The 115,343-nt window shown below is 43.3% G+C and carries 112 protein-coding genes, 1 rRNA gene, 3 pseudogenes and 3 riboswitches (1 of these 119 running past the window's edge); of the genes and pseudogenes, 83 read left to right on the top strand and 33 right to left on the bottom strand.

Translation table 11 applies throughout. From position 1 onward, the window contains the following. On the top strand, window positions 1–525 hold the 3' portion of the coding sequence (gene pabA / locus BA724_RS07495; protein WP_069938045.1) for an aminodeoxychorismate/anthranilate synthase component II. The gene continues 66 nt to the left of window position 1, outside the view; only the last 525 of its 591 coding nucleotides appear in the window; the start codon falls outside the window, past its left edge; the stop codon is at window positions 523–525. Further along, on the top strand, window positions 510–1,346 hold the full coding sequence (gene pabC / locus BA724_RS07490; RefSeq protein ID WP_069938044.1) for an aminodeoxychorismate lyase: 837 nt from the start codon (window positions 510–512) through the stop codon (window positions 1,344–1,346). The genes pabA and pabC overlap by 16 nt, the downstream gene beginning before the upstream one ends. On the opposite strand, the gene BA724_RS07485 is transcribed toward pabC, so the two are convergent. Then, entirely contained in the window at window positions 1,315–1,650 is a 336-nt protein-coding gene (locus BA724_RS07485) for a YflT domain-containing protein (protein WP_069938043.1), read from the bottom strand. The genes pabC and BA724_RS07485 overlap by 32 nt on opposite strands. 114 nt (window positions 1,651–1,764) lie before the next feature. On the opposite strand from BA724_RS07485, the gene rraA reads away from it, so the two are divergent. Then, window positions 1,765–2,241, top strand: coding sequence for a ribonuclease E activity regulator RraA (gene rraA, locus BA724_RS07480; protein ID WP_069938042.1), 477 nt, complete (start codon window positions 1,765–1,767; stop codon window positions 2,239–2,241). A gap of 213 nt (window positions 2,242–2,454) precedes the next feature. Here rraA and BA724_RS18585 read toward each other — a convergent pair whose 3' ends face one another. Continuing rightward, window positions 2,455–2,631, bottom strand: a complete 177-nt coding sequence (locus tag BA724_RS18585) for a hypothetical protein (RefSeq protein ID WP_169818523.1) — start codon at window positions 2,629–2,631, stop codon at window positions 2,455–2,457. 151 nt (window positions 2,632–2,782) lie between these two features. Further along, window positions 2,783–2,970: riboswitch (cobalamin riboswitch) on the top strand. Window positions 2,971–3,075: 105 nt separating this feature from the next. Between BA724_RS18585 and BA724_RS07475 the strand changes: the two genes are divergently transcribed. From BA724_RS07475 to BA724_RS07410, 15 genes are all read left to right on the top strand, one after another. Next, window positions 3,076–4,032, top strand: coding sequence for an ABC transporter substrate-binding protein (locus BA724_RS07475; protein ID WP_069938041.1), 957 nt, complete (start codon window positions 3,076–3,078; stop codon window positions 4,030–4,032). Beyond that, window positions 3,995–5,050 carry a FecCD family ABC transporter permease gene (locus tag BA724_RS07470; RefSeq protein ID WP_069938040.1) on the top strand — a complete coding sequence of 352 codons (1,056 nt, stop codon included), beginning with the start codon at window positions 3,995–3,997 and terminating at the stop codon, window positions 5,048–5,050. The genes BA724_RS07475 and BA724_RS07470 overlap by 38 nt, the downstream gene beginning before the upstream one ends. Continuing rightward, on the top strand, window positions 5,050–6,516 hold the full coding sequence (locus BA724_RS07465) for an adenosylcobinamide amidohydrolase (protein ID WP_069938039.1): 1,467 nt from the start codon (window positions 5,050–5,052) through the stop codon (window positions 6,514–6,516). The genes BA724_RS07470 and BA724_RS07465 overlap by 1 nt, the downstream gene beginning before the upstream one ends. After that, the gene (gene cbiB, locus BA724_RS07460; RefSeq protein WP_069938038.1) at window positions 6,513–7,493 is read left to right on the top strand and encodes an adenosylcobinamide-phosphate synthase CbiB; all 981 of its coding nucleotides are present in this window, start codon (window positions 6,513–6,515) and stop codon (window positions 7,491–7,493) included. The genes BA724_RS07465 and cbiB overlap by 4 nt, the downstream gene beginning before the upstream one ends. Next, window positions 7,450–8,523, top strand: a complete 1,074-nt coding sequence (gene cobD, locus BA724_RS07455; RefSeq protein ID WP_069938037.1) for a threonine-phosphate decarboxylase CobD — start codon at window positions 7,450–7,452, stop codon at window positions 8,521–8,523. The genes cbiB and cobD overlap by 44 nt, the downstream gene beginning before the upstream one ends. Next, window positions 8,517–9,062: a bifunctional adenosylcobinamide kinase/adenosylcobinamide-phosphate guanylyltransferase gene (locus tag BA724_RS07450; RefSeq protein ID WP_069938036.1), complete on the top strand. Its 546-nt coding sequence runs from the start codon at window positions 8,517–8,519 to the stop codon at window positions 9,060–9,062. The genes cobD and BA724_RS07450 overlap by 7 nt, the downstream gene beginning before the upstream one ends. Beyond that, window positions 9,047–10,504 carry a cobyric acid synthase gene (locus BA724_RS07445; RefSeq protein ID WP_069938035.1) on the top strand — a complete coding sequence of 486 codons (1,458 nt, stop codon included), beginning with the start codon at window positions 9,047–9,049 and terminating at the stop codon, window positions 10,502–10,504. The genes BA724_RS07450 and BA724_RS07445 overlap by 16 nt, the downstream gene beginning before the upstream one ends. Next, window positions 10,501–11,277: an adenosylcobinamide-GDP ribazoletransferase gene (locus tag BA724_RS07440; protein WP_069938034.1), complete on the top strand. Its 777-nt coding sequence runs from the start codon at window positions 10,501–10,503 to the stop codon at window positions 11,275–11,277. Before BA724_RS07445 ends, BA724_RS07440 begins: the two co-directional genes overlap by 4 nt. Continuing rightward, window positions 11,235–11,849: a histidine phosphatase family protein gene (locus tag BA724_RS07435; protein WP_069938033.1), complete on the top strand. Its 615-nt coding sequence runs from the start codon at window positions 11,235–11,237 to the stop codon at window positions 11,847–11,849. The genes BA724_RS07440 and BA724_RS07435 overlap by 43 nt, the downstream gene beginning before the upstream one ends. After that, on the top strand, window positions 11,801–12,226 hold the full coding sequence (locus BA724_RS07430) for a bifunctional adenosylcobinamide kinase/adenosylcobinamide-phosphate guanylyltransferase (protein ID WP_069938032.1): 426 nt from the start codon (window positions 11,801–11,803) through the stop codon (window positions 12,224–12,226). Before BA724_RS07435 ends, BA724_RS07430 begins: the two co-directional genes overlap by 49 nt. Beyond that, the gene (locus BA724_RS07425) at window positions 12,223–12,807 is read left to right on the top strand and encodes a cob(I)yrinic acid a,c-diamide adenosyltransferase (RefSeq protein ID WP_069938031.1); all 585 of its coding nucleotides are present in this window, start codon (window positions 12,223–12,225) and stop codon (window positions 12,805–12,807) included. The genes BA724_RS07430 and BA724_RS07425 overlap by 4 nt, the downstream gene beginning before the upstream one ends. Next, window positions 12,807–13,295, top strand: coding sequence for an ECF transporter S component (locus BA724_RS07420; RefSeq protein WP_069938030.1), 489 nt, complete (start codon window positions 12,807–12,809; stop codon window positions 13,293–13,295). Before BA724_RS07425 ends, BA724_RS07420 begins: the two co-directional genes overlap by 1 nt. Beyond that, the gene (locus tag BA724_RS07415; RefSeq protein ID WP_069938029.1) at window positions 13,288–13,962 is read left to right on the top strand and encodes a hypothetical protein; all 675 of its coding nucleotides are present in this window, start codon (window positions 13,288–13,290) and stop codon (window positions 13,960–13,962) included. The genes BA724_RS07420 and BA724_RS07415 overlap by 8 nt, the downstream gene beginning before the upstream one ends. Window positions 13,963–14,071: 109 nt before the next feature. Further along, on the top strand, window positions 14,072–14,404 hold the full coding sequence (locus BA724_RS18285; protein ID WP_141719894.1) for a DUF342 domain-containing protein: 333 nt from the start codon (window positions 14,072–14,074) through the stop codon (window positions 14,402–14,404). A gap of 112 nt (window positions 14,405–14,516) precedes the next feature. After that, window positions 14,517–14,966, top strand: a complete 450-nt coding sequence (locus BA724_RS07410; RefSeq protein WP_069938028.1) for a DUF6376 family protein — start codon at window positions 14,517–14,519, stop codon at window positions 14,964–14,966. A gap of 37 nt (window positions 14,967–15,003) precedes the next feature. On the opposite strand, the gene trhA is transcribed toward BA724_RS07410, so the two are convergent. Further along, complete coding sequence (trhA, locus tag BA724_RS07405; RefSeq protein WP_069938027.1) at window positions 15,004–15,648, bottom strand: PAQR family membrane homeostasis protein TrhA; 645 nt, start codon at window positions 15,646–15,648, stop codon at window positions 15,004–15,006. Between the two features lie 139 nt (window positions 15,649–15,787). Here trhA and BA724_RS07400 point away from each other — a divergent pair, with 139 nt between their 5' ends. Further along, window positions 15,788–16,339 (top strand): DUF1836 domain-containing protein, encoded by a 552-nt coding sequence (locus tag BA724_RS07400; protein WP_069938026.1) that lies wholly within the window; start codon window positions 15,788–15,790, stop codon window positions 16,337–16,339. Between the two features lie 273 nt (window positions 16,340–16,612). On the opposite strand, the gene BA724_RS07395 is transcribed toward BA724_RS07400, so the two are convergent. From BA724_RS07395 to cidR, 3 genes are all read right to left on the bottom strand, one after another. Continuing rightward, window positions 16,613–16,987 carry a hypothetical protein gene (locus BA724_RS07395; protein ID WP_069938025.1) on the bottom strand — a complete coding sequence of 125 codons (375 nt, stop codon included), beginning with the start codon at window positions 16,985–16,987 and terminating at the stop codon, window positions 16,613–16,615. A 13-nt stretch (window positions 16,988–17,000) separates the two neighbouring features. Further along, window positions 17,001–17,531, bottom strand: coding sequence for an acyl-CoA thioesterase (locus BA724_RS07390; protein WP_069938024.1), 531 nt, complete (start codon window positions 17,529–17,531; stop codon window positions 17,001–17,003). A 135-nt stretch (window positions 17,532–17,666) separates the two neighbouring features. After that, a complete protein-coding gene (cidR, locus tag BA724_RS07385) occupies window positions 17,667–18,563 on the bottom strand; it encodes a cidABC operon transcriptional activator CidR (protein ID WP_069938023.1) in 897 nt (298 codons plus the stop codon). 79 nt (window positions 18,564–18,642) lie between these two features. On the opposite strand from cidR, the gene BA724_RS07380 reads away from it, so the two are divergent. From BA724_RS07380 to BA724_RS07290, 20 genes and pseudogenes are all read left to right on the top strand, one after another. After that, window positions 18,643–20,043, top strand: coding sequence for a sigma-54 interaction domain-containing protein (locus BA724_RS07380; RefSeq protein WP_425389007.1), 1,401 nt, complete (start codon window positions 18,643–18,645; stop codon window positions 20,041–20,043). A gap of 317 nt (window positions 20,044–20,360) precedes the next feature. Then, complete coding sequence (locus BA724_RS07375) at window positions 20,361–21,677, top strand: aminotransferase family protein (RefSeq protein WP_069938021.1); 1,317 nt, start codon at window positions 20,361–20,363, stop codon at window positions 21,675–21,677. A gap of 9 nt (window positions 21,678–21,686) precedes the next feature. Continuing rightward, a pseudogene (locus tag BA724_RS19010) lies at window positions 21,687–21,983 on the top strand (aldehyde dehydrogenase family protein); the annotation flags it as partial. 23 nt (window positions 21,984–22,006) lie between these two features. Continuing rightward, window positions 22,007–22,192 (top strand): annotated as a pseudogene (locus BA724_RS19240) (hypothetical protein); the annotation flags it as partial. A gap of 211 nt (window positions 22,193–22,403) precedes the next feature. Then, window positions 22,404–22,655 (top strand): YciI family protein, encoded by a 252-nt coding sequence (locus BA724_RS07365; RefSeq protein WP_069938019.1) that lies wholly within the window; start codon window positions 22,404–22,406, stop codon window positions 22,653–22,655. Window positions 22,656–23,008: 353 nt separating this feature from the next. After that, window positions 23,009–24,109 (top strand): diguanylate cyclase, encoded by a 1,101-nt coding sequence (locus BA724_RS07355; RefSeq protein ID WP_069938017.1) that lies wholly within the window; start codon window positions 23,009–23,011, stop codon window positions 24,107–24,109. Between the two features lie 118 nt (window positions 24,110–24,227). Continuing rightward, window positions 24,228–25,448, top strand: coding sequence for an MFS transporter (locus BA724_RS07350; RefSeq protein ID WP_281181998.1), 1,221 nt, complete (start codon window positions 24,228–24,230; stop codon window positions 25,446–25,448). Between the two features lie 147 nt (window positions 25,449–25,595). Beyond that, entirely contained in the window at window positions 25,596–27,221 is a 1,626-nt protein-coding gene (locus BA724_RS07345) for a family 14 glycosylhydrolase (protein WP_069938016.1), read from the top strand. Between the two features lie 147 nt (window positions 27,222–27,368). Beyond that, window positions 27,369–28,100, top strand: coding sequence for a 5-oxoprolinase subunit PxpB (gene pxpB, locus BA724_RS07340; protein WP_425389010.1), 732 nt, complete (start codon window positions 27,369–27,371; stop codon window positions 28,098–28,100). Next, window positions 28,097–29,101, top strand: a complete 1,005-nt coding sequence (locus BA724_RS07335) for a 5-oxoprolinase subunit C family protein (RefSeq protein WP_069938014.1) — start codon at window positions 28,097–28,099, stop codon at window positions 29,099–29,101. The genes pxpB and BA724_RS07335 overlap by 4 nt, the downstream gene beginning before the upstream one ends. A gap of 19 nt (window positions 29,102–29,120) precedes the next feature. Continuing rightward, window positions 29,121–29,582, top strand: a complete 462-nt coding sequence (gene accB, locus BA724_RS07330) for an acetyl-CoA carboxylase biotin carboxyl carrier protein (protein WP_069938013.1) — start codon at window positions 29,121–29,123, stop codon at window positions 29,580–29,582. 13 nt (window positions 29,583–29,595) lie between these two features. Continuing rightward, the gene (accC, locus tag BA724_RS07325; protein WP_069938012.1) at window positions 29,596–30,960 is read left to right on the top strand and encodes an acetyl-CoA carboxylase biotin carboxylase subunit; all 1,365 of its coding nucleotides are present in this window, start codon (window positions 29,596–29,598) and stop codon (window positions 30,958–30,960) included. A 2-nt stretch (window positions 30,961–30,962) separates the two neighbouring features. Beyond that, entirely contained in the window at window positions 30,963–31,742 is a 780-nt protein-coding gene (locus tag BA724_RS07320; RefSeq protein ID WP_069938011.1) for a putative hydro-lyase, read from the top strand. A 96-nt stretch (window positions 31,743–31,838) separates the two neighbouring features. Beyond that, complete coding sequence (locus BA724_RS07315; RefSeq protein ID WP_069938010.1) at window positions 31,839–32,591, top strand: IclR family transcriptional regulator; 753 nt, start codon at window positions 31,839–31,841, stop codon at window positions 32,589–32,591. A gap of 17 nt (window positions 32,592–32,608) precedes the next feature. Beyond that, the gene (locus BA724_RS07310; protein ID WP_425389005.1) at window positions 32,609–33,373 is read left to right on the top strand and encodes a LamB/YcsF family protein; all 765 of its coding nucleotides are present in this window, start codon (window positions 32,609–32,611) and stop codon (window positions 33,371–33,373) included. 2 nt (window positions 33,374–33,375) lie between these two features. Then, window positions 33,376–34,587 carry an NRAMP family divalent metal transporter gene (locus tag BA724_RS07305; protein ID WP_069938009.1) on the top strand — a complete coding sequence of 404 codons (1,212 nt, stop codon included), beginning with the start codon at window positions 33,376–33,378 and terminating at the stop codon, window positions 34,585–34,587. Window positions 34,588–34,651: 64 nt separating this feature from the next. Continuing rightward, on the top strand, window positions 34,652–34,750 hold the full coding sequence (locus BA724_RS19235) for a diguanylate cyclase domain-containing protein (RefSeq protein ID WP_083256131.1): 99 nt from the start codon (window positions 34,652–34,654) through the stop codon (window positions 34,748–34,750). 310 nt (window positions 34,751–35,060) lie between these two features. Continuing rightward, a complete protein-coding gene (locus BA724_RS07300) occupies window positions 35,061–35,891 on the top strand; it encodes a DUF1206 domain-containing protein (RefSeq protein ID WP_069938008.1) in 831 nt (276 codons plus the stop codon). Window positions 35,892–35,973: 82 nt separating this feature from the next. Further along, the gene (gene lplA / locus BA724_RS07295) at window positions 35,974–36,963 is read left to right on the top strand and encodes a lipoate--protein ligase (protein ID WP_069938007.1); all 990 of its coding nucleotides are present in this window, start codon (window positions 35,974–35,976) and stop codon (window positions 36,961–36,963) included. Between the two features lie 402 nt (window positions 36,964–37,365). Further along, window positions 37,366–38,256, top strand: coding sequence for a PhzF family phenazine biosynthesis isomerase (locus tag BA724_RS07290; RefSeq protein ID WP_069938006.1), 891 nt, complete (start codon window positions 37,366–37,368; stop codon window positions 38,254–38,256). Window positions 38,257–38,420: 164 nt separating this feature from the next. Here the strand turns inward: BA724_RS07290 and BA724_RS07285 are convergent, their stop codons facing one another. Beyond that, the gene (locus BA724_RS07285) at window positions 38,421–38,804 is read right to left on the bottom strand and encodes a VOC family protein (protein WP_069938005.1); all 384 of its coding nucleotides are present in this window, start codon (window positions 38,802–38,804) and stop codon (window positions 38,421–38,423) included. A 158-nt stretch (window positions 38,805–38,962) separates the two neighbouring features. Next, on the bottom strand, window positions 38,963–39,406 hold the full coding sequence (locus BA724_RS07280; RefSeq protein ID WP_069938004.1) for a GNAT family N-acetyltransferase: 444 nt from the start codon (window positions 39,404–39,406) through the stop codon (window positions 38,963–38,965). Window positions 39,407–39,701: 295 nt separating this feature from the next. On the opposite strand from BA724_RS07280, the gene BA724_RS07275 reads away from it, so the two are divergent. From BA724_RS07275 to BA724_RS07260, 4 genes are read left to right on the top strand one after another with little or no spacing between them, the layout of a single operon-like run. Continuing rightward, window positions 39,702–40,244 (top strand): hypothetical protein, encoded by a 543-nt coding sequence (locus BA724_RS07275; protein ID WP_069938003.1) that lies wholly within the window; start codon window positions 39,702–39,704, stop codon window positions 40,242–40,244. A 6-nt stretch (window positions 40,245–40,250) separates the two neighbouring features. Further along, window positions 40,251–41,639, top strand: a complete 1,389-nt coding sequence (locus BA724_RS07270) for a tyrosine-type recombinase/integrase (protein WP_245676169.1) — start codon at window positions 40,251–40,253, stop codon at window positions 41,637–41,639. Window positions 41,640–41,671: 32 nt separating this feature from the next. Next, window positions 41,672–43,846, top strand: coding sequence for a site-specific integrase (locus BA724_RS07265; protein ID WP_069938002.1), 2,175 nt, complete (start codon window positions 41,672–41,674; stop codon window positions 43,844–43,846). Next, complete coding sequence (locus BA724_RS07260; protein ID WP_069938001.1) at window positions 43,815–44,300, top strand: hypothetical protein; 486 nt, start codon at window positions 43,815–43,817, stop codon at window positions 44,298–44,300. Before BA724_RS07265 ends, BA724_RS07260 begins: the two co-directional genes overlap by 32 nt. Before the next feature lie 188 nt (window positions 44,301–44,488). On the opposite strand, the gene BA724_RS07255 is transcribed toward BA724_RS07260, so the two are convergent. After that, window positions 44,489–45,520: an N-acetylmuramoyl-L-alanine amidase family protein gene (locus tag BA724_RS07255; protein WP_069938000.1), complete on the bottom strand. Its 1,032-nt coding sequence runs from the start codon at window positions 45,518–45,520 to the stop codon at window positions 44,489–44,491. Window positions 45,521–45,813: 293 nt separating this feature from the next. Here BA724_RS07255 and BA724_RS07250 point away from each other — a divergent pair, with 293 nt between their 5' ends. Together BA724_RS07250 and acsA are read left to right on the top strand one after the other, a co-directional pair. Beyond that, window positions 45,814–47,850, top strand: a complete 2,037-nt coding sequence (locus BA724_RS07250) for a catalase (RefSeq protein ID WP_069937999.1) — start codon at window positions 45,814–45,816, stop codon at window positions 47,848–47,850. A 227-nt stretch (window positions 47,851–48,077) separates the two neighbouring features. Then, a complete protein-coding gene (acsA, locus tag BA724_RS07245; RefSeq protein WP_069937998.1) occupies window positions 48,078–49,796 on the top strand; it encodes an acetate--CoA ligase in 1,719 nt (572 codons plus the stop codon). 26 nt (window positions 49,797–49,822) lie between these two features. Here the strand turns inward: acsA and BA724_RS07240 are convergent, their stop codons facing one another. Both BA724_RS07240 and BA724_RS07235 read right to left on the bottom strand, forming a co-directional pair. Then, the gene (locus BA724_RS07240) at window positions 49,823–50,401 is read right to left on the bottom strand and encodes a beta-class carbonic anhydrase (protein ID WP_069937997.1); all 579 of its coding nucleotides are present in this window, start codon (window positions 50,399–50,401) and stop codon (window positions 49,823–49,825) included. Between the two features lie 59 nt (window positions 50,402–50,460). Next, entirely contained in the window at window positions 50,461–50,781 is a 321-nt protein-coding gene (locus BA724_RS07235) for a thioredoxin family protein (RefSeq protein WP_069937996.1), read from the bottom strand. A gap of 78 nt (window positions 50,782–50,859) precedes the next feature. Between BA724_RS07235 and queF the strand changes: the two genes are divergently transcribed. Continuing rightward, window positions 50,860–51,357, top strand: a complete 498-nt coding sequence (gene queF / locus BA724_RS07230; protein WP_069937995.1) for a preQ(1) synthase — start codon at window positions 50,860–50,862, stop codon at window positions 51,355–51,357. 152 nt (window positions 51,358–51,509) lie between these two features. After that, window positions 51,510–52,166: a M50 family metallopeptidase gene (locus BA724_RS07225; protein ID WP_069938284.1), complete on the top strand. Its 657-nt coding sequence runs from the start codon at window positions 51,510–51,512 to the stop codon at window positions 52,164–52,166. A gap of 91 nt (window positions 52,167–52,257) precedes the next feature. Here the strand turns inward: BA724_RS07225 and BA724_RS07220 are convergent, their stop codons facing one another. Further along, on the bottom strand, window positions 52,258–53,508 hold the full coding sequence (locus BA724_RS07220) for an erythromycin esterase family protein (RefSeq protein ID WP_069937994.1): 1,251 nt from the start codon (window positions 53,506–53,508) through the stop codon (window positions 52,258–52,260). A 150-nt stretch (window positions 53,509–53,658) separates the two neighbouring features. Here BA724_RS07220 and BA724_RS07215 point away from each other — a divergent pair, with 150 nt between their 5' ends. Next, window positions 53,659–53,874, top strand: coding sequence for a DUF378 domain-containing protein (locus BA724_RS07215; RefSeq protein WP_069937993.1), 216 nt, complete (start codon window positions 53,659–53,661; stop codon window positions 53,872–53,874). Between the two features lie 100 nt (window positions 53,875–53,974). On the opposite strand, the pseudogene BA724_RS07210 reads toward BA724_RS07215, so the two are convergent. Further along, a pseudogene (locus BA724_RS07210) lies at window positions 53,975–54,208 on the bottom strand (MFS transporter); the annotation flags it as partial. Window positions 54,209–54,370: 162 nt separating this feature from the next. Between BA724_RS07210 and BA724_RS07205 the strand changes: the two are divergent. Continuing rightward, window positions 54,371–54,541: a hypothetical protein gene (locus tag BA724_RS07205; RefSeq protein WP_211272221.1), complete on the top strand. Its 171-nt coding sequence runs from the start codon at window positions 54,371–54,373 to the stop codon at window positions 54,539–54,541. A gap of 174 nt (window positions 54,542–54,715) precedes the next feature. Here BA724_RS07205 and BA724_RS07200 read toward each other — a convergent pair whose 3' ends face one another. Continuing rightward, window positions 54,716–54,916, bottom strand: a complete 201-nt coding sequence (locus BA724_RS07200; protein ID WP_045851342.1) for a cold-shock protein — start codon at window positions 54,914–54,916, stop codon at window positions 54,716–54,718. A 306-nt stretch (window positions 54,917–55,222) separates the two neighbouring features. On the opposite strand from BA724_RS07200, the gene BA724_RS07195 reads away from it, so the two are divergent. The 3 genes from BA724_RS07195 (at window position 55,223) to BA724_RS07185 (ending at window position 58,691) form a co-directional block, all read left to right on the top strand. Beyond that, a complete protein-coding gene (locus tag BA724_RS07195) occupies window positions 55,223–55,834 on the top strand; it encodes an FAD-dependent monooxygenase (protein ID WP_069937990.1) in 612 nt (203 codons plus the stop codon). A gap of 117 nt (window positions 55,835–55,951) precedes the next feature. Next, on the top strand, window positions 55,952–56,521 hold the full coding sequence (locus BA724_RS07190) for a TetR/AcrR family transcriptional regulator (protein WP_069937989.1): 570 nt from the start codon (window positions 55,952–55,954) through the stop codon (window positions 56,519–56,521). Between the two features lie 88 nt (window positions 56,522–56,609). Continuing rightward, entirely contained in the window at window positions 56,610–58,691 is a 2,082-nt protein-coding gene (locus BA724_RS07185; RefSeq protein ID WP_069937988.1) for an MMPL family transporter, read from the top strand. Between the two features lie 745 nt (window positions 58,692–59,436). Here BA724_RS07185 and metH read toward each other — a convergent pair. The 4 genes from metH to BA724_RS07165 form a co-directional block, all read right to left on the bottom strand. Next, window positions 59,437–62,880 carry a methionine synthase gene (gene metH / locus BA724_RS07180; RefSeq protein ID WP_069937987.1) on the bottom strand — a complete coding sequence of 1,148 codons (3,444 nt, stop codon included), beginning with the start codon at window positions 62,878–62,880 and terminating at the stop codon, window positions 59,437–59,439. Then, window positions 62,861–64,720, bottom strand: coding sequence for a bifunctional homocysteine S-methyltransferase/methylenetetrahydrofolate reductase (locus BA724_RS07175; RefSeq protein ID WP_069937986.1), 1,860 nt, complete (start codon window positions 64,718–64,720; stop codon window positions 62,861–62,863). The genes metH and BA724_RS07175 overlap by 20 nt, the downstream gene beginning before the upstream one ends. Before the next feature lie 85 nt (window positions 64,721–64,805). After that, a riboswitch (SAM riboswitch) is annotated at window positions 64,806–64,910 on the bottom strand. 94 nt (window positions 64,911–65,004) lie between these two features. Then, on the bottom strand, window positions 65,005–65,640 hold the full coding sequence (locus tag BA724_RS07170; RefSeq protein WP_069937985.1) for an SdpI family protein: 636 nt from the start codon (window positions 65,638–65,640) through the stop codon (window positions 65,005–65,007). Continuing rightward, the gene (locus BA724_RS07165; RefSeq protein ID WP_069937984.1) at window positions 65,637–65,912 is read right to left on the bottom strand and encodes an autorepressor SdpR family transcription factor; all 276 of its coding nucleotides are present in this window, start codon (window positions 65,910–65,912) and stop codon (window positions 65,637–65,639) included. The genes BA724_RS07170 and BA724_RS07165 overlap by 4 nt, the downstream gene beginning before the upstream one ends. Window positions 65,913–66,032: 120 nt before the next feature. Here BA724_RS07165 and BA724_RS07160 point away from each other — a divergent pair, with 120 nt between their 5' ends. Then, window positions 66,033–67,103: a nitric oxide synthase oxygenase gene (locus BA724_RS07160; RefSeq protein ID WP_069937983.1), complete on the top strand. Its 1,071-nt coding sequence runs from the start codon at window positions 66,033–66,035 to the stop codon at window positions 67,101–67,103. 179 nt (window positions 67,104–67,282) lie between these two features. Here the strand turns inward: BA724_RS07160 and mreBH are convergent, their stop codons facing one another. Together mreBH and BA724_RS07150 are read right to left on the bottom strand one after the other, a co-directional pair. Then, a complete protein-coding gene (mreBH, locus tag BA724_RS07155; RefSeq protein WP_069937982.1) occupies window positions 67,283–68,290 on the bottom strand; it encodes a rod-share determining protein MreBH in 1,008 nt (335 codons plus the stop codon). 194 nt (window positions 68,291–68,484) lie between these two features. After that, window positions 68,485–68,988: an acyl-CoA thioesterase gene (locus BA724_RS07150; protein WP_069937981.1), complete on the bottom strand. Its 504-nt coding sequence runs from the start codon at window positions 68,986–68,988 to the stop codon at window positions 68,485–68,487. A 153-nt stretch (window positions 68,989–69,141) separates the two neighbouring features. On the opposite strand from BA724_RS07150, the gene argF reads away from it, so the two are divergent. Both argF and BA724_RS07140 read left to right on the top strand, forming a co-directional pair. Next, complete coding sequence (gene argF, locus BA724_RS07145; RefSeq protein WP_069937980.1) at window positions 69,142–70,095, top strand: ornithine carbamoyltransferase; 954 nt, start codon at window positions 69,142–69,144, stop codon at window positions 70,093–70,095. Between the two features lie 244 nt (window positions 70,096–70,339). Further along, complete coding sequence (locus BA724_RS07140; protein WP_069937979.1) at window positions 70,340–71,200, top strand: LysR substrate-binding domain-containing protein; 861 nt, start codon at window positions 70,340–70,342, stop codon at window positions 71,198–71,200. Between the two features lie 97 nt (window positions 71,201–71,297). On the opposite strand, the gene BA724_RS07135 is transcribed toward BA724_RS07140, so the two are convergent. Both BA724_RS07135 and gltB read right to left on the bottom strand, forming a co-directional pair. After that, entirely contained in the window at window positions 71,298–72,776 is a 1,479-nt protein-coding gene (locus tag BA724_RS07135) for a glutamate synthase subunit beta (protein ID WP_069937978.1), read from the bottom strand. A 17-nt stretch (window positions 72,777–72,793) separates the two neighbouring features. Then, window positions 72,794–77,386 (bottom strand): glutamate synthase large subunit, encoded by a 4,593-nt coding sequence (gltB, locus tag BA724_RS07130; protein ID WP_069937977.1) that lies wholly within the window; start codon window positions 77,384–77,386, stop codon window positions 72,794–72,796. Window positions 77,387–77,517: 131 nt separating this feature from the next. Here gltB and gltC point away from each other — a divergent pair, with 131 nt between their 5' ends. After that, window positions 77,518–78,423 carry a glutamate biosynthesis transcriptional regulator GltC gene (gene gltC, locus BA724_RS07125; protein ID WP_069937976.1) on the top strand — a complete coding sequence of 302 codons (906 nt, stop codon included), beginning with the start codon at window positions 77,518–77,520 and terminating at the stop codon, window positions 78,421–78,423. A gap of 51 nt (window positions 78,424–78,474) precedes the next feature. Here gltC and BA724_RS07120 read toward each other — a convergent pair whose 3' ends face one another. Further along, a complete protein-coding gene (locus BA724_RS07120; RefSeq protein ID WP_069937975.1) occupies window positions 78,475–79,707 on the bottom strand; it encodes an aminopeptidase in 1,233 nt (410 codons plus the stop codon). 54 nt (window positions 79,708–79,761) lie between these two features. Continuing rightward, window positions 79,762–80,208 (bottom strand): RrF2 family transcriptional regulator, encoded by a 447-nt coding sequence (locus tag BA724_RS07115; RefSeq protein WP_069937974.1) that lies wholly within the window; start codon window positions 80,206–80,208, stop codon window positions 79,762–79,764. Between the two features lie 164 nt (window positions 80,209–80,372). Here BA724_RS07115 and hmpA point away from each other — a divergent pair, with 164 nt between their 5' ends. Continuing rightward, window positions 80,373–81,572 (top strand): NO-inducible flavohemoprotein, encoded by a 1,200-nt coding sequence (gene hmpA, locus BA724_RS07110; RefSeq protein WP_069937973.1) that lies wholly within the window; start codon window positions 80,373–80,375, stop codon window positions 81,570–81,572. Window positions 81,573–81,726: 154 nt separating this feature from the next. Here the strand turns inward: hmpA and BA724_RS07105 are convergent, their stop codons facing one another. Beyond that, complete coding sequence (locus BA724_RS07105; protein WP_069937972.1) at window positions 81,727–82,518, bottom strand: EAL domain-containing protein; 792 nt, start codon at window positions 82,516–82,518, stop codon at window positions 81,727–81,729. A 487-nt stretch (window positions 82,519–83,005) separates the two neighbouring features. Here BA724_RS07105 and motA point away from each other — a divergent pair, with 487 nt between their 5' ends. From motA to BA724_RS07085, 4 genes are all read left to right on the top strand, one after another. Next, on the top strand, window positions 83,006–83,809 hold the full coding sequence (gene motA, locus BA724_RS07100) for a flagellar motor stator protein MotA (RefSeq protein ID WP_069937971.1): 804 nt from the start codon (window positions 83,006–83,008) through the stop codon (window positions 83,807–83,809). Continuing rightward, the gene (gene motB, locus BA724_RS07095) at window positions 83,796–84,554 is read left to right on the top strand and encodes a flagellar motor protein MotB (RefSeq protein WP_069937970.1); all 759 of its coding nucleotides are present in this window, start codon (window positions 83,796–83,798) and stop codon (window positions 84,552–84,554) included. Before motA ends, motB begins: the two co-directional genes overlap by 14 nt. Window positions 84,555–84,667: 113 nt before the next feature. Next, window positions 84,668–85,186, top strand: a complete 519-nt coding sequence (locus BA724_RS07090) for a type 1 glutamine amidotransferase domain-containing protein (protein ID WP_069937969.1) — start codon at window positions 84,668–84,670, stop codon at window positions 85,184–85,186. Window positions 85,187–85,328: 142 nt separating this feature from the next. Next, window positions 85,329–86,753 carry a methyl-accepting chemotaxis protein gene (locus tag BA724_RS07085; protein ID WP_069937968.1) on the top strand — a complete coding sequence of 475 codons (1,425 nt, stop codon included), beginning with the start codon at window positions 85,329–85,331 and terminating at the stop codon, window positions 86,751–86,753. A 78-nt stretch (window positions 86,754–86,831) separates the two neighbouring features. On the opposite strand, the gene BA724_RS07080 is transcribed toward BA724_RS07085, so the two are convergent. Beyond that, complete coding sequence (locus tag BA724_RS07080) at window positions 86,832–87,053, bottom strand: DUF1128 domain-containing protein (protein WP_069937967.1); 222 nt, start codon at window positions 87,051–87,053, stop codon at window positions 86,832–86,834. Window positions 87,054–87,128: 75 nt separating this feature from the next. Then, on the bottom strand, window positions 87,129–88,478 hold the full coding sequence (locus BA724_RS07075) for an alanine/glycine:cation symporter family protein (protein ID WP_069937966.1): 1,350 nt from the start codon (window positions 88,476–88,478) through the stop codon (window positions 87,129–87,131). Between the two features lie 198 nt (window positions 88,479–88,676). Here BA724_RS07075 and BA724_RS07070 point away from each other — a divergent pair, with 198 nt between their 5' ends. Both BA724_RS07070 and BA724_RS07065 read left to right on the top strand, forming a co-directional pair. After that, window positions 88,677–89,030 carry a YtxH domain-containing protein gene (locus tag BA724_RS07070; protein ID WP_069937965.1) on the top strand — a complete coding sequence of 118 codons (354 nt, stop codon included), beginning with the start codon at window positions 88,677–88,679 and terminating at the stop codon, window positions 89,028–89,030. 15 nt (window positions 89,031–89,045) lie between these two features. After that, window positions 89,046–89,891, top strand: a complete 846-nt coding sequence (locus tag BA724_RS07065) for a YihY/virulence factor BrkB family protein (RefSeq protein ID WP_083256127.1) — start codon at window positions 89,046–89,048, stop codon at window positions 89,889–89,891. A 41-nt stretch (window positions 89,892–89,932) separates the two neighbouring features. Here the strand turns inward: BA724_RS07065 and BA724_RS07060 are convergent, their stop codons facing one another. Beyond that, on the bottom strand, window positions 89,933–91,840 hold the full coding sequence (locus BA724_RS07060; protein WP_141719892.1) for a heavy metal translocating P-type ATPase: 1,908 nt from the start codon (window positions 91,838–91,840) through the stop codon (window positions 89,933–89,935). A gap of 237 nt (window positions 91,841–92,077) precedes the next feature. Here BA724_RS07060 and BA724_RS07055 point away from each other — a divergent pair, with 237 nt between their 5' ends. The 7 genes from BA724_RS07055 (at window position 92,078) to BA724_RS07025 (ending at window position 100,477) form a co-directional block, all read left to right on the top strand. After that, the gene (locus BA724_RS07055) at window positions 92,078–92,458 is read left to right on the top strand and encodes an OsmC family protein (RefSeq protein ID WP_069937963.1); all 381 of its coding nucleotides are present in this window, start codon (window positions 92,078–92,080) and stop codon (window positions 92,456–92,458) included. Window positions 92,459–92,545: 87 nt separating this feature from the next. Next, window positions 92,546–93,598 carry a calcium/proton exchanger gene (gene cax, locus BA724_RS07050; protein ID WP_069937962.1) on the top strand — a complete coding sequence of 351 codons (1,053 nt, stop codon included), beginning with the start codon at window positions 92,546–92,548 and terminating at the stop codon, window positions 93,596–93,598. 21 nt (window positions 93,599–93,619) lie between these two features. Continuing rightward, entirely contained in the window at window positions 93,620–93,799 is a 180-nt protein-coding gene (locus tag BA724_RS07045) for an SE1561 family protein (protein ID WP_069937961.1), read from the top strand. Window positions 93,800–93,955: 156 nt separating this feature from the next. After that, window positions 93,956–95,500, top strand: a complete 1,545-nt coding sequence (locus BA724_RS07040; protein ID WP_069937960.1) for a fumarate hydratase — start codon at window positions 93,956–93,958, stop codon at window positions 95,498–95,500. Window positions 95,501–95,602: 102 nt separating this feature from the next. Beyond that, window positions 95,603–96,355, top strand: coding sequence for a delta-lactam-biosynthetic de-N-acetylase (gene pdaA, locus BA724_RS07035; RefSeq protein ID WP_069937959.1), 753 nt, complete (start codon window positions 95,603–95,605; stop codon window positions 96,353–96,355). Between the two features lie 59 nt (window positions 96,356–96,414). Further along, window positions 96,415–97,785: a 23S rRNA (uracil(1939)-C(5))-methyltransferase RlmD gene (gene rlmD / locus BA724_RS07030; RefSeq protein WP_069937958.1), complete on the top strand. Its 1,371-nt coding sequence runs from the start codon at window positions 96,415–96,417 to the stop codon at window positions 97,783–97,785. A gap of 496 nt (window positions 97,786–98,281) precedes the next feature. Continuing rightward, window positions 98,282–98,367: riboswitch (cyclic di-GMP riboswitch) on the top strand. Window positions 98,368–98,500: 133 nt separating this feature from the next. Beyond that, entirely contained in the window at window positions 98,501–100,477 is a 1,977-nt protein-coding gene (locus BA724_RS07025; protein ID WP_069937957.1) for a methyl-accepting chemotaxis protein, read from the top strand. Window positions 100,478–100,517: 40 nt separating this feature from the next. Here BA724_RS07025 and BA724_RS07020 read toward each other — a convergent pair whose 3' ends face one another. Beyond that, window positions 100,518–101,432 (bottom strand): TIGR01777 family oxidoreductase, encoded by a 915-nt coding sequence (locus BA724_RS07020; protein WP_069937956.1) that lies wholly within the window; start codon window positions 101,430–101,432, stop codon window positions 100,518–100,520. An 87-nt stretch (window positions 101,433–101,519) separates the two neighbouring features. Here BA724_RS07020 and recX point away from each other — a divergent pair, with 87 nt between their 5' ends. Genes recX through BA724_RS07005 form a run of 3 tightly spaced genes read left to right on the top strand, consistent with a single transcriptional unit; the run spans window position 101,520 to window position 102,927 of the window. Further along, window positions 101,520–102,311, top strand: coding sequence for a recombination regulator RecX (gene recX / locus BA724_RS07015; RefSeq protein ID WP_069937955.1), 792 nt, complete (start codon window positions 101,520–101,522; stop codon window positions 102,309–102,311). Window positions 102,312–102,328: 17 nt separating this feature from the next. Continuing rightward, entirely contained in the window at window positions 102,329–102,652 is a 324-nt protein-coding gene (locus tag BA724_RS07010; RefSeq protein WP_069937954.1) for a YfhH family protein, read from the top strand. A 5-nt stretch (window positions 102,653–102,657) separates the two neighbouring features. Next, window positions 102,658–102,927 (top strand): YfhJ family protein, encoded by a 270-nt coding sequence (locus tag BA724_RS07005; RefSeq protein ID WP_069937953.1) that lies wholly within the window; start codon window positions 102,658–102,660, stop codon window positions 102,925–102,927. Here BA724_RS07005 and BA724_RS07000 read toward each other — a convergent pair. Next, window positions 102,924–103,910: a metal-dependent hydrolase gene (locus BA724_RS07000; protein ID WP_069937952.1), complete on the bottom strand. Its 987-nt coding sequence runs from the start codon at window positions 103,908–103,910 to the stop codon at window positions 102,924–102,926. The genes BA724_RS07005 and BA724_RS07000 overlap by 4 nt on opposite strands. Window positions 103,911–104,002: 92 nt before the next feature. Between BA724_RS07000 and mutY the strand changes: the two genes are divergently transcribed. The 5 genes from mutY to BA724_RS06975 all read left to right on the top strand — a co-directional run bounded on the left by mutY (window position 104,003) and on the right by BA724_RS06975 (window position 108,602). Next, window positions 104,003–105,094 (top strand): A/G-specific adenine glycosylase, encoded by a 1,092-nt coding sequence (gene mutY / locus BA724_RS06995; protein WP_083256126.1) that lies wholly within the window; start codon window positions 104,003–104,005, stop codon window positions 105,092–105,094. Beyond that, window positions 105,091–105,834 carry an enoyl-[acyl-carrier-protein] reductase FabL gene (fabL, locus tag BA724_RS06990; RefSeq protein WP_069937950.1) on the top strand — a complete coding sequence of 248 codons (744 nt, stop codon included), beginning with the start codon at window positions 105,091–105,093 and terminating at the stop codon, window positions 105,832–105,834. The genes mutY and fabL overlap by 4 nt, the downstream gene beginning before the upstream one ends. A 92-nt stretch (window positions 105,835–105,926) precedes the next feature. Continuing rightward, window positions 105,927–106,118, top strand: a complete 192-nt coding sequence (locus tag BA724_RS06985; RefSeq protein WP_069937949.1) for a gamma-type small acid-soluble spore protein — start codon at window positions 105,927–105,929, stop codon at window positions 106,116–106,118. A gap of 151 nt (window positions 106,119–106,269) precedes the next feature. After that, window positions 106,270–106,800 carry a nucleoside tri-diphosphate phosphatase gene (ntdP, locus tag BA724_RS06980; protein WP_069937948.1) on the top strand — a complete coding sequence of 177 codons (531 nt, stop codon included), beginning with the start codon at window positions 106,270–106,272 and terminating at the stop codon, window positions 106,798–106,800. A 56-nt stretch (window positions 106,801–106,856) separates the two neighbouring features. Beyond that, window positions 106,857–108,602: an ABC transporter ATP-binding protein gene (locus BA724_RS06975; RefSeq protein WP_069937947.1), complete on the top strand. Its 1,746-nt coding sequence runs from the start codon at window positions 106,857–106,859 to the stop codon at window positions 108,600–108,602. Window positions 108,603–108,707: 105 nt separating this feature from the next. On the opposite strand, the gene BA724_RS06970 is transcribed toward BA724_RS06975, so the two are convergent. Both BA724_RS06970 and BA724_RS06965 read right to left on the bottom strand, forming a co-directional pair. Further along, window positions 108,708–109,784 (bottom strand): FUSC family protein, encoded by a 1,077-nt coding sequence (locus BA724_RS06970; protein ID WP_069937946.1) that lies wholly within the window; start codon window positions 109,782–109,784, stop codon window positions 108,708–108,710. 213 nt (window positions 109,785–109,997) lie between these two features. Further along, entirely contained in the window at window positions 109,998–111,287 is a 1,290-nt protein-coding gene (locus BA724_RS06965; protein WP_069937945.1) for a glutamate-1-semialdehyde 2,1-aminomutase, read from the bottom strand. Between the two features lie 128 nt (window positions 111,288–111,415). Between BA724_RS06965 and bcp the strand changes: the two genes are divergently transcribed. The 3 genes from bcp (at window position 111,416) to perR (ending at window position 113,414) form a co-directional block, all read left to right on the top strand. Continuing rightward, window positions 111,416–111,883, top strand: a complete 468-nt coding sequence (gene bcp / locus BA724_RS06960; RefSeq protein WP_069937944.1) for a thioredoxin-dependent thiol peroxidase — start codon at window positions 111,416–111,418, stop codon at window positions 111,881–111,883. A 12-nt stretch (window positions 111,884–111,895) separates the two neighbouring features. Next, window positions 111,896–112,840 (top strand): D-2-hydroxyacid dehydrogenase, encoded by a 945-nt coding sequence (locus BA724_RS06955; protein ID WP_069937943.1) that lies wholly within the window; start codon window positions 111,896–111,898, stop codon window positions 112,838–112,840. 109 nt (window positions 112,841–112,949) lie between these two features. After that, window positions 112,950–113,414 (top strand): peroxide-responsive transcriptional repressor PerR, encoded by a 465-nt coding sequence (gene perR / locus BA724_RS06950; RefSeq protein ID WP_069937942.1) that lies wholly within the window; start codon window positions 112,950–112,952, stop codon window positions 113,412–113,414. Window positions 113,415–113,450: 36 nt separating this feature from the next. On the opposite strand, the gene BA724_RS06945 is transcribed toward perR, so the two are convergent. After that, window positions 113,451–113,810 carry a YgzB family protein gene (locus tag BA724_RS06945; RefSeq protein ID WP_069937941.1) on the bottom strand — a complete coding sequence of 120 codons (360 nt, stop codon included), beginning with the start codon at window positions 113,808–113,810 and terminating at the stop codon, window positions 113,451–113,453. 118 nt (window positions 113,811–113,928) lie between these two features. Here BA724_RS06945 and BA724_RS06940 point away from each other — a divergent pair, with 118 nt between their 5' ends. After that, window positions 113,929–114,801 carry a nucleotidyltransferase-like protein gene (locus BA724_RS06940; RefSeq protein ID WP_069937940.1) on the top strand — a complete coding sequence of 291 codons (873 nt, stop codon included), beginning with the start codon at window positions 113,929–113,931 and terminating at the stop codon, window positions 114,799–114,801. 292 nt (window positions 114,802–115,093) lie between these two features. Beyond that, window positions 115,094–115,343, top strand: a 16S ribosomal RNA gene (locus BA724_RS06935); the annotation flags it as partial.

Genomic DNA, 115,343 nt, shown 5'->3' with positions numbered 1-115,343 from the left:
GGAGAAGATCTTGTCGTCCGCCGGAATAACGAAGTGACGATCGCCGACATTCAAGAAATGAAGCCGGATTTTGTGATGATCAGCCCGGGACCGTGTACGCCAAATGAAGCGGGCATTAGTTTAGAAGCGGTTGAAAAGCTGTCCGGCCATATTCCACTTTTTGGCGTCTGCCTCGGCCAGCAGTCGATCGCGCAAAGCTTCGGTGGCGACGTAGTACGCGCCGAGCGGCTTATGCACGGGAAAACGTCACCCGTTTTTCATGATGGAAAAACAATTTTTAAAGACGTACCGAATCCATTTCAAGCGACCCGCTACCATTCACTGATCGTTAAAAAAGAGACATTGCCGGACTGCTTTGAGGTTTCCGCCTGGACAGAAGAAGGCGAAATTATGGCGATCCGTCATAAAGAATTAGCGGTCGAAGCGGTGCAGTTTCATCCGGAATCGATCATGACAGAGTATGGAAAAGAGATGCTGCAAAACTTTATCGATATGTATAGAGGTGTTTCATGTACACGTACGTAAATGGACAGGTCGTGCCAAACAATGAAGTGCGTATTTCACCATTTGATCACGGCTTTTTATACGGCGTTGGCGTATTTGAAACCTTTCGCACGTATGACAGGAAAGCTTTTTTACTCGACGAACATCTTGAGCGCCTGAACAAGAGTATACGGGAGCTGAATATTGACCTTCATGTTACACGCCAACAGGCCGAAGCCATTCTGGGGCAATTAAATGAAGCAAATGGCTGGGACAATGCATATATCCGGTTTAATGTGTCGGCAGGAAGCGGGGAAATTGGCCTGCAGACCGAGCCGTATCAAAACCCGAACGTTATCGTTTTTCAAAAGGGATTGAAGGCGGCCGGAGCGATGACAGAAAAGCAGGGTGTCTGGCTCAAGACGCGGCGAAACCGTCCGGAAGGCGAATACCGGCTGAAGTCTCACCATTATTTAAACAACATCTTCGGCAAGCGGGAAGCTGGGAGTGATCCTTCTATAGAAGGATTATTTTTAACTGAAGATGGTTTTGTGGCGGAAGGCGTTGTATCGAACGTATTTTGGACAAAAAAAAGAACGCTGTACACGCCAGCGCTTCAAACAGGTATTTTAAATGGTGTGACCCGCCAGTTTGTTATAAACATCGCTCGCGAGGCAGGCTTAACAGTAGAAGAAGGGCTTTACAAGCCCAATGAAATAGAAACAGCGGATGAAGTGTTTGTGACGAATTCGATTCAGGAAATCGTGCCGCTTCAAGCTGTAGGAGAAAAGGTACTACCCGGTAAGGCGGGAAACGCGGTAAAACAATTATTTAAAATGTATCAAGAGGCTGTTCGTCTGTGACGAGCAGCACTTTTTCTTTGGCGAGCCCATCGTGGTACTTTTGGGCATCCTTTTCTGATAAGCCAAAGTCAATAAGCGCATCTTTGACCGGTTTCTCACGTGTAAAGATCGATTTTACTTTTTCTTTCATTGAAGGTCCCGTTGTTTCGACATTCGCTTCCGTCCGGTTTTGAATCGTCAAATATACATCCGCATCTTTTGTCAGCGCAGTCATCTTTGCTGGATCATAGCCCTCCACCTTTAAGTCCTCTATTTTTCGAATAACCTCAATTTCACTGTTAAATAAGCCGATGACATATTTCATAATGGAACCCCCTGCAAAATGATTTACCTTTACTTTTCCCCTGCTGAATAAAAGAAAACCAGCAGGAAAAGCGTGTGTTTTGTCGAAAATATTCAGAAAGGGGGAATGGGCTGAATGGTGAAAACAGCAGATTTATGTGATGAACACGCGGATGAGCTGACGCTTGTTCGTTTGGAGTTAAAGTCGTATGGGGGAAAGAAACAATTTGACGGGCCAATTTCAACAGTGAAAGTATTCGAGGATAACGTGCTTGTAAAACGAGCGCTGCAAACGATTCCGGAAGGGCATGTGCTTGTTGTAGACGGCGGCGGATCGAGAAAATGCGCATTAGTCGGCGACTTACTGGGGGCTATTGCGGAAGAACGTAAACTTGCCGGTATCATTGTGAATGGGTGTGTGCGCGACACAGCGGAGCTTGGCGCGCAGAATATCGGTGTCCTGGCGCTTGGCAGCAATCCATTTAAAAGCATTAAAAAAGGTGAAGGAGAAACGAATATTCCGGTTACCTTTGGCGATGCACAGTTTGTGCCAGGTCAGTACGTATATGCGGATGAAGACGGGGTTGTGTTGTCAGTGGAAAAAATAGATTAACAAAAAAAGCACGCGGAGCTTCCGCGTACTCCAGGCTGTTGACAAACGCCCGCTTTCGGCGTCACTTGCCAGGCGTGAATGCGCATGACCCCAAAAGGTCACTTCGCTTCCCGCCCGGCGGCGTTCCTTTAAAGCCAAACGTTTTCAATCAGCCTGCTTTCTGATTTTGTCTACACTCTGAACACGCGGGTAGAGCTTCCGCATGTTCATTTTTTATAATTTTTCATCATGCGATGAATCACGCGGATTTAAAAAGCTGACATGATCGTCTGGTACATTGTCAACACGGTGTGAATCAGTAGAATCAAAAGAGCTGCGAATAAAGTAAATGAAAATTAAGCCAATAGCAATAATAATAGCAAAAAGCAAAAAGACTGTTAATTCTGCCATTTAAATCACCTCCTATATTATTTGTCTTCCACTTATCCTATACGATAAACTTGTTTCTATTCCTTTTATAAACTGAATTTTCTGTAAATTTACATTCTCTGTCTATTTTCGTGTATAATGAGCCATGACGGAAAACATACATAGGAAAACATACATATTGAACGATCCGGGTGAAGCCGCTCTATGCGGTTTCTTAAAAGGGAAGCTGGTGAAAATCCAGCGCGGTCCCGCCACTGTAAATGGGAACAAACGACAGACTTGCCACTGTGCGCTACGTGCGGGAAGGCGTCGCTTGTGATGAACATGAGCCAGGAGACCTGCCCGGACAATGTGCACCAAAACCTGCGCGGATAGGTGGTGTGACAGACTGGATTTCCTTGTCTTTCACCGCCTTTACTCCTGTAGAGGTGTTTTTTTATGTTCCAAAAAAAGGAGGAAATACATATGAAAAAAACATGGATGGCACTAGGCTTGTCAGCGGCGTTTCTTGCAGGCTGCGGATCAGAGGAAGCAAATGCACCGGAAACAACAAATGAAGAGAGCGCAACAGAAGAAACAGCGGCTTTTCCTGTAACCGTAACGGGAGCGGATAATCAGGAAGTGGAGGTTGAAGCGGCACCGAAGCGCATTGTGACGCTTGCACCGAGCAATACAGAGATCGCGTATGAATTGGGGCTTGGCGAAGAAATTGTTGGTGTATCTGATAACGATACATACCCGGAAGATGTACAGAACAAAGAAAAAGTGGGCGGTATGGAATTTAACGTTGAAAAAATCATCAGCCTTGAGCCGGATTTGGTTTTGGCGCATGATTCTGCCGGCGGGGCTGCTGAAACAGGCGTTCAGCAGCTGCGCGATGCAGGCATCGACGTCCTTGTGATTAACAACGCCGACAGCATTGATCAAATGTACAAGTCTTTTGAATTAATTGGCGAAGCAACAGGTACAACAGCAGAAGCGGAAACAGAAGTAGAAGAATTGAAAGCTGGATTTGCAGCGCTTGAAAAAAAAGCAGCGTCGATTAAAGAGGAAGACGTGAAAAGTGTGTTCTTTGAAGTTGATCCAACGCTTTACACAGCAGGAAATGGCACATTCTTAAATGAAATTTTTGATCTTGTAAACGTTGAAAATACAATGGCAGATCAGGAAGGCTGGCCGCAAGTAACCGAAGAAGCGGTGATTGAAAAAAATCCGGATGTTATTTTGCTGAACTACGGTTCTTATGTGGAGAACGCGGTTGACGGCGTGTTGACGCGCGAAGGCTGGGGAAATGTCAATGCGGTGAAAAATAAAGAAGTCGTTGAAGTGAATGCGGATATTACGAGCCGTACCGGCCCGCGTCTTGTAGAAGGAGCTGAATCCATTGCGGAAGCGGTCTATCCGGACGTTTTTGCCCAATAAAAAAACGGCGTACGCTTTTGCTCTTTTGTTTTTAATTACGGCTGTTTTTGCCGGGACAGCAGTCGGAACTATTCATGTTCCGTTCCGCCACATTGCCGTGATTTTAGCGCATCACTTATTCGGCACAAGTCTTGATCTTGATGCGTCGATTGACAACATTGTCTGGAAAATTCGTTTTCCGCGCGTGGTGCTGGCCGGTTTAATCGGTGCATCACTGGCAATTGCAGGAGCAGCGTTTCAAGGGCTGCTCCGTAATCCGCTGGCAGATCCTTATACACTTGGTGTGTCATCAGGTGCATCAGTCGGTGCAGTCATGGTCCTGTTTTTTAATCTTTCTATTCCACTTTTTGGCGGATTCACTTTGCCGATTGTCAGCGTGTCGACCGCCATTTTAACAATTTTTTGCGTGCTGTTGTTTGCGCAGACGATTGAGCGGTCGATGAAGCTTGAAACGATTATTTTAACAGGCATTATTTTCAGTTCTTTTCTCGGTGCATTTATATCATTGATGATTGCGCTCACGGGAGAAGAACTGAGGCAAATTATTAACTGGCTGCTCGGCAGTGTTTCGATGCGCGGCTGGCCGTATGTGCAGCTGATAACCCCATTTTTTATCGTTGGCGCGCTCATGCTTATCTATATGGCACCTGAATTAAACGCGATGTCATTTGGTGAAGAAAAGGCAAAGCACCTCGGTGTGAATGTGCAGCGGAAAAAGATGATGGTGCTTATTGCCGGTTCTGTTTTAACAGGCGCGGCGGTTGCTGTATCCGGCACAATCGGGTTTGTTGGTTTAGTTGTTCCGCACTTTGTCCGTTTATTAATTGGACCGGATCATCAGCATCTATTGCCATTGTCAATGATAACAGGTGCCGGATTTTTAATTTTGGCTGATTTAACGGCGCGCACGATTATTTCACCGACAGAGCTTCCGATTGGCGTCATTACGTCATTGGTGGGTGCACCGGTGTTTGCGCTTATTTTATTAAATAAAAAACGAAAAGGGAGCGTCGCGTGATGCTACAGGTAAACGAGCTTTCAGGAGGATACGGAAGCGGGCTTATTGTCCGCGGCGTATCCTTTTCTGTTAAACAGGGGGAACTGTTTGGCATACTTGGACCGAACGGAAGCGGAAAAACGACTTTGCTGAATATGATCAGCGGATTAACAAAACCGGAATCAGGCACAATTTTTGTGAAAGATAAGCCGATTGAATCTTACACACCAAAAGAACTGGCGCGTGTTGTGGCGGTGCTGCCGCAAATGACATCCAGCCAGTTTGCGTATACAGTGAAGGAAACGGTCTCGCTTGGCAGGTACGCGCATCAAACCGGCTTTTTTAAATCCTGGACAGATGAAGATGAAACAGCTGTACAGGAAGCGATGGATCAAACGGGTACGTCTTTGTTCGCAGAGAAACCACTATCTGCCCTGTCTGGGGGGGAGCGGCAGCGTGTATTTTTAGCACAGGCACTGGCCCAGGAGCCGGAAATTTTATTACTGGATGAGCCAACAAATCATTTAGATTTATCGTTTCAAAAAGAGCTGCTTGATTTGCTGAAAAAAATGACAACGGACGGCTTAACGGTTATATCCATTTTTCACGATCTAAATTTATCTTCTTTATATTGCGACCGGCTTTTATTAATGGATGAAGGGCGAATTCACACGATCGGGTCACCTGCGGATATTATGATTGAACAGCATATCCACGATGTGTATGACACGAACGTTCAGAAGCAGGCGCACCCGGAAGTGCCAAAGCCGCAAATGAGTCTCCTGCCGGAAATGGCTGTGCAGGAAGACGTTGACATTAACGAGCAGTTTCTTGAACGACATGGCGATTATCTTGCAATTCGTCCGCCGGTGCCACTCAAGTCACTGTCATCCGGCGTTATTGGTGCCGGGTGGGGATGGCGGAGTACTTTTGTGAACCGTCACGTTGATCAAAATTACAATATGGACAATTTTGAAGAAGAAGCTGCAGCTTATTTTGAAGAAAATGGGTTTGATTTGAATGAAACAGTCGGCATGATGACAGCGGTGAAAATGGAGGATGCGGCTTGGCGAAAAGAAACGAAGGAAGACGTATCTGTTTTCGTTGTTGCCACAGCTGGTGTCGGCAATGCGGTGGACGTAACACAGCCCCGCGGAAGCTGGAAGGAAAAAGTGACACCAGGAACGATCAACATTTGGGTGTTTGTAAATGGAAAATTATCAGAAGAAGCTTTTGTACAAGGACTGATGACGGCAACAGAAGCGAAAGTAAAAGCACTCGCGGATGCGGGCGTCCAAGATCCAAAAACAGGCACAATCGCGACCGGCACGTCGACTGACAGCATGTTGATTGCTGCCACGCAGCGAGGTGCATATCAGCAATTTGCCGGTTCTATTACACCTCTTGGCATTGCAATCGGACGGGCAGTTTATGTAGCTGTAACTGAATCGCTTCAAAAAACAGCCCGCAGAAAGGCGCTTTTATGATGACACATGCGGCGGCCATTGTCGCTGCACTGATTCTCGACCGGCTCATTGGTGATCCAAGGAATTGGCCGCATCCGGTTAAATGGTTTGGGTCATTAATCGCATTTCTCGATAAAAAATGGAATAAGGGCAGCAGGCAGTTTGAAAAAGGGATAGCGATGCTTGTAGTTGTACTTCTTGTGACAGGGATTTGTTCAGTCAGCCTTGTTTCTATCGCATCTCGTATTCCTCCGTTCCTTGCCATATTAATAGAAGCGATCATGATTTGGGCATCGATTGCTCCAAGAAGCTTAAAAGAAGCAGGCATGGACGTATACAATCCGCTTGCAGCGGGCGATAGACAGGAAGCAAGAAGAAAGCTTTCGTGGATTGTCGGACGTGATACAGAGAAGCTTGATGAAAGCGAGATTACCCGCGGAGCGGTTGAAACTGTCGCGGAAAACACATCAGATGGGGTCATCGCCCCACTGTTTTGGGCGATGATTGGCGGCGGTCCGGCTGCACTTTTATATCGGGCTGTTAATACATGCGATTCAATGGTGGGCTACAGGAATGAACAGTACGATCAATTCGGCAAGTCATCGGCCCGGCTGGATGACATCGTGAATTTTATTCCCGCCCGTTTGACCGCGCTGCTGCTTATTTTGGCTGCGAATAAGCCGTCAGCCATTCGCTGTTATGCATGGGGAATTGTCAGGCGTGATGCAAAAAAACATCCGTCTCCAAACAGCGGCTGGTGTGAAGCAGCTGTTGCAGGTCTTTTACAAATCGAATTAGGCGGACTGAATACATATAAAGGCGTAGTGTCAGATCGGGCACGAATGGGTGATCCGATTCATCCGCGCCAGGCTGAACATATTATTGAAGCCGCTAAACTAATGGAACGAGCCACGTATTTATTCGTGCTGCTGTTCCTTGCAGGAGTGATTATATATGAGTTTGCCGTCACATGGAGCGAACCCTTCCCATTTATATAGAGCATCTGGTGTTATGAAGCCATCATCTGTGATGGACTTCAGTGTTAATACAAATCCGTACGGGCCGCCAAATTGGCTAAAAGAAATGTGGCCCTCTTTTTTTGAGGCTGTTGAAGACTACCCGGATCCATCTGGTTACAAAGCAGCAAAGCTAATTGCCGAGCGTTTTGCCCTTTCTCCAGAAAATATTATGCTTGGCAATGGAGCGGCAGAAATTATTCATTTTATCGCCCGTCATGCTGCAGGCCAAAAAGTGGTCATTGTGACACCCGCTTTTTCTGAGTATGAAGAGGCGTGCCGCGCTTACGGCTGCAGGACTGAATATGTGCCTGTCGATGTGCAAAATTGGAAGCTGCCAATCGAGATACTTGTTGAGCAAGCGAAAGAAGCGGCGGTTTTATTTATTTGCACGCCAAACAATCCGACAGGCCAGGTATTTCAAACAGAAGACCTCCTCACCCTGCTCAAAGAAACACGCAGCTTTGGAACAATGATTGTCATTGACGAAGCCTTTTATGATTTTGCCGGTGACGAGTCGATAACTTCAGAGATTACGTCGTTTTCTCATTTAGCTGTACTGCATTCAATGACGAAAATGTACGCAGTCGCGGGTCTGCGTATCGGCTATTTAGCCGCTTCAAAAGAAATCATCAACAAACTGAAACCATACCGTCCGCATTGGAATGTAAATGCCATCGCGCTGCAAGTGGCCCAAAAAATTGCGTCGGATGCAGAGTATGCTGTCCGGACACGAAAATGGATTGATAAAGAGCGGGAGAGAATGATCAGAGAGCTAATGATGATCGGTTTTGTCGTTCTTCCGTCGGCTGTTAATTTTTATCTGATAAAAGATTCGGCCCTCGATAATCAGAAGCCGCTGCTTCAATTTTTGCTTAAACAGGGGATTGTGCTGCGGCACACAGAAAACTTCCATGGATTGGATGGACAATGGCTTCGAGCGGCCATAAAAAAAGAACAGGAAAATGATCAGCTTCTTTCTGCATTGAAAGAGTGGAAAAGCCAATGCTGATTTTTATTTCAGGCGGTGTGCGGAGCGGCAAAAGCGGTGTGGCAGAGAAGGTAGCGATGCGTGACCTTTATCCGGATGGAAGGCTTTTATATGTCGCATGCGGATCCCGGACGGACGCGGAGATGGACGAACGTATTTGGCATCATCAACAGCGGCGGGCATCATCCGGCTGCAGCTGGACAACGATTGAGAAGCACGTTGACATAGCGGAAATTGATGTGAAAGCGTCCGATACACTGCTGATCGATTGCGTGACGACACTTTTGGCCAATGAATATTTTCGTGATGATAAGCCAGCTGCTGAAGCAGGCGGGCGAATTACTAAAGGTATTGTAAAACTGGCAAAACAAACACACACGGTTGTTGTTGTATCAAATGAGCTTTCGTTTGAAGAGCCAGCCAGTAAGTTAACGAGTGATTATATGAAAAAACTCGGCTTTATTCACCAGCGGCTTGTTCAAGAAAGCAGCGTGGCGATTTTAGTGGAGCATGGTATTCCAATCATAAAGAAAGGCGGGGTCCAATGCGGGGGATTATGATTCAAGGGACATCGTCTGATGCCGGGAAAAGTTTTGTGGCAACCGCTCTTTGCCGCCTTCTTTTACAAAAAGGGTATCAGCCCGTTCCATTTAAGCCGCAAAATGTCTCGAATAATTCGTATGTGACAGAGGATGGAAAAGAAATCGGGCGTGCGCAAGGGCTGCAGGCAGAGGCGGCAGGACTTAAAGCGAATCCGTTTATGAATCCGCTTCTGCTGAAGCCATCTGGAAATGGCTCGTCCGAAATTGTTCTGTTTGGTGAAAGGCTTGAAGTGATGTCAGGCATGGCGTACCGAAAATCGTACTATGAGCAGGCAATTGACGCCATTAAAACTGGATTGAGAGAAGTGGAAAAGCTTGGTGATACCCTTGTCATTGAAGGCGCCGGCAGCCCGGTAGAAATGAATTTGAAAAAACGGGAAGTCGTCAATATGAAAACGGCAGAGCTTGCAGATGTGCCGGTTTTATTGACAGCGGATATTGACCGGGGCGGCTTGTTTGCAGCTGTTGTCGGGACACTTGCTCTTCTGGAAGAAACAGAACGCCAGCGTGTGAAAGGCATTATTATTAATCGGTTTCATGGTGACCCGGCCCATTTCGAAGACGGAAAGCTGTGGCTTGAGGAGCATACCGGCATACCTGTGCTGGCAGTACTGCCGTTTTTGCCGGGACATGCACTCGAAGGAGAAGATTCACGTTCCATTCGTGATGTACGCCGTGATCGGGCGGGTATTGATTTAGTTGTTATTCGTTTACCGTACGTTTCGAATGGCAGTGATATTGAGCCATTTGCGCTTGAAGAAGACGTGAGTATACGCTGGGTTCAAACGGCGGATGCGTTCGGTTCGCCGGATGCGGTTATTATTCCGGGGACGAAAAGTGCATTTGCCGATCTGCATTTTTTAAAAGAGACTGGACTAGCGGCAAAAATCCATGCATTTTCCGAAAATGGCGGCACGGTGATGGGCTTGTGCGGCGGATTTCAGCTAATGGGCAGAACGTTAGCTGATCCAGATGGGAGCGACACCGGCGTGCCGGGCGCTGCGGAAATTGCGCTGGGGATCATCCCTGCTGATACGGTTTTTAAAAATAAAAAAACAGTCGTCCGGACAGAAGGAGTGGCAAACGGTGTTTCACTGTCTGGATATGAAATTCATTTTGGTGAAACAGACGTGGAGGGTGAACCGTTTTTAATCGCTGCCGGTCATAAAGATGGATATCGATCAAATGACGGGCGGATTTGCGGCACATACTTGCACCATTTATTTTACAATGACTTATTCCGGGCGGAATGGTTAAACAAAATTCGCCGGTCAAAAGGGCTGAACGAGCGGCCGCCGGCGGATTTGAACCAGGACAGCACGTATGACACAATTGCTGCGCATTTAGAACAGCACCTTGACTGGCCGGTATTTGAAGCCATTTTGGAGAGGCAGCGATGAAGTCATACGTATACGCTGCTGGAATCATCATTCAATTTTTTACGATTCTGCCTCTGCACCGGACACTGCCGATGGATAAAGCAGAATTAAAAGCAGTGCTGCATTTGTTTCCGCTGCTTGGACTTGTTAAAGGGCTTCTTTACGCCGCCGTTTTTTGGAGCTTGATCGAATGGAGTCCGTTTTCTCAACTGTCCATTGCATTTCTCGTCTGGCTTCTGCCGATTGTCTTGACAGGGGGGCTTCATTTGGATGGCTGGATGGATTGGGCGGATGCCCACTTTTCTTTTCGTGATAAAGACAAGCGACTTGCGATATTAAATGATCCAAGGGCAGGCGCGTTTGGAGTACTGGCACTCGTTCTGCTGCTGTCAGCTAAATTTTTGTTTGTGTTTGAAACAGTCCGGGCGGGCAGTCAATACACATTGGTCATTCTGCTGATTCCATTTTTCGCTCAAATGCTGACGGGCTTGTTCCTGCAGTTTGTGCCGCCGGCTAAAACAGAAGGGCTCGCTGCTTTTTTCCAAAAAGGGCATTCAAGGCTATTGCCGGTTGTTTATAGCTTATTTCTAGTCTTTGCCGCGTTTTTTTATATTTGGCATCCGCTTTTTTGGAGTATGGCCGGCGCTTCATGGATGTATTTTGTTTTTATAAAACAAGGGATGCAAAAAGAATTTGGCGGCATGACGGGTGACTTGCTCGGAGCCTCTCAGGAAGGAGCGGAACTGCTGTTATGGATGATTGTGTGGCTGTCGGTCTCTTTCGCCACGGGCTGACAGATGCGAATAAAAACCGCCAGTTTTGTGGCTGGACAGATGTCCCGGTTAATGAAGAAGGAATAGCGGCGCTCAAGCGGCTGTCAATTCCGAACTATGATTGGATAGTGACAAGCGACTTAGCAAGGTGTATACAGACGGCAGCCGTTTTTTGGCCGCAAACTCTCACAACATCGAAAAAGTTCCGTGAGTTTTATTTTGGGGAATGGGAAAAGAAAACACATGGTGAACTTGAACATGTGCCGGAATATGGCGCTTGGCTTGAAGACTATTCTCTTCAAGTGCCTGGCGGTGATTCCTATGCATCGTTTGCAAAAAGGATTGAAGAAGGATTTCAGGATGTCTTAAAAACGATGGCAGACCAAAATATATGCCGGACGGCGATTGTTACCCATGGCGGTGTCATCCGCCACTTATTATCCGTATGGGCACCGGATGCGAAAACATTTGGTGAGTGGTCGTCGGAAAATGGGCATGGGTATGAACTGTCCGGCAGTTTGTCAGCGATGAGGAGGGGAAACCGATGCACTTCGTTACAGGCGGTGCCTTTAACGGCAAAAAGAAATGGGTAACTGTCTTTTATGAATTGGACAAGACACCGCATCAATGGCATTCTTTTTATGATGAAAAAGAACTGCCGGATTTTACAAAAAACATCGTTGTTCTGGAAGGGATTGAGCGGTATATCCGGATGCTGCTTGAACAGGAAGAAACGCCGGTTGCCGCCCGCTTGTTCTTTAAAAAGAAGTTAGACGGATGGCAGAAAGAAAGCAGAATGATTGTCATGATCGGCACGGATATCATGAAAGGCATTGTGCCAATGAATGCATTTGATCGGCATTTCCGCGATGCGGCCGGCTGGTGTTTTCAAGATGCAGCTGAAGCGTCAGAACGTGTTGATACGGTTTGGTACGGCATTGCAGAAACGATAAAGGAGGATAAAAAATGAGATTGTATACGAGAACAGGCGACAAAGGTGAAACGAGCATTATTGGCGGGCGAGTAGGAAAAGATAATATTCGCGTAGAAGCATATGGAACCGTTGATGAATTAAATTCAGTCGTCGGCATGGCGGTTACCGAGCTTGATCCGGTGAAATTCGAAGATATTTTATCTGATTTGGAAACGATCCAGCATGAGCTGTTCGACTGCGGCGGGGACCTCGCGACGATAAATGGCAAGCGCGGATTTAAGCTGCAGCAGGAATCGATTGATGAAATGGAAAAGAAAATTGATGTCTACATTCAAGAAGCTCCGGAGCTTGAGCGGTTTATTTTGCCCGGCGGTTCGAAAGGCTCAGCTCATATTCATCTTGCACGAACAGTGGCACGCCGGGCTGAGCGGCTCGTCGTTGCGTTAATGCGGACGGGCGAAGAAGTTCACCCGCCTGCATTGAAATATTTAAATCGCTTGTCTGATTACTTTTTTGCGATTGCCCGGGTGGTCAACTTCCGTGAAGGTGTAAAAGATGTTGAGTATGTGCGCAGCGCAAATGTGTTCCGGGGCGGAAAACGAAAAGAGGATAGCTAATGAATGCAAGAAAAGTAAGCTGGCTCGCGCTGTTTGTTGCGTTATCGGTTATAGGCAGCATAATTAAAGTCCCGTCACCGATTTCAAGTGTGGCGCTTGATTCATTTCCCGCCCTGATGGCCGCGGTTTTACTAGGGCCGGCCGCGGGCGCTCTGACCGGCGCTTTTGGCCACCTCGTTTCCGCGTTAATTGGCGGTTTTCCGATGGGACCTTTGCATATCATTATCGCGATTGAAATGGCCGCGATTATCTGGTTATTCGGGGTACTTTATATGGCCGGGCATAAATGGAGCGCCTTGCTATCTTTTGTTTTATTAAATGGCATTGTGTCACCAGCACCTTTCATTCTGTTCATGGGTATGCCGTTTTACATAAGTGCAGTGCCGGCGATTACAATAGCGGCGGCTTTCAATGGAATTGCAGCTTATATTCTCATCCCGCGTATTGCACCAGCGTTTGCGAAACGCTATGGAGACCTTCATGCGTGACGTTATCCGGACGAATGGGCTTGTTATTGCGGCGGATAACAGCGGCTCAATCGGGGGAAAAGAGCAGGACACCGTTCAGGCGCCATATGAAGTAGTTGGTTATTTTTCGGCGCGGGTCGCATTGATGGAATGTATAGCGGCTGGAGGAGAGCCGTTTGCAGCAGTATTGCACAATTTTTCAGGTGATGCGGCTTGGAAGCCGCTGTGTAAAGGAATCAAGAAAGCCGCCGCTGAACTTGACTGTGAATTGGAACTGACCGGCAGCACTGAGTCGAATTTCACCATGCAGCAGTCAGCAGCCGGTTTTGTGGCTATTGGCCGCCACGTTCGGGATACCGATCAAATTGAACTGGAAAGCGTTAGATATGGAGTCATTGGAAAACCGCTTGTTGGTTCTGAAGTGATGGCGTGTCTGGATGACGTCGCACCGCTTTCCGTTTTTCGGCAAATTGCTCATATGGAAGGTGTATATACGGTATTGCCCGTCGGTTCGAAAGGCATTGCGTATGAACTGATGCAGCTCACTGGCAGAAGCGGACACTGTGAGCTTGATATGATAAAATCCGCAGGGCCGTCTACTTGTTTTATCGTAGCGGTTAAAGAAGAAGCAGGTACACAATTAGAAAGTATGACGAATCATGTTTATTGGCTCAAAATGTATGACTAATCCTTCTGTTGCTCCACTGGCATATGTGCCATGTGGAGTTTTTTTGTTTGTGAAATTAAGGAATTTTATTTTTGGAGATTCGATAGTAATATAAAGATAGGAACAAAGATTGTACCGGATTCCAGCAGAGCCGGGATGCCGCTTGACCGTTCCACACGCCATTAGTAGTTCTCTTTACTCAAGCGGTGACCTTGTCGTCAACGGCCAAGGTCTCTATCATTGCCGGGTGCGTACAGGGAATAATATTTTTATTCATGTTGTTTGCAGAGGTGGAGAAATTGTGGCCGGACAGAACGTAACTATTCATGAAGTCGGTTCGGAAGCGGGTTCGAAAACAAATATTCAGGTGCCGGAAGATGGATTTATCAAAATTGATCATGTATTTCAGGATACGACGATTCAAATTGGGAGGTGTGTATACACGTTCGCTTGTAGGGGCTGAGCATATTCATGCCCGTTTAAATAAAGGCGGCATGATAATATTGCGCTGAAAAATGAATCTATTTGCTTCTGTTATGCGTATACAAAGTATAGAACAAATAGGAGGGAATAACATGATGATAAAATGGGCCGCAGCAGCAGGGTTATCCACCATTCTTTTGAGTGGGTGCAGCTTGCTTGATGAAGCGAACAATACGTTGACATATACCAGTGATATGACTGATTTTTTAAATGAAACACAGCAATTTGCCAATGAGGTCCCTGCCTTGCTTGAAGACGCCGCTTCAAACCCGGACATTATTCAAGATGTTCAAACTCATCTTGAAAGCTTGCAGCAGGACATTGATGAAGTGCAGCAAATGGAGGCTCCAGCTATTGCAGAAGGCGTGCATGGTACGCTGCTTGATTACAGCACACAGCTTGAATCCGGCGTTAATGATGCGATGGCCAAAATAGAAAATGGCATACTTGACCCATCCGCTCTTTTTGAAAACACAGAACTGCTCCAGACGGTAGAAGAATTGCAGCAGCTTCGGACGAACATCGAACAGCTTGGGCAATAAACAGACGCGGCTATACGTGCCGCGTCTGTTTTTTTGATTAAAGTACGTACAAAAAGACACTTAAAAAATGAGAAAGGCTGCCGAGTAAAATAAAGATGTGGAAAATTTCGTGAAAACCCATTTGCTTTATTTGCATCCAAGAGGGCTTCAATGCGTAAATCACCCCGCCGATTGTGTAGAAAACCCCGCCGGCAACAAGTAGGACGAGCCCGCCGGTTTCGAGGCTTGAGGCAAGCGGTGCAAAAACAAAAACGGCCATCCAGCCCATAACAATATATAAAGCCGTTGAAAGCCATCTCGGGCAGTTAAACCAAATCATTTTAAAAGCAATGCCTAGGAGGGCTGTGAGTGATACAACCATAAACAATGTCCAGCCGGTTTGATTATTTAAGCTTATTAAACAAAAAGGTGTGTAAGATCCTGCAATCAAAACAAAAATCATCGAATGGTCCAACCGTCTAAAAAAAGCAATAACGGAATCTCGGGCTATGACCCAATGATAAAGAGTCGAAGCGGAATACAAAAGAATTAAGCTGATGCCAAAAATGCAAACAGCGGCAATGGAAGATGCTGAATCGACAGCCACAGCTTTGATGATCATGGCAACAAGCGCGGCTACAGACAAAATGACACCGGCAAAATGGGTTAAAGCATTAATGGGTTCTCGGATGATAGAATGCATGTGAATACCTCCAAGTCATAAGTAGTTTTTATAACTATATATAATGATATTGTTATTCTATAATATAGTCAAGTTTTACATATAAACGATATTCTCCTATAATAAAAAGAACATAACTATGTGAAAAGCGGGTGTTTATGTGGAAAAACTGACAGGCATTTTGAATGAATTGAATCTTAATAACCAGCTGACACCGGATAACATACCGAATATTGACTTATATATGGACCAGGTCATTCAATTGTTTGAACACACATTTGAAAGCTCGACCCGGAATCCGGAAGAAAAAGTCCTGACGAAAACAATGATTAACAACTATGCGAAAGGAAAATTGTTATTTCCGATTAAGCAAAAAAAATATTCAAAAGAGCATTTGCTATTGATCAGCCTCATTTATCAATTGAAAGGAACATTGTCCATTAATGACATTAAAGCAACACTTTCAGGGATAAATGAGCAGATTGAGGATCTCGATTTGGATTCGTTTTATGAACGGTATTTAACAGCGGCGGCGGATAACGTAGAGCAGGGGAAGAAGGATATTGCAGAGCGCGTAAATGAAATGACAGCAGATACGGATGAACTCAGTCATGTCCTGCAAATTTTAGCTCTCGTTCACATGAGCAATATTTATCGGAAAACAGCGGAAAAGCTGGTTGATCAATTGGCAGAAAAAAAGAACCTCTTGTGAAAAAAAGAGGTTCTTTTTTGTTTATTGCGCTGCTATACCGCCATTAGTCCGGTATTGGCCTTCTTAAAGCGCTGCTGTATGTTTGCTGATATCGCTGTTTTCCTTGTAACTTTTTTATCATTTTTCCTCTCCATTATGAAACTGCACTGACGAGAGTCTAAGATGATTGATGCATGTCCTCAGCGTACGCTTTATTCGTCAAACGTCAATTGAATTGGGTTTGAAAACAATAAAAAACCAGGAAAACCGTTTAACCGGAATTCCTGGTTTTTATTACTTCACACTTGATGCGCCAACAAGTGACTCCGGCGAACGCCCGAGAACAAGTAAGCTGATTTTTGCATAGCCTGTTTCTTTGAAAGAGGTGAAAAGCTCCTTTAACACGGCGATGTGCTCATCATTTTTTAATGTTTGTACTTCTTTTTTGTAAAGACGAAGCACAGAGCTGTACGGGATATTCGGCAGACAGTCTGCGGACTCTTCATTCATAATCAGGCAGCCCATATATTGATATTTCAACTGCAATGCCCGTGTTAAGCCGGCGATATGCACCATTTTGTCAAATAAATCAGGATACGAGTGCTGTAGATGATCGACAGCTTTTTTTGCTTCTTTTAATTCATCAATGCTGCGCAATGTAGCAATCATGCTGTTTCCTCCCTTATCTATCCCATGGTTTTTTGAGTGTCAAGTATTCCGCAAGCTCTTTGCTTTTCGTTCTGCGAAGCTTACGCATTTCCGCACGGTCTTTCGCTGTTTCAAACAAAAACTTCTCTTCTTCGGTTTCTGGAATTACCCCTGGCACTTCTACCGGCTTTTTATTTTCATCCAATGCAACAAATGTTAAAAAGGCTGTAGCTGCAATGCGGCGGTCTCCAGTCGCAATATCTTCAGCAATGACCTTGCAGAAAATTTCCATCGATGTCCGACCAGTAAACGACACAAACGATTCAACACAAACCGAATCGGTTTCACAGATGGCATCTAAAAAGTCGATCGAGTCTGTTGAGGCTGTTACACACTGCTTTACGCGGGAATGGCGTCTTGCAGATAAACAGGCGGCGCTGTCAATTTTTTTCATCAGCACACCGCCGAATAAAGTTTGATAATTATTTAAATCGCATGCTAACACTTGATCCGTGTGAACAATGCGGCTTTCACGTGTTTTAATAGCTTCTTTTACTACAGTCATGTTTGTTCATCCCTTCCATACCGTCAGTGTACGCCCGTTCAGAAAGGAAGTAAAATGGTTCTTTTTTATTTGAAATATAGCTTTTATCTATGTAAATGCTTCCATGTATAGGTCCTCCGCATGAAAAAAACGGCTCTAATCAAGGAGAGCCGCTTTTGAAAACTGTTCTTTTGTAAAATGAAGCCACTCTTTAGCGGCGTAGGACAAGTATTGATTTTTCCCCCAAATGATGGCCAAATGCCAGTTAATGGATGGATTAACCACTTTCACTGCACACACGTGGTCATGCAAGTGCCGGCAAATGCTTTCCGGTAAAAGAGAGATGCCGAGTTTTGACGCGACCATTTCTTCGATAAAGGACCACTGGGAACTTTCAGAAATAACGTGTGGATGAAACCCCGCATTGTTACAGGAAGAAATGATCCGGTCATTTAGTGCAAAGTCTTTATTGAACAAAATAAACGATTCGGAAGACAGCTCTGCCAAGTCAACTTCCGCCCGTTTTGCAAGCGGGTGGGAGATTGGCAAAATCAACATTAAATCTTCTTCCATGAACGCATAATGATTGAATATATTATCCTGTGTCGGGAGGACGATGACACCGACATCCAGCTCGTTCTGTTCAACGGCTTCTTCGATCGATTTTGAGCCTTCTTCTTTAAGCTGAAACGTAATACCGGGGTACTTCTCATGAAACAAGCCGACGACTTTCAAAAAAAAGTGAGCGTCAAAAATAGGCGGCAGCCCGATCCGGATGTGGCCGGTTTTTAATTCAAGCAAATTGTCAAGTTCTGTTTCCAGAGTATGAAATGCCTTGTTAACGAGCTTCGCCTGCTCTAATAAAATTCTGCCCGCATCGGTTAAAATAAGGTTTCTTTTTGAGCGGTCAAACAATTCCACGCCAAGTTCCGTTTCTAAATTTTTAATCATTTTGCTGATGGTCGGCTGGGTAATAAACAAATGATCGGCCGCTTTTGAAAAGCTGTTGAAATTCGATACTTCAATAAAATACTGCAAATGTTTAATGTCCATGTTTGTTCATCCATTTCTTTCGTAGTCGCTCCATGATTCCATCTGATACAATAATACAAAAAACAGCGGAATGGTGAATATGACGGATCATACACATATGGAACTTGAACTCGAAGCGATATTACATGCGTCTAACGATAATATTATTGTAACGGATGGAAATGGAATTGTATTGCGTGCCATTAAAAACAGCCATGAATTTTATGGAGAGTTTTCTGAAAAGATGATTGGCCAGTCTGTTTATGAACTGGAAAAAAAACATATTTTTTCACCATCTGTGACGATCAAAGTGCTGGAGCAGAAAAAAGAAGTGCAGCTAATGCAAAAAACAGCTGCCGGCAAGATCATTATGGTCAAAGGCATTCCTGTGTTTGACAGTGAAAATAATATCGTCCGGGTTATCAGTCTTTCCCATGATTTAACGGAGATACAAAAATTAAAAGAAGATTATGAAAAGCTGCAGTCGAAAGTAGCACATTATGAATCGGAAATTGAAAAACTTAAGGAGCAGGAAACGGCATTTGACCTGTTGACAACCAACAGCTCAAAAATGAGAAAAGCGCGTGAAACAATGAGGCGTGTCGCGAAAAGTGAGGCAGCTGTTCTTCTTTTCGGAGAATCCGGTGTTGGGAAAACCATTTTTGCCCGAGCGATTCATCAAGAAAGTGACCGGCGTAAAGGAGCGTTTATTGAAATGAACTGTGGTGCCATTCCGGTGAGCTTAGCTGAATCGGAAATGTTCGGCTATGAACCGGGTGCCTTCACCGGGGCAAGTCAAAAAGGAAAAAAAGGATTGATTGAATCAGCGGATGGGGGGACGCTTTTTTTAGATGAGATTGGTGAATTATCACTTGAGCTGCAAGTGAAATTATTAAAATTGCTGCAAGAAAAAGAAATAACCAAGATCGGTGCTGTGGAAAGCAAAAAAGTGGATTTCCGGCTTATCGCCGCGACCAATCAAGATTTAAAAAAAATGGTAGAAGAAGGGACGTTCCGCGAAGATTTATTTTACCGGCTTCATGTTGTTCCGGTCGAAATTCCGCCGCTTAGAGAACGAAAAGAAGACTTTCCAATGCTGCTCGACATCTTTTTAAGTCAATTTAATCGGAAATATAATAAAAATATGCGTCTGCACCCGGATTCTATATCAAAGTGTCTTTCTTATAAGTGGCCGGGAAATGTACGGGAGCTTGAAAACTTAATTGAACGGCTTGTCATTCTTTCCGATCAAACAGTCATACCGCCCAGCCTGTTTTCTTTTGAATCTGAACAGGAGCGCACAGAAGAAAACTGGTCATCCTTACATTTGTTTCAGCAGGAAGGAAAAACACTGAAAGAAGCGATAAATGAAATAGAAAAGCAATGGCTGCTTCAAGCAGAAAAAGAAGGCCGTTCCACCTATGAAATGGCAAAGATGCTTGGAATAAGCCAGCCGACTGTTGTGCGCCGGTTAAAGCAGCTTCAAAACGATTCAAAATGAATTGATTAATTCATTTTGAATCGTTTTCTTTTTGTTTTTGATTCATTTTGAATTAACAAATGTTCAGAAATGATTAGTATACAGGCTTTCTGTATTGGCACAGTTCTTGCAAATATAAAAAGGATAGAGAAAATAAAAAATATATTTATATAATATTTATTATCAAATTATTTTTGTGAGTGATTTACAAAATAGATATATTTGTTTATTTAAAAGGATTTTAAAACCTTTTTTTAAAAATCTAACAAAAAATACATATGAGTTTAAGTTTCTTGAAATAATTTATAAGAAATTTAATGGAAAGGAATGACACGTTAATGATTAAAGAAAAAACAGCAGCAGAATTAAAGGAATTGGACAAAAAACACTTTTTTCACCCAACTTCAGCCATTAAGCAGCAGAGGGAAAGCGGTCCGGCATTTATTTTTACAGAAGGAAAAGGGATTTATTTATACGATGAAAACGGAACGAAAGTAATTGATGGCATGTCTTCTCTTTGGAATGTCAATGTGGGTCATGGGCGGAAGGAACTTGGAGAAGTGGCGATGGAGCAAATGTCCAAGCTTGCTTTTAGTTCTTCTTTCACTTCTTTCAGCAATGAGCCGGCCATTCGGCTTGCTGCCAAAATTGCGGAGATCGCCCCTGGCGATTTAAATGCCGTATTTTTCACATCCGGTGGTTCAGAGTCAAATGATACGGCTTATAAGCTGGCCCGCCATTACTGGGTGCTGAAGGGACAGCCGCAGCGCCGGAAAATCATCTCCAGAACGAGATCTTATCATGGTGTCAATGTCGGTGCAACGAGCGCGACGGGGTTAAAACCATTCCGTGATTTCACCAGTTCACTGGCTCCGGATTTTTATTACGTCGACCATATGTCACCTGATGCGCTGCGTGAATTGATTAAACAAGAAGGTCCGGACACAATCGCGGCTTTTATTTCAGAACCAGTTCAAGGTGCCGGCGGTCTGCACATTGCACCGGAAACCTACTTTCAGGAAATTCGCAGCATCTGTGATGAATACGGTATTTTGTTTATAACCGATGAAGTAATAACTGGATTTGGACGCACTGGGACGCTTTTCGGAATTGAGCATTACGGTGTTGTGCCGGACATGATGTGCTTTGCAAAAGGGGTCTCAAGCGGATATGCCCCGCTTGGAGGCGTTGTTTTTTCACAAGCGCTTTATGATGAATTGGGTGAGCTGTCTACGGGCACGCTGCTTCACGGATATACGTACAGCGGACATCCTATGGCATGTGCCGTTGCATTGAAAAATATTGAAATTATTGAACGTGAGCAATTAGTGGAAAATTCAAAAGTGCGGGGCGCTGAAATGCTAAGCGGATTTGAACAAATAAAAGCAGCACATTCTATCGTCAGTGAAGCGCGTGGGCTTGGACTGATGGGTGGGCTTGAATTTCATCCGCAGCCAGGAGCTGAAGGTCCGTTGGCTCCGCTTGTGCTGGCTGAAGCAGCGAAGCGTGGATTGATTTGCCGTGCTGTTGTGCTTGAAGGGCAGGATATCCTCGTTTTTTCACCGCCGCTAATTATAACAAAAGAAGAACTACAGGAACTGCTTTCTATTTTAAATGCAGCAGTGAACGAGGTTGAACAATCATTGCAGAAATGAAGGATAAATGTGAAAACAGCAGCAGCTGCAATTATTGAAGTGATCAATCCAGCAACTGGTTTGGTCATTGGCTCAGTGCCGAAACAAGGACGGCTTGAAGCGGCCAAAGCAGTGGATGCCGCTTCTAGTGCTTTTAAAGAGTGGTCTGCCCGGACAGCGGAAGACCGCGGCGCCTTACTGATGAAGTGGCATCAACTTATCAATGAGTCTGAAGAAGAGCTACTGCCGGATGCGGATCTGGCCAAAGCAGTGGATGGTCTTATCGCGTCGAAATATCGAAATGCGGGGCAGACATGTATTTGTGCAAATCGTATATTTGTTCATGAAGCATGTGCGGCAGCTTTTACGGAAAAGCTGGCTGCATTTCGATTGACGGTATTATTGGGACCGGTTTATTTGCGGACAGTGGCTCTGTTATTAATGCAACGGGACCGGGTGCCATTTTGATGAGAATTTGGCTACTCCCATATGTAACATACGCGACAATTGCCGGCATTGCCATTATGTTAATCTTAGTGATTTTTATCGATTCCATGCGATTGCGGTTATTTTTGACGATGCTTATTGCAGGACGGCCTGTTATTTCCTTCTTTTAAAAAAAACAGACTGAAGAGCCGGAGAACAGCCATAAAACGACAGAAGGAAAGTTGATTAGTTTTTAATAAGTCTTCTGCTTCGTTTTCTGCTATACTGACAGAGTATTCAGACTGAAATGGAGGAATAGTGATGGCGTTTTATGCTGCCCTTTTACACATGATTGACCCTGAAAAAAACAAGGAAGTGCGCCCGCTTCATCTTGACTATTTAGCAGAACTCGGAGATAAGGTATTTGCGAAAGGGCCTTTTACAGACGGCTCCGGCGGCCTTGTTATCTATGAAGCAGATTCATATGAAGAAGCGATCGAGTTAGCCGAAAATGATCCAGCTGTGACTCATAAAGTACGCCGCTTAGAATTGAAAGAGTGGAATAAGAACTAAATCTGGTGCCCGGACCATTCCGGGCATCTTTTTTTTTTTTTTTTTTGAGTCAATAGTACTAATGTGGTGGAAAAGGGGTATGTAAATAAAAAGAAGGGATTTTCACGACAGACCTGCTTGTATTGCCTGATTTTTTTACAAAAGATGTATTAGACGCAGCTAGAATGCTTTATGAAGGAGGTGCTTATTCCTACGGCTATTATCATACGTATAAAGTGGAAATGGACGCCTATTTTTTGGTAGGAAATGTGTATTCAGTGAAACAGCGTAATGGTTTTATTTCGTCTCAAAGAGCCCTTTGAGGCGTTTCTTTTGGCTTATTAATCAGATTTTAATAGGGATGAGGAAGTTGTATGGTGAATGTGAAAGAATTTATTATAAATGCGTCTTTATTGATTGCGATTGTTTCAGTAAGTGGTCTTTTATACAAACAATTTTTAGTGAATGCATCGCCGCGTTTAAAAAATATTTTGCTTTTGTCGCTCGCTATTTTTTCTGGATGGATATCCATGTTTTTTGGTATTCATTTGGATAATGGAGTCATTTTTGACCTTCGTTTCGTTCCAGTCCTTGTTGTCGCACTGTTCGCTAAAAACGCCTTTTTTATTTTCGTTGTCGGGTTTGGGATTGGCCTCGCGCGCTTAACATTTGGAATAAGTGAAGCAGCGATTGCAGGATTATATAATATGATCGTGTTGTCTGCCGCAGGGATGGCTCTTCAACTGTTCTTTCCAAGGTTGACACGGATGAAACGAATTCTTTTGTCCGTTTTTACACTCAATTTTATCAATGTTTTATTCGTCGCATTTTTCGGCGTCATTGCTTTTGTGGACTATTTATCACTTATTATGCCTATCGTTCTCCCAATGAACATTTTACTCAGTTTCTTAATCGTTTGGATGATTAACGATTTGTATCACGAATATGTATCAAAACGAAACTTGATTGAATCTGCCAGAAAAGACCCACTGACTAAATTATATAATCGACGTGCATTTATGAACTATTTTCAAAAATTCTCATCAGGTGAGCATGGAGAAGAACCGTTCGTTCTTGCGTTTATTGATATCGACTACTTTAAACAAGTAAACGATACTTATGGACATATTGTCGGGGATCTTGTTCTCCAGACCGTAAGTGCACGGCTGCTTCATAATTTACGCAGTATTGATATTGTTGCACGCTACGGCGGTGAAGAATTTGTGATCATTTTGCCTGATTGCACAAAAGAAAACGCAATAGAGGCGATCGAACGAATCCGTGAGACGGTCGCTGCGCAGCCCGTTTGTGTGAATAACATAGAAATTCCAATTACGTTTTCCGCCGGTCTGGCCGCGTCAAACGAGTTTACCGCGGAGCAATTATTAAAACGAGCAGATGATGCGCTTTATGAAGCGAAACAAAGCGGACGGAATAAAGTTATCTATGCAGCGGCAGAAGCTGCTTGTTCATAAATGATTCTTTGATTTCACATAACCATATCCATGGGTTCCCTCCCTTAAAAAAACAAAACAATTTGCCGGCATTTTGGTATAATGAAAAATGTTTGAAAAAAGGAGGGGATGTTAAAAATTGAATTCATATAAAAAAGCGGCATCTGGCCTATATATCAATTATTTTTTGCTTGGAATGGTTAATATCATGCTTTCATCGAATATGGCCTCATTGTCCGAGAAATGGGACACAGACAAAGCGGGTATCAGTTATATTATTGCCGCGATTGGGATTGGAAAGCTGCTTACATACGCATTATCCGGTCATTTGTCTGACCGGTTCGGACGGAAGCCGCTCGTTATTTTTGCGGCGCTCGCCATGGGTATTTTCCTCGTTGGTATTCCGCTGTCACCGATTTATCAAGTGGCATTTATGTTTGCACTTTTAGCAGGTGTGGCTAACTCGGCAATGGATGCGGGTTCCTATCCGGGACTGATTGAAATCTTTCCAAAATCAAGCGGATCGGCAAGTGTCCTGGTCAAAGCATTTATGTCTGTCGGCGCAGCAATTTTGCCGTTTATGATTTTGTTTTTTGCTAATCAGGGATCGTCGTACAGCTATGCATTTTTTGTACCGGCTGCGATTTTCTTTTTAAACATGCTGTTTCTCATGACGGTTACATTTCCCGACCACCGTGCGATTGTTGCAAGCCAGGCAGCCGAAAATGCCGGTCAGTCGAAGTTTTTATCAGAACCGAAATTTTCACGCGAAGGTATTGCGCTCGTCATTATTGGATTTACATCGACCGGTCTGTTCACGGTCGCACAAATTTGGCTGCCGAGCTATGGGGAAGAAGTGCTCGGTATGGCAGCCGAAAGCGCAGTGAAATTGCTTAGCTACTATAGCATTGGGGCGCTCGTCTCTGTATTGTCCTTGTCAATTTTACTGAAAAAAATGCTTCGTCCGGTAACGGTTATTGTCATTTATCCAATTATTACATTTTTGGCAATCACAACAATCTTAACAGTGAAAACTCCAGAAGTTGCGGTTGTAACAGCCTTTTTTATCGGCTTTTCGACAGCGGGTATTTTCCAGCTAGCGATTACGATTATGACCGAACTGTTTTGGCAGAAAAAAGGAACTGTAACAGGTATTGTGGCAACAGCAGCAGGACTGGCATCGATCGTCATGCCTCTCGTGACTGGTTTTTTATCGGAAACAGGCAACATTGCCATCATCTTTATTTTTGATGCATTTTTAGCTGTAATCGGCTTTGCATCGGCCGCATTTGTTTACTATCGATATGGCAGGATTGTAAACACGTCAAAAGATGCAGATGCCGAACGAAAAGCGCTCTGATAATCTAGATATAAAGTTTTGTTTTTTAAAATGAGATTGACTGAATAGAAGTTCATTTACTATACTTTTTGTGAAAAGAAGGAATGAACTTCTTTTTTTGCTCTAAAATGCAAACGTTTGCATAAAAAGCGAAAGGGGTTATGTTGGATGAAGAAAACAGCATACGTGTTTATGGCACTATTATTACTTATTGTGTCAGCAATTGGGGGAGGGCGACCGGCTCAAGCGGAAGTTCAAAAAGACTACAAGCTTTATGTGATGGCGCCGCTGACAGAAATTACGGATTGGACTGCATTTGAGACAAAGCTTAAAACGATGAAAGAAAACGGCGTATATGCATTGACGACGGACATTTGGTGGGGCATGGTTGAAGGAAAAGCGGACAATCAATTCGATTGGTCTTATTATGAAAAGTACGCAGATGTCGTAGAAGCGTCTGGATTAAAATGGGTGCCGATTATGTCGACGCATCAATGCGGCGGCAATGTAGGAGACGACTGTAATTATCCGATTCCGTCATGGTTGTGGAAAAAAGATAATATTGAAAATATGGCATTCGAAAGTGAGAGCGGTTACGTAAATAAGGAATCGTTAGCGCCTTGGTGGAAAGGGGCTGCCAAGCAATACGAAGAATTTTACCGCTCATTTGCTAAACAGTTTGCCGATGAAGAAGACTTGATTGCGAAAATTTATTTAAGCGGCGGGCCGGCGGGCGAACTTCGCTATCCGTCTTATCAATTTGCGGACGGATGGGACTGGCCGGAACGTGGACAGCTCCAGGCTTATACAGATGGAGCGAAGAAAGACTTTCAAGATGCGCTGAAAAAGAAGTACAAAAATGTGAAAAAGCTGAATGCGGCATGGGGAACAGCTTATAAAAAATGGTACGAAATTGGACCGCCGGCGAACGGCGATGAATTTTTCACAAGCGGAACAGCTTACAAAACCGCGTATGGACAGGATTTTATGAGCTGGTATCAAGGCGCACTCGAAACACACATGAAGAACATTTCAAAAGCTGCACATAAACAGTTTGACCGTACGTTCGATGTGCCAATCGGTGTGAAAATTTCAGGCGTACATTGGAAAATGAACGATCCGGAGATGCCGCATGCTGCCGAGTATAGCACAGGCTATTATCATTATGAAAGACTGCTGGATGGAGTGAAAAAAGCGGATCTGGCCCTTACATTCACATGCTTAGAAATGGATGACAATAACGCGCAAGTTGCTCCTTATTACAGCGCACCGAAAACGCTTGTGACCCAAATCGCCACATTGGCGAATGAGCGAGGCATTTCACTGAACGGAGAAAATGCGCTGGCGATGATTAACAATGAATGGGGATTTAACAATTCTGCTGAGATGACATTTAATTACGGATTCGACGGTTTCACGCTGCTTCGTATGAATTATTTGTTTGATGAAGCAGGAAACCCAACCAATGAATTTAACATGATGGTGGATAAACTTGCGCTGACACAGCTGCCGGTTAAAATGAGTGTATCGGCTGTTCCAGAAACTGCTGAGAAAGTATACGTTATTGGCGACCGCGGAGAAATCGGGCGCTGGAATGCCGATGTGTATAAATATGAATTAACTAAAAAGAAAAATGGATCATGGAGTGGCACGTTTGATCTAGCGGCAAACCGTTCCTACTCCTTTAAATTTTTATATGAAACGGCCTCAGGAGAGCGGGTTTGGCAGGACGGGGAAAATAATCAGTATACGACACCAGTATCAGGGAAAGCTATATATGATGGAAGCTGGTAAATGGATAAAAACGATCAGGATTCTTCCTGGTCGTTTTTTATTTTTCTTGCCTTTTTTTTTTCTGATAATTATAATTTATTTTATATTCCGAAATAAAGAATTTTAGTTCCATTATTCGGAACAAGGGCGGTGAGAAAGATTCAAATGATGAAAAAAAATTCAGAAGAAATCCAAATGAAACCGTTAGGCGAGGCGGCAATAACCGTTCAATTTGGAACAGAAATCAATTCGTTCATTAATAAAAAAGTAAAAGCGCTAGCAACAAAACTTCAGCGTGAATCATTCTCCGGCTTTATTGAATTTACACCTGCTTTTGCCAGTGTAACGATTTTTTTTGACCCATTTATTGTGAAGCAGGTATATGGCGAAATAGAGAAATCTTCTTTTCAAATTGTCCAGGTCATTCTTGAACGGATGTTGGAGACACTTGTGGAAGAAGAAGAAAGCACTCCACGTATTGTGGATATTCCTGTCTGCTATGGCGGTGATTTTGGACCGGATCTCGATTTTGTGGCAGGACACAATCATCTTTCGACCGATGAAGTGATTCATTTGCATGCATCTGCTGAGTATCCCGTTTATATGATTGGGTTTGCACCGGGATTTCCTTACCTTGGCGGCCTTTCAGAAAAAATAAATGCTCCGCGCCGTTCGTCCCCGCGCACGTCTATTCCGGCCGGAAGTGTTGGAATAGCAGGCAGCCAAACAGGCGTATACCCGATTTCTACACCAGGTGGATGGCAGCTGATCGGGCGGACACCGATGGCTCTTTTTCGTCCGGATCGTGATCAGCCAAGCGTGCTGTCGGCGGGTGACCTCGTGAAATTTGTGCCAATTACAAAGGAAGAATATGAACAGTATCAGGAGAGATTGCAATGAGTGTACATATCATCCGCCCGGGGCTCTTGGCAACGATTCAAGATTTAGGGCGATATGGATTTCAACAGTACGGAGTCGTTGTTGGCGGCGCAATGGATTCGTTTTCATTTCGCCTCGGCAATGTATTAGTTGGAAATGAAGAGGGAGAAGCAGCAATTGAAGTGACGATGATGGGTACATCTCTTCAATTTAAAGAAGATACATTGATTTCCATCACAGGAGGAAATTTAAATCCGGTCATCGACGGAAGCCCGGTTCCTTTATGGCGGCCCGTTTTTGTTAAAAAAGATACCGTTCTTTCTTTTGCCGGCTGTCAATCCGGATGCCGTGCCTATGTCGCTGTGGCAGGCGGCTTTTCGATTCCAAGTGTGATGAACAGCAAAAGTACGTATGTACGTGGAGAAATTGGCGGCTTCAAAGGGCGTGCCCTTAAGGAAGGCGACGTGATTCCGCTGGCAGAGGAAAACGCCTTTTCTTTGAAAGTAAAAAAAGTACTCCAAAAGAAGCTGAAAAATGATTCATTTGCGGCGGCTGACTGGTATGTACCTTTTGAGCGTTATTTAAACGGGAAAGTTGTCCGTGTAGTAAAGGGAGCGGAATTTGAAGAATTTTCTGAATTGGCTCAAAAGCAGTTTTTTGAACAGGAGTTTCAAATTACACCGCAATCTGACCGGATGGGATACCGGCTTTCAGGTCCATCTCTTCAATTAAAACAGTCATTTGAATTATTATCTGAAGCAGTAGCCAATGGAACGATTCAAGTACCGAGCGATGGGAATCCGATTGTGCTGCTTGCAGACCGGCAGACAACGGGCGGTTACCCGAGAATCGGACAAATTGCAGCAGCCGATTTGCCGATAATCGCTCAGATGAAGCCGGGCGATCGCGTGCGCTTTAAAGAAATATCGCTTCATGAAGCTGAACAGCTTTACATGGAGCGTGAAAAGGAAATAAAACAAATTCGCACTGCTCTTTTGTTAAAAGAAAGGTCAGTTGAATGAATGCATAAGGAGACAGAACATGATTAAAATGAGTGACTTTCAAGAAATGGTGAACATTATTGATCGATCCAGTGTTAATGTTTTCACTTTTGAATATGAAGGAATGAAAATGAAGCTTGAGAAACAGCCTGTCCTTCAAGAGAAAGATCAAAAGCAAGAGTTCGATGTGTCAATGCCTAATCAGCCAACATTACATGAACAAACCAATGAAACATCAAAGGATGAGGTCATCTCAAAAGATGAAGTCATTAATTCTCCGATGGTGGGCACCTTTTACGCTCGTGCAAACGAAGATGAAGACCCGTTTGTTCAAGCTGGGGATGCTGTTGAAAAAGGACAAGTTGTCTGCATTGTAGAAGCTATGAAGCTGTTTAACGAAGTTCAAGCCGATGTGGATGGAGAAATTGTGGAAGTGCTGGTGAAGGATGGAGAGGTTGTAGAGTACGGACAGCCGCTTTTTAAGCTGAAGAAGCGATCGTAAAAGGAGCATTCACATGTTTAAAAAAGTATTGATTGCAAACAGAGGAGAAATTGCGGTACGTATTATTCGCGCTTGTAAAGAAATGGGCATCGAAACGGTTGCGGTCTATTCAGAAGCGGACCGTGAATCACTGCATGTAAAGCTTGCGGACGAGGCGCTTTGTATCGGGAAAACACCTGCTAAAGACAGTTATTTGAATATGCATAACATTATGAGTGCCGCGGATGTGACGCAGGCAGACGCGATTCATCCGGGATATGGATTTTTAGCTGAAAATGCAGATTTTGCAGAGATGTGCCGTGCATGCAATGTTGTGTTCATCGGACCGGAGCCGGAAGCGATCCGCAAGATGGGGGAAAAAGCGGTAGCGCGTTCAACGATGAAAGAAGCAGGGGTGCCAACAGTGCCTGGTACCGAAGGCATCATCGAAAATCAAGATGATGCTTTGAAAGTGGCAAAAGAAATTGGCTATCCGGTTATTGTTAAAGCGACAGCGGGAGGCGGCGGAAAAGGGATGCGCCTCGCGGCAACAGAACAGGACTTGCAGCAAGCGATTCATCAGGCACAGTCTGAAGCGGAGAAAGCCTTTGGAAATGCGGCTGTTTACCTTGAAAAATATATCGAGGAACCACGCCACATTGAAATCCAAGTGTTAGCGGACCGCTTCGGACATGTGATTCATCTTGGCGAACGAGACTGTTCCATTCAAAGAAGGCATCAAAAACTGGTGGAAGAAGCCCCTTCTCCGGCGTTAAGTGAACAACTCCGCCGCCAAATGGGTGAAGCGGCAGTGAAAGCAGCCAAAGCCGTTCAGTATCACGGTGCGGGAACCATTGAGTTTTTGCTAGATAAACACGGCCAATTTTACTTTATGGAAATGAACACCCGTGTTCAAGTCGAACATCCTGTGACAGAACTTGTTACATCAGTGGATATTATTAAAGAGCAAATCAAGGTCGCAGCCGGCCGGCCGCTTTCGTATAAGCAAGAAGATATCACCATTTCGGGCTGGGCCATCGAATGCCGGATTAATGCGGAAAGCCCTGAACATGACTTCCGGCCGTCTCCGGGGCGCGTAATAGAGTATCTTCCGCCAGGCGGTTTTGGGGTCAGGGTGGATAGTGCGGTTTACGCCGGGTATACGATTCCTCCTTTTTATGATTCAATGACTGCAAAAGTCATAGTTTGGGCAGAAACAAGGGAAGAAGCGATACAAAAAATGAAACGGTCATTAAATGAAATGGTCATCACAGGAATCGAAACGACGATTCCCTTTCATTTACGATTGCTTGAGCAGGAACTGTTCCAAAAAGGAACGTTCACTACACGTTTTTTAGAAGAGGTTAATCTTTTTTCAAAAGAGCAAAGGGAGGCATAAAAATGAAAACATCTTTGGAATGGATTCGCAAGCAGATTCGAGAAAACAAATGGACGACGCCAACAGCGGGTCTGGCCCCTGGATATACACAAGCTAATCTTGTGATTTTGCCGAAAGAACAGGCATATGACTTTTTGCTGTTTTGTCAGCGAAACCCAAAAGCGTGTCCGCTTCTTGAAGTAACGGATGCGGGTTCGCCGATTCCACGATTGACTGCACCAACAGCTGATTTGCGGTATGACACACCAAAATACCGGATTTACCGTCATGGGGAGCTTGTTGAAGAAGTAACCAGTCTCGAATCCTACTGGCAGGAAGATTTGGTTTCCTTTTTAATCGGATGCAGCTTTACATTTGAACATGCTTTGCTTGAAAATGGCCTTTCCATTCGCCACATCGAGGAACAGCGAAATGTACCGATGTATATCACGAACAAGCCGTGTGAACCAGCTGGCGCGTTTCATGGGAATCTCGTGGTCAGCATGCGGCCGTTTCAATCGAAAGATGTAATACGCGCGGTCGAAGTAACTTCCCGCTTCCCGGCGGTGCACGGTTCACCGGTACACATCGGTATGCCGGAGCAAATCGGAATTGAACAGATTGACCAGCCGGATTTTGGCGATGCTGTGACGATAAAAGAAGGAGAAACTCCTGTTTTCTGGGCTTGCGGTGTGACACCACAATCCATTGCAATGTCAAGCAAGCCGGCATTAATGATTACACATGCGCCTGGCCATATGTTTATTACCGATCAAAAAGACAGCCAGTATTCTGTTTTATAAAATGGTAGTTTTCCTTTTCGCTGTTTCATATATAATGGAGCAAAACGATAAATGGACAAATCATTCCATTTATCGGAATAGGGAGAAGGCAGAAAGATGAATAAAACTGTCCTTAAATCAATGGAAATCATTAAATTGTTTTTTAAGGAAGAAAAATTAACATTGCTGCAAATGATAGAAAAAACAGGACTGCCGAAAACGTCAGCTTATCGAATGGCGGAATCACTGCTTGAACTCGGCTTTCTGGAGAAAGACCAGGAAGGTGCTTATCGTTTGGGGCTTATTTTCCTGGCGCTTGGCAATCTTGTCGCGGACCGGCTGGACATCAGGTCGGTCGCATTGCCTTATATGAAAAGACTCCGGAAAGAAACAGGAGAAGCTGTCAATCTTGTGATCCGAGACGGAGATGAAGCAGTTTACATTGAGAAGGTTGATACGCAGGAACGTGTCCGCGTTTACACACAAATCGGCCGCCGTGCCCCTTTATATGGAGGGGCATGTCCGCGTATACTGCTGTCTTTTATGGAGCAGGACGAACAGGAGCAGTTAATTGAATCATTTCAGATGATACGGTACGCAAAGGGAACACCGGAAAATAAAGAAGAACTGCGACAGCTCATCCAAAAAACACGGAAGAATGGCTGGTCGATCAGCCATTCTGAATTAGAGGATCATTCCTCCGCCCTTGCTGCCCCCATTTTTAATCATAAAGGGGATGTGATAGCGGGGATCAGCCTGGTAGGCCCTGAAGTCCGCTTTCGGGATGAAGCACGCGCAAAAGAAATGATTGAAAAATTAATAGAAGCATCACGTCAGATTTCCGTTGAACTGGGAGCAGGTGATCGCTGATTTTGGAGGTGCAGCTTGTGAAGATTGATATTAACTGCGATATGGGAGAAAGCTTTGGCGCATACAGAATTGGCCATGATCATGAAATCATGCCATACATTACATCGGCGAATATTGCCTGTGGATTTCATGCGGGCGATCCGGATGTCATGAAAAGAACGGTCCATTTAGCGATGGAGCATGGTGTGAAAATGGGGGCTCATCCAGGCTTTCAAGACTTAGTCGGTTTTGGACGCCGGAATATGGCGCTTTCACCGGAAGAAGTGTACTCACTCGTTGTTTATCAAATTGGTGCTCTTCAGGCGTTCGTTAAAATAGAAGGAACTGCCCTGCATCATGTGAAGCCGCATGGTGCACTTTATAATATGGCAGCTTCAAATGAGGAGACGGCTTCTGCCATCGCGGCAGCCGTTAAAGACGTGGATATGTCCCTCATTTTGTACGGTTTGGCTGGAAGCAAATTGATTGAAGCCGGCCAAAAAGCAGGGCTGAAAACAGCAAATGAAGTTTTTGCGGACCGTACATACACACGGGAAGGAATGCTGACGCCGCGCCGTTTGTCAAATGCATTGATTGAAAGCACGGAAGAAGCAGCCGCACAGGTTGTCCGCATGGCAAAAGAAAAGAAAGTACGGGCAACAGATGGAACAGATATCGACATACAAGCTGACACGGTCTGTATTCACGGTGACGGACCTCATGCGCTGTCTTTTGCCCGCCTGATTCAGACAAAGTTGAAGGAAGAAGCGATTGATGTGAGATCAATTGCAATGGAGGAATAGAAATGTCAAAACAACAACAGCTTCAACAGCAAGAAAAATCAAATTGGAGTATTCTTTTAGGCGCTGCCTTTTTAATGGCGACTTCCGCCATTGGACCGGGATTTTTAACGCAGACAACAGTCTTCACCGAACAGCTGGCCGCCAGTTTCGGTTTTGTTATTTTAGTTTCGATCTTACTTGATATTGGCGCTCAGACAAACATCTGGCGAATCCTTGTTGTAGCGGAGAAACGGGCACAGGATATTGCGAATCTTGTATTCCCGGGTTTGGGCTATGTACTTGCCGCACTTATTGTTCTTGGCGGAATTGCCTTTAATATCGGCAATATCGGCGGAGCGGGCCTTGGCGCCAACGTGATTTTCGGTATAGATCCGGTGACGGGCGCCATTATCAGTGCTGTGATTGCCATTGCGATCTTTCTTGTAAAAGAAGCGGGTTTACTGATGGATAAGTTTACACAGATAATGGGATTTGTCATGATTGCCCTTACCCTTTTTGTGGTATTTAAAGCAAGCCCGCCGGTAGGGGAAGCGGTTATTAAAACATTTGCCCCGGATACGATTGATATGCTTGCCATCGTCACTCTTGTCGGCGGTACCGTTGGCGGCTATATTACATTCGCCGGAGGACATCGTCTTTTAGATGCGGGAATAAAAGGAGTCGATGCAGTTCCACAAGTAACAAAAAGCTCTGTGTCTGCTATTGGGATTGCTTCGATCATGCGTATTTTCCTATTCCTCGCTGCACTCGGTGTTGTGGCGCAGGGCTTGCCGATTGACCCGGAAAACCCACCGGCTTCTGTGTTCCAGCAGGCTGCAGGAAACATCGGATACCGCTTGTTTGGTGTGGTCATGTGGGCTGCGGCAATTACGTCTGTTGTCGGAGCAGCTTACACATCTGTTTCATTTATCCGCACGTTCCATCCAATGATTGCAAAATATGATAAGGCTATTATTGTCGGGTTCATTTTGCTATCGACTGGTATTTTTACAACTATTGGAAAGCCGGTGAAAATGCTTATTTTAGCCGGGGCATTAAACGGTCTGATTCTGCCGGTTGCGCTTAGCGTTATGCTGATTGCGGCTTATAAAAAATCAATCGTTGGTGATTACCGTCATCCAATCTGGATGACAATCGCGGGGATTATTGTTGTGATATTAATGGCTTTTATGGGCGCCTACACATTAATCAATCAATTGCCAGCGTTATTTTAATAAGAAACAGGGTTTTCAATATGAAAGCCCTGCTTTTTTGTGAAGTGGTTATTGGAAGCAGATTATGTCATTAAACTGGATTCATCAAGGAATTCATACGTTTTTAATGATAGATTTGGATAAATTTAAAAAGGTAAACGATCAATTTGGTCACCTGTCATAAAAAACTAAGCAGCCAGCGCGCTTCGATACCCAATCGTAGCGCGCTGGTTTCATTTTCTAGAAACGCTGTTAGTCGTAAAGAATATGTATTCCCAAGGTGAAACCAAACTACCACATCAAAGGAAACAGCACCAAACAACGCTGATTCATACTTCGCGATGAGCAATATGAAATCATTTATCCACCTAGAAGAGTTACCATGTGCCTATTATTATCACGAGAAACAAGTAGGACAAAAAATTTACCAGTTTGAGCAAAAATGAAAAGCGGGAATAGAATAGAAAGAAGAGGAATACGGGGAGGGATATAAGATGGCAGTGAAAAATGAAATTGCTTCAAAAGCCCACGAAGCAAAACCGTGGATTCGCCGGTTCGGCCGATTTGGCCAGATGGCAAAAGGGGTGGTTTATGCGCTGGTTGGCATTTTTGCAATACTCGCAGCAGCCGGAATGGGCGGCGGAACGACAGGAACAAGCGGAGCGCTGTCAAGCGTTGCGGATGAGCCGTTCGGTAAATTGTTGCTTTGGCTGATCGGCATTGGATTAATCGGGTATGTTGTATGGCAACTGTTAAAATCAATCAAAGATGTTGAACATAATGGCTCAGATGCAAAAGGGATTGTGAAGAGGATTGGTTATTTAGTTAGTGCCGTTATTTATGGAAGTTTAGCGATGACGGCTATTAAATTGGCGATGCTTACAGGTACAGGTGGAGGTTCGGAAAAAACGATTTCCGCTAAACTGCTTGTTCAGCCATTTGGACAATGGATTGTTGGTCTGATCGGTCTGATCGTTATCATATATGGATTAATTGAGTTGTGCCGTGGTTTTAAAGAAAAATTCATGAAATACTTTAAAACGTATGAAATGAATAATAAAGAAGTCCGCCTAGCCCGGAACGCGGGTAAAGCAGGGCTGATCGCGCGGGGGATTTTGCTTGTAATGACCGGTTTTTTCTTTATTCAGACAGCCATAACCGCTAATCCTAATGAAACAAAAGGACTTGGCGGTGCACTCGCCGAACTTGCTTCTCAGCCATTTGGACAGTTTTTGCTTGGTCTTGTTGCGGTGGGTCTTATTTTATATGGCATATACGAAGTGATTCGCGGACGCTATCAGAGGATGGACTTTGGCAGAAGATAAAGCACCCGTTAGTGGGTGCTTTTTTCTTTGAGAATGAATCTCAATGTGCTACATTTGATCCATTAATACTCGGAGGTGCCAGATGCGTTTTATTGATAACAAAGGAATAACCGATCCGCGAATCAATTTAGCGATTGAAGAATATGCCGTAAAGCATTTAGATATTGAAGCGTCATACTTGCTCTTCTACATTAATGAGCCGTCTATTATTATTGGCAAAAATCAAAACACGATTGAAGAAATCAATGTTGATTATGTGGAAGAGAATAACATTCATGTTGTTCGGAGATTGTCAGGTGGCGGGGCTGTGTATCATGATCTTGGCAATTTAAACTTCAGCTTTATTACAAAAGATGACGGAGACAGCTTTCATAATTTTCGTAAATTCACTGAACCGGTTGTTGAGGCGCTGAACAAACTAGGGTTAAATACGGAGTTAAGCGGACGCAACGATTTGACGGCCAATGGCTTTAAAATTTCGGGAAATGCGCAATTTGCCACAAAAGGCCGGATGTTTACGCATGGGACGCTTCTGTTTAATACAAATATGGATGATGTCGTTTCTGCGCTGAAAGTCCGCAAAGACAAAATTGAATCAAAAGGCATTAAATCGATCCGAAGCCGCGTCGCTAATATTTCGGATTTGATTGATCAAAAAATGACAATTGAAGAATTTAGACATTTTGTACTGCAAAACATTTTTGCTGGTGAAGAACGGATAGAAGAATATATCCTTACAGAAGCAGATTGGCAGGCGATTCAGCAAATCTCAGCCCAACACTATAAAAACTGGGAGTGGAATTACGGCAAGTCACCGGCATTTAATATTCAGCGCTCACATCGATTTCCAATCGGGCTTATTGATGTGCGGCTGGATGTGAAAAAAGGTAAAATTGAACGGGCGCGTATTTTCGGTGATTTTTTTGGGGCCGGCGATGTGCAGGAAGTGGAAGAAGCCCTGATCGGTGTAAAACATGAAAAAGAAGCGATTCATCATGCGCTCCAGCCATTAAATATGCAGCACTATTTTGGAAATGTAACGCTGGATGAAATAGTTGAATTGATTTATTAACGTTCAAAAAAGCGCCGTTACTATGTAATACTGAAACTAAGAAAATGAAAGAAATGACAGTATAAATAAACGACGACGTATGTTGTTTAACCCCCACAGTTTAGAGGTGTATCAACCATTTTGTTGATACACCTTTTTCCGCTTTTTTTTCGCCACTTTATTACTACATTTATCACAACATTTAAAAATCTTTATCACTACTTTTATTTCCACATCGATCTAAATGGCTCTGTTAAAGTTGGCTGTTGATATTTAAAGGTTTCCAAACTATTAAGCATTAGTTGACCAATACTGTTGAGTGACAGGATAGGGACAATTAAAAATATATAAGCGTGTTGTGAATTTCAACCATTCAAGATACAATGAACTGGAAGATTTTGATGAGCCGAGGGGGAATTTATTTTGGTAAAGGTGGATGTAAAACATATTGATGCGTTTAGTTCGATTCCAGAGAAAGGGAATCCCGCTGGTGTTGTATTAAACGGTGATGATTACACAGAAAAGCAGATGTTAGCGATTGCAGCAGCAGTAGGATTTAACGAAACAGCTTTTGTTGTTTCTTCTAATGTAGCAGATTTTCGTATCCGTTATTTCACACCTGGACACGAAATAAATTTATGCGGTCATGCAACTATGGGGACAGTTTATGCTTTAAGAATGAATGGCTTGCTGGAACAGTCAGATTTTATAATTGAAACAAATGTAGGTTTGCTGCCAATACATGTCCATGAAGAAAATAATCAATTACTGATAACCATGCAGCATGCAAAACCCGAATTTCAACCATTTAAGGGTTCAAGGTCTGATTTAGCAGCATCCATCGGGTTAAGGGAAGAAGATTTACATACTACGTATCCAATCGTTTATGGCAGTACAGGAATTTGGACGTTGATTATACCGATTAAAGAGCTAGCAAGCTTTGAGAAAATGAATCCAGTGACAGAAAACTTTCCGAGTGTTTTAACAGAAATGCCAAAGGCTTCTTTACACCCTATCTGTTTTGAAGTTCGCGATGATGAGAATGATATGCACGCCCGTCACTTTTCATCTCCTTATTCGGGTACAATTGAAGATGCTGTTACAGGAACGGCTTCAGGCGTAATGGGAGCGTATTATAAAACCTTTGTGAACAAGGATATGGCATTACCAGCGACGCTTATAGTGGAACAAGGGCACGAAATCAATAGGGACGGACGAGTATACGTGCACGTAAAAGAAGAACTTGAGCAATTAGATATCTCTATTTCTGGTACGGCTGTCTATGTTAAAAGCATTGATGTTGAAATTGAATAAGTATACATATAGTGGCTGGACGTTCGATAACTGAGTTTAATAACTTTAGTATCATCCAACAGAATAGGCTCATGATAATCAACGAGATAATCATGAGCCTACTTTTATTTATCCAATTATTGTTCTACAATAGACCGAAACTGTTGATTAAACTCAAACAAACCTTAGTCATTTGCTATTGAGGTAATTCTAAAATAATAGCCGTCTGGGTCTAGAAGTCTAAAATCCTCTAACCCCCAGGGTTTTTTAGATAATTCAGTTTCGATGGAATAACCTTTTGAAACTATTTTGTTATAAAATGTATTTATATCTTCAACTTCCAAAACGATTTCAATTCCTAAACCATTTTTCTGATTAGGATTATTAACTTTAAGAGGATGATGTTCAGGTAAGTTTTTCATCTCTCCTAAACCTAATATGACATCTCCTTTTCTAACTGGCACATAATCTTTCTCAGCCTCTTTTAGCACATTAAATTCTAAAATATCTCTGTAAAATTCAATTGAGTTCTCAATACTTTCAACAAATAACTCTAATCTTAGTTTCATCATGCATCACTCTTTCATTTTATGTAAATATTAACATTTAAATGAAAAAACAGGTAATAACCTCTACTCTCTTTAATCCAGATAGAAGCTTACATTTATGTTGTATTCTGTTTCACTGGTCAATGGTAGACCGAAACTGTTAACTAAAATTTTTTGATTTATATTGAATAGTTTAACCAGTTCCCGAGAGAACCACCCATCTTTTCATAAAACCTTTGGGCCCGTTTATTTTCAGGTGCTGTTACCCAAGACATGTGAGCGTACCCATTTTCTTTGGTGAACTTTTCACAGGACGTAAACAGTTGTTGTGCTACATCGGTACCTCTAGCCTTTTCAATAACGAATAAATCATTCATGACTGTTATTTTATCCGCTTTTGTTGTGCTGAAGCTAAAATAGAGGGTTGCAAAACCGAGAAGCTCTCCTTCATGCTCTGCAACGTACTGAATGCCTTTTTTCTTTTCCAAAAGCGTTTCAATTAAATGATGTACTTTTTCTATTGGCGGTTTTGGTCTCTCGTAAAAATCTACGATGTATTGATACATTAGATCAGTCAGTTGGTTTAAATCTTTAGTGTCAGAAGTGCGGATTATTACTGACATTGTTTTTCCCCCTCACAAGCTTTTGCATAATATTACACTAATATGCATTATTATTCAATAAAATGATTTGAAATACTTTCCTTCATCTCGCTTTTAAAGTTATTTTTAATCAACAGTACGTCCATATAGCGTATCACAAACTAATACGGATTTTATCAACATTGGACTTTAACAGAACCATTTAAATTACAAATTTGCCAGTTATGTTTTGACTTTCCTATTACAAAATTTTATAATAGAACATATATTCGAAGAGGTAACTTGTTAAGTACAATACTTTTTAGGAGGGATTTGTATGGAAAAGTATTTCTCGGTTAAAGAAACAGCAGCCCTTTTGGGCTACAAGAATGAAGAAACGATTAAACGAAAAATAAAAGATGGAATGTTTCCCAATGCATTCCAAAACAGCCGTAAACAAGGCTGGAAGATACCCGCAGGTGATATAGCAGCCGTAACGGGTTCTTCTCCCAAAAACATACAAAACAAACTTTCCTCACCTTCTACTGACTGCAACAAATCTGAATTAGTCAAATTAGCATACCAAGTAGCCACTCTTACTTCTCCTCCAGAAGAAGTGCATGAAGTTCTCGCTTCTTTACCTTTAGAACATGCACTTGAAATCTGTTTAATTATACGACAGCAAAACAGAAACCTTATTGACCCCTACAAATTTATCAAAGCGGCTATAACGAAGAAGTGGACACCTGACCCAATTACACCTGAAGCGAAACAGAGCGTGATTCATTTTACACAACGCGACTACGATGAAATAAAATTGCGCGAACAAGGAATAGAAAAGCCTGACTTTTACAATTGGTTAGAAAATAAAGGAGGCTGATGTAGGATGGAAATCAGTTCCTATTATTACCATGTGAAATGCCCCGAAGGGGTAATTCCCAAAAAATACCAGTTAATTGTCTTGGACAAGCTTAGTAAGCCTTTTTTGCCCCTCACCGTTTTCTATAAAGAGGCATTAGGGAGAATTTCAGATAGTAGTGCTGAATCCTACCTAAAAGCACTTTATAGGTTCTTTACATGGCTGCGTACCGATAGCAATTATCAAGGGAGAACTATACATTGGGATGACGAACCACAGGCGGTTCGGGTAGCCATAGAGGACTTCCTGATAAATGAATCGTACTGTAAAGTCACATCAAGCGATCACAAAACCTATTATAATGTGTCATTAACAAATAAAAGCCCTAACACTGTCAGGCACTTGTTAAGTGCTTTAAAATCTTTTTATAAAATCATGATTCATTTAAAGATGTATCCTTATCCCAACCCCTTAATTGATGCGCACGCCATTTTAGAAGAACACCAAGCCCAAAAGGAAGGTGTTAGGGAAGGAAAACCTAGAATGCCTAAAGAGGCAGGTACAGAAGAACCTTTGCCTAAAAGATCTCGAAGATTAACCGACTCGTTTTTTAAGATCATAAATGGGGAGTGGAAGCCTCAGGTTATTGATAATCCTCACCTTCCCTTCATGATTTATGAAGCTGGGAGAGTCAGCAACTGGAAGCTTAGAGATGAAATCATCACAAGGATGTTATTTCAAACTGGAGCGAGAGCGAGAGAGGTTATTGAGCTAACATTTGGTGACTATCGTGCCAGGCATGACAAGGGTGAGTTTACCACCTTTAATAAGGGAAGCCATGGAAAAAGAACAAAGTTTTTGAAAGTAGATAATGACACGCTAAAACTACTTGACCGTTATATTTATCGTGAGAGAAAGAAAGCAGATAAAAGTGGTTTAAATATAAATGATTTTCCTGATGGAACACCACTATTCCTTAATCAGTACGGGAACCCCTACACATATGATGCCTTTTTAAAAAATTGGAAAACCGTTATGGAAAAAGCTGAAATAAAAATTAACATTCATAAAACTCGTCATTGGTTTGTGACTCGTAGTATCCGTATGATTCGTGAACAGTACAAGGATAAAGCTGCACAGGATCAGGCCATTGAACGATTACGGCTTTACATGAATTGGAGTGCGAAAGCAGACACGATGAAAGTGTATGAACACTACGTTGACGAAAAAGATTATGTAGCAGAACAGCACGACAGATTGTTAGAAAAGATGAAAAAGGAACAGGAGGAGTATTTAAATCAGCAAAAACCTCGTAAGAGGGCTACACAACCTTCGGTTGAACCTGAAAATAAGATTATTCAAATGTCCGAGAAAGAATATGATTTGATGGATTTTATTAATGAATTAAATAGTTAATCCATAAATAAGTCGGAGGGTGTGGGAAGGTAATGGCGATTGATGAATTAGAACTGTGGTATCAACAATTAAAAAGCAAGGTTGATGACAACATTCTTCTCTACCAGGATAAACGAGGTTATCTTTGGGACAAAGTTCACCCTGCGCATCTGCGTTACTTCAAAAACAACTGTTGTGGCTATCCTTTTACAAACCACTTAGCATTAGTGTTGATGTTAACATCCAATCAAAACTTGGACCCTAAAACCATTTCTATAAATTTACAAGTTTTAAATATTGTTCTTAGGTCACTCTTTCAAGAACTCAAAGTAGCAAGCGTTCATGATTTTGATGTAGATATACATCTGTCCGACTATTTACGAGGGGAGATTCTCCCCTCCCATTCAGATCACAAGAAAAGCGCATTCTTTGGACACTATAAAACTACTGTAAAAAAAATGCAGTCGTGGCACTCGACCAAGTTGACAAAGGAGCAACAAGAAGTATTCGCTCCTTTTTTACTCCCTCAAACACACTTGGATAGCAAAGATTTTAAAGTCGCAAAAGCAGCAAAGAAATCTGCACAAAGTAAACGGAAGTCGGAAACAGATGCCATTTCCAAAGAATTTTTAATAATTCGTGCCCAAGGCGGGTTTCGGCTTAATCAAGTTAGGCGTCTGCGGCAGAAATACTTGGAGGCTGTGGAATTAGTCAAAGCTAACGATTATCCTCTTCCTTTTGACTTTGCATATATTGAAAATGAGAAACGTGGAAATGTATCAAAGGAACTTTTTTCTTTTCGATTATGGGATAAGTCTTCTTTCGTCCTTCATCACAGGGAACATTATCGTGCAGCTACAATCAGGCAAGCAGAGAAACGGAATTCTACTTTTTCAGATGAAAAAAATGAATACTTCGTCGAGTTTTTAAAAGCTGAAATGTTGGATGATGAAACTGGTGAACCAGTAGAAGAAACCGAAGGTTTTTGGTTTTTACCCATTTTGGAACATCAATTAATCGGAGTTTGGTATCAATCTCTAAGCGAAGAACAAATAAATGAAAAACTCAAAATACTTGAGATGTACGGGTACAGGGAACCCGATTCAGAAGATAAATCCGTCCCTTTTCTCGCTAATCGCAAAGGGATTCTAGCACAAGGGACTTTTATAACTAACTCTCAGCAATATGCCGATGGCATACTAATGAACGTTGAGGTTTTGTATATTACAGCTCTGTTCGGTGCAACGGCACTAGACATATTTACGGCTTCAGGTGCAAGGTTAGGTGAAGTAGCTCAAGTCCACTTTGGTAATGGGTGTTTTCATAAGGGCAGCATCACGGACCCAAAAACAAATAAGAAAAAAAAAACGCACATGTTTAGGGCCGTTCCGAAAGGAAGAGATGAGCCCGCAGTCTTTTATGTCAATAAAGATACTTTTGAATTAATAAAGGAAATTGGTTTTTACCTTAAAGATACACACTATGAAGGCTCCATTCCAACGGTGGAATTTAACTATCAAAAATATAGAGGTATATCGCGGCCAAATCAGCCTTATGTGTTTCAATTGCATGGCAGACATTTTGGACATCAAACTTTGGGATGTATTTTAAACTTCATCTGTTTTGGATTGATTTATGAGACACAAGACAAGAAGTTGGTAAAGCTGAAGCCACACTTACTGCGTCATGGTTTTGCGACACATGCGGTACAGGCAAAGGAATTTTCGATTGATGTCGTAGCAATGATACTTAACCAAAAGGATCTAGAGGTTACAGGATACTACTCTCAGCCTACTCAAACCCAAGTAGCGGAGGTCATAACTGATTTTCATACGAGCATGAATACCGAAATTGACATGATGAAAGAAGTTTTAAGGCAGCCAGAAGAGCTACGAGCCCTTTTTGAACGTCAAAAAAAAATTAGCGGGCCATTCAGTGAAACTGTTGGGGGGACATGTGTAACGAATAAAGTCTGCCCGACAAAACTTGCATGTATAGGTTGTGTCACTAAAATACCCGAACCTGACAAAAAACATGAGTTAATTGCCTATTTAAAATGGGCAGAAGAATCAAAGGATTATTTCAAAGAAAATCGTATGGATATGGAAGAGATGAAAATGAAACAAGTCATACATGATGCGAAAGTTGAAATGAAAGAAATCGCATTAATCGAGGAGTATAGGAGAGATAAGGAGAATGAGCCAAAACTTATCATCGAAAAAGAATAAAAGCGGTTTGGAAAAAGACTATGACGAACGAAGAAATCATACGCTGGAACTAGGCAAAAAAGCGATTGATGCCCTCCTTGCCGAAGGCAAAGAAGTGACCCTGCACAATGTATCTCAAAAGACAAAAGAACTCGATCAAAAAGAGAAAGGAATTCATTTTAACACCATTCGAAGACATGAGGAACTCTACGCGTATTATAAGGAAAAGAGCAAGAGCTATAAGATGAAGCAGAAAGAACTAAAAAAGCATCTTCCCTATCGGGAAAATAAAAAACATACTTTCTTCCAGGAGTTTGGGCAATTAAAGCCTGACAGGAATTTAAAGAATGTGTCTAGACAATATACGCGGCTGACGAAGGGGGAATTAATAGCCCGTTTGATAGCAGCTGAGCAGTATATCGCAGAAGGACGTCAAGAAGATTTAAAAAAGTTATTTGAGACATATGAGGGATAAATATTCAATTAAAACCCTATATTGTCGTGATAAAAAAACAAAAAGTTGTCGTGATAAAAGGAGTGGGTTCATCCACTCCTTTTCTTGTTCGTTGTAATGGTTAAACAACATGTATTTATTGTTAGTTCAAGGCTTAAACTTCATTTCTCTTGTCTTTCAGTAAAACTCAAAAACGGCGCTTTTTTGATTTAGTTTGAAAAATAGGACTGCAGGCCGTCGCGTACACCTGCTGCCGCTTGTGCCTGATAAGCAGCTGAAACAATAGATGATTCTTCCGTTGGATTCGTTAAATAACCAAGTTCCAGCAAAATAGCCGGCCGCTGATTTTCACGAAGAACATAATAATCTCCTATTCTCGTACCACGGTTATAAGAAGATAGAGCGCCATCTAATCCGTGATTAACGGAATTAGCAAACTTTTTATGCTGCGGATGGTAGTAATACGTTGTGAAGCCCGCTGCTTTTTTGCTGGGTGATCCATCATAGTGAAGACTAATAAACGCGTCGGCTCCATGATATTGTGCATCATCCGTCCGTGAGGGAAGCGGGACAAATTGGTCACTGGAACGCGTTAATATGACTGTAGCACCGCTTTGTGTTAACTCCTCAGACAGCTTTTGGGCTGTTTGAAGTGTTACACTTTTTTCGCTTGTACCACTTGGACCAGATGTTCCTCCGTCAATGCCGCCATGGCCTGGATCGAGGATAATCACTTTTCCTTGAAGAGCGGATGTCTCTGCTTTTTTAGAAGAAACAACCCAGCCAGCTACATAGGCTTCATTTCCACTCGCCAGCCGAATTTTAATCCAATCGCCTTCCCGGCTGACAATAGGATAACGTTCACCAGCAGATCCCTGAACGATAACAGATGAAGAAGTAGAAGGGCCGCTTCGTAAATTTGTGCCTTCTGTTTGAATACGAACAAAATGGCTTGATGATGAATATTCTTTTTTGTCTGTTTGGACGTACTGCTCATTTACCCAGGCTTTCCCGCCTTGATAAGCAATGTTTGTCCAACCATTTTTAGAAGAAAGAATCTCGACGCGGTCGCCTGTATGTACTTTTCCCAGCACGGCAGCTGACATCGAGGCATGTTCCCTCACATTCACACGATCTCCTGTAATCGTGCCTGTTTGTGAATGAGCGAAAACAGATTGTGCAGCAAGTATGGTAAAGCTCATTAAAAATGTGAAAAAAATGAAGAATCTTATCCTTTCCATAATCCACCGCCTATTCGTTAATTTCACTTTTATCGTATCATTTGGAAGAAACGTTCACATCCGCAAAAATAATGATTAATTATGTAAGGAGATTGGGCTGAATAAAAGAAAAATTTGTCTTTTTTATTTAAATTTTATGGGAATTTAGTTGAAAAATGTGTTTTAAAAGAAAAAATCCCATTAATTTAGTCTTATTTTAAAATGATTCTAAATAAAGTGTTTTAGCTCTATAAGAAAGTGGTACGTAATGTAAGAATGAGTTTTGAGCTAATTATTAAAGAGGGGGATATACTGTGGCAATTAATGAAAACAGCAAGAATAAGCAGCTTGATGAGTTTCGTGTGAAGGATCAAGGAGAAAAGATGACAACGAATCAAGGACTTCGCGTATCAGAAGACGAGCATTCATTAAAAGCAGGAGAGCGCGGACCAACGCTAATGGAAGATTTTCATTTCCGTGAAAAAATGACTCATTTTGACCACGAACGTATCCCGGAACGAATTGTTCATGCGCGCGGCTATGCGGCGCACGGTTATTTTGAAGTTTACGAATCAATGAAAGAATATACAAAAGCAGGATTTTTACAAGATCCTTCAAAAAAAACCCCAGTGTTTGTCCGCTATTCAACTGTAGCCGGCTCACGTGGTTCAGGCGATTCTGTCCGTGATGTGCGTGGCTTTTCAACGAAATTTTATACAGAAGAAGGAAATTATGACCTTGTCGGAAATAACATTCCCGTCTTTTTTATTCAGGACGCCATCAAGTTTCCAGATTTGATTCATGCCGTGAAACCGGAGCCGCACAATGAAATGCCTCAGGCAGCGAGTGCGCACGATACATTTTGGGATTTTGTGGCCAATAACCAGGAATCGGCCCATATGGTTATGTGGCACCTGTCCGATCGCGCGATTCCACGCAGCTATCGGATGATGGAAGGCTTTGGTGTCCACACATTCCGTTTTGTGAATGAGCAGGGGAAAGCACGATTTGTTAAATTCCATTGGAAGCCGGTGCTTGGTATTAAATCGCTCGTATGGGATGAAGCACAAAAAATCGCTGGGAAAGATCCGGATTTCCACCGCCGCGATTTATGGGAAGCGATTGAGATGGGCGATTATCCGGAATTTGAGTTTGGTGTACAGATGATTGACGAGGAAGATGAATTTAAATTCGACTTTGACGTTTTAGATCCAACAAAAGTATGGCCGGAAGAAGAAGTGCCGGTCAAAATTATCGGGAAAATGACGTTGAACCGTAACGTGGACAATGTATTTGCTGAAACAGAACAAGTTGCTTTCCATCCGGGACATGTAGTACCGGGGATCGATTTCACAAACGACCCGTTGTTGCAAGGACGTCTGTTCTCTTATACAGATACACAACTGATCCGCCTTGGCGGCCCGAATTTTCATGAGCTTCCGATTAACCGTCCGGTCTGCCCATTCTTTAACAACCAGCGTGATGGATATGGACGCCAAACAATCAATGTCGGACAAGTAAGCTATCATAAAAACTCGCTGGCTCAGAATACTCCGGCACCGTCAACAGAAGAAGAAGGCGGATACGTTCATTATCAGGAAAAAGTAGAAGGGCGCAAAGTAGCTCGCCGCAGCGACAGCTTTAAAGACCACTTCTCTCAAGCAACCATGTTTTGGAACAGCATGACAGATGTGGAAAAAGAACATATTATTGAAGCGTTCAGCTTTGAACTTGGCAAGGTGAAAAGCAAAGACATTCGCCAGCAAGTCGTCAATATGTTTGCGAATGTAAACGTGGAATTAGCGAAGACAGTGGCAGAATCGCTTGGTGTGCAGGCGCCGACTGACGTAGCGGAATCGACTGTATCGAAATCTTCTGACGCGTTAAGCCAGGAAAAAAATAAGATAAAAGGGGTCGCTACACGTAAAATTGCTGTGCTCGCCGGCGAAGGATTTTCAGGGAAAGAGATGGAAAAGATTTTTAAAGCCTTTGAAAAAGCAGGCACTCGTCCGGAAGTAGTGAGTACGAAACAAGGAATGCTTAAAGGCGACGATGGAGCAGAGCTTGAGGTCGATCACACCTTCTTGACAGCGGACTCGGTTCTTTTTGACGGCGTTTACGCAGCGGGTGGATTGACGGCTAATCCGAAAGCGAAAAAACAAGCAAAAGCTTTCTTAACAGAAGCATATGAGCATTTTAAAACAGTTGGCGCGACAGATGACGGCGTTGATTTAATTGCAGATCTTCCAGCTGATCCAGGGGTGGTGTCAGAAGCATCTCCTTCAAACGATTACGCAGATAAATTTTTAACAGCATTAGCTGAGCATCGTCATTGGAGCCGACAAGTATAATAAGGACGAAAGCGTCTGGGGAAACCCAGGCGTTTTTTTAGAATTAAATACGTGTTATTCATTCAGCTTACTTGTTTTTGCTTAATTAGCGAATTGGTCGTAATAATGTAGTAGTGAAAGAGATATGTCAGCGTCTCGTTTTCTGTTTTCTAGAAATCATTTGTACAGAGACAATGTAAATTATGATATACTCAAGTTGTACTGTTATATAACAAGGGGGGAGAAAGATGAGCGTTCAATTTGACATGGAAATGGCCGCACAGACGGAAGGCGCTAATTTGCTCGATTATAAGAAAGCGGTTACAGAAGCGGATTGGGAAAATGTATCAGCATATTTTACCTGGTTTAAAACAGGTAAAGTGAATATGGTTCATGAAGCCATCGATCGTCATACGGAAGAAGGAAAAGGGAATAAAGTCGCTCTTTATTTTACGGATGGAAAGCGGGAAGAGCAGTATACATATGAAGAAATGAAAGTGAATTCGTGCAAATTTGCCAACGGGCTGAAAAGCATCGGTATCGAAAAAGGGGACCGTGTTTTTATTTTTATGCCAAGAAGCCCGGAGCTGTATTTTGCTATGCTTGGCATTATTCGGATTGGCGCAATCGGTGGACCATTATTTGAAGCGTTTATGGAAGAAGCGATAAAAGACCGCTTGAAAGACAGCGGGGCAAAAGCGGTTGTTACAACACCGGAGCTGTTAAGCCGTATTCCGTTCCATGATCTGCCTAAACTTGAAAAAATTGTTCTAGTCGGCGGGGACGAAAGAGAAGAATCGCATCTTATTTCCTACAGCAAACTGATGAGTCAATCAGAAGAGTATGTAATGGAGTGGATGGACCGGGAGGATGGAATGGTCATTCATTATACATCTGGATCAACCGGCAAGCCAAAAGGGGTTTTGCAGGTGCACGATGCGATGATTCACCAATATTTGGCCGGAAAGTGGACATATGATTTACATGAAGACGATATATACTGGTGCACAGCCGATCCGGGGTGGGTAACAGGAACATCTGCCGGGATGTGGTCTCCGTGGCTGAATGGTGTAACGAACGTGATTCGCGGCGGCCGTTTCCGGGCAGAAGACTGGTTTGAAACGCTTCAAAAATACGGGGTGACGGTCTGGTTTAGCGCACCAACAGCATTTCGGCTGTTAATGGCATCCGGAGGTGAATTGCCAAAACGATATAATTTATCAAAGCTCCGTCACCTTTTATCCGCAGGAGAACCGCTCAACCCGGAAGTGATCCGTTGGGGAGCAGAAGTATTAAATATGCGCATTCACGATAACTGGTGGATGACGGAAACCGGCTCATCGGTTTGTGCCAATTTTCGCTGCAACGTCATGCGTCCCGGCTCAATGGGGAAGCCGCTTCCTGGCATTGAAATGTCGATTATTTCGGATCAAGGGGAAGAACTTCCACCAAACCGAATGGGCAACTTGGCGATTAAACCAACATGGCCGGCGATGATGAGGAAAATCTGGAACAACGATGAAAAATATGAAAGCTACTTTTTAAATGGATGGTTTGTGACAGGGGATTCTGCATATAAAGACGAAGATGGCTTTTTCTGGTTTGAAGGCCGCGTTGATGATGTTATTAACACGGCCGGAGAACGAGTTGGTCCATTTGAGGTGGAAAGCAAACTGGTCGAACATCCGGCTGTCGCGGAAGCAGGTGTTATTGGGGTACCGGACCCAATTCGAGGTGAAGTCATTAAAGCGTTTGTCACACTTCGTCCAGGTTACACAGAAAGTGATGAATTGCTCGAAGAAATTCGGCAGCATGTCAAAACAAAGCTTGCCGCTCATGCCGCGCCACGAATGTTTGAAGTGCGGGCATCAATGCCAAAAACACGCTCAGGCAAGATTATGCGCCGTGTGCTAAAAGCGTGGGAGCTTGGTCTTCCGACAGGCGATTTATCAACGATGGAAGACTAATGAGAGAAAGGGAAGAAGCGGCCTGTTTAAAGGACCGCTTCTTCTTCTTTATACCCGTCGACAACCAAATCAAGCTTGCCGGTAGAAGGATTAATTACAAGCCCATGCACCGGAATCGTGTCTGCCATGAGCGGATGGGATTTTACCATATTTACACTGTGTGCGACACTTTCTTCTACGCTGTTAAAGCCACTCAGCCATTTATCCACTTCAATTCCCGCCTGGCGAAGCGTATCTACAACTTCCTGCTTAATGCCGCGCTCTTTCATCGCGTCAATAACCGCTTCACTGGAAAGAGAACTCATACCGCAATCGTGATGACCCACGATAAGCACTTCGTCTGCTTGAAGCTGATAAACAGCTACAATGAGACTGCGCATGATTGAACCGAAAGGATGATTAACGATCGCACCAGCATTACGGACAATTTTCACATCGCCATTTTTAAAGTTCATTGCCTCGGTTACCAGTTCCACAAGGCGTGTATCCATGCATGTTAAAATGACGACACGCTTATCCGGAAACTTCGTCGTCGCAAATTTTTCGTATTCTTTGTTTTCTACAAATGTTTCGTTGAATGATAAAATATTACCGAGTAAAGACATTTATTATCTCTCCTTTTTTTTCTCTTCTTTATCATTGTGAATCATTTCTTAATTTTTTGTCAAATCATTTTTAACATCCGGATAATGTTTTCTTTCAGATTCTCGATTGGGACAAAACGCGCCATCCGAAATACTTCTTTCCCATGTATGAAAAGAAGGACAGCAGGTGCAGAGAAAATGGTCAGCTGGCCGGCAAGCTCCGGGATCTTTGACGTGTCGGCATGAATCGCTGTCAGGTTTGAAAAGTCAGGGAGCAGTGCTTCTACCTGCGGCTTCAATGCATGGCAGACAGAACAGTTGGGCATCGATGTATAAAGCAGAATTGCTTCGTTGGAGGCAATAACGTCTGAAAATTCCGCGTATGAGGAAATGGCCTTCAATTTGATCACTCCTTTGTTTTATTGTAGAGGGTCTTTGGTATAATGGGAATTATATTGCCTTTAAAGGAGGTTTCTGCAGTGGCAGGACGAAACGAAGAAGAATTAAAAGACATTACATTGCTTGGCAACCAAGGAACAAAATACGTATTTGATTACGATCCGTCTGTTTTGGAGACGTTTGACAATAAACATCAAAACCGCGATTATTTTGTGAAGTTCAACTGCCCGGAATTCACATCGCTTTGCCCAATGACCGGACAGCCGGACTTTGCGACCATTTATATCAGTTACATTCCGGATGTGAAAATGGTTGAAAGCAAATCACTAAAGCTGTATCTATTCAGTTTCCGCAACCACGGTGACTTTCATGAGGACTGCATGAATATTATCCTAAATGACCTCGTTGAACTCATGGACCCACGCTACATTGAAGTATGGGGCAAATTTACGCCTCGTGGGGGGATTTCCATCGATCCGTACACAAACTACGGGAAGCCTGGCACGAAATACGAGAAAATGGCAGAGTACCGTATGATGAATCATGACCTGTATCCTGAGACGGTGGATAATCGGTAATCAAAATGTCATTAGTTGAATTAAAGCAATGAGAGGTATCCTCTAAATGGGGATACCTCCCTTTGTTTCCTGAAACAAGTCTTTTGAAGTTAAAAACAAGCAGGTATTCTGGTTTCTGTTTTTTATTTGGAAATCAAAAAGAAGGTGATAATATGACAGGCAGTCAATTAATTATTTATATAACAGCCGCTTTCCTATTAATTTACATACCGGTGGCAGGGAAGTATTTTCGTCTTTTAAATACGTTGCTGCATGAAATCGGCCATGTGCTGGCCAGTTTTGTATCCGGCGGCGGCATCTATCATGTGCATCTTTTCCGGGACACAAGCGGTGTGGCCTATACGACGACTTCTAATCGGTTAACTTCAATCATTACGTCACTTGCCGGCTATCCTTTTGCCTCTGCAGCGGCCTTCGCGGCTTATTGGGCAACAATAAACGGATATACGGAGTGGCTTTATTATGTGCTGTTTATCATTTTAGCGTTTAGTCTGCTGTTCTGGGTGCGCAATTGGTTCGGTTTTTTCTGGATTATTGCTTTTTTGGCGGGGACAACAGCGGTATATCGATACGCACCTGATGAGATTCTGGCAATGTATATCTATCTTATTACAGCCGTTTTGCTGGTGGAATCTGTTCGGAGCAGCTGGGTGATCCTGTATTTAAGTATCGTCTCTCCTCAAAAAGCCGGGGACGCAACGGCGTTAAAAAAATTCACCGGAATCTCGTGCCGTCTATGGGGACTGGTCTTTTTTTTACAGGCGCTGTATTTTGGTGTTTATTTGACCGGAAAGTTTTTAACAGGATAACAGGCTTGTCCGTTTTTGAATGATACGATGAAAAAGAGCAGAGAGAAGTATTGTATCTGCTCTTTTTCGATTTTGTTAAATAAAATGAATTTTAAAAAATATACGGAGACAAGGCGCTCGTTTCATCGATGTGAATAAACGCATCATACCGTTCGGAAAGGCGGGAAGGAACATAGTTTCCGAATTGTTCCATTTCCGGATGGTAGACAACGCCGATGGCACGATGCCCGATCGTTTCTTGAAACAACTCCCGGTTTTCCGGCGTAAACATCATATATTTATTAAAGTCACCCGCCTGGTGAACCATATCCTCCCAGCTGCCCGGCATCGCTTTTGGAACAGGCATGACTTCCATGGCTTCTCCCCATTTACCGGCTGCTATCACACTGCCGCGGTGGGTACCGAAACCAATTGCATAAACTTGATCCGCTCCATACGTCTCGCGGGTAAGCTGTCCAACATTCACCATTCCTTCCTGCGCCATATCGGTTGCACGGGCATCTCCAATATGGGTATTGTGTTCCCAAATAACGCCTTTTGATTCTGATCCATAATACCTCCCGATATAATGCAACGCTTCAACCATATGGCGGTCCCGTATGTTCCAGGATTCATTCCCGTTTGTCACCATTGCGTGATAATAAGCTTCTGCGTTTTTCGCCACAAGGGCATTCACCTGCAGATTAAGGGAAGCCTCTGGATCATTTTCATAGGTTTTTCGTTTTTGCTGAATGGTTTGCAATAAATCGATCACTTCCGACATGCAATTCTCGCCATAAAAGGCAGCCGAAATACCATATTGTTCCGGCTGACGATGAAAAGGTTCAAAACATTCAATGGCTTTCGTCGCTTTATCGATATCGGGAGAATTTATTTTCTCCAAATACTGAACAACCGCTTCCATTGACTCCCATAAACTGTAGACGTCCATTCCATAAAATCCAACTTGTTTGTTTTGTTTGAGGTTAAAGGCATGAAGCCAGTCAATAAGGTGGGTGACTTCCTTGTTGGCCCACATCCAAGCAGGCCAGCGATGAAAGGAGTACAAAGCCTCTCGAGCATTCGAATAATCAGACGTGTGTCTCTTGATATAGCGGTTAACTTCAAAACAGGCAGGCCAATCACCTTCAACTGCTACGAAAGAAAATCCATGTTCTTCAATCAGCTTTTTCGTTATTTCAGCGCGAGTTGTATAAAATTTAGATGTTCCATGCGAAGCTTCTCCAAGCAGCACATACTTCGCACTGCTGGCGGCTTGAATGATCGGTTCTAAATCAGTTGTATCAGTGAAACGAACAGCGTGCTGTTTAATATTCTCTGCATATTGATCCGTTTTAATCATTTTTTCACCCCTCATGTTTTCTTAGTATGGCTAAAATATAAAAAAGAAAAGGCTTCTTTTTTTATAACCTCTTCAGCACATTTGTATGTTTTTTTAATAATAAGAAAGGTAATACTTTAAGTATTAGAGTTGCGAAAGGAGGTGCAGAACATGAGATCGCTTGATTCCATTGCTCTTATATTGTTAATTGTTGGGGGCATTAACTGGTTGTTGGTCGGCTTGCTCCAATTTGATTTAGTCGCTTCTATTTTCGGTGGACAGGATGCTCTTCTGGCCAGAATTGTGTATATACTTGTAGGATTGTCTGCATTGTATTCGCTAAAATTCCTACCGTTAATTAACCGTGATGAAGTACGCCATAGCTAAATGATGATTTTATAAAAATGCTTTCCTAAATGCGAAGTGAAGACGGCATTTAGGAAAGCATTTTCTTTTGAATGGAAATGAAATTATTATGGAAGGTATAGGAAGAAATAGCCATTAGAAAGAAGGGCATGGCAAGGCTGATGATGCCGATCATCATAACCCGCCTGTGTCCGATCCGGTCGGAAAAACGTCGCCATACAGATGCGGATAAAAGCTGCATGACAGGATAGACTGCCATAAGCCAGCCGAGTTCTGCCGGCGATGCGCCAAAATTTTCAGCGTAAAACGGCAAGACGGGAATAATAATGCCGAAACCGACCATTACAAGAAACATGAGAGCCAATAAAATAGGCAATGCATTTTTTTGCTTTCAAAATAAGCCTCACTCCATTTCTAGTAAAATGGTTTGAGGAAAGTGTATCATATACCGTGGATGATTAAAGCGCATGAATGAAAAAAATGATAAACTATAAAAAAGAATATGGAGGGAACAAACATGACTGAAAAAAAAATGACACTGCAAGAAGCGATGATGAAGAAGTTGGAAGAGAAAAAATCACAGAATGCAGGCGGCAAAGCGAATGGAAGTTTTAATACGTCAACGAAAAAACTGCAAAGTCAGCAAACGAAAAAAGTAAGCAATTCGCGCCGGAAGATGGGTGTCTAATTCGCCTGTTGAAAATAAACATACCATGGAAAAGATATTGTGGTATACTCTATATACCATTTAACAATCCATGTTGATGCAGCCCTCTGTTTATCCAAACAGAGGGCTTTCCGTTTTAAAACATAAAAAAAACAGACTCTCGAAGGAGAGTCTGTTTTGTATAAAAAAGTGAAATTACGCTTTTTCTACGTTTGTTGCTTGTGGTCCACGTTGGCCTGCTTCAACATCAAATGTTACAGCTTGACCTTCGTCTAAAGATTTGTAGCCTTCGCCTTGAATAGCTGAGAAGTGAACGAATACGTCATCTCCAGATTCGCGCTCGATAAAACCAAAACCTTTTTCTGCGTTAAACCATTTTACTTTACCTTGTTCCATGTGTGTTTCCTCCTCGTGTGCTGTGCACACATTGTGTTACTATCCTTGCTCAATACTTCGAGATGGAAAGTGTATCACTTAACAACTTTTTTCCGAACAAAAATAATTCTTCATTATCATAACAGGGATTTTAAAATAAAGCAAGCTGATCAAAGAAGAAAGAAAAAAGAAAATATAACGAAAAATAAATAGAATATTCAGAAATTTTGTCAGTATTTCTAACAAGTTTTAAGACAAATCATTTTTTTTCATTTATTCTTTAACCAGAACCACAGAAATGAAAAAATATTTGAAAGGAAGATGGAAATGGACATCACTGCAATCGCAAGTCGACAAGCCGGTGCTGTGACATTGGAGACGGATGTATGTATTGCAGGCGACGGGCCGGCTGGAATGATAATGGGGCTTTTTTTAGCGAAGCAGGGCATGGACGTTATCGTTTTGGATAGGAGTAAGGATTTCCATCAGTCAATTCAGCAAAAACGGAGCGACACATCGTTCACACAGCTTATGTATGAGCTCCAGCTGCTCGATAATGTCGACCGGCACATCAAGCCGGCGATGAAGGAATTATTACTCTTTCTCGAAGAAGAGAAAATACAGCAGTTGTTAATGAAACCGTTATATAAGCAGGATGGACAAATGAACCGGATGGTATTAATGGCCCTGTACCGGCAGGCAGAGCAATTTCTAAATTTAAAACTGCTGAGAGGGGTTTCAGTGAAGGCTGTCTTATACGATGAAGACCAGGTCGCTGGTATATTGGCCGAAACAGACCAGCAGGATTGCTATTTTATCCATTCTAAAATGACGATTGGAACGGATGGAGAACCACAGGAGCAAATCGGGAAGATATTCTCTGATAACATGCTTTGGGTGTCAGAGGACATTCAAGATGCTGTCTCGGAAGCGATCTGAAGAATAAAGAAAAGACCTGTCCCCGCAGGTCTTTTTTTATGGAGAAAATCCATTGTAGAATGAATGCCCCCCCCGTGATACACTTGTGGGAACAACAAGTCAAAGGAGCGGGTCGCCATGGGGCGAAAACGGGCGTTTACAGAAGACGAGCTGCTTGATACAGCTGAATCGCTCATCGTACAGCACGGCTACAGCAGCTTCCATTTAAAGCTGCTGGCGAGCCATTTGCCGGGTGCGCGCAGTACTATTTATCAATATTATGCAAACAAAGAAGAAGTAGCCGCAGCCGTAATGAAACGGGCAATGGTGCGGGCGCTCGTCAAGGCGGGATCCGTTGATGAAAAGGATCCAATTAAAGCGCTGCAGCAGCTGCTTCGTGTGTATATGGAAGAAGCAGATCTTCATTACTTTTTAGGTGATGCCCGAAAAGTAGATGTGGCACAATCGAAAAAAGCGGCGCAAAATGTCAATGAAGTGCTTTCAATGCTGAAACACTTGCGTGGACAGCTGGACCGGATTTTTGATGCCGCGCAAAAACAAGGCACTATTCGGTCGGATATACCGGTCTTTGTATTGGCAAGCCTATTTTTTCAACTTATTAATACACCAAATACATTGCAGCTGCCACCGCATGAATGGGCGGATTATTTATTTGCATTATGGTATGAAGGAAGCGGAGCACATTGACGCTTCTTTTTTTACACTTCGAATTTGACATAAGTGTCAGAAATAGAATTAAATGAGGTTATAACGTAAAGTTTAGGAGGAAATTATAATGAAAAAAGCGCTCTGGCCATTAACGGATTGGGTCGCAACGAAAAAAGGAATGTGGGCGGTACTGGCTGCCTGGCTGGCCGCTATTGTGCTCCTGAGTTTGTTTGCACCGGCAGCGAGGGATTATGGAGCAAATACATTCCAGCCGCTTCCGGATGATGCTGCGTCCATTGAGGCTTCGAAAAAAGTAGAGGAATATTTTCCGAATGATGGCGGTACATCTGCAATTATTGTTTTTAATAATAAAAATGGCGAGGTGAATACAGATGATATTTCCAAAGCACTGGCCGCCATTGAAGAAGAAGTAGATGGACTAACGAGCATTGCACCATTCGCTCAGCTGCCGCCGCCTGCACAAGCCGAATTTTTAGCGGAAGATGAATCTGCCGCAGCTATTCCTGTTGTGTTTCAAGCGGGGTTTGATAGTGAAGACTTTGAGCCGCTTATTGAAAAAATGACAGATATTGCGGTTCAGGAAGCCGACGGCGATGTATATGTGACCGGACCAGCCGGCATTGCCACCGATACGACAGCCTTGTTTTCAAAAGCGGATATTGTATTGCTTTTATCGACGGTCGGACTTATTTTAGTATTGCTTATTGTTATTTATCGCTCACCGCTGTTAGCGTTTATTCCACTCCTTGCTTCAGGACTTGTGTACGCGTTGACAGATCGGATTTTGGGCCTTTACGGTGCAGCCGGACTTGAAATGAGCAGCCAGGCATTGTCGATCATGACGATACTGCTATTTGCGGCTGTTACAGACTATTCCCTTTTCGTGCTGGCACGTTTCCGTGAAGAGCTGAAGCAGCATGAAAGCAAATTCAATGCGATGAAATATGCGATGCGCGAAACAGGGGAACCGGTCTTTTTCTCCGGCGGTACTGTTCTTACAGCAATGCTTGTGCTGTTTTTTGCGGCCATCCGTGATTATCAGAATTTCGCACCGCTTTTTGCGACGGTTATGGCTGTTATTATGATGGCATCTGTCACATTGGTCCCGGCGTTATTTACGTTATTTGGACGCAAGTCGTTTTGGCCAAAAGTGCCGAAAGTTGGAGCGGAAAACAAAATAGAAAAAGGTCTTTGGAGCCGTGTGGCGCGTTTTGTGATAAATAAACCTGCTCTTTCTGGCGGCATTGTCCTTGTCTTTTTAATTGTTTCTTCCCTAAATGTCTTTAATCTTAAATACGAGTTTGACACACTCAAATCGTTTCCGGATGACATGCCGTCACTCGTCGGCTACAATATTATCGATGAAAAATTTTCAGCCGGTGATTTATCACCGACGACTGTTTTATACGAAGGGGAAGGTGATCCTGCTGTGGTGGCGGAGGAGCTCGGAAATCAGGAAGGAATCCTTTCAGCTGTATCAGCGGCTTCCACAGCGGCAGGCGACGCTCATGAGCTGACGATAGCATTTGAAACAAGCCCTTATGATGAAACTTCGCTTGATATATTGGCTGATTTACGTTCGAATGAATCGGATATTCTGAAGGCTGCGGGTGCAGCCGGTGAATTGTACTTTGCGGGAGAAACAGCAGAAAAGCTCGATGATCGTGAACTGAATGAGCGGGACTTAACGCTTATCGTGGTCATTGAAATTGTCTTGTTGTTCGTTATGCTTATTGTTTTGACTCGGTCTTGGAAAATGCCGCTTTATATGGTTGGAACGATTGTGCTGTCGTTTCTATCCGCGCTTGGTCTTGGCTTATTCTTAACAGATACATTATTTGGTATTGATGCGGTCAGTACAAGAATTCCGTTATATTCGTTTGTCTTCCTCGTTGCGCTTGGTATTGACTACAACATTATTCTTGTCTCGCGTTATATGGAGGAAAGAGAAAAACACCCGCTTAAAAAAGCAGTTGAAATTGCAGTCGCTAAAACAGGCGGGGTCATTTCATCAGCAGGGATTATATTGGCGGCTACATTTGCGGTACTAATGACGCAGCCGATTGAAGTGCTGTTTGTGTTTGGTTTTATCGTCGCCGTCGGAATTCTCATTGATACATTTTTCGTACGGGGTCTTCTGCTGCCTTCATTGATTCTATTTTTTGAGAAAAAGAAAGATATAAGTTGAATTAAACTTCTTGCTTTCTCCGCTTCCTATTATGAACGGATATCTTTTTAAAAGCAGCGTAATAGGCTGCAGTTTGCCAGCTGCGCTAACAACAGGGGTGAACGCTGAACCAGTCACCGCTTTGCGCTGCCCGTTTCAGCCTGTCCGCTCGTCCCGCGGGAGTCTCCGTGTAAATTTAAGAAAAAAGATAAAACCGGTTTCTTTTCCTCCTGATGGAAGAATTATTTCAGGAGTTGTCTCCCAAAAGTTCTTGAGGAGTTAGCGCACAAAACAGAGTTCATCAAGCGGAAAAGACTTTTTTACGCCGGAACACCTTCTCCTGACCAAGCCTTCAGGAAAGGAAAGCGGGCATGGAAGAGGGCGTGCACCTTACGCCTATAGTCGCCGCTGCCAGCCCTCCGCCCGTTGGTTTTTAGTAAATCAGCGAGTATGGATAGACGCATAGGACCCATTCTTTTCGATAAGAGAAGAAAAGACCAGATTGTTGTTGATCCTTCCTGTTTTTCCTCCCCACAAAGGCGGCAGGCGCAGAAGGAAACTGCCTCATGGAAAGCGCAGCCCCGTGTCTGCCGCCATTTCATTAGTGAGGCTAAGCGCTGTTCTTGAACGCTTTTTCTGAACGGTAGTGTGAAAATCATTTGTTCAACTTATATAGATTGTTTTTTTTGTTGATTGCGAAAGTTTGCAGTTGGCCACGAAACAAAAAAGCAGCCCTGCGTACCATACGCAGCGGCTGCTTTTTTTATTAATTTACGTTAAAGTATCGTGCATCCGGGTGAGCAAATACGATGGCGGAAACAGATGCTTCTGGTTCCATCATAAAGCCCTCTGTTAAGTTGACACCGATTTCCTCTGGTTTAATGAGGCCAAATAGTTTTTCCTGGTCTTCAAGATTCGGACAGGCCGGATAGCCGAATGAAAAGCGCTGCCCCTGGTATTTAGCTGCAAATCGTTCACGCATTGTGAAATCAACTGGATCGGGAATGCCCCATTGGTCGCGCATTTCCTGGTGAATCCGCTCAGCAAATCCTTCGGCAAGCTCCAAAGCGGTTGCCTGAATGGCGTGGCTGTCCAAAAACTTTCCTTCTTCACGAAGCTTCATCGCTTGATCACGAACCCCGAATCCGGCTGTAACAACGAAAAATCCAACATAATCCATTTCGCCGCTTGCAACAGGTTTTACATAGTCTGCCAGACAAAGGAAAGGTTCTTTCGTCTGGCGCGGGAATGTGAAGCGCTCAATTTCCTTTTTTGTGTCAGCTGGATCGTAAATAATAACGTCATCGCCCTGTGACTGCGCTGGGAAAAATTGATACACAGCCGCGGTTTTAAAGGAGGCATCATTTAAAAATCCAGTTACTGTTTCATGGAGCTGAATGGCTTTTTCATTTTTTTCTTCCAAGAGCTTTTTAACATTGCCTTTCATGCCAAGATGGTGGCCAATGAGTGTCTGCATATTCACATACGGTTTTAAATGAGAAATAGAGTAATCTTTTAACACACGCCGTTTTACATCTCTTGGCTTATAAACAGGTGCATCCTCGCGAACCGTTTTCACCGGCTTCGACGCCGTGGCCACAGCTTGCTCCTGACGCTCTTCACGGTACGCTTCCACTTCTTTCCGTTTTTCCTTTTTATCTTCAAGCTCCTGTAGAAGCACGACTTTTTGTTCGGCGTTTTGCAGGCGGTTGGCGATATCGAGCCCGTCCATCGCATCTTTCGCATATAAAACAGGACCCGTGTATTCCGGTGAAATTTTCGTTTCAGTAAACCGGCGGGACAGCGCGGCGCCGCCGACTAAAATCGGCACATCAATATCCGCTGACTTAAAGTCCTGCGCGGTAATAACCATTTGCTGGGCGGACTTTACGAGAAGGCCGGACAAGCCGACCATATCCGGGTTTTCTTTCCGGATGGCTTCAATTAATGCCTGCGGTGTGACTTTAATGCCGACATCCACGACTTTAAAGCCGTTGTTGCTTAAAATGATATCAACGAGGTTTTTGCCGATGTCATGCACGTCGCCTTTTACAGTTGCTAAAACGACTTTGCCTTTACCGTTGTCATCTTCTTTTTTCTCCATGAACTGTTCAAGGTAGGCAACGGACGCTTTCATGACTTCGGCACTTTGCAGCACTTCCGCTACGATCAGCTGGTTGTCATTAAACAAACGGCCGACTTCCGCCATTCCTTTCATCAACGGCCCGTTAATAATATCGAGCGGGTCATCATACATGCCGCGCGCTGCTTCAAGATCCGGAAGAAGTCCTTCTTTCGTTCCTTCCACAACGTAATAGCTTAAGCGCTCCGGCACTGTTTTGGGAATATCTTCTTCTTTTTTTTCTTTTTTCTTGTCGCGGTAAAAGTCTGTGAAAACAGCCAGTGTTTCATCTGTCGTTGTAAACAGCAGTTCATCCGCCAGCTTAATTTCTTCTTTCGGAATCGATGCGTAACGCTCTAATTTTTCCGTGTTAACGATCGCATAATCAAGGCCGGCTTGTGTACAGTGGTATAGGTATACCGCATTCAGCACTTCACGGCCGACAGGAGGGAGGCCGAATGATACGTTACTCACGCCAAGAACCGTTAAGCACTTCGGCAGTTTTTCTTTAATAAGCCGGATACCCTCAATCGTTTCAACGGCAGAACCGATATACTGTTCATCACCGGTGCCGACAGGGAAGACGAGTGGATCGAAAATAATATCCTCTGGAGCAATACCCCATTTTTCTACTAGCAGGTCATGAGAACGGACGGCAATTTCAAGCTTTCGTTCACGTGTGACAGCCATACCGACTTCATCGATTGTTCCGACAACAACTGCTGCCCCATATTGCTTGACGAGCGGCATAACAGCATCAAAGCGCTCTTCGCCGTCTTCAAGGTTAATTGAGTTAATAATCGCTTTTCCTTGTGAAAATTTCAGCGCTTCTTCAATGACTTTTTCATCAGTTGAGTCAATGACGAGCGGCACTTTCACTTTTTTGACAACTTCTTTCATGAATTCTTTCATGTCATCAAGTTCTTCGCGGTCTGGATTGGCAAGACAAATATCAATAACGTGCGCGCCGCCTTTAACCTGGGCACGGGCAATTTCTGCCGCTTCTTCAAATTTGCCTTCCACGATCAATCGCTTAAATTTACGCGAACCGATAACATTAGTCCGTTCGCCAATAAAAAGAGGGCGCATCGAATCATCGTACAATAGTGGCTCAATACCGGAAACCGCATGTCCGTGCGGATGCTCAGGCGATGTGCGCGGTGTTTTTTCTTTGACCGCTTCACGCATAACGCGAATGTGTTCAGGCGTCGTTCCACAGCAGCCGCCAACGATATTCAGCCAGCCTTTATCGGCAAATGCTGACAATTTTTGCGCCAGTGAGTCCGGTGATTCGTGATAATTGCCCTCCTCATCCGGAAGACCGGCATTCGGGTAACAGCTCACATAGCTTGTCGCAAGGTCTGACAGGGAACGAATATGGTCCGTCATAAATTCTGGACCGGTCGCGCAGTTTAAGCCAACCGAAAGCGGCTTAATATGTTCAATGGAAATGTAAAAGGCTTCAATGTTTTGTCCGGCAAGCGTGGTACCCATCGGTTCGATCGTACCGGAAATCATCACAGGAAGTTCAACACCGGCTGCATTAAACGCGCGGCGAATACCAAGTGTGCCGGCCTTGACGTTCAGCATATCCTGGCTCGTTTCCATCAAAATTAAATCAGAGCCGCCTTCAATGAGGGCTTTTGCCTGCAGTTCAAAGTTGTCAACGAGTGCGTCGAACGTGATACCGCCTGTAACAGACAGGGTTTTTGTCGTCGGTCCAATCGCGCCGGCCACAAAGCGCGGCCATTCTGGTGTAGAAAATTCATCGACGACTTTCCGGGCGATCTGCACAGCACGCAAGTTAATCTCGTACGCTTTGTCGCCTAGGTCGTACTCATCCAATACGACGGGTGTGCCGCCGAATGTATTGGTTGCGATAATGTCCGCGCCGGCTTCTAAGTATTCACGATGAATGCGTTCAATGACATCCGGTCTTGTCAGCACAAGGTTTTCATTACAGCCGTCATATTCTTCACCGCCGAAATCTTCAGGCGTTAAATTCGCGTTTTGAAGCATCGTTCCCATCGCGCCATCAATAAGGAGAATCCGTTTTTTCAGTTCTTGCTCAATTGGATGTGTGGTCATGCAGAGCCCCGCTTTCTTTCTGTGCATCAAGTTCTTTTATATAGTGAATCAGTTCAACTGACATATCATAACGCAAAAATGGTGTAATAATGTAAAGACCATTAAAAAGTCCGGCGGCAGTATCAATGAGTTCCTTGGCGATTTTCACGCCTTCTTTTGCGGACGCTTCTTTATCTTCCCCACATGCGCGCATTCTTTCCAATGTTTCGTCTGAGAGCTTAATACCTGGCACTTCATGGTGTAAAAATTCAGCATTCCGTATGTTTGTCAGCGGCATAATGCCGATAAAAATCGGAGTGGACAAATGCTTTGTCGCTTCATATACTTCAATAATTTTTTCTTTTGTAAACACGGGTTGTGTAATAAAATAATCCGCGCCACATTCAATCTTTTTCTCCAGCCGCTTCACAGCCCGGTCGAGTACTCGCACATTTGGGTTGAACGCAGCCGCAATAGAGAAGTTTGCTTTCTTTTTCAACGGCTTGCCGGAGAAAGAAATGCCTTCATTTAATTGTTTAATGAGTTGAATCAGTTCAAGACTGGAGACATCATATACGCTTGTAGCGCCAGGGAAATCGCCGACTTTGGTCGGATCTCCGGTAATGGCAAGCACATCATGAAGACCAAGGGCGTCAAGACCCATCAAGTGAGACTGCAGTCCGATTAAGTTACGGTCACGGCACGTAATGTGAACGAGCGACCGAACGTCATGTTTCATTTTTAATGTCGCACCCATTGCCATGTTGCTGACACGTGGGGAAGCGAGCGAATTGTCAGCCATTGTCACAGCGTCAACACCGGTCGCATATAACGCGTTTGCGCCTTCGATAAACTTCTCGGTCATTAATGTTTTCGGTGTATCTAACTCTACAATGACAGTCCGTTCAGTTTTCGCTTTCTCGCAAATGGATACGTCTGTTGCCGGCGCCGCTTCTTGAATCACAATGGGCTTTTTTATTTTGACTTTTTTCTCCGTTAAAGGAGGAAGACCGGTGAGCCGTTTTTTCGCCGCTTCAATGTGCTTTGGTGTTGTTCCGCAGCAGCCGCCAATTAAACGGACGCCTTCATTACGAAGAAGAACGGCAGCCCGGCCAAAGTAATCGGCTTCGGATTCATAGATGATCCGGCCGTCTTCTACATCAAGCAGGCTTGCATTCGGATAAGCGGACAAAAAAGCTTTATTCGGCAGTGTCACATCTTCAAACGCTTGAATCGTATGATAAGGGCCTAAGCGGCAGTTGACACCGACGACATCCGCGCCGATTTCTTCAAGTTGATGAAGCGCATTATTTAAAGACAGCCCATTTTGCAGCACACCTGGTTCATGCATCGACACTTGTGCAATAATCGGTACATCGGTCATTTGACGGAGCAGCTGGACGGAAGAGGACAGCTCTTCGAAATCATAGTATGTTTCAAGCAATAGCCCGTCCGGATCACCCGCTAGTAAACTTTCCGCCTGCTCGCGTACGGAAGCGAGAATTTCATCGTTTGTCGCCGTGCTTTTACGAATGCCGCGAATCCCGCCGATCGTGCCGAGGACAAATTGACTGCCCGGTGCAGCCGCTTTTTTCGCAATGCGTATTGCTGCTTCATTTAATTCACGAACCCGGTTTTCGATACCATAACGCGAAAGCTTTAGTGTATTTGCACCATATGTATTCGTTTGAATGACATCGGCGCCAGCTTTAATGTAATCATGATGAATTTTTTCGATGATTTCCGGTTTTTCTGTATTCAGTTCTTCATAGCAAAAATCAATCCCATATGAATATAAAAGCGTTCCCATCGCTCCGTCCGCGGTCAACACGTCCGTTTTTAGCTTGTCGAGCAGTGTCATGGTACAGTATCCTCTCTGTATTAAAATGAAAAAAGCCTTCTTGATGACAAGAAGGCTTTTTCAACATGTATGTGTTGTCCGATCCTTCTCATCTTCCAGACTGCGTGAGTCTGCTGGATTTAGCACCTGACCGTCCGGCTGGTTGCTGAAGCGTCACAGGGCCAGTACCCTCGGCTTCTCTTGATAAGAATTAGGTATAAAATTGTATGAATAATTAAAATTATCATATCGTTTCGAGAACGCTCCGTCAAGAACAATTTTTACTGTGCGAAAGGGATTGTTTATCATACTGTTTTTCTTTTGAAAAGCACGTATGAATAAATAAAAGGAATGAAGACAATCAATATAACGATGATTAGAAAAACGGGTATTCGCATATTTTCCGGTGAAAAAGCGGAAGCCATTAACGCAATCCCGCCCAATATAAAGGCAAAACCGCCGATTCTATGCGTTTTCATCCAGACATGTTCATCCGCCAGCGTCCATGGCGTGCGCAGCCCGAACATGTAACTTGGCCGGATACGGGGCATGTAATTGCCAATCACAACAAATAGTAAGCCGATTAATAGAGAAACAGCCAGGTCCATTTTAACAGTATAGCCAAGTCCATTGGCCAGCGTTAGCAAGTGGACGATAAATAAAAGCGTGATCGACGCATTCATGATAATATGGTAGCTGCCCTTAAATTTTCTATAATTTTGCCGGCGTGGATCGATTTTCGGTGAAGTGATCAAAAGGATGCCGACAAATAGCAGCATAAACGGTCCGAAGAAAGCGCCAAACCATTTAGAGGAATAATCGTCCACTTCTCCTGAAGGCCCCCAATGTGTAGCAATTTGGTCTGGCAAATACGGAAGAGCGAAAAAACTGATAAAAAAAGCAAGCGAGATAATAATCCAAAAATAGCGGTATTCTTTCATTTTTCATTCTCCTTTCCTGATACGTTCATCATCCACATCATAATGTCTTGAAAAACCGTCGTGTTTAACGAATAAATAATATGCTGGCCGCTTCGTTCTGATAAAACAAGTCCTGCTGTTTGAAGGGTACTGAGGTGATGGGAGATACTAGGCTTTTTCATATTGAATTGTTCGGCAATCTCACCGGCGGTCATATCTTTTTCTTTCAACAGATCAATAATTGATCTTCTGGTAGGGTCAGCGAGCGCTTTGAAAACCAGTGTAGCAGACATTTACAGCCTCCTTTATTTAGATGATTATCTAACTATCTAAATTTTAGCATTCGGACACGAAACATTCAAGGAAAACAATGACTGATCTTGGTATAATTTTCTTAAAGAGAGGGATTGCGAATGAAGAAAGAATTATGGCGAAAAGCAAAAGAATTTATTATTGATTTTTATAAAGAAACAGGCAAAGACGGGAAAGATGCGAAGAAAAGGCTTCAAATGGTTCATGATGAGATTGAACAAAGTGGCACCTATTCACACAAATTCGAAGAACTGGAATATGGAGCTAAGCTTGCATGGCGCAATAGCAACCGGTGTATCGGCCGGCTGTTTTGGCAGACACTGCACGTGTTTGACGAACGAAAAGCAAAAACAGAAGCAGACGTATTGTCGGCGCTGGAGCGTCATATGGTCTTTGCTCAAAATGATGGGAAAATCCGTCCAGCCATTACGATTTTTCGCCCCGTTTCAGAAGAGGAAGAAGAATTGCGTATTTGGAATCATCAGCTGCTTCGCTATGCGGGGTATGATTCTGCAGGCGACCCACATTCCCGTCTGTTTACAAAACAATGCGAAGCCCTTGGCTGGCGGGGAGAGGGAAGCAATTTTGACCTCCTTCCATGGGTTGTGCAAATTGGTAATAAGCGGCCTGTCTGGACAGACGTACCGGACCATTGCCGGATAGAAGTAGATCTTGTTCATCCGGATATTCCGGCATTTAAGTCACTTCAATTAAAATGGTATGCGATACCAGTTATTTCAGACATGAGGCTCGAAATTGGCGGGCTCGAGTATAAAGCGGCCCCGTTTAACGGATGGTATATGGGAACGGAAATCGGCGCACGTAATTTAGCTGACAAGGATCGTTATAACAAACTGCCAGCCGTGGCTGAAATCATGGGGCTTGATACAAGGCATGCATCGACGCTTTGGAAAGACAAAGCGCTCGTGGAGTTAAACCTGGCTGTATTGCATTCATTTAAAGAGCTGGGCGTCACGATTGTAGATCATCATACGGCGGCAAGGCAGCATCGAATATTTGAGCAGAATGAAGAAGCAGCCGGCAGAAAATTAACAGGAGACTGGACGTGGCTGATTCCGCCGATCTCGCCGGCCGCCACGCATATTTTCCATCGGTCATATGACAACACGATTCAGTCACCAAACTTTTTTTATCAAAATCCTGCTTATTAATGGGCATGGCTTCCGCCGGTAAAATGTTTTTAACGCCGGTTTCCAATATGCGAACGCCGGAAAAAAGTTATAACGGCGTTCGCGTAGCTATATCGGCTTTAGCGAAAATTTATCGTCGTTAACAAAAAGATATCAGCGATAGCAAAAAACAGGGTACCGTTTCGGCACCCTGTTTTCATTTAAGAAGTAACTTTTTGCAATTTTTTCAGTACATGCAATGAACGTCCTGTGCCGATCGCAACGGATTCCAGCGGGTTTGGTGCTAAGTGAACCGGTACAATGATTTCTTCTGCAAGCCAATCCTGGATGCCGTTTAATAGGGCTCCCCCGCCGCTGATCACAACACCGCGGTCAACGATATCACCGCTCAATTCCGGTGGCGATGATTCAAGTGTAACGCGGATCGTTTCTAAAATGGCTAATAACGATTCACGAAGTGCTTTTTGAATTTCATATGAGCTGACGTTTACGGTTTTTGGCAAGCCGGTCACAAGGTCACGGCCTCGCACATCCATATGCATCTCATTATGCTCAATGGGTGCATAGCCGATTTCAATTTTGACATTTTCTGCTGTCCGCTCACCAATCAATAAATTGTATTCTTTGCGGATGTATTGAATGATATCTTCATCCAGCTTATCGCCGGCTAAGCGGATCGAGTTGCATGAAACGACGCCGCCGTATGAAATAATCGCGACTTCCGTTGTACCGCCGCCAATATCGACGATTAAGTTGGCAATTGGTTCTTCTACAGGAAGATCCGCGCCAATGGCTGCTGCAACAGGTTCTTCAATTAAGTGAACCGTTTTGGCACCGCTTGACTTAATTGCATCCTGAATAGCGCGGCGTTCTACACCAGTTGCGCCAGAAGGTGTACAAACAACGACTGTCGGTTTGCGAATCGTAAATCCGGCTGCTTTTCCGGCTTTTTTCATTAATTCTTTTAACATTTCGGCAGTTACATCGAAGTCGGCGATGACACCATCTTTCATCGGACGCACCGCCGCAATCCGTCCCGGCGTTTTTCCGATCATTTCTTTTGCGTCTTTCCCGACAGCCAATACTTTTTTTGTATCCATATCAAGGGCAACAACGGAAGGCTCATTTAAAATAATGCCTTTATCTTTACTGTAAACGAGCAAATTCGCTGTTCCCAGGTCAATTCCGATCTCAGCTTGTCCTAACATATATTCCATTCCTCCAAACGGCATTTTTTCGCCTGCGCTCATTATAAGGAAGAAAAAGAATAGTCGTACATGGGACAAAAAGATGAATTTTCTTTTATTACAGTCATGACAGAATAAAAAGCTGTTCTTTCAACGAAAATCGCCAGTCCTGTCACAAAAACTTAAATTTTGTTATGGAGACAGGGGGGCTAATGTCATATCTTTTTGAAAAATGAAGCTAGTTCTTTACTATGATCTTTTCTTGTTTTCCGATAGGCAGCACGTGCGGGAGCTGTATCAAACAACCATTTTTCTTCTTCTGATTCCGGTATGATAGTTCCTACTTCTACTGGATGACCATTTTCATCTAATGCGACAAATGTCAAAAATGAAATAGCAGCCACTTCTTCTGCGCCGGTAACGAGATTTTCAGATGTCACGCGGACAAATACTTCCATGCTTGATCGGCCAGTGTGCGTCACCATCGCTTTGAGTGTGACTGTATCGCCAACTTTAATCGGACGGATAAAATCAACAGAATCAGTAGACGCTGTGACGGTTGGATTTCGGGCAAACCGTGTCGCAGAAATAGAGGCGACATCATCAATATGGGCCATTAATTTTCCGCCAAAAAGCGTTCCGTAATAGTTTGTATCCGGGGGAAAGACTTGCGCGGATTTTACTGTTACTGTCTCAGCCATTCGTTTTGTTTCTTTCATCTCTATCACCTATTCCTTCCACGATTTAGTATACATTACGGATACGGCTTCAAAAAGATTTTCACTAATAAAATAAAAAATAGTTGTATTTTAATTCTTTATAGTGTATAAATATAAATATAAACACGGTGACGACACGTTGAGGTGACTTTTATGATCACGATGGAAAAAGCAGCGAAGCTCGATTTAAAAGGGAAAGACTTCCTAAAGCTTCTCGACTTCAGCATTGAAGAAGTGCAGGCGCTTATCGTGCTTGCTGACGATATGAAAAAACAAAAAGAAAAATATTTTGATGCCTTAAAAGGGCAGATTCTTGGCATGATTTTCGAAAAAAGTTCAACAAGAACACGCGTTTCTTTTGAAGCGGCGATTTTGCAGCTCGGCGGTAATGGGATGTTCTTAAGCTCAGACCAGCTGCAAATCGGCCGCGGTGAAACGATTGAAGATACCGGTAAAGTGTTATCAGGCTACTTAGATGGCATTATGATCCGTACACATGGACACGACCGGATTGAAAAGCTGGCAGAAGCAGCATCAATTCCGGTTATCAACGGACTGACGGACTTATATCATCCATGCCAGGCGCTGGCCGATTTATTAACCGTTTATGAGCACAAAGGCGGCTTTAAAGGCAGTAAAATGGTTTATGTTGGCGATGGCAATAACGTCGCACATTCTCTTATGATCGGTGCGGTCATGATGGGAATGGACTTTGCGCTTGCGGCACCAAAAGGATATGAAGCGGACAGCAGCGTGATCCAAAAAACAAAAGAAATTGCGGCCAAAACAGGTGCTGTCGTGACGTTCACGGAAGATCCGAATGAAGCGGTAAAAGGTGCAGATTTCATTTACACAGATGTCTGGACGAGTATGGGCCAGGAAGAAGAATCAGCGATCCGCTTGAATGCATTTGCGCCTTATCAAGTAAATAAAGCACTGCTGGAGAATGCAAACACGGATTGTAAGTTTATGCATTGCCTGCCGGCGCATCGCGGTGAAGAAGTATCTGCTGGCGTGATGGACGGAGAAGCGTCTATCGTGTTCCAGCAAGCGGAAAACCGTATGCACGCCCAAAAAGCTGTTTTATACAGCTTAATGAAAAAATAAAGCAGCACTTTGTTCAGCCGTTATTGGAGAATAGCTGGACGCAAGGAAATACTTATTTTCAGCTGTTATTGGAGAACGGCTGATCCCAACAAAACAATTCAAGCATTCAATTGTCATAGGAGGACATTGAATGCTTTTTTGTTTGGCTTCTTTTTATACAGTATCCCTTTTTCTGTTTCGTTCATGCTAAAATAGAATCAGCTAAACACAAATAAAAAGCAATCACGTATGATGGTGGGCGGATATGGAACAAAAATTAAAAGTTTTTTTAACAGTAGTCAAGCATATGAATTTTTCAAGGGCGGCAGAAGAGCTGTTTATTACCCAGCCTGCAGTAAGCCAATATGTGAAGTCATTCGAAGAAGAGCTCGGGATTAAGCTCATTGACCGGACGAATAAAAAGATCCGTTTGACGAAAGCAGGCAGCCTTGTGGCTTATTACGGCGGAGAGATTTTTACATTAAATGAAAAAATGAAGCAGGCAGTGGAGGATTTGGCCGGCGAAGTGAAAGGGAAGCTGGCCGTTGGCGCAAGCTACTCGTTCGGTGAATACATTTTGCCGCACATTGTGGCGGACTTTTTAGAAAAGTTTCCATCAGTAGATCCCTATATTACGATCGGAAATACACAGGAAATCGCCGAAAAAGTTATTCATAACGAAATTGACCTTGGGGTTGTAGAAGGAACAGTGGCGTCTGAAAAGTTAATTGCTGAGAAAATCGCGACTGATAAAATGTATGTTATTAAAGGAAGAAAAGAAAATACTGAGAAACGTGTTCATTTAAATGAAGAAACATGGATTGTCCGTGAACAAGGATCCGGAACACGTGAAGCTTTTGACTGGTTTGCGGCTAAAAATGGTATCCGGCCGGCGAAAATTCTTGAATTTGGAAGCACGCAAATTATTAAAGAAGCGGTGGAAGCGGGACTTGGAGTTGCTCTGTTATCAGAGTGGACGATCCGTAACGAATTGGAGCTTGAAAAGCTGAAAATTATTGGCGGAGGCAGTCTTTATTACGAGCGGAACTTTTATGCGATCATTCCGAACGCGCCATTTATGACAAAGACGGCGGAAACCTTTTTGAGATTTTTACGAAGAGACTAGCAGATGCTGGTCTTTTTTGTGCAAAAAAGGGCAATAGAATAAAAGTATAGAATCAGACTAAAGCCGCCTCATTATGAGACGGCTTCTTTGAATTGAGTTATGGAAGTTTTGTTTCGCCCATAAGGAAGCGGTCTGTTTCACGTGCTGCTTCGCGTCCTTCATGAATCGCCCATACGACAAGGCTTTGTCCGCGGCGCATATCACCAGCGGCAAAAATGCCTTCTTCGTTTGTGTTGTATTTGCCATATTTCGCAAGAACAGTGTTGCGTGCTGTTGTGTCCACACCGAAGTGAGAGGCAAGCGGCATATCTGTTCCGCTAAAGCCGATCGCCACAAGAACAAGTTCAACAGGCCATACTTGCTCGCTGCCTGCAATTTCTTCCATTGTGTAGCTTCCATCTTCAAGGTATGTTTTTTCCATACGTACCGTATGAAGTTCTTTTAATTTGCCATGTTCATCCGCAACGAATTTTGTTGTCGAAATCAAATATTCACGCGGATCTTCTCCATACACAGCTGCTGCTTCCGCGTATGCGTAATCTAGCTCGAATACATTCGGATACTGCGGCCAAGGGTTATTTCCCTTGCGTGCCATTGGCTGTGCTTCGTGCTTGCCGAACTGGACGACGCTTTTCGCACCCTGGCGAATCGCGGTAGCCACACAGTCAGCGCCCGTATCACCACCGCCGATAACGATGACATTTTTGCCTTCCGCGGAAATCACGCCTTCTTCAGACTTATCTAAAAGACCTTTAATGCTTTTGGTCAAATAATCCATTGCAAGATGAATACCATCTGCTTCGCGGCCTTCAATGACAATGTCACGATGTGTCTGTGCACCAGCACATAAAATAACTGCATCATATTCTTCTTTTAGCTGTTCTTTTGTAATGTCTTTGCCAATTGTTGTATTAACGACAAATTCAATGCCTTCATTTTTCAACAAGTTCACACGACGTTCGACGGTTTCTTTTTCAAGTTTCATAGAAGGGATGCCATACATAAGCAGGCCGCCGATGCGGTCATCACGTTCGAAAACCGTTACAAGATGGCCAGCTTTATTTAATTGGTCTGCTGCAGCAAGTCCAGCAGGACCGGAACCAACAACAGCGACACGCTTGCCTGTGCGGCGTTTTGGAGGATTAGGAACGATCCAGCCTTCTTCAAAACCTTTGTCGATAATCGCTTTTTCAATTGATTTAATCGCAACAGCAGGATCGCTGATGGCAACAGTACAAGATCCTTCACAAGGAGCAGGGCAGACACGGCCTGTGAACTCTGGGAAATTGTTTGTTTTAATGAGACGATCCAACGCTTCCTTCCAATGGCCGCGGTAAACAAGGTCATTCCATTCTGGGATCAAGTTGTAAAGAGGGCATCCGGATACAGTGCCTCCAATCATCTGGCCAGTGTGGCAGAAGGGAGTCCCGCAGTCCATGCAGCGGGCCCCTTGAATTTGTAATTCCTGTTCAGGAAGTTTTGTCGTATATTCTTTCCAGTCTTTTACCCGTTCAGCCGGATTGCGCCCTGGTGCTGTTTTACGATCATATTCGATAAAACCGGTAGCTTTCCCCATCAATTCATTCTCCTTTCTTACGCGTTTTCAACGACTGGCATTTTTTTCTCTGTAAATGCGGCATATTTCGCATCAGCCGTTTTCATTCCTTGCTGCTCGTAGTAAGAAATGGATTTCATCATTTCTTTATATTCATAAGGGATAACACGGATAAAGTTATTTTTCTCCGTTTCCCAGTTTTCTAAAATAGAAACGGCAATCGGGCTGCCTGTCCATTGAACGTGGCTTGTAATAAGCGCTTTTAGTTCAGATTCTTCCTGTGTGCCGTCCAGTGATTCTGTTAGGACCATTTCACGGTTTACACGGCTTTCCGTATATTCCCGTTCCGGTGCGTATAGGTAGGCAATACCACCTGACATACCAGCAGCAAAGTTACGGCCTGTTGGACCAAGAACAACGACGCGTCCACCAGTCATGTATTCACAGCCGTGGTCGGTAATTCCTTCCACCACAATGTCAGCGCCACTGTTACGTACGGCAAAGCGCGTACCGGCACGGCCATTAATAAAGGCTTCACCTTTTGTTGCGCCATACAAGTTTACGTTTCCACAAATCGCATGTTCATGCGGTACAAGGTTGGCGTCACTATGCGGACGGACAATGAGGCGCCCGCCTGACAATCCTTTTCCGAAATAATCATTGGCATCGCCATTTACAGCGAACGTCAAGCCTTTTGGAAGGAATGCGCCGAAACTTTGGCCGGCAGAACCATTAAATGTGAATTGGACGGTATTTTCCGGCAGTCCCTCTGCACCGTATGCAAGTGTAACAGCCGATCCAGTAATAGTACCTGCAGCACGGTCTGTGTTGACGATGTCAAATTCTCCTGCAACTACTTCTTTATTTTCAAGTGCTGGACGAACAGCATCTAATAGAAGACGACGGTCAATCGTACGGTCTAATTTATAATCCTGATCCTTCGTTTTGTACTGTTTTTGACCCGGTTTAAGCGGAGTCATGTACAGAAGAGGGAACAGGTCTAAATATTTGGCTTTCGGATGCTGATCCTTCCGTACATGTGGCTTCAATACTTGTTTTTGCCCGATCATTTCATCGATTGTCCGGAAACCAAGTTCAGCCATCAATTCACGAATTTCACGTCCAACAAACGTTAAGTAATTTACAACATGATCCGCATCGCCCGTAAATTTTTCACGAAGCGCAGGATTTTGTGTTGCAACCCCAACCGGGCATGTATCCATATGACATACGCGCATCATAACGCAGCCGAGGACAACAAGCGGTGCTGTCGCAAAACCGAATTCTTCAGCACCGAGAAGAGCTGCCATAACCACATCACGGCCGTTCATTAACTTTCCGTCTGTTTCAAGCGTTACTTTTTCACGCAGGCCATTCATAAGAAGAGTTTGGTGTGTTTCAGCTAAGCCGATTTCCCACGGAATACCTGCATGTTTAATACTTGTTTTCGGAGAAGCACCTGTACCGCCTTCATAGCCGCTGACAAGAATAACATCAGCCAAGCCTTTAGCTACACCGGCTGCAATCGTGCCGACCCCAGTTTTAGCTACCAGCTTTACGTTAATACGTGCATTATGGTTTGCGTTTTTTAAATCATAAATAAGCTGCGCTAAATCCTCAATTGAATAAATATCATGATGAGGTGGAGGTGAAATCAAGCCAACCCCTGGCGTTGAGCCGCGTGTTTCTGCAATCCAAGGATAAACCTTTTTACCAGGCAAATGTCCGCCTTCACCCGGTTTCGCGCCTTGAGCCATTTTAATTTGAATCTCTGTTGCTGTATTTAAATATTCACTTGTGACACCGAAACGGCCGGATGCGACCTGTTTAATCGAACTTGAGCGCATGTCCCCGTTAGCATCCTTCGTGTAACGAGCCGAATCTTCGCCGCCTTCACCGCTATTGCTTTTCCCGCCTAAACGGTTAAGGGCAATCGCCAATGATTCATGTGCTTCTTTACTAATAGAACCGTAAGACATCGCACCGGATTTAAACCGTTTAAAGATGTTTTCAAGCGGTTCAACTTCCTCAAGCGGAATTGATGGACGGGCAGAGAAATCAAGGTCAAGCAAGCCGCGAAGGAACATAATGTTTTCTTCGTTTACGAGCGATGAATATTGTTTATACAACTCATAATCATTCGTCCGTGATGCGTGCTGAAGCATATGAATGGTTTTCGGATTAAACGCATGTTTTTCACCTGTGCGCCTCCACGCGAACTCACCGCTTGAATCAAGCGTTGGATCACTGAATTCGCCTTTGCCAAACGCGTCGTGATGACGGGCGAGTGTTTCTTGTAAAACGACATCAAGTGTAATGCCGCTAAGCGCTGTTGTTGTGCCAGTGAAGTACGTTTCAATGACATCATGTCCAATACCGACCGCTTCAAAAATTTGTGCGCCGCGGTAACTTTGAACGGTTGAAATACCCATTTTTGCCATAACTTTAATAATGCCGCTTGTTGCTGCGTAGTTATAGTTTTTCTCTGCTTCTTCTGATGACATGTTTTGAATCGTGCCATCTGCCACCATTGAGCGCAAAGATGCGATCGCAAGGTATGGGTAAATAGCATCTGCACCGTAGCCGATCAAGCAGCAGAACTGGTGAACATCACGCGCTTCTGCTGTATCAAGAACAAGGCTGACATTTGTACGGCGTCCTGTTTTAATCAGATGGTGGTGAAGCCCACTTACTGCAAGAAGCGCAGGAACCGCTGCTTTTTTATTTGAAACGCCACGATCCGATAAAATCAAGATTGACGTACCTGTTTCAATAGCCGCATCAGCCTGCTTAAACAATTGAGTCATGGCATCAGACAATGACGCTCGACCTTTCGTATTAAAAAGAAGAGAAAGTGTTTCAGTTTTAAAAGCTTCTTTTTTATTGAACGAAATTTTATTCCACTCTTTTTCGCCAAGAATCGGCGTTTCTAAACGAATACGACGGCTATTTTCGGCAGAAGGGGTCAAAATATTCCCTTCATTGCCAAGAAGGGTCATCATAGAAACAACGTTATCTTCACGAATTGCATCAATTGGCGGATTCGTTACTTGAGCAAATAACTGTTTAAAGTAGTTATATAAAAGCTGTGGACGTTCGGACAAAATCGCGAGTGGCGCATCATAGCCCATGGAGCCGATCGGATCCGTTTTTTCAGTCGCCATCGGAGCAATTTGTTTTGTCAGTTCATCATACGTATAGCCAAATGCTTTATGAAGGTTCAGCATTTCAGTTTCACTGAAAGACTTTTCCTGCGCATCTGACGGTTCTTCAAGATCTGTAATGTGCGTTAAATTATTGTCAAGCCATTCACGATAAGGCTCAGCTGTTGTGATTTCCTGCTTAATTTCTTCATCAGATACGATGCGGCCTTCTTCTAAATCAACAAGAAGCATTTCACCCGCGCTGACCGTTTCTTTTTTTACAATGCGTTTTTCATCGACTTCGATTGTGCCTACTTCAGATGAATAAATGATGTGATCGTCATCTGTCACGTAGTAGCGGGCCGGACGTAGTCCATTACGGTCAAGAATCGTTCCGATTTTGCGTCCGTCTGTAAACGAAATGGATGTTGGGCCATCCCAAGGCTCCATTAGACAGCTGTGGTATTCATAAAAAGCTTTTTTTGGATCCGCCATATGCGGATCGCGGTCCCACGGTTCTGGAATCAGCATCATTGCTGCATGAGGGAGCGACCGGCCTGACAGTGTTAAAAACTCAACCGCATTATCAAGCATCGCCGAGTCACTGCCGTTTGTATCAATGATTGGCAAAAGATCTTTATACTGATCACCGAACAATTTTGAATAGCCGGCTTTTTCACGTGCCTGCATCCAGCTTACGTTTCCGCGGTTTGTATTGATTTCACCGTTATGAATTAAGTAGCGGTATGGATGCGCACGTTCCCAGCTCGGAAATGTATTCGTACTGAAACGTGAGTGAACGAGTGAGAAAGCCGACTGATAGTCTTCTTTCGCAAGATCGATATAATATTGATCAATTTGTTCCGGTGTGAGCATGCCTTTATAAATAATTGTTCGCGTGGAAAAGCTTGGAATGTAAAACGTGCCTTTCACATCCGGATTGCGTCCGATTTCATTTTCAATGCGTTTTCTCATTATATAGAGCGCGCGTTCAAAATCTTTCTCTGTTTTGTGTTTTGTATTTTTTTCAACGAATAGCTGCATCACATAGGGAGCGATGACGAGCGCTTCTGGTCCAGCCGCTTCCGGGTTAACCGGTACGTCACGCCAGCCGAGAAGTTTTAAGCCTTCTTCATGGATAATCAATTCTGTTTCTACTTGAATTTGCTCACGTTCTTTTTTATTTTTAGGAAGAAAGAACATGCCAACTGCATATTCATACGGAGCAGGTAATATAATATTCGAATTTTCACATTCTTTACGGAAAAAATCATCGCATATTTGCAGCATAATCCCTGCACCGTCGCCTGTTGTTCCGTTCAAGTTGCCGCCACGATGTTCTAAGCGGCAAAGCATATGAATACCATCCTGCACAATTTTGTGGGATGGGCGTCCTTTTATATTTGCGATAAAACCGATACCGCATGCGTCATGCTCATTTTGTGGGTCATACAAGCCCTGTTTTTCTGGGTAACCGTGTAGATTCATGTTGTGCACCTCCGCGTTCAAATCATCTTTCTCTGTTAGTATTTATTGTAAAGACGATAAATGATACAATCAATATATTATTAATCGTTTATTCATCTCAAAATGATATGATTCGAAGGGTGTGTTTATAAATGGAAATGAGGCAAGTGAAATATTTTATGGAAGTAGCGCGTCAAGAGCACGTTACAGAAGCTGCATTTCTTCTTCATGTCGCCCAGTCAGCGGTCAGCCGCCAAATTGCGAAGCTTGAAGATGAACTGGGAGTGGAGCTTTTTTTAAGAGAAGGGAGAAGTGTGCGTTTAACTCATGCCGGCCGTATTTTTTATGATCATGCTGTTATTGCCATGGAAGCAATGGATAAAGCAGTGCAGGCTATTGAGGATTATTTAAATCCGGAAGCCGGGAAAATTCGTCTTGGCTTTCCGAATTCGCTCGCGACGAAAACATTGCCTCGGGTCATTTCTGCTTTCCGAAACCAATACTCAGATGTCGGTTTTGATTTTAAGCAAGGTTCGAACCGGGAACTGCGTGATCGAGTGGAAAAAGGCGAAATTGATCTTGCATTTGTATCTCCTGTTCCGGAACCGACAGCTGATATTAATACACATGTTTTTTTCTCAGAACATATGAGGGCATTAATTCCGACCCACCATCGTCACGCTAAGCAAGTATCCATTAACTTACGGGACTTGATGGATGACCAGTTCGTGTTGTTCAGAACAGGATATGATATGCGGGCGCTCGTCATTGATGCCTGTAAGCAGGTGAATTTTGAACCAGCTGTTGCATTTGAAAGCGACGATATATATACAATTAAAGGCCTCGTAGAAGCGGGACTTGGTGTCAGCCTGCTGCCGGAGACCCTTTTGATTGACCAGACACCGGTAGGTACGGTCAGCATCCCGGTCAGTGTGCCGCGGGTGACTAGAACGGTTGGCGTCATTATAACTAAATCGAGAACACTGCCGCCATCCGAAAAGTTATTTTATGAATTCCTCATTAAATATTACAACCGGTTGAATGAATTTAGTTTATAACAGAAAAGATCCCGTGCCGCAAATAAGCGGAACGGGATCTTTTCTGTAGTGTCATGACACCCAATTGCCGTTGCGGAAAACGGGTTCAAGGGTGCCGTCTGCTTTTATGCCATCAATGTTCATCTCAGCGGAACCAATCATGAAGTCGACGTGAGTGATGCTTGTATTTAAGCCGTTTTTCTCAAGCTCATCCTGCGACATTTCTTTGCCGCCTTCAATACAAAATGCGTATGCACTGCCGATGGCTAGATGATTAGATGCATTTTCATCAAAAAGTGTATTGAAAAACAAAATGCCTGCATTTGAAATCGGCGAGTCATGAGGGACAAGTGCCACTTCTCCTAAATAGTGAGAACCTTCATCCGTATCCACAAGCTGCTTCAACACGTCTTCGCCTTCTTCGGCGGTTACATTTACTATACGTCCATTTTCAAATGTAACAGTAAAACCGTCGATAATGTTTCCTGCATAGCTGAGCGGCTTTGTTGCTTTTACGTAGCCGTTGACACCTGTTTTCACAGGAACAGTAAACACTTCTTCTGTTGGCATATTCGCCATAAAGCTGTGTCCCTGCTCGTTTGTGCTGCCTGCGCCTACCCATAGATGTGTGTCAGGAAGATCGATCGTTAAATCTGTTCCAGGCGCTGTATAATGAAGCGATTTAAAATGCTGCTGGTTTAGTACAGCCACTTTTTCACAAAGGCGCGCATCATGATCTTTCCATGCTTGAACCGGATCAGCATGATTGGCACGAACCGCTTTGAAAATTGCTTCCCAAAGAGCTGGAATCCGCTCCTGTTCAGGAAGCTCGCTGAAAACTTTATCGGCCCAGTCTTTTGAAGGAGCAGCGATCACCGTCCAACTTACTTTGTCTGACTGGATATATTCCCGATATTTTTTCATTGCGGCACCTGCCGCTTTTTGGTAAGCAGCAATGCGTTTTCCGTCGACTCCTTTTAATAAATCCGGCCCGGACGACACGATCGACATAAACGCCGCCCCTTTTTGGGCAAGCGACTCCATCATTTGTTTGTTCCAATCCGGGAATTCATGAAATGCTTCTTCCGGAGCAAGAGTATATTTCAATTTGGAAACGGCATCGTCGCTCCAGTCGACATACACATGTTTAGCGCCTGCTTGGTAAGCTTTTTCAACAATTAAACGGACAAGCTGTGCTGAATCAATTGCTGCCCGGACGACAAGTGTCTGTTCCGGCTGAATGTTTACACCTGTTGAGACTGCTAGTTGCGCGTATTTTTCTAATTGTTCCTGAAAATTTTCCATCGATAGTCTCCTTTATATAGGTAGTATAGTTATTTTATCAAAAAAAACGCTCCATTACGTAGTGGAAGCGTTGGATTCTAAAAAGATACGCAGCATGTCTTTATCGGCTAAAAAATCATTCAGTGTATAGCGGTCCAGCACTGCCATAAAAGCTTGCAGCGCTTCTGCAAATACATGCCGCAATCCACAGATCGGTGTAATCACACAACGGCCGGGATCAACAAAGCACTCAACAAGATGGAAATCATCTTCTGTTTTTCGGACAACTTCGCCAATATTGATATCAACTGGATTTTTAGCAAGCCGGATGCCGCCATTGCGTCCTCGGATCGTTTCAACATAACCAAGCTTGCCAAGTTCATGCGTCACTTTCATTAAATGATTTTTTGAAATATTGTATGCAGATGCAATTTCTCTAATGTTTGACAATTCCCCATCTTCTTTTGCCCCTAGAAAAACAAGTAATCGAAGTGAATAATCCGTATAAAGTGTTAATTTCATTTTCCTCACCTATCCTATATACCTATTATGTCACGTGAAAAGAATAATGTGCAATTGTGAATATTTTTAAAATATACATTTTAGATATTGTTTTTGCGTTTCTAATAACATATAAATAAGATGTATATAAAATACATCTTTTAAAAGAATACGGGGGAATTATCGTGCTATCACAAAAAAACATTGATATTATTAAATCAACAGCTCCTATTTTAGAAACACACGGTGTTGCCATTACAACTTATTTTTATAAAACAATGTTTGAAGCGCATCCGGAATTATTGAATATTTTCAATCATGCCAACCAGTCTCAAGGGCGCCAGCAGACGGCTCTTGCTAATACGGTTTATGCAGCAGCGAAGTATATTGATCAATTAGAAGTATTGCTTCCGGCAGTAAAACAAATCGCACATAAGCACCGCAGCCTGGCAATTAAACCGGAGCATTATCCAATTGTAGGAGAGTATTTATTAAAAGCGATTAAAGGCGTATTAGGTGACGCTGCAACTGATGAGGTCATTGGAGCGTGGGAAGAAGCCTATCATGTGATTGCCCAAGTATTTATTAATGTAGAAAAAGAAATGTATGAAGAAGCGGAACAGCAGAAAAACGGCTGGAAAGACTTTAAAGAGTTTTATATAGAGAAAAAAGTCGAAGAGAGCGCAGTCATTACATCTTTCTATTTAAAAGCAAAAGATGGCACGCCCGCGCCGTCTTATTTGCCAGGACAATATATTACAATCCGAACAGCGATTCCAGGGGAAGAATTTTTAGTGAACCGCCAGTATAGCTTGTCACAGGCACCGGGAAGTGACAAATTACGTATTTCCGTTAAACGTGAAGCGGATCGCGATCCACAAGGAAAAGTTTCAAATTTTTTACATAATCAATTAAAAGAAGGAGATACACTTGAAGTAAGTGCGCCGGCTGGTGACTTTTATTTGGAAAAAGGTCCACAGCCTGTTGCGCTTATCGCGGGTGGCGTCGGTGTGACACCGATGATGGCGATGCTCGGTTCCATTGCTGAAAATGAGCCGGACCGAAAGACGGTTTTCATTCAAGCGGCTCGTAACAAAGAAGGGCACGCATTTGGAATTGAAGCAGCAGAAAAAATCAGCCAATTATCGGACGGGAAATTGTACGTTGCGTACGAAGAGAAAAAGAATGAGTCTGACGTATGTGATGTGACCGGTTATATTAGCAAAGACTTTTTGCAGGAAGTCATCGATTCAAACAGCATTTGCTACATTTGCGGACCTGTACCATTTATGAGGGCTGTTATGCGGCATTTAACGGAGCTTGGCTTTACTGAACAAAATGTGAAATACGAATTTTTTGGCCCGGCTATAGCTCTTCAGTCTTAAACAAAAACCGTAGAACCCGTATTAGGTTCTGCGGTTTTTTATTATGATCCATGTTTTTTTGTGTGTAAAGTGTATTTAATACGTCAGGGTATTCAGGACGGCTGATCAGATAGCCTTGAACCGAATCGCATCCTAATTTTTTTAAAACGCTCATCTATTCCTTTTTTTCCACACCCTCTGCCACCACAGACAGCTTAAACAGTTTAGCAAGCTGAATGATCATTTTAACCAGAGCCTTGTATTCGAAAGAAGTATGAACACCATCAATAAAAGACTTATCAATTTTTAATGTATCAATCGACAGTTTTTTTAAATAAATGAGGGAGGAAACACCTGTACCGAAATCATTAAGCAAAATGGAAATCTCAACTTTTTTTAGCAAATGGATCACATGAAGCTCCTTATCAAAATACTCGATGATCGCTGTTTCTGTTATCTCTAACTCCAGCTGATGTGCCGGAAGTTGATAGTCATAAAGAATTTTGCTAATCATTTCAGGGAGACTGTCCGATAAAAACAGTGGGGCTGAAATATTGACGGCCACCCGTTTAATTGGATGCCCTGATTGATTCCATTGTTTCATTTGCCGGCATGCTTCCTCTAAAATCCATTTCGTCAGCTCGAAAATAATGCCGTTTTTTTCAGCGGCCGGAGTAAAAACCACGGGGGACACATTGTCGGGAACAGGACTGTTCCAGCGAATCAGTGCTTCGTCAGAAGCAATTGAATGCTCAGTAAGATTGAATTTAAGCTGATAGCATAAATAAAACTTACCATTTTGAAGGGCGCTTCGAAAACTCATGGCAAGCTGGCATTCCAGATCCTGATGATGAAAGAATAAATGGTAGAGGGCGATATTGTTTTTCCCATGGTTCTTTACGTGGCGCAATGCCGGCTCTGCACGAAGCAAAAGAGTGTGACAATCAGATCCATCTTCCGGGGCCAATGCCACACCGGCTGAAAAAGTAAGGGAGACTGGTTCGCTGAATACGTGAAAAAGTTTTGTAAAGATAAAAATTGTTTGGAAAGAATCCTTTGGATTTTTCGCCTGCTGTGTGTACCGGGAATGGCCAGAGCGAATTTGTTTCCTTCAAGTCGCGCAGTCAAACTATGAGCGGGAGCTGAAAAAAGACGTTGTAAAAATTTAATAATAAGTACATTTGAATAAAAAGGAGAATGTTATAAAAAGGAAAAATATTAAAGAAGACAGAATCACTAAGTTTATCATGGCTGTAAAGACCTCTTTCTCATCTGAGTTACACTTATTTTAGAAAATATATGTAAATCTAATGATAATATTTTATTATTTTTTCGAAAAATAAAAGATCAGAATGTAACAGTTTTGCCATTCTTTTTCTTTGTCGAAACGTGTAAAATATTCTTTAAATGAATGATAGTAAAAAAAGTCTATGGAAATAAGGAGTTAGCATATTATGGATAAATCTTCTCTTGTTGGTATTATTTTAGGTATTATTGCGGTTGGAGTGGGTATGGTTGCCAAAGGGGTCAGCCCATCTGTTCTCATGAACCCGGCCGCCTTTTTGATTATTGTCGTCGGCACAGTAGCAGCTGTAACAATTGCTTTTCCGGGATCCGATTTGAAAAAAGTTCCTAAGTTATTCGGCATTTTGTTTAAAGATCAAAAAAGAATGAGCCCGCAGGAAGTAATCGGCTTATTTACAGGATGGGCTGAACTTGCCCGTAAAGAAGGGTTATTGTCTCTTGAAACAAAAATGAGTGAAATTGAAGATGATTTTTTGAAAAATGGTATGAGCCTGGCGGTGGACGGCCAAAGTGCAGATTATATCCGCGATGTGCTTAGTGAAGAAATTGCGGCAATGGAAGACCGCCATGCGTCAGGGGCGGCGATCTTTACACAAGCTGGCACATACGCACCGACGCTTGGAGTGCTCGGTGCCGTTATTGGTCTTATTGCGGCGCTCGGCAATATGGCTGATACCAATGCGCTTGGTCACGCCATTTCAGCGGCATTTGTAGCTACATTGCTTGGGATATTTACCGGATATGTTTTATGGCATCCTTTTGCGAACAAATTGAAGCGTAAATCGGGTATGGAAGCGAAAGTAAAAGAAATGATGGTGGAAGGCATTCTTTCAATCTTAGAAGGAGAAGCGCCGCGTGTCCTTGAGCAGAAGCTGTCTTCTTATCTGCCGGCGGATGAAAAGAAAAAATTACTGAATGCCGATGGAGGTGGACAAGGAGATGGCGAAGCATAAAAGGCATAAAAAGCATGAAGAGCATGTAGATGAATCATGGCTTATACCGTACGCGGATTTACTGACGCTGCTGCTTGCTTTATTTATTGTTTTGTTTGCGAGCAGCTCCGTCGATGTCCAGAAGTTTCAGGCCCTTGCAAATGCTTTTCAAAATGAGATGGAAGGCGGCACCGGCGTTCTCGATTTCCCAAGCCCGGTTGCTGATCCTGCCATGTCTGAAACAGATGAGCAAGAGAATTTAAAAGCGGCGGATCAAAAAGAATTGCAGGAAATGCAGGAAAAAATGACAGCATATATTAAAGAAAATAATTTGCAGGATAAAGTGGAAACGACGTTGAATGGCGAAGGGCTGCTTTTGCGTATACGCGATAATGTCTTATTTAATTCTGGTGAAGCTGAAATTCAGCCTGCCCATCTTGGAAACGCAAAAGAAATTTCTCAACTGCTCGTCATGGATACCCCACGCAGCATTATTATAAGCGGTCATACAGATAATGTACCGATCAGCACAGCACAATTTGACTCGAACTGGGAATTAAGCGCGATGCGTGCCGTTAACTTCATGAAAGAAATTTTGAAAAATGAACAGCTTGATCCACGTTTATTCAGTGCAAAAGGATATGGAGAATATCAGCCGATCGCTTCAAACGACACGGCTGATGGACGGGCGCAGAACCGGCGGGTGGAAATTTTAATTTTGCCGCAGGGAGAAACTGATCAATCTACAAATTCTTCGATTCAATAACAGAATGGGGTGAATGAACCCTTTCTGTTTTTTTGTTTAAAGGCTGAATCTCTGGGTAAACTTCTTACTGTAAATAAAAAAGAAAGTTAACAAAGAGAGGAGAAACACTGATTATGGGTAAGAAAATTGCTGTTTTAATTACAGATATGTTTGAAGACGTAGAATACACGGAGCCGGCAAAAGCTTTTAAGGAAGCTGGGCATGAACTGATTAATATTGAAAAAGAAGCTGGAAAAACCGTGAAAGGGAAACAGGGAGAAGCGACAGTTTCAATCGACAAAGGGATCGATGAAGTGAATTCTTCCGAGTTTGATGCACTGTTATTACCAGGCGGTTTTTCTCCAGACCAGCTACGGGCGGATGACCGCTTCGTTCAATTTACAAAAGAATTTATGGATGCGAAAAAGCCGGTTTTTGCCATTTGTCATGGACCACAGCTGCTCATTACGGCAAAATCACTTGAAGGCCGTGATGCAACAGGGTTTAAATCTATTCATGTTGATCTTGAATACGCTGGAGCCAATCTTCACGATGAGGAAGTTGTCGTCTGTCAAAATCAGCTTGTAACAAGCCGTCAGCCAGAGGATATTCCAGCATTTAACCGTGAATCATTAAAGCTGCTTGCTCAATAAGTAAGCTGAATACTGAATATTAAAGACCGCCATGCTGCGGTCTTTTTTTGTGAAAAAATATCGGTTTTTTAGGGGAATAGATGTATAATAGGTTTTATGAACTATTAGTTTTTACTTACTTATTAAAGGGGTGTCATCATCAATGAGAAGTTTACGGGGAAAACTTTTATTAAGCTTCGGTATTTTAATTATATTAGCGGTTATCATTTCGGCAGTGAATCTCGTTTCGATTTCGAGCTTAAATAATAATACCGAAAATCTACTTTCAGAGACATTGCCACAATTGTTGAATGATGAAAACATTTCACCTGAAAATGCACAGCAAATAGCAGCAGAAAGTGAAAATGTTATCGCGTATGGTCAGCGTTCAATGGCCATCAGCCTTATTCTAGCGATCGGGTCTTTAGCAGGCGGTCTTTTATTAGCCTTGGGAAGTGTCCGTGCCATTACTCGTCCACTGAAAGAAGTGGCTGCCCGGATGAAAGAAATGGCTGCGGGCCATGTTCAAAATGAGCCTCTTCACACAACATCAAATGATGAAGTCGGTCAGCTTGTTTTAGCCGTGAATGAAATAAACAGCCAGCTTGTCTCAATTTTTTATGATATAAATGGCGTCTCGAAAAAAGTAGAAGAAGAAAGTGCATCGCTTCATCAACAATCAGATCGGGTTCAGCAGGAAACGGGCCAGGTCGCGGCGATGATGCAGCAAATGTCTGCAGGTGCAGAAGAACAGGCTCAGTCGGCTGCCACGTTAACAGAAATGTTTGGAAAGTTTGTCGAAGATATTTCAATTGCCGCGATGAGCGGTGAAGAAGTAAAACAAGGCGCGTCGGATATGGTCTCTTTAACCGATGAAGGGGAAAGAGAAATGAAGCAGTCGGTTGATCAAATGAATACAATTTACCAAAACATGACGAATGCGCTTGAAAAAGTAAAAGGGCTCGATGACCGAATGAAGGATATTACGGAACTCGTCAGCATTATACGACAAGTGGCAGAACAGACAAACCTGCTTGCCTTAAATGCAGCCATTGAAGCGGCTCGGGCCGGTGAGCATGGGCGTGGTTTCGCCATTGTCGCGGATGAAGTGAGGAAGCTGGCTGAGCAAGTAGCTCAATCCATCATAGGCATAAATGATATTATTGCAAGTGTGCAGCAGGAATCCGCTGAAGCGGTTGTGACGCTCGAAAGTGGCTATGAACTTGTCTCGAAAGGAAGCAGCCAAATTACCGGCACTGGCGAGAAGTTCAGTGAAATGAAGAAGCGAATCAGCCAGGTAAGCACAAACATTACAGCCATTTCAGATTCATTATATGTCGTTATGGATCATACTGTAAAAGTGAATCAATCCATTTCAAATATTGCGGCGGTTTCTCAAGAATCAGCAGCAGGAATTGAAGAAGCAGCTGCGAGTGTACAGGAAACGAATCGATCAGTGGATGCTATTTCGCACATTGCTGCGCAACTCGATCAGCATTCCAGCGAATTAGGTGATCATATTGAAAGATTCCAGGCGGGAAGCAGCCGCAAAGTAGGTTTAAATATAGAAGAACCAGAAGAAGTATGAGATGAAGAAACAAACGAAAAAACCATTGAGTAAATAAAAGAAAAAGATACCCGCAGCGGCAGCCAGCGGGTATCTTTTTTATTTGCGCAAATTTCCGAGTTCTTCTGCAATCGCCTGCATTTCATTTGGACTGAACGACTGCTTGCGCATAACTAAATCGTAAATGTCTTTCAAGTCTTCATAAGAAGATGTGCTGAAATGTTCCGGGCTGATGGCGCCTGTATTCACCATCCGGAGCTTTGTTGTAATTTGATCGACCATATACTTAATATTTTGAGCTGATTTTATGCTTAAATCCACGACGTTGTCACCTTTTTCATTTTTTTATAATCATTCCATGTTTTGCAGCACTTGTCAATAAAGCAGAAAATGCGATTAAGCTGCGCGCTTTTCTTCTTTGATTTTCTTTAAAATACTGTGTGTTTCTGCAATGACAACACCTGACAATCCAAGCAATCCGACTAAGTTTGGGAGCGCCATCAAACCGTTCATAATATCAGCGATTGTCCAGACAAGTTCAAGGCTGGTAACCGCACCGACGAACACGGCGAGTACGAAAACGATGCGGTAATATTTCACAACTTTTTTGCTGAATAAATAGGAGAAGCATTTTTCCCCATAATACGACCAGCCGATAATTGTCGAAGAAGCAAAAAACAGCAAACCGATCGCGACGACATAAGAGCCGGCTGAACCAAGAAATGCGTTAAAGGATGCCGTAGTCAATTCGCTTCCTTTAAGGCCGGAATTGTATTGCCCGGCTAAAACAATGATTAATCCGGTAATCGAACAAATGACGATCGTATCGATAAATACTTGGGTCATTGAAACGAGTGCCTGGCGGGCAGGCATATCCGTTTTTGCTGCGGCTGCTGCAATTGGGGCAGAACCAAGCCCTGCTTCATTTGAGAATACTCCGCGTGCAACCCCATAGCGTATAACAGTTCCGAGCGCACCGCCGGCGACAGCTTCTCCTGTGAAAGCATCGGTGAATACTAATACCAGTGCAGCTGGAATATCAGCCAGATTCATTGCTAAAACAGCTAAGCCGGCAATCACGTAAAAAGCAGCCATTACGGGGACGAAAAAGGCGGTGACACGGCCAATGCTTTTAATGCCTCCAAGCAATACAAGTCCCGTAAAAATCATTAAGACAAGCCCTGTTATCCAAGGGGGGACATTAAACGTTGAGTTAACAACTCCTGCAACCGAATTTGCCTGGACAAGGTTACCGATACCGAATGCCGCAATTGCACCAAATAAAGCAAATAAGACACCAAGCCATTTTTGGTTCAGTCCATGTTCCAAATAATACATCGGACCGCCGGACATCTCGCCGTCCTCATCTTGCACACGGTACTTAACAGCCAGAACCGCTTCTGTGTATTTTGTGGCCATTCCAAAAAAAGCGCTGATCCACATCCAGAAGAGTGCGCCCGGACCACCCATCAGTACAGCTGCTGCCACACCGACAATATTTCCGGTTCCGATGGTCGCGGCGAGAGCTGTCATTAGTGCTTGAAATTGGGAGATGTCTCCTTCTGAATGGGTGTCTTGATTTTTGCTGAACGCAAGCTTAAGTGAATAAGGCAGAAGGCGTATTTGTAGAAAGCCAATGCGCACCGTAAAATAAATACCAGTACCGATAATAAGAACTAAAAGCGGCAGACCCCAAATAAACGAACTGATCCTGCCAAGCATTTCTATTAGCTTATCTTGTCCCATAATACTCTCTCCCTCTTTAGTTTTTCACTATAAAAAACAACTCTGAAAAACCCTGCATTATTTAAATAAAATTTATTTTTTAACAATATGTGTTTTAATTTTTTTTATTAAGGGAAAAGCTTCAACATCTGAAAAGGAAAACCGGCCTGACAAGCCGAATACTAGATATTACTGGGATAAAGAAAGGATGAGTATTCAATGGGTAAAAGTAAATTTTTCGTAAGTGTGGCAGCAGGTGCTGCTGTTGGGGGTATAATCGCGCTTCTGGACCGCGGAACACGCCAGGAAATGTCTTCCTGGGCAAGTTATATAATGGCGCTTGCAAAAGATCCAGAGCAGTTAACAGAGTCATCGCGTGAACTGATCGACCGGGCAACTGAAACAGCACAGAAAATTAATGAAGATGTTTCATTTATTAAAGGAAAAGTAGATGACTTAAAAGAATTGACGCCGGAAGTAAAAGACCTTGTCCAAGAAACAAAATCAACTTTTGTGCCGCAAGAACAAAATCCAGCAGCTTCATCGGCAAGTGCACAATATCCGTCGTCATAACGGAGGAGAAGATTTTTGGGAGAACCTACAGATAAAAAAGCAGAATTTCGTATTTTCTTTAAACACCTGCTTCGAAGAGTGAAAGCTTCAGATGTACCGGGTATAGCGGCACAAATGGCTTACTTTTTTCTACTTGCTTTATTCCCGCTGATGATTTTTATGGTCACATTGCTCGGGTACTTGCCGATTGATCCAAATGAAGTGTTTAACATCATTAAAACCTTTGCGCCGGCGGATTCGTTAAGCCTTGTACAGGATACGTTGTTTGAAGTCACATCCAATCAAAATGGAGGCTTATTATCAGTAGGTATTCTGGGGACAATCTGGTCAGCGTCTAATGCGATGAATGCAGTGATCAAGGGATTAAATTATGCGTACGATGTAAAAGAAACAAGAGCGTTTTACGTAGCGCGCGGACTATCGATTTTATTAACATTCGCTTTTATTTTTATTATTGCCGTTATGCTTATTCTTCAAGTATTCGGTGAGCAGATTGGCAGATTTGCTTTTGAATTTCTGGGCATGGGTGACCAGTTTTTAATCGTCTGGACATGGATTCGCTTCCTGCTGCCGCCGGTTGTTTTATTTCTTGTGTTTGTGGGCTTATATTATTTGGCCCCAAATTTAAAAGTAAAATACGTAACGGTTTTGCCAGGGGCACTTTTTGCGACGATCGGATGGATTATTGTCTCACTCGGCTTTTCATTTTATGTGAATAACTTCGGTAATTATTCTGCGACGTATGGAAGTATTGGGGGCGTAATCATCTTAATGATCTGGCTCTACTTATCGGCGATGATTATTTTAATCGGTGGGGAAGTAAATGCACTCCGGAACGATCAGAAACGCGGTACAAACTAATAAAAACCCGCTTGAGAAATTTTATTCTCAAGCGGGTTTTCTTATGCGTTTTTCAAAAGACGCAGGCCATTTAAAATAACAAGAATCGTGCTTCCTTCGTGTCCAAGTACGCCAAACGGCAAATCAAGCAATTGGAAAAAATTTGAGATAATCAGCAGAACGATAACCGAAAGGGAAAAAATGATATTTTGTTTTACAATCCGCTGCATTTTGCGAGACAGTTTAATTGCTTCGGCAATTTTCGGTAAATCATTTTTCATTAACACAATATCTGCTGTTTCAAGCGCGACATCTGAGCCTTCGCCCATCGCAATCCCGACTGAAGCGGTAGCAAGAGCCGGGGCATCGTTAATGCCGTCACCGACCATTGCGACTGTCCCATACTTTTGAAGCAAACCTTTCACATGGTCGACTTTGTGTTCTGGCAGGCATTCGGCAACATAGGAGCCAAGCGCGGTTTCAGAAGCAATCGCCTTCGCGGTTTTTTCACTGTCACCGGTCAGCATAATGGTGAAAATCCCTTCATCCTGCAGGGTTTTTAAGGCTTGCTTCGTTTCTTCACGAATAATATCTTGAAGGGCAATAACAGCTGCGATTCCTGCTTGATCAGCCACATAGATGGTCGTTTTTCCTTCTTCCGCAAATTGGACAGCGGCATCATCTGCAAATATGGCGGCTTCTTCTTTGCCGACAAAAGAGGCTTTGCCGATTTTCCACTCTTTCGTTCCAATTGTTCCCTTTACACCCCATCCGGCTGCATCTTCAAGTTGATCAGGTGGCGAAAATGAGATTTTTTCCTGCTGTACATATCGAACGACTGCATGTGCTAATGGATGATTTGACCTGCTTTCTATGGACGCGGCCGCCCGGAGCAATTCCACGCGGCTCAAGCCATCTCGAATAATTATATCTGTCACTTCAGGCTTCCCGCGTGTTAACGTTCCTGTTTTATCAAACGCGATCGCTTTCACATGACTTAAATTCTCAAGATGAGCACCGCCTTTAAACAAAATGCCATTGCGGGCACCTTGTGAAATGGCGGATAATGTCGCAGGCATAATAGATGCCACAAGTGCACAGGGGGAAGCCACAACGAGAAGCACCATTGCGCGGTAAAACGTTTCTGTCCAGCTCCAGCCAAGCAGGAAATGCGGCAAAAACATCATTAATGCAACAACAGCAAGGACAACCTTTACATACATTCCTTCAAACCGTTCAATAAATTGCTGAGATGGAGATTTTTCACTTTGTGCGGATTGAACGAGATCAATAATTTTTTGGAAAAGAGTTTCATTCGCTTTTTTTGTTACTTTAATATAAACTGACCCCGTCATATTGACGGTACCGGCAAAAACATCGGCGCCATCCTTTTTTGAAACAGGAATGGATTCTCCTGTAATTGCTGCTTCATCAATTGTTGTATACCCTTTTGAAATGAGGCCGTCAGCCGGAACCCGCTCACCAGGTTTTACGATAATGATGTCACCCCGTGTTAACTCAGAAACATGAACATGCTCTTCAATGCCGTCACGAACGAGCAGGGCTGTATCGGGCTGAAGATCCATCAGCGCGGAAATTTCCCGTTGGCTTTTATTCATCGTGTATGTTTCAAGTGCGCCGCTTACGGCAAAAATAAAAATTAAAATAGCGCCTTCTGTCCAATAACCGATTGCGGCTGATCCGGCCGCCGCTAAAATCATCAGCATCTCGACATTTAATTCTTTCTCTTCAATCGTTGCTTCAATGCCTTCTTTCGCTTTTGCATATCCGCCAATTGTAAATGCGGATAAATAAGCAATCACAGAAGCTGTATCCGCGTCATTTCGATCCAGCAGCCACCCGGCTAAAATAAGGACACCGCTAAACAGTGCGGCAATTAATTCAACATGAGAAATGAATTTTTGAATAAAGCTGTCGCGGGGCATTGAATTCTCATTATACGTAGTCATTATCATATCCTCCTTTTCTAATTGAGAATGATGATCATGCTATTGATGATGATTATCATTATTGAAGCCTTTAATGAAAAAGGTTTTTCAATTAGAATGAAATAATTTTTAATTTATAATAATTATAATTTAAATTCATCATACCATACTGAAAGAAAGATGCAAGTGTCTTTTATTGGCTTGATAAAGGTGATTCGATACAATAGGGAGTATAAAAAATTAAAAGGAGAGATAAAAATGGAATTTAAAATGAAAGAAGGCGGATTTACAGCCCATTTTCCATACGGGGAACTGCACATTTCTGGAGATGATACATATGGGTTCCGGCCGTATCAGCTTCTTGTGTCATCGGTTGCGGTCTGCAGCGGCGGTGTGCTGCGCAAAATATTTGCGAAACAGCGGATTGACATTGATGATATTACGATTCAAACCGATGTTGTCCGGAATCCAAACGAGGCAGATCGTGTCGAAAAAATACACGTGCATTTTATTATTAAAGGGGCAGGTTTAAAAGAAGAAAAAGTGCGCAAAGCGCTCGAATTAACGAGAAAAAATTGTTCCATGGTGCAATCGGTTATTCCGGCCATAGAAATAGAAGAAACATTTGAGTTAAAATAATTCGATTTGTAGTGTTAAATAAAGTAAATAGTGGGTATGATGACTAAGTACTAAGCTGTTTACTTTGATTTAATGGAGAGTGGAATTATGGGAAAAGTGTTTGCGATTATGATTGCAGCGGGTGTTCCGCTGACGATTGCAGGGTCACTTTTGCACTGGCCGAGTGTGGTCATGTTTGTGATTTGCAGTGCAACGGTCATTGCGCTGTCAAGCTACATGGGAAGAGCGACAGAAAGTCTGGCGATTGTAGTTGGACCACGAGTCGGCGGATTGTTAAATGCGACGTTTGGAAACGCTGTTGAACTTATTATTTCTATTTTTGCGTTAAAAGCGGGACTGGTTGGTGTTGTGCTGGCATCCTTAACTGGTTCAGTTCTTGGAAACTTGCTGCTCGTTGCAGGCCTTTCATTTTTTATGGGTGGATTGAAATTCAAGCGGCAGACATTCAGTGTGCACGATGCGCGCCACAACTCAGCACTGCTTATTTTCGCCGTTGTTGTGGGGTTTGTCATTCCGGAAATTTTTTCAATGTCAATGACGGAAGCGAAAACGTTGAACCTGAGTATCGGCATTTCAATTGTTATGATCGCAATTTACCTTGCAGGCTTGTTTTTCAAGCTTGTGACACATCGTGGTGTATATGCTTCTGAAGGAAATGAAACACATCATGAAGAAGTGCCAGAATGGGGCAAGAACAAAGCGATTCTTATCTTGCTGGCAGCTACTGCAGCTGTGGCGTATGTGGCAGAAAGCCTTGTTCATACATTTGAAGCAGTCGGCGAGCAGTTTGGCTGGTCTGAGCTTTTTATCGGGGTTATCATTGTCGCTATTGTCGGAAATGCCGCTGAACATGCTTCTGCTATTTTAATGGCGATGAAAAATAAGATGGACATTGCGGTTGAAATTGCGATTGGCTCTACATTGCAGGTTGCAATGTTTGTTGCGCCAGTGCTCGTGTTGATTTCTCTTTTGTTCCCAACACCAATGCCGCTTGTCTTTACGATACCGGAGCTTGTATCAATGATTACGGCCGTATTTCTCGCCATCAGCATTTCCAATGACGGGGAGACGAACTGGTTTGAAGGGTTGACACTTCTCGCTGCATACTTCATCATGGGCATTGGGTTTTACTTGTTATAACGGAAGAAGGGAAGCGTTGAATTGAAACCGATTCAAGATAAAGAAAAGCAGGTCGTATATTTAAAAGAGCGATTGAATATTTTTATGGAAGTATTGGATTCGATTGATCCGGAAGAAGCAGAAGTAGAAGACATTGACCGCTTAATCGAGATGATCGATGATATTGAATTAAAATGTGAACAATTCCGCAGCCGCGGTTAATTCGGAAAGCTTAAACTGTATACGTGCAGCTTAAGCTTTTCTTTGTTTATAAAAAACAACTGAAACCGTTTGCGATTTTATCTTTTAAACGATTTCGGACAGGCGTATAATGAACTTGTTAAATACATAAGAAAAATCCTGAGGGGGAAATGCTCAATGAATTTGGAAACATTTCAGCAAAGTATGTACACATTGATTGTCGAAACATCAACGAACCTTCCAAAAGACGTCCGCCGGGCAGTCAAAAAAGCAAAAGAGCGTGAAAATGCAGGTACACGGGCAGCGATGAGCCTTGATACTATCACAACAAACATTAAAATGGCGGATGATAATATTTCACCGATCTGCCAGGATACGGGTATGCCGACATTTAAAATTAAAACACCGGTCGGGGTAAACCAAATACAGATTCAAAAAGCGATTTACGCCGCGATTGAGCAGGCAACAAAAGACGGAAAGCTTCGCCCTAATTCCGTTGACTCCCTTGATGGTTCAAACAGCGGCAACAACCTCGGTCCAGGGACGCCAGTCATTAAATTTGAACAGTGGGAAGAAGATTATATCGATGCGCGTCTTATTTTAAAAGGCGGCGGCTGTGAAAATAAAAATATTCAATACAGCCTTCCGTGCGAACTTGAAGGCATCGGGAAAGCCGGCCGCGATTTAGACGGTATTCGTAAATGCATTATGCATTCCGTTTATCAGGCTCAGGGACAAGGCTGCTCTGCCGGATTTATCGGTGTTGGCATCGGCGGCGACCGCTCGTCCGGGTATGATTTAGCGAAAGCGCAGCTGTTCCGCGGTGTGGACGATGTAAATGAAAATGAAGACTTACGCAATCTGGAAGAATATGTGATGGAGTACGCGAACGAGCTTGGAATCGGCACAATGGGCTTTGGCGGCGAAACAACACTGCTTGGCTGCAAAATCGGCGTCATGAACCGTCTGCCGGCAAGCTTCTTCGTGTCTGTTGCCTATAATTGCTGGGCGTACCGCCGTTTAGGTGTCTCGGTCAATACTGAAACAGGTGAAATTGGCGAATGGTTTTACCAGGACGGAGAAGAAGTATCATTTGATACGGCTCAGCAGGAAGAGCAGGAAGTCAAATCAGAAAGCCGGGTGGTCACACTTCAGGCGCCAATTACAGAAGAACAAATCCGTGAGCTTAAAGTCGGAGATGTCGTTCAAATTAACGGCATGATGTATACCGGCCGTGACGCAATTCACAAGCATTTAAGCACAGCGGACAGTGCACCTGTCGACCTGGACGGACAAGTGATTTACCACTGCGGCCCGGTTATGCTGAAAGACGAAGCCGGCCAGTGGCATGTAAAAGCAGCCGGTCCGACGACGTCTATTCGCGAGGAGCCATATCAAGGCGATATTATGAAGCGGTTTGGCATCCGTGCAGTAATCGGTAAAGGCGGTATGGGGCCAAAAACATTGCAGGCACTTGGTGAACACGGCGGTGTTTATTTAAATGCCATCGGCGGCGCGGCGCAATATTATGCAGACTGCATCAAAGGCGTTGAAGGAGTAGACTTAATGCAATTTGGTATTCCTGAAGCGATGTGGCATTTACGTGTAGAAGGCTTTACCGCTGTTGTGACAATGGATTCACATGGAAACAGCCTTCATGAAGAAGTTGACAAATCATCACTTCAAAAATTGGCGAAATTTAAAGAACCTGTTTTTGCGTAAAAAGAAATCCGGTCTTGTACCGGGTTTTTTTGTTTTGAAATATGTTTCCACGGATGAAGAAACTTTATTCAGCGCATCTTAATCGTAAAAGGTGGTGCTGAAATGAAACAGTTTATTTTGTTTGTTATTTTCCTTTTTATGCTGCCGGTTATTGCGGTATCATCAGAAGCCGTTCATTGGGGATTTCAAAAAGGGTCAGACGGACAACAGGCGGAAGCGGGCGGCCAGCTGGATGAAATGCTAAAGGAGTACGATTCATTTTATAAAGGGAGTCCGAAGAAAAAAGTCGTGTATTTGACATTCGACAATGGATATGAAAACGGCCATACAAAAACGATTTTAGATACACTAAAAAAAGAAAAAGTACCGGCCGCTTTTTTTGTGACCGGCCATTATGTGGAGAGTGCGCCTGAATTATTGAAGCGAATGGTAAAAGAAGGGCATATTATCGGCAACCATTCCTGGCACCATTACGATTTAACAACCGTACCGGGCAGCACAGTGGTTGAGGAGTTTAAGCTGGTGGAAAAACAAGTGGCCAAAGTAACCGGCCAGAAAAAAACAAAGTATGTCCGGCCACCGCGCGGTATTTTTTCGGAAAATGTATTAAAGACCGCCCAAAAGGCGGGATACACACACGCTATGTGGTCTCTTGCCTACGTAGACTGGTACGCGGATAAGCCAAAAGGAAAACAATATGCATACGATGAGATCATGGAACAAATTCACCCGGGGGCCGTTATTATGCTTCACAGCGTTTCAAAAGATAATGCGGAAGCACTGCCTGATGTAATTCGTGATTTGAAAAAGAAGGGATATAAATTTAAATCTCTTGACCACCTTGCCGGGGCTTAATGCCTGGCTTCTTTTGATTGGCAAGGTTGTATGATACAGTAAAGCTTGAGGTGACGTAAATGAAGAATGGAATAGAAATGAAACCGGGGCAGACGTTCCCGCTTACGATAAAAAGAATTGGCATTAATGGAGAGGGAGTCGGCTATTTCAAGCGAAAAGCAGTATTTGTGCCCGGAGCTCTTCCAGGAGAAGAAATTACCGCGGAAGCCGTAAAAGTAATGCCGAAATTTGCAGAAGCTGTAATTAAGAAGCTGCGCAAACCATCGCCGAACCGTATAGATCCACCATGTCCCATCTACGAAGAATGTGGCGGGTGCCAGCTGCAGCATCTCAACTACGAAGGGCAGCTGGTCGAAAAAAAGGGTTTAATCGTCCAAGCGCTTGAGCGCTATACCTCTTTTAATATTGAAAAGCTGCCGATTCATGAAACCATTGGCATGGAGGATCCATGGCGCTACCGGAATAAAGCACAGTTTCAAACAGAGATGCGAAAAGGAAAAATGATTTCTGGATTGTATAGTTCAAATTCAAATCAACTTGTCAATATTGAGGAATGCATTGTACAGCACCATGCTGTTGATGAAACAATTCACCAGTGCAAAAAAATAATGAACAAGCTGTCCATTCCGGTGTACAGTTCGAAAAATAAGCAGGGTGTGAAAACCATTGTTGTTCGATATGGATTCCAAACAGGTGACGTGCAGGCTGTGATCGTCACAGGAGATAAAACATTCCCAAAAGCGGCACAATTTGCCGAACAGCTAATGGCGCAAAAGCCGCAAGTGAAATCAGTAGTCCATAATGTGAATCCTGGAAATACTCATTTGGTAATGGGGGATATATCCAAAACAATTGGTGGCAGTGACACGATCTCAGAAAAGTTAGGTGAGTTTGAATATGAATTGTCGGCTCGCGCCTTTTTTCAATTAAATCCAATTCAAACGAAAAAGCTGTATGACGAAGTAAAAAAAGCAGCGAATGTGAAGCCGACGGATAAAGTGGCCGACGCTTACTGCGGGTCAGGAACAATCGGGCTTTGGATCGGCAAAAATGCAGCCGAAGTACGCGGAATGGACACGATTGCCGCATCTATTAAAGACGCCCGTGCCAATGCGGAAAAATACGGCGTCAATGCGACCTATGAAGTGGGGCCTGCCGAAAAATGGCTGCCAATCTGGAAAGAAAAAGACTGGGTGCCGGATGTACTCGTCACCGATCCGCCGCGCACCGGACTTGACCGGAAGCTGATTCAAACGATTAAGCAGATCAAACCGGCCACATTTGTGTACGTTTCCTGTAATCCATCGACTCTTGCAAAGGACTTAACCGACCTTGCAGCCGTATACAAAATCGACAGCATTCAGCCTGTGGACATGTTTCCGCAAACGGCACAGGTTGAAGCAGTAGTTGTGTTAAAGAGAAAATTGTGACTACTAAATAAACCCTTGCTTTATTAAGCAAACTCGAAGCAAATTCTGAATGAAGTTATGCATAAGGTGTGGGAGAAGGAAAGAGAAAACGGCTGAGAGTCCGCTCTGGGAGAAGATACAGTGAATTAAATTAGGGAAAATAGGAAGGATAAACAACAGTCTGGTCTTTTCTTCTCTTATTGAAAAGAATGGGTCATATATGTCTATCGATACTCTGTGATTTATTAAAAACCAACGGGCGCAGCCGCCAGCCTGCAGCCTATTACACTGCTTTTTAAAAAAGGATCCTTTCATGATAGGAAGCGGAGAAAGCAAGAAGTTTAATTCAATTTATATATTTATTCTTTGATAAGGCGTGAATATACAAGAAATGGAATTTATATTTGGTTATATAGTCCCATAAATGTGTAATTAAAGTATTGAGAGAAAGAAGGCTCACCATTGACGGTGAGTCTTTTTTCTCATATATTGATAATATAAATAAAAAGCAATACTCAATACGAAATGGCAAACTTGTTGAAAGGCAGGGACGCAAAGCTAAGGGCCTAAGGAACTTGATTCTATGGCTGCCAGGCCGCCGAAAATGAGGAGAAGGTCGAAACATTTCTTATTTGAAGTGTTTTTGTTTATTTTTGTGTAACGGTCATTTTATGCAAAAAGTCTCCTCCTATTTGCCATTTATGGATGAGTAATAAAAAATAGGGGAGAAATTTTAATGAAATTAGTGGTTAAAAATACATTCATGATCAGCCTGCTAATTGCCATTTCTATGATGAGCATTTCAGCGTTCGGCTATGTAAAAGCGAAGGAATTTTTGTATGAGAAATTTCAGGAGCAGGCATATAATCAGCTGGAATCGGTGAAAGCGAATATCAATATTTGGACAGAAGGAAAGCAGGAAACAATGCAGTATATTGCAGAAGCTGATGCGCTGAAAGCAGATGATACGACGAAAGCTGCTGCTCTGGGAACGAGACTTGCCGAGCGCATGGAAAATCCAGATGCGTTTGGTTTCATGGATGCTGAAGGATTTCTGCACTTAGGTGATGCACAAATCCCGGTGAGTGACTATGAGCATTTTATCGGCGGCAGGAAGGGAGAAACGAACGCATATAATCCTGTTCCGTCTGCATCGCCGGGGGTAAATGAAGCACCGATTGTGTTGGCTTCATCGCCAGTATATGACGATAATGGAGAAATTGTCGGCGTCGCTTCCGGTGGATACCCGATTGAAACATTGATTAACATCATTTCCAGTGTGACACTAGGCGAAAGCGGATATGTCACGGTTTTCACGAATGATGGCACGATCGTTGCAGGACAAAACAAAGAAGACACATTGAATAAAAAAATAGCAGATTATCAAAATGAGGACTTAAATCAGGTTGTAAAAGAAAGCATGAATGGAAAAACAGGCGTTGTAGAAACGAATTTTAATGGTGAAGACAACCTTATTTTTTACAGCAAAGCTGATGAAGTTGACTGGGGTGTTATGATTTCTGTTCCAGTCAGTGAAGCTTTTGCCGATGCTAATTCTTTGCTGAACTACTTTATCATCATCACAATTATTTTTATTGTGGGAAGTGCCCTCATTAGCTATTTGCTGAATAACCGGTCTTTGAAACCGATCACAGATATCAATAATAAAATTGCGGAATTGGCGAATGAAGAAGGCGATTTAACGCAAAGGCTTCGGATTAAGCGAAAGGATGAAATTGGACAGCTTGCAGGCAATGTCAACGCACTGCTGGACAGCTTGCAGGTGTTAATTAAAGGTATTCTTCAAAAAGGAGAAGTAGTGTCAAAAAGTACGTCCGACTTATCCGAAAGCGCCGAAGAGATCGTACAGCTGTCCAATGGCGTCACACAAAATGTTCAAAGCGCAGCCGCCCTATCAACAGAGCAGGAAAAAGGTAATACCAAAAACCTGGCATCCATTACCGAAATAACTGAAATGGTTGATGAGATGAAAGATCATTCTTCAGTAGTATCAGAGAAAACAAAGTCCGCTTATCAGGAAGTAGAAGCTGTGAATCAAGAAATTCAGACCTTGATCGAGCAAATGTCGTCCATACAAGCATCCATCCGCAATTCTGCTGACACAGTGAAAAAACTAGGCAGCCGCTCATCGGAAATCGGTAATATCGTGGATTTGATCACGGGGATTACAGAACAAACGAATTTACTTGCGCTTAATGCGTCGATCGAAGCAGCAAGAGCTGGAGAACATGGAAGGGGCTTCGCGGTAGTAGCGGAAGAGGTTCGAAAGCTGGCGGAGCAGTCGTCTTTATCTGCCAGACAAATTTCTGAACTTGTAGGTAAAATTTTAACAGAAACCTCGAATGCTGTTACTGGCATAGAAGCGGGAACAAGTCAGTTTGGAACGGGAATGGAAACATTAAAAACGGTAAACGAAAAATTGCAAAATGTGTATCGTTCAACGGCAGAATCATCCGATGAAGCATTGAGTATTTTTAAAGAAATGGATAATCTTCTTTTAAATGTAAGAAGCGTCGAGCTCGTTATTTCTGACAACTCAAGAAAGTCGGCAGAATCGTCTGCGTATATTCTTGAAGTAGCCTCGTCTTCTGAAGATCAGCTGCTGTCAATTCAGGATATTACTGAATCTATAGAGAAAACAGCTCAATTTGCTGAAGAATTAAAAGACTTATTGAACCGGTTTAAAATTTGAACTTCGTAAGGCGCCATTCGGGATGAATGGCGCCTTACACTTATTTTTGGGATGAATACAAGTCCTCGATCGCTCCCCGCACAAGCGGAAATTGAAACTGAAATTCATTTTTCAAAAGCTTATCTGGCAATACCTTTTGCCCGTCCAGGACAACCGTACTCATTTCCCCGAGCGCAAGCTTTAATACGGGTTCCGGAACAAACAGCCAGTGCGGGCGCCTGAGCACTTTGGCGAGTGTTTTGCCGAGGTCGTTCATTCGGACCGGAGCAGGCGCAGTGACGTTAACCGGTCCTTCGATTGAATCGTTTTCAGCTGCGAATCGGATTGCCCTTGCAACGTCTTTTACATGAACCCACGACATCCATTGCCGGCCGGAACCGATTTTACCGCCAGCACCAAATTTGTATGGCATTGCCATACGCGGCAGTGCGCCATCTTTTTCACCTAAAATAACTCCAAAGCGGGCCAGCGCGGTACGGATGCCAGCTTTATCAGCCTGAATGGCTTCTTCCTCCCACACATTCACGACATGGCTTAAAAACCCACTGCCTGCAACACGAGATGATTCTATAAATGTCTCGGCTTCAGAGGTTGGGTAAATGCCAATCGCGCTTGCATTGATGAGAACCTTTGGCTTTTGCTCCAATGCGTTCATAATTCGAATGATCTCACGTGTTGCCGTCACCCGGCTGTCCAAGATTCGTTTTTTTCGTTCTTCCGTCCATCGTCCGCTGTTGATCGATTCGCCTGCCAAATTAATAAAAATGTCCACGCCGGCGAGTTCTGCTTCCGGTTTTGCACCTGGCGTGAGCCATTTTACGTAATGCAGGTGGTCTTCCTCTTTCTTATTTTCCATGTTTCGCGTTAAAATATAAACATCGTATCTGTGGCGAACGAGTTCACTTGTCAGTTCTTTTCCGACGAAGCCGGTGCCCCCGGCGATGACAGCTTTCATAATGAAGACCTCCCGATTCTTTATAATTGTTATTTTACCTGTTTAGAGTGTAAACAAACTATTCGAATGTGCTGAGGAGCGTGAGTAATGGGTGTTATTACAAAAATAACGGTTCAGCAAAAACGGGTGGACCGCTATAATATAGAAATTGACGGCGAATATGCGTTCAGTGCCGACGAAGCCGTGCTGATCGAATTTAATTTAAAAAAAGGCCAAACAATCACTGAAGAGGAACGCTCTGAAATTGGAGTGCGCGACAATGTTCAGCGTGGCATCAATACCGCCATCAACTTTTTATCTGTCCGCATGAGATCTGAAAAAGAAGTGCGCAATTACTTGAAAAAGAAAGAAATTGAACTGGAAGCGCAAGACGAAATTATGGAACGGCTTGGGTCAATGGGTTATTTAAATGATGAGCAATTTGCGGACGCGTATATTAAGACGCAAATCCAGACGACGGAAAAAGGACCGGCTGTTATTTTGCGTGAGCTGAAGGAAAAAGGAATTGACGATTATACAGCCGCTTCCCTAATCGAGCAGTTTACAGAAGAAGAGCAAATCGAAAAAGCGGCCGATTTATTCCAAAAGCAGCTGAAAAAGTATAAGCGGGATTCTGCATTTTTGCAGCAAAAAAAAGCGGAGCAGCACGTTTTAACGAAAGGCTACTCTGCGGCCGTCATGAAAAAAGCAGCAATTAAAGCTGAACCGGACGCGGAAGCGGAAATGGAAGCGCTCATGCATCAAGCAGAAAAAGCGCACCGCCGCTATCAATCGTTTGAAAAGCGGGAATATCGCCAAAAAATGAAAGCGGCACTTTACCGAAAAGGCTTTGATTTGTCAGACATTGACCGGGCAATTGACCGGCTGTCAGAAGAATAAGAAGGGAAGAGATAAATGTGAAACAAGAAAAACGGTACAGTGAAATGGAAGAAATTGAATTAAAACAGGAAATTGCACAGCTACGGGAAAAAGCCCGTAAAGCGGAACAACTCGGTATCGTGAATGAATTTGCGGTGTATGAGCGTCGCGTGTCGATGGCGCAGGCCTATTTAATGAATCCCGATGATTTTAAGCCTGGGAAAATGTATGAACTGAAGACAGATCCAGGACAATATTTTAAAGTAGACTATTTAAATGGGGTGTTTGCCTGGGGTTATCGTTTAAATGGGGATGGAAAAGAAGAAGGTATTCCCATTTCATTATTAAATAAAGGAGTGTAACAAAAATGGAAGAAATATTTCAAAAATTAACAGAGCGGCTGCTTCAAAAAAACAGCCGCTTGTCTGTTGCGCGTGCACGCACTTGGGTCGAGCTTTTGTGGGAAGATTTTGAAACGACTTATGCAAAAGCAGGCCGCGATTATCGTGGGAAAGAACTTACCGAAAAAATGGTTACACAGCTGATTGACAGTTACGGAACAAAGCTGCATGAATTTGCGGCCCGCAACCCGAAATATAAACATTTGCTTGATGATTCAAATGATGTGTCTCATTAATCACCAGGTAAAAAGGTGAGTTTTTTGCGCAGCTTTTCTTCGCTGAAAATCCAGCCGGTATACGAACCGATAATGTTATAGTCCAAATCAAGCTGAACGACCGCGACAAATGGATAATATTCTTTGCTGCGATAGCGAAGATCGATGAACTTCACTTCGTAGCAGTCATTGTATTCAGCCATTTCCCACCGATAAACAGGAGAAAAGTGAAGGAAGGCGTCCAGATTTTTGTCTCTTTTCGCTGTTTCAAACAAAACAGATTCCGGCACAGGGACACGTTTGTATTTATCCAAAATGGTTACGGAACGCCGGTAGCCCCTCGCTACATAAAAATATTCAGGTGACTTTACGGCGATGCGCCATTGGTTAAAGCGAATCGTCGGTGCGATAATAATTTCTTCCGCATCGGGAATAAGCCGGCGGACGGAATGACGGATGGCCGCCTGCATTTGAAAGCGGAGAACATAATAAATAAACAGGATCGCATAAACGATTATAAAAGTAAATGATGGATCAAAACCAGCAAGCCACCAAAGCAGCAGTCCAATAATGTGCATCGTGAAAATAAATGAGTCAAACGTATTAATAACACCGAGCGCGACCCACCTTGATGAAAATGGACGGAGCGCCTGCGTGCCGTATGCATTAAAAATATCAACGAATACGTGCAGAAAAACAGCAATTTGTGACCAAAGCCAAAGGTGAAGGACATTGGCATCCGGAAAAATAAAAAACAATGCTCCAGTAATAAGCAGCGGCCATAGTATAACGGCTGGAATCGAATGTGTAGCGCCTCGATGATTTCGAATATAAACCGCATTATTGCGGAGTTTTAAAATCGTATCAATATCAGGTGCCAGCGAGCCAATCACAGCAGCCGTCATAACCGCATATTTTGTAGCGGGGTCTGCGGTAACAACCGGATCAAGGGTTGCCAGGCCGCCGAGAGCAAATCCCATGACAATATGAGTGCCTGTATCCAAATAGACAGCCTCCTTTACGAAAAGATCTCATCATCAATAGTATTCCCATTCTCAAGTCCATTGTAACATGCAGAAAGCGGAGGGAAAGAAATTTGCCGGAAAACAGCGCATTGCAGAAAATAAACATTAACAAATTCCAAAAAGATTTAGTCAGCTGGTATGAAGCAGAAAAGCGGGATCTGCCGTGGCGGCATGAACGTGATCCGTATAAAATTTGGGTATCAGAAATTATGCTTCAGCAAACACGTGTTGACACTGTGATTCCATATTTCAATCGGTTTATGGAACAATTTCCGACTGTTGAATCATTGGCGGGCGCCGATGAGGAAGCGGTCATGAAAGCGTGGGAAGGGCTCGGCTATTACTCACGTGTCCGCAACTTGCAGTCAGCGGTTAAGGAAGTAGCGGAAAGCTATGGTGGAGTAGTGCCGGCTGACAAGGATGAATTTTTATCATTAAAAGGAGTCGGTCCATACACGGGCGGAGCGGTTTTAAGCATCGCTTACGGGCTGCCTGAGCCGGCTGTAGACGGTAATGTCATGCGTGTCATGTCACGTATCTTAACAATTTGGGATGACATTGCGAAACCATCAGCCCGTAAAATTTTTGAGCAGGCGGTTCGAAAAATAATGTATGAAGAAGACCCCTCTTCCTTTAATCAGGCGTTAATGGAGCTGGGCGCAACGATTTGCACACCAACATCTCCCGCTTGTCTGTTATGTCCGGTGCAAAATCATTGTCAGGCGTTTGAGGAAGGTATCCAGCGTGAGCTTCCCGTTAAAACAAAAAAGAAATCAGATAAAAAAATACGCATGGGTGCGGTTGTGCTCGAAGCGCCGGATGGAACAGTTTTAATTGAAAAACGCCCATCATCAGGGCTTTTAGCGAACTTATGGCAGTTCCCTAATATGGAACTGCCGACTGGAATAAATCCCCGGAGTGCGCTAGAAGCATATGTGGAAGCGGAATACGGTTTGAACGCTTGCATACAGCCGGAAAAAGCAACGGATATTATTCATATATTTTCCCATTTAACGTGGGAAATTGATGTCTATATTGGAACAATCGATGCAAAAACAGAAAAAGAACGGACGAAATTTGTTTCAAAAGAAGATCTGGAAACGTATGCTTTTTCTGTCTCTCATCAAAAAATTTGGCAGCATGTGAAAGGAATGGACAAATGAAAACAGCATTAGTAACAGGATCAAGCCGCGGAATTGGAAAAGCGATCGCGATTGCATTGGCTAAAAAAGGGTATGATATTGTCGTCAATTATGCCCGCAGCAAAACAGCGGCAGAAGCTACCGCGAAAGAGATTGAAGCGCTTGGCCGCCGGGCGCTCGTTGTGAAAGCAAATGTTGGCGATACGTCTAAGATTAAGGCGATGTTTGAGGCAATTGATCAAGAATTTGGCCGTCTGGATGTTTTTATTAACAACGCTGCTTCCGGCGTGCAGCGTCCGATTATGGAACTTGAAGAAAAACATTGGAACTGGACGATGGATATTAACAGCAAGGCACTCCTGTTTTGTGCACAGGAAGCGGCTAAATTAATGGAAAAGTCAGGGGGCGGAGCTATTATCAGCATCAGTTCGCTCGGCTCAATCCGCTATTTAAAAAATTACACGGCGGTTGGCGTATCAAAAGCGGCTGTTGAAGCGTTGACTCGTTATTTGTCGGTAGAACTGGCTTCAAAGAATATCGTGGTCAATGCGGTATCAGGCGGGGCAGTCGACACGGATGCACTCAAGCACTTTTCCAATCGTGATGAAATGTTGGCTGATGCAAAAGAAAATACGCCGGCCGGCCGCATTGTTGAAATGGATGATATCGTTCAAACGGTGCTGTTTTTAGCGTCACCGGGTGCTTTTATGATCCGGGGACAAACGATTATCGTCGATGGAGGCCGGTCGTTGCTCGTTTAAATTTCCGCGAATAACATCCATCTTTTTCGGTCAATATAATCAGCGTGGAGAGCACAACACCACGAAGACAAAATAACCGTAGGGGTGAAAAAATGAACAACAACCGCAATAAAACAACAGCTGGCACAGACGTTAACCAAGTGAGACGACAAAACGCTGCATCCGCTCAAGGACAGCAGTATAAAACAGAGTTTGCTTCTGAAACAAATGCACAGGAAGTAAGACAGCAAAATGCAGCCTCTGAAGCGAACAAAAGAAATTCAACATCAAATCAAAATCGATAATATGAAAACAAAATGAAGCCCCGGCGCTTAGCCGGGGCTTCATTTTGTTTTCATTTGAGCTGTTAATCGTTATAATAGAAGATGAACGTTTTACCGTGCGTGTAAAAAGGGAAGATAAACAACATGTGACGCTGGAAAGTAGGGGACAACAATGGAGATTCCTGCAGAAGGTGAATCGGTGCAGATTCACAGCTATAAGCATAATGGCCACATTCATCGGGTGTGGGAAGAAACAGTTGTCGTAAAAGCAACTGAAAATATTGTTATTGGTGGAAACGATCGGACAATTGTAACAGAATCAGACGGACGGACATGGGTGACACGCGAGCCGGCAATCTGTTACTTTCACACACGTAAATGGTTTAATGTAATTGGCATGCTTCGTGCAGACGGTATCCATTACTATTGCAATATTAGTTCACCATTCGTGTTTGACCAGGGCGCGCTCAAGTATATTGATTATGATCTTGACGTAAAGGTTTTTCCGGATATGACGTATATTTTACTTGATGAAGACGAGTACCGACAGCATAGCCATGAGATGAACTATCCGGAAGTCATTGATAAAATTTTGCGGCGTAATATGGATTATCTGCTTCAATTGATTGAACAGCAGAAAGGCCCATTTTCACCCGGATTTATCGAGCGCTGGTATGGGAAATACTCACAGCTATGTCGCTGAAGGCCTGTTGAAGTGTTCAACAGGTTTTTTCGTTGTGGAAAGAAGGGGGATAAGAGATGGGCGTTATTAAACGATACATGCAATTTGTTAAGCCGTACAGGTGGCAGATTGCCGGCACGTTATTGATCGGGATTGTGAAATTTGGAATTCCGCTTTTGCTGCCAATATTGATCAAGTACGTTATTGATGACATCATTGGTGGCTCAATGAGTGCGGCAGATAAAAAAGAACAGCTCTACTGGTTAATCGGGCTTATGCTTATTTTATTCGTTATCGTCCGATATCCGGTTGAATATTACCGGCAATACTTTGCTCAGTGGACAGGCAGTAAAATTTTATATGACATCCGTGATCGCCTGTTTGCACACATTCAGCAGCTCAGCTTTAAGTATTATGCCAATACGCGCGCAGGTGAAGTGATCTCGCGTGTGATCAACGACGTGGAGCAAACGAAAAACTTTGTCATTACCGGGCTGATGAATGTCTGGCTTGATGCGGCAACCATTGTCATTGCTGCTGCGATTATGATGACAATGGACGTGAAATTAACACTTGTGGCACTTGTGGTGTTTCCGTTTTACGCACTGAGCGTCAAATACTTTTTTGGTAATTTGCGCCGTTTGACCCGCGTCCGTTCACAGGCTCTTGCCGAAGTGCAGAGTCACTTGCATGAACGTGTCCAAGGAATGCCGGTTATTAAAAGTTTTGCCATTGAACCGGTCGAACAGGAACGTTTTCGAACACATAATAAAAATTTCCTGCAAAAAGCACTGGACCAGACAGCGTGGAACGCAAAAGCATTTGCCGTCGTCAATACAATGACCGATATCGCACCGCTTTTAGTCATTGGTTATGCCGGTATCCAAGTTATTGACGGGAACTTAACCGTCGGGACAATGGCGGCGTTTATTGCGTACATTGATCGTTTGTACAATCCGCTGCGCCGTCTTGTTAATTCATCGACGACGTTAACGCAGGCGGTCGCTTCCATGGACCGCGTGTTTGAGCTCCTTGATGAAAAATACGATATAACCGATAAACCGGAAGCGGTTGAATGCCGTGATGTAAAAGGGGACATTATATTTGACCACGTTCATTTTCGTTATGATGAAGGAGAAGAACGGGTGCTTAAAGATGTTGATTTGCATGTAAAAGCAGGAGAAACGGTTGCGCTCGTCGGGATGAGCGGCGGTGGCAAGTCGTCACTTGTCAGCTTAATTCCACGTTTTTACGATGTAACAGATGGACGGATTTTGCTTGATGGCACCGACATCCGTGATTTTAACGTCCGCTCATTACGCGATAAAATCGGTATGGTGCTGCAGGACAACATTTTGTTCAGCGATTCGGTTCGGGAAAATATTTTGCTTGGCCGCCCAGGCGGGACGGATGAAGAAGTGATCGAAGCAGCCAAAGCAGCGAACGCACATGACTTTATTATGGCGCTGCCGAACGGTTATGAAACAAAAGTCGGCGAGCGGGGTGTCAAATTGTCCGGCGGTCAGAAGCAGCGCGTGGCCATTGCCCGTGTATTCCTGAAAAATCCGCCAATCCTTATTTTGGACGAAGCGACATCAGCACTCGATTTAGAAAGTGAGCATCTAATTCAGGAAGCGATTGAAGCGCTGGCGAAAACAAGAACGACTTTTATCGTCGCCCACCGCTTATCCACTATTACTCATGCAGACCGAATTGTGCTGATTGAGCATGGCAAAGTAGTAGAAGATGGATCACATGAAGAATTGATGAAAAAACAAGGCGGCTACTGGAAACTGTTTCAAGTACAACAATTAGATCAATAATAGAAAGTCCTTCATCGTATCAGCGTGAGCATAAACAGATGTATTCAAAAAAAGGCGGTCCCGTCAAAGTCAGTTATTTCTGGCTTTGGACGGACCGCCTTTTTCTTATTCTTCTTCGTATTCAGGAGCTTCATCATCTTTATGATATTTGTAAAAGCTGGTCATCAGGTGGTCTAAGTGCTCCAGTTTTTCTCCATATTCCAAAATCGATGATACGATGTGGAGAAGGTGAATGGAGGATGTAAGTTCTTCTTTGTTTTCTTTATAGATCTCATCTGTAAACATATGCATAAATTCATCTCGGTTCATGCACGGCTCAAACAACTCTTCAGATGTTTCTGTCGTTTTCGCTTTGCCGACAAACCGGAGAAGCAAATGCTCATGGTAGCTGACAAGGCAGTCAAGGTGGTCCTGCATTGTCCGTAACAGCTCCGGATTTAAATGGTGGAGTTCATTCTCGTACTGATTGAGGCGCTGTAAAATGTCCATGCTGCGCCGGGTCGTTAAAATCAGTTTACGGTACAGGACCGTTTTTCGCTGCTTCGCCCGAAGGTTTTTCTTCAGCGGTGTCCGGTCTTCTTTATATAGCAAAAACATATTATCGATCTTGATAAGTTTTTCACGCTGCCTGCTTATATCTTTTTTTAATAAATGGGATTCTGATGCGTTCCTGGATGTGATTCGGATCCACTTTAATACGTCTTCGCTTAATTGATTAAGGGAAGAAAATAATTTTGTTTCGTATTTGGGTGGTAAAAAAACAAGATTTACAATGAATGAGGACAAAACCCCGATTGAAATATTAAACATACGGATCATTGAAAATTGAACAAACTGGTCGTTCTGCACTTCCATAATCGCAATAATGGTTACAAGGGCGATGCTGATTGATTTCTCAAGCTTAAACTTAAGTAAAATAATAATGGCGATAATCGCGGCGAGGCCGACAATAATAATGTGGTTTCCAAAAACAAGTACGAAAAGAATCGCGATTGTTGCACCGACGATATTCGCCTGAATTTGTTCTACCACTGTTAAATAGGAACGGTAAATATTTGGCTGAATGGCAAAAACAGCCGCGATTCCGGCAAAGACCGGCGATGGCAGCCCAAGCCACTGTGCAATATAAAGAGCTAAAACGATGGCAATTCCCGTTTTAAAAATGCGGGCACCAAGCTTCATTTGATAGGTAAGTCCTTTCTAAAAATAAATTATATTGATACGTGTTTACCGCAAATCTCTTCGAGTCAAACAAACTGTACTATACAACGGAACAGAAGGCATTGCAAGTGACAGAAAAATGAAAAAGAAACGCCTTGGAAATGAAGGCGTTTCTTAAACAGGATGTTTTGGCTTCTTCGTTGCTCACAGGACGTGAGCGCTTTTAGAAGAATGTTATCTTAGTGAAGCGAATGCTTCTTCAGCGGCGCGGATGGTTTTTTGAATATCTTCTTCTGTATGGGCAGTCGTTAAAAACCAAGCTTCATATTTTGATGGAGCTAAATTAATACCGCGATGCAGCATTTCTTTAAAGAATCTTGCAAAAAGCTCGCCATCTGTTGCTTCTGCCTGGTCGTAGTTGACGACTTTTTGATCGGTAAAGTAAATCGTTAAGGCGCCTTTTAGGCGATTAATAGTAACCGGAATTTTTGCTTTAGCTGCTGCCTTTAAAAGGCCGTCTTCAAGCAGCGCGCCTAAATGATCAAGCTGCTCATAAATGCCTTCTTTTTCGATTACCTCCAAACAGGCAAGGCCAGACAGCATCGAAGCGGGGTTCCCTGCCATTGTTCCTGCTTGATAAGCAGGACCAAGAGGCGCTACTTCTTCCATAACATCCGCGCGGCCGCCATAAGCACCGATTGGCAGGCCGCCGCCGATGATCTTGCCAAGAGCCGTTAAGTCTGGTGTCACGCCAAGTAAATCCTGGGCGCCGCCGTACATAAAGCGGAAAGCAGAAATCACTTCATCAAAAATAAGGAGTGCACCAGCGTTATGAGTAAGTCGTTTCACCTCTTCTAGAAAGCCTGGTTTTGGCTCAACAATGCCGAAGTTGCCGACGATCGGTTCAATCATAACGGCTGCGACATTATCGCCCCATTTTTCAAGCGCTTCTTTTAACGGTTCTGTTTCATTAAACGGAACTGTGATCACTTCCTGAGCAATGCTTTTCGGCACGCCAGCTGAATCTGGTGTCCCAAGAGTGGAAGGGCCGCTTCCTGCCGCGACGAGAACAAGGTCTGAATGGCCGTGATAACACCCGGCGAATTTAATGATTTTATCCCGCTTTGTATAAGCCCGTGCAACACGAATCGTTGTCATGACCGCTTCGGTGCCGCTGTTCACGAAGCGGACTTTATCCAGGGCTGGCATTGCTTTTTTCAGCTTTTTGGCAAACATCACTTCATGCTCGGTCGGCGTACCGAATAACACCCCGTTTTGCGCCGCTTTTGTAATTGCCTCTGTAATATGAGGATGCGCATGCCCGGTAATAATCGGCCCGTATGCGGCTAAATAGTCAATGTATTGATTCCCATCTATATCCCAAAAGTATGCTCCCTCTCCGCGCGCCATGGCAATAGGTGCTCCTCCGCCAACTGCCTTATAAGAACGGGACGGGCTGTTGACACCGCCGACAATATGTTCGAGCGCTTCTTGATGGAGCGCATCAGATTTTGCAAAATTCATAATGAAAAGCCTCCTGAGTTGTTTTTCTGTTTCATTGTAGACCTCTTCAGAAAAGGAATCAACGAATCGTTCATTAGTTGCCAATTTCAGCCCGATTCGATACGCTAAAAGAAAAAGGGGGAATTCGAGTGGAAGATTTAACTGGAAAGCCGGCACCGATTTTTACATTGCCGGATCAAGAGGGAAAACAGGTGAATATTGCGGACTTTAAAGGGAAGAATATTGTTCTTTATTTTTACCCGAAGGATATGACACCGGGCTGCACAACAGAAGCATGTGATTTCCGGGACCAAAACAGCGTATTTTCTGCGTACAATACGGTTATTATCGGCATCAGTCCGGATTCGGCTACGCGCCATCAAAAATTTATTGAGAAACATAGATTACCTTTTACATTGCTTGCTGATGAAGAACAAACAGCGGCAAAACTGTACGGCGTCTGGACGCTGAAAAAGAACTTCGGCAAAGAATATATGGGCATTGAACGCTCGACTTTTTTAATTAATAAAGAAGGCATTATCACAAAAGAATGGCGGAAAGTTCGCGTAAAAGGACATGTAGAAGAAACGCTTGAAGCAGTAAAAGCGTTAGGTTAAGGGGGAACTTCATTGAACATCGTATTTACATTTCGCCCGCCGCGGGATATTCAAGCGGATCTTCAGAAAAAATTCCCAAACGAAACATTTTCGTTTTATAAGCAATTGGATGAAGCCCAATCGCTCCTTGAAGCGGAGATTTTGGTGACATTCGGGAGTGATCTCACAGAAGAGCGTATTCATGAGTGCGAGTCTCTTAAATGGATTATGGTGGCTTCGGCTGGTATTGAAGAAATGCCGCTTCAGGCTATCAGAGACCGGGATATCCTTGTCACAAATGCCCGTGGTATACATAAGATTCCAATGGCGGAATTTACTCTTGGTTTTATGCTGAATCATGTAAAGCGATTTGCAGAACTGCATACGCTTGAACAGTCCGAAACGTGGAATAAGGAGCTGCCACTGCAGGAATTGGCCGGAAAAGAAGTGGCGATTCTTGGAACAGGAGCGATCGGCCAAGAGATTGCCCGGCTCGCAAAAGCATTCCAGATGGCGACAACGGGTGTTAATAAAAGCGGCCGTCATGTTGAAGAATTTGATCAAATTTTTACGATTCATGAACTTGATTCGGCTGTTCGTGGGGCGGACTTTATTGTATCAGTTTTGCCGAGTACGCCAGAAACGATTAATCTGCTGCAGCAAGAGCACTTTGAGGCGATGAAAAATACGGCTGCCTTTATCAACATTGGGCGGGGTGACCTAGTCTCAGAACTCGTTTTGCTTTCAGCTATTAATGATGAAGAAATTGCCCATGCGTATTTAGACGTATTCACGGTAGAACCGCTTCCTGAAGCCCATCCATTTTGGCGTCATCCGGCTATAACGGTTACGCCGCACATTTCCAGTGTCACAAAGCAATACGTTCCAAGGGCAATGGAGATTTTCGAACATAATCTTCGCTGCTTTATCGACGGCGGAGATTATGCAAATGTCATTGATGTGACGAAAGGATATTAAACCGGCGCTAAGCCGGTTTTTCTTTTCCATTGACAATTATAATCATTTGCGAGTACACTGTTTATAAAGATTACAAAGTAATAATCCTTTTCAGAAAGAAAAGAGGTGTATGTCCTTGTCACACACACATGTCCATGAATCCCATGATCAGTTGAAAGATGCGCTTGATACACTGAAACAAACCGGTGTCCGTATTACTCCTCAACGCCATGCGATTCTTGAATTTCTCGTCGAGTCGATGACGCACCCGACTGCTGATGACATTTATAAAGCGCTTGAAGGAAAGTTTCCAAATATGAGTGTTGCCACTGTGTACAATAATTTACGCGTATTCCGTGAAGTGGGTCTCGTAAAAGAATTAACTTATGGTGATACATCAAGCCGCTTTGATTTCGTTACAACAGAGCATTACCACGTGATTTGCGAAACGTGCGGCAAGATTGTTGACTTCCATTATCCAGGTCTTGATGAAGTCGAGCAGCTTGCAGCACATGTAACAGGCTTTAAAATTAGTCATCACCGCATGGAAATATACGGTACATGCGCAGAGTGCAACCATAAAGATTTACACTAAAACCTCCATCGTCCTTTTAGGATGGAGGTTTTTTTTCTAGTTATCAAGGCTTTTTTTCTGATTATACTTTTCATCGAATTCTTTTCCTTCCAAAGAAGGGTCCAGCGTAAGCGGCTCGTTGCAGTACATGCACATGTCGACTCGTCCAAGCACTTTTGTCGGCTTCCCACAGTTTGGACAAACAACCTGTACCGCTCTGGTCGACAGCATGCCGATCCAGAAATACACAACTGTACTGGCCACAATGCATAGAAGGCCAAGCAGCATGAAGATCGTCATGACGAGGAAGTTTTCACGGAAGAAAATACCACCGTACATTACAACAAATCCAATAAAAATAAGGCTTAACGCAAATGTACGGATTTTATTAATTTTGCTTGAATATTTTTTTGCCATCGTTTTCATCCTCCCACTAAACACTATATCATACAATCTCTGTCTCCTTATGGCAGGAATTCGACATTTTATGTCGAAACTAAACAAAATGAAATTTAAACGTCTGGAGGAAAAGAAAGTGGAAGATCTGCTACGCCCCTTATATCAAGAACGAACAAGTCAGCAAAATACACTCGGTGTATTAGCCATACAGAAAAACGAACAAAATCGAGCGTTTACCGAAAACTTTGATTCCATTCTGCTTATCATTGTTAAAGAAGCGGAGGAAGCTGTTTTTATTAAACATTATGTGGACTGGAATGAAGAAACAGCTTCAATGTATATCGTGACAGAAGCGCAATTAAAGGAATGGCTTCTTTTAGGTACAAACCGAAAAGTCATTGAATGGCTTTATCATGGAAGGATTTTATTTGATCGAAATGAATACGTTCAAGAGCTGAAAACGGAAATGCGTGACTTTCCATTTTACGGCCGGAAAATTAAAATGACGATTGAATTTGCGAAATTAATTAAACGTTACACAGATGGGAAAGCATTTTTTAATGATGCTCACTTTTTAGACGCATATAATCACGTAATGCATTCATTGCACCATCTAGCCCGGCTTTCTGTTATTGAAAATGGGTTTTATCCAGAATTGACTGTCTGGAATCAAGTTCGCCACATTGAACCAGGCATTTATAAATTGTACGAAGAACTTTTAACAAGCGATGAGAATTTGCAAAAAAGACTGGAACTTCTTTTTTTAGCGAGTGAATTTTTAATTCATTCGCGGACTGAACGAGGAGCAGACCATTTACTGACACTGATGAAGGAAAAGGAATGGTGGAGTATCAGTGAATTGTTAAAACATGAAGAGGTAATGCATTATGCGGTAGATATTGTAACATTAATGGAATATTTGATTGATCGGCAGCTCGTTCATGTTGTTTCTGTTCAGACAAAAGGGCAGGGGATTTTCCATCGTCATTATCAAGTGAAAAAAGATTAATTATTTTTCAAGAAAATCATTGACTCAACATTAAATGTGATGTTATATTAATTAGCGTCGCTGTTAGGAGAAATTAAAACAGCCAAAAAGAAATTAAAAATAATCCTTGACGAATTTGATTCATCTTGGTATTATGAGAAAGTCGCTGTTTTAAGTTTTATAACGACGGCGCTGAGTTGTATTGAACATTGAAAACTGAACAAAATCAATAAAAACGTCAACGTTTTAATTTTTAACTTCTATTAAAAATACACCCCGTATTTTTAATAGAAACAAATGAGCAGTCAAACACTTTTTGGAGAGTTTGATCCTGGCTCAGGACGAACGCTGGCGGCGTGCCTAATACATGCAAGTCGAGCGGACAGAAGGGAGCTTGCTCCCGGAAGTCAGCGGCGGACGGGTGAGTAACACGTGGGCAACCTGCCCTGCAGATTGGGATAACTCCGGGAAACCGGGGCTAATACCGAATAACATTGGAAACCTCATGGCTTCCTTTTAAAAGGCGGCTTCGGCTGTCACTGCAGGATGGGCCCGCGGCGCAT

The organism is Domibacillus iocasae (genome assembly GCF_001750285.1).
Classification (GTDB): domain Bacteria; phylum Bacillota; class Bacilli; order Bacillales; family Domibacillaceae; genus Domibacillus; species Domibacillus iocasae.
This window is presented reverse-complemented; position numbering and strand designations above follow the sequence as displayed.

Bases quoted from the DNA above. Each gene is read 5' to 3' on its own strand.
- pabC (WP_069938044.1), top strand. From the start codon at position 510: ATGTACACGTACGTAAATGGACAGGTCGTGCCAAACAATGAAGTGCGT.
- BA724_RS07485 (WP_069938043.1), bottom strand. From the start codon at position 1,650: ATGAAATATGTCATCGGCTTATTTAACAGTGAAATTGAGGTTATTCGA.
- rraA (WP_069938042.1), top strand. From the start codon at position 1,765: ATGGTGAAAACAGCAGATTTATGTGATGAACACGCGGATGAGCTGACG.
- BA724_RS18585 (WP_169818523.1), bottom strand. From the start codon at position 2,631: ATGGCAGAATTAACAGTCTTTTTGCTTTTTGCTATTATTATTGCTATT.
- BA724_RS07475 (WP_069938041.1), top strand. From the start codon at position 3,076: ATGAAAAAAACATGGATGGCACTAGGCTTGTCAGCGGCGTTTCTTGCA.
- BA724_RS07465 (WP_069938039.1), top strand. From the start codon at position 5,050: ATGCTACAGGTAAACGAGCTTTCAGGAGGATACGGAAGCGGGCTTATT.
- cbiB (WP_069938038.1), top strand. From the start codon at position 6,513: ATGATGACACATGCGGCGGCCATTGTCGCTGCACTGATTCTCGACCGG.
- cobD (WP_069938037.1), top strand. From the start codon at position 7,450: ATGAGTTTGCCGTCACATGGAGCGAACCCTTCCCATTTATATAGAGCA.
- BA724_RS07450 (WP_069938036.1), top strand. From the start codon at position 8,517: ATGCTGATTTTTATTTCAGGCGGTGTGCGGAGCGGCAAAAGCGGTGTG.
- BA724_RS07445 (WP_069938035.1), top strand. From the start codon at position 9,047: ATGCGGGGGATTATGATTCAAGGGACATCGTCTGATGCCGGGAAAAGT.
- BA724_RS07440 (WP_069938034.1), top strand. From the start codon at position 10,501: ATGAAGTCATACGTATACGCTGCTGGAATCATCATTCAATTTTTTACG.
- BA724_RS07435 (WP_069938033.1), top strand. From the start codon at position 11,235: ATGGATGATTGTGTGGCTGTCGGTCTCTTTCGCCACGGGCTGACAGAT.
- BA724_RS07430 (WP_069938032.1), top strand. From the start codon at position 11,801: ATGCACTTCGTTACAGGCGGTGCCTTTAACGGCAAAAAGAAATGGGTA.
- BA724_RS07425 (WP_069938031.1), top strand. From the start codon at position 12,223: ATGAGATTGTATACGAGAACAGGCGACAAAGGTGAAACGAGCATTATT.
- BA724_RS07420 (WP_069938030.1), top strand. From the start codon at position 12,807: ATGAATGCAAGAAAAGTAAGCTGGCTCGCGCTGTTTGTTGCGTTATCG.
- BA724_RS07415 (WP_069938029.1), top strand. From the start codon at position 13,288: ATGCGTGACGTTATCCGGACGAATGGGCTTGTTATTGCGGCGGATAAC.
- BA724_RS07410 (WP_069938028.1), top strand. From the start codon at position 14,517: ATGATGATAAAATGGGCCGCAGCAGCAGGGTTATCCACCATTCTTTTG.
- trhA (WP_069938027.1), bottom strand. From the start codon at position 15,648: ATGCATTCTATCATCCGAGAACCCATTAATGCTTTAACCCATTTTGCC.
- BA724_RS07395 (WP_069938025.1), bottom strand. From the start codon at position 16,987: ATGATTGCTACATTGCGCAGCATTGATGAATTAAAAGAAGCAAAAAAA.
- BA724_RS07390 (WP_069938024.1), bottom strand. From the start codon at position 17,531: ATGACTGTAGTAAAAGAAGCTATTAAAACACGTGAAAGCCGCATTGTT.
- cidR (WP_069938023.1), bottom strand. From the start codon at position 18,563: ATGGACATTAAACATTTGCAGTATTTTATTGAAGTATCGAATTTCAAC.
- BA724_RS07380 (WP_425389007.1), top strand. From the start codon at position 18,643: ATGACGGATCATACACATATGGAACTTGAACTCGAAGCGATATTACAT.
- BA724_RS07375 (WP_069938021.1), top strand. From the start codon at position 20,361: ATGATTAAAGAAAAAACAGCAGCAGAATTAAAGGAATTGGACAAAAAA.
- BA724_RS07365 (WP_069938019.1), top strand. From the start codon at position 22,404: ATGGCGTTTTATGCTGCCCTTTTACACATGATTGACCCTGAAAAAAAC.
- BA724_RS07355 (WP_069938017.1), top strand. From the start codon at position 23,009: ATGGTGAATGTGAAAGAATTTATTATAAATGCGTCTTTATTGATTGCG.
- BA724_RS07345 (WP_069938016.1), top strand. From the start codon at position 25,596: ATGAAGAAAACAGCATACGTGTTTATGGCACTATTATTACTTATTGTG.
- pxpB (WP_425389010.1), top strand. From the start codon at position 27,369: ATGAAAAAAAATTCAGAAGAAATCCAAATGAAACCGTTAGGCGAGGCG.
- BA724_RS07335 (WP_069938014.1), top strand. From the start codon at position 28,097: ATGAGTGTACATATCATCCGCCCGGGGCTCTTGGCAACGATTCAAGAT.
- accB (WP_069938013.1), top strand. From the start codon at position 29,121: ATGATTAAAATGAGTGACTTTCAAGAAATGGTGAACATTATTGATCGA.
- accC (WP_069938012.1), top strand. From the start codon at position 29,596: ATGTTTAAAAAAGTATTGATTGCAAACAGAGGAGAAATTGCGGTACGT.
- BA724_RS07320 (WP_069938011.1), top strand. From the start codon at position 30,963: ATGAAAACATCTTTGGAATGGATTCGCAAGCAGATTCGAGAAAACAAA.
- BA724_RS07315 (WP_069938010.1), top strand. From the start codon at position 31,839: ATGAATAAAACTGTCCTTAAATCAATGGAAATCATTAAATTGTTTTTT.
- BA724_RS07305 (WP_069938009.1), top strand. From the start codon at position 33,376: ATGTCAAAACAACAACAGCTTCAACAGCAAGAAAAATCAAATTGGAGT.
- BA724_RS19235 (WP_083256131.1), top strand. From the start codon at position 34,652: ATGTCATTAAACTGGATTCATCAAGGAATTCATACGTTTTTAATGATA.
- BA724_RS07300 (WP_069938008.1), top strand. From the start codon at position 35,061: ATGGCAGTGAAAAATGAAATTGCTTCAAAAGCCCACGAAGCAAAACCG.
- lplA (WP_069938007.1), top strand. From the start codon at position 35,974: ATGCGTTTTATTGATAACAAAGGAATAACCGATCCGCGAATCAATTTA.
- BA724_RS07285 (WP_069938005.1), bottom strand. From the start codon at position 38,804: ATGAAACTAAGATTAGAGTTATTTGTTGAAAGTATTGAGAACTCAATT.
- BA724_RS07280 (WP_069938004.1), bottom strand. From the start codon at position 39,406: ATGTCAGTAATAATCCGCACTTCTGACACTAAAGATTTAAACCAACTG.
- BA724_RS07275 (WP_069938003.1), top strand. From the start codon at position 39,702: ATGGAAAAGTATTTCTCGGTTAAAGAAACAGCAGCCCTTTTGGGCTAC.
- BA724_RS07270 (WP_245676169.1), top strand. From the start codon at position 40,251: ATGGAAATCAGTTCCTATTATTACCATGTGAAATGCCCCGAAGGGGTA.
- BA724_RS07265 (WP_069938002.1), top strand. From the start codon at position 41,672: ATGGCGATTGATGAATTAGAACTGTGGTATCAACAATTAAAAAGCAAG.
- BA724_RS07260 (WP_069938001.1), top strand. From the start codon at position 43,815: ATGAGCCAAAACTTATCATCGAAAAAGAATAAAAGCGGTTTGGAAAAA.
- BA724_RS07255 (WP_069938000.1), bottom strand. From the start codon at position 45,520: ATGGAAAGGATAAGATTCTTCATTTTTTTCACATTTTTAATGAGCTTT.
- acsA (WP_069937998.1), top strand. From the start codon at position 48,078: ATGAGCGTTCAATTTGACATGGAAATGGCCGCACAGACGGAAGGCGCT.
- BA724_RS07240 (WP_069937997.1), bottom strand. From the start codon at position 50,401: ATGTCTTTACTCGGTAATATTTTATCATTCAACGAAACATTTGTAGAA.
- BA724_RS07225 (WP_069938284.1), top strand. From the start codon at position 51,510: ATGACAGGCAGTCAATTAATTATTTATATAACAGCCGCTTTCCTATTA.
- BA724_RS07220 (WP_069937994.1), bottom strand. From the start codon at position 53,508: ATGATTAAAACGGATCAATATGCAGAGAATATTAAACAGCACGCTGTT.
- BA724_RS07215 (WP_069937993.1), top strand. From the start codon at position 53,659: ATGAGATCGCTTGATTCCATTGCTCTTATATTGTTAATTGTTGGGGGC.
- BA724_RS07205 (WP_211272221.1), top strand. From the start codon at position 54,371: ATGACTGAAAAAAAAATGACACTGCAAGAAGCGATGATGAAGAAGTTG.
- BA724_RS07200 (WP_045851342.1), bottom strand. From the start codon at position 54,916: ATGGAACAAGGTAAAGTAAAATGGTTTAACGCAGAAAAAGGTTTTGGT.
- BA724_RS07195 (WP_069937990.1), top strand. From the start codon at position 55,223: ATGGACATCACTGCAATCGCAAGTCGACAAGCCGGTGCTGTGACATTG.
- BA724_RS07190 (WP_069937989.1), top strand. From the start codon at position 55,952: ATGGGGCGAAAACGGGCGTTTACAGAAGACGAGCTGCTTGATACAGCT.
- BA724_RS07185 (WP_069937988.1), top strand. From the start codon at position 56,610: ATGAAAAAAGCGCTCTGGCCATTAACGGATTGGGTCGCAACGAAAAAA.
- metH (WP_069937987.1), bottom strand. From the start codon at position 62,880: ATGACCACACATCCAATTGAGCAAGAACTGAAAAAACGGATTCTCCTT.
- BA724_RS07175 (WP_069937986.1), bottom strand. From the start codon at position 64,720: ATGACACTGCTCGACAAGCTAAAAACGGACGTGTTGACCGCGGACGGA.
- BA724_RS07170 (WP_069937985.1), bottom strand. From the start codon at position 65,640: ATGAAAGAATACCGCTATTTTTGGATTATTATCTCGCTTGCTTTTTTT.
- BA724_RS07165 (WP_069937984.1), bottom strand. From the start codon at position 65,912: ATGTCTGCTACACTGGTTTTCAAAGCGCTCGCTGACCCTACCAGAAGA.
- BA724_RS07160 (WP_069937983.1), top strand. From the start codon at position 66,033: ATGAAGAAAGAATTATGGCGAAAAGCAAAAGAATTTATTATTGATTTT.
- mreBH (WP_069937982.1), bottom strand. From the start codon at position 68,290: ATGTTAGGACAAGCTGAGATCGGAATTGACCTGGGAACAGCGAATTTG.
- BA724_RS07150 (WP_069937981.1), bottom strand. From the start codon at position 68,988: ATGAAAGAAACAAAACGAATGGCTGAGACAGTAACAGTAAAATCCGCG.
- argF (WP_069937980.1), top strand. From the start codon at position 69,142: ATGATCACGATGGAAAAAGCAGCGAAGCTCGATTTAAAAGGGAAAGAC.
- BA724_RS07140 (WP_069937979.1), top strand. From the start codon at position 70,340: ATGGAACAAAAATTAAAAGTTTTTTTAACAGTAGTCAAGCATATGAAT.
- BA724_RS07135 (WP_069937978.1), bottom strand. From the start codon at position 72,776: ATGGGGAAAGCTACCGGTTTTATCGAATATGATCGTAAAACAGCACCA.
- gltB (WP_069937977.1), bottom strand. From the start codon at position 77,386: ATGAATCTACACGGTTACCCAGAAAAACAGGGCTTGTATGACCCACAA.
- gltC (WP_069937976.1), top strand. From the start codon at position 77,518: ATGGAAATGAGGCAAGTGAAATATTTTATGGAAGTAGCGCGTCAAGAG.
- BA724_RS07120 (WP_069937975.1), bottom strand. From the start codon at position 79,707: ATGGAAAATTTTCAGGAACAATTAGAAAAATACGCGCAACTAGCAGTC.
- BA724_RS07115 (WP_069937974.1), bottom strand. From the start codon at position 80,208: ATGAAATTAACACTTTATACGGATTATTCACTTCGATTACTTGTTTTT.
- motA (WP_069937971.1), top strand. From the start codon at position 83,006: ATGGATAAATCTTCTCTTGTTGGTATTATTTTAGGTATTATTGCGGTT.
- motB (WP_069937970.1), top strand. From the start codon at position 83,796: ATGGCGAAGCATAAAAGGCATAAAAAGCATGAAGAGCATGTAGATGAA.
- BA724_RS07090 (WP_069937969.1), top strand. From the start codon at position 84,668: ATGGGTAAGAAAATTGCTGTTTTAATTACAGATATGTTTGAAGACGTA.
- BA724_RS07085 (WP_069937968.1), top strand. From the start codon at position 85,329: ATGAGAAGTTTACGGGGAAAACTTTTATTAAGCTTCGGTATTTTAATT.
- BA724_RS07075 (WP_069937966.1), bottom strand. From the start codon at position 88,478: ATGGGACAAGATAAGCTAATAGAAATGCTTGGCAGGATCAGTTCGTTT.
- BA724_RS07070 (WP_069937965.1), top strand. From the start codon at position 88,677: ATGGGTAAAAGTAAATTTTTCGTAAGTGTGGCAGCAGGTGCTGCTGTT.
- BA724_RS07060 (WP_141719892.1), bottom strand. From the start codon at position 91,840: ATGACTACGTATAATGAGAATTCAATGCCCCGCGACAGCTTTATTCAA.
- BA724_RS07055 (WP_069937963.1), top strand. From the start codon at position 92,078: ATGGAATTTAAAATGAAAGAAGGCGGATTTACAGCCCATTTTCCATAC.
- cax (WP_069937962.1), top strand. From the start codon at position 92,546: ATGGGAAAAGTGTTTGCGATTATGATTGCAGCGGGTGTTCCGCTGACG.
- BA724_RS07040 (WP_069937960.1), top strand. From the start codon at position 93,956: ATGAATTTGGAAACATTTCAGCAAAGTATGTACACATTGATTGTCGAA.
- pdaA (WP_069937959.1), top strand. From the start codon at position 95,603: ATGAAACAGTTTATTTTGTTTGTTATTTTCCTTTTTATGCTGCCGGTT.
- rlmD (WP_069937958.1), top strand. From the start codon at position 96,415: ATGAAGAATGGAATAGAAATGAAACCGGGGCAGACGTTCCCGCTTACG.
- BA724_RS07025 (WP_069937957.1), top strand. From the start codon at position 98,501: ATGAAATTAGTGGTTAAAAATACATTCATGATCAGCCTGCTAATTGCC.
- BA724_RS07020 (WP_069937956.1), bottom strand. From the start codon at position 101,432: ATGAAAGCTGTCATCGCCGGGGGCACCGGCTTCGTCGGAAAAGAACTG.
- recX (WP_069937955.1), top strand. From the start codon at position 101,520: ATGGGTGTTATTACAAAAATAACGGTTCAGCAAAAACGGGTGGACCGC.
- BA724_RS07005 (WP_069937953.1), top strand. From the start codon at position 102,658: ATGGAAGAAATATTTCAAAAATTAACAGAGCGGCTGCTTCAAAAAAAC.
- fabL (WP_069937950.1), top strand. From the start codon at position 105,091: ATGAAAACAGCATTAGTAACAGGATCAAGCCGCGGAATTGGAAAAGCG.
- BA724_RS06985 (WP_069937949.1), top strand. From the start codon at position 105,927: ATGAACAACAACCGCAATAAAACAACAGCTGGCACAGACGTTAACCAA.
- ntdP (WP_069937948.1), top strand. From the start codon at position 106,270: ATGGAGATTCCTGCAGAAGGTGAATCGGTGCAGATTCACAGCTATAAG.
- BA724_RS06975 (WP_069937947.1), top strand. From the start codon at position 106,857: ATGGGCGTTATTAAACGATACATGCAATTTGTTAAGCCGTACAGGTGG.
- BA724_RS06970 (WP_069937946.1), bottom strand. From the start codon at position 109,784: ATGAAGCTTGGTGCCCGCATTTTTAAAACGGGAATTGCCATCGTTTTA.
- BA724_RS06965 (WP_069937945.1), bottom strand. From the start codon at position 111,287: ATGAATTTTGCAAAATCTGATGCGCTCCATCAAGAAGCGCTCGAACAT.
- perR (WP_069937942.1), top strand. From the start codon at position 112,950: ATGTCCTTGTCACACACACATGTCCATGAATCCCATGATCAGTTGAAA.
- BA724_RS06945 (WP_069937941.1), bottom strand. From the start codon at position 113,810: ATGGCAAAAAAATATTCAAGCAAAATTAATAAAATCCGTACATTTGCG.